This is a genomic window from Streptomyces sp. ICBB 8177 (assembly GCF_003144095.1).
Classification (GTDB): Bacteria; Actinomycetota; Actinomycetes; order Streptomycetales; family Streptomycetaceae; genus Streptantibioticus_D.
In genome coordinates, this window is sequence record NZ_NSKH01000002.1 from 6,977 (window position 1) to 119,594 (window position 112,618).

Annotated in this window: 105 protein-coding genes, 1 rRNA gene, 5 pseudogenes and 1 riboswitch; of the genes and pseudogenes, 71 read left to right on the forward strand and 40 right to left on the reverse strand. The window is 73.0% G+C overall.

The annotated features are described in order from the left end of the window. The first annotated feature begins 31 nt into the window (after window positions 1–31). From rrf to CK485_RS00330, 11 genes are all read left to right on the forward strand, one after another. Window positions 32–148: ribosomal RNA gene (rrf, locus tag CK485_RS00280) — 5S ribosomal RNA — on the forward strand. Window positions 149–302: 154 nt separating this feature from the next. After that, on the forward strand, window positions 303–911 hold the full coding sequence (locus tag CK485_RS00285; protein ID WP_109445592.1) for a CDP-alcohol phosphatidyltransferase family protein: 609 nt from the start codon (window positions 303–305) through the stop codon (window positions 909–911). A gap of 148 nt (window positions 912–1,059) precedes the next feature. After that, window positions 1,060–3,555, forward strand: a complete 2,496-nt coding sequence (locus tag CK485_RS00290) for a mannose-1-phosphate guanyltransferase (RefSeq protein WP_109445594.1) — start codon at window positions 1,060–1,062, stop codon at window positions 3,553–3,555. Between the two features lie 147 nt (window positions 3,556–3,702). Continuing rightward, the gene (locus tag CK485_RS00295; RefSeq protein ID WP_241968037.1) at window positions 3,703–4,623 is read left to right on the forward strand and encodes a DUF881 domain-containing protein; all 921 of its coding nucleotides are present in this window, start codon (window positions 3,703–3,705) and stop codon (window positions 4,621–4,623) included. After that, window positions 4,620–4,952, forward strand: a complete 333-nt coding sequence (locus CK485_RS00300) for a small basic family protein (RefSeq protein ID WP_109445596.1) — start codon at window positions 4,620–4,622, stop codon at window positions 4,950–4,952. The genes CK485_RS00295 and CK485_RS00300 overlap by 4 nt, the downstream gene beginning before the upstream one ends. 7 nt (window positions 4,953–4,959) lie before the next feature. Then, window positions 4,960–5,847, forward strand: coding sequence for a DUF881 domain-containing protein (locus CK485_RS00305; RefSeq protein ID WP_109445598.1), 888 nt, complete (start codon window positions 4,960–4,962; stop codon window positions 5,845–5,847). A gap of 448 nt (window positions 5,848–6,295) precedes the next feature. Continuing rightward, the gene (locus CK485_RS30125; protein ID WP_199239183.1) at window positions 6,296–6,835 is read left to right on the forward strand and encodes an FHA domain-containing protein; all 540 of its coding nucleotides are present in this window, start codon (window positions 6,296–6,298) and stop codon (window positions 6,833–6,835) included. A 30-nt stretch (window positions 6,836–6,865) separates the two neighbouring features. Further along, entirely contained in the window at window positions 6,866–7,600 is a 735-nt protein-coding gene (locus tag CK485_RS00315) for a MerR family transcriptional regulator (RefSeq protein ID WP_109445600.1), read from the forward strand. A gap of 114 nt (window positions 7,601–7,714) precedes the next feature. Next, a complete protein-coding gene (locus CK485_RS00320) occupies window positions 7,715–8,188 on the forward strand; it encodes a bifunctional nuclease family protein (protein WP_109445602.1) in 474 nt (157 codons plus the stop codon). 309 nt (window positions 8,189–8,497) lie between these two features. Then, complete coding sequence (locus tag CK485_RS00325) at window positions 8,498–9,046, forward strand: MerR family transcriptional regulator (protein WP_241968082.1); 549 nt, start codon at window positions 8,498–8,500, stop codon at window positions 9,044–9,046. A 93-nt stretch (window positions 9,047–9,139) separates the two neighbouring features. Next, window positions 9,140–10,537: a DNA polymerase IV gene (locus CK485_RS00330; protein WP_109445606.1), complete on the forward strand. Its 1,398-nt coding sequence runs from the start codon at window positions 9,140–9,142 to the stop codon at window positions 10,535–10,537. A gap of 27 nt (window positions 10,538–10,564) precedes the next feature. Here CK485_RS00330 and CK485_RS00335 read toward each other — a convergent pair whose 3' ends face one another. Next, complete coding sequence (locus tag CK485_RS00335; protein WP_109445608.1) at window positions 10,565–10,960, reverse strand: PRC-barrel domain-containing protein; 396 nt, start codon at window positions 10,958–10,960, stop codon at window positions 10,565–10,567. Between the two features lie 159 nt (window positions 10,961–11,119). Continuing rightward, window positions 11,120–11,254: riboswitch (glycine riboswitch) on the forward strand. 189 nt (window positions 11,255–11,443) lie between these two features. Here CK485_RS00335 and gcvP point away from each other — a divergent pair. Further along, the gene (gcvP, locus tag CK485_RS00340; protein WP_109445610.1) at window positions 11,444–14,329 is read left to right on the forward strand and encodes an aminomethyl-transferring glycine dehydrogenase; all 2,886 of its coding nucleotides are present in this window, start codon (window positions 11,444–11,446) and stop codon (window positions 14,327–14,329) included. Window positions 14,330–14,407: 78 nt separating this feature from the next. On the opposite strand, the gene CK485_RS00345 is transcribed toward gcvP, so the two are convergent. Both CK485_RS00345 and CK485_RS00350 read right to left on the reverse strand, forming a co-directional pair. After that, window positions 14,408–14,599, reverse strand: coding sequence for a DUF5999 family protein (locus CK485_RS00345; protein WP_109445612.1), 192 nt, complete (start codon window positions 14,597–14,599; stop codon window positions 14,408–14,410). Between the two features lie 297 nt (window positions 14,600–14,896). Continuing rightward, complete coding sequence (locus CK485_RS00350) at window positions 14,897–15,475, reverse strand: hypothetical protein (RefSeq protein ID WP_109445614.1); 579 nt, start codon at window positions 15,473–15,475, stop codon at window positions 14,897–14,899. A 581-nt stretch (window positions 15,476–16,056) separates the two neighbouring features. Between CK485_RS00350 and CK485_RS00355 the strand changes: the two genes are divergently transcribed. Together CK485_RS00355 and CK485_RS00360 are read left to right on the forward strand one after the other, a co-directional pair. Next, window positions 16,057–17,553, forward strand: a complete 1,497-nt coding sequence (locus tag CK485_RS00355) for a glutamate--cysteine ligase (RefSeq protein ID WP_109445616.1) — start codon at window positions 16,057–16,059, stop codon at window positions 17,551–17,553. Between the two features lie 257 nt (window positions 17,554–17,810). Then, complete coding sequence (locus CK485_RS00360; RefSeq protein ID WP_109446487.1) at window positions 17,811–18,578, forward strand: CPBP family intramembrane glutamic endopeptidase; 768 nt, start codon at window positions 17,811–17,813, stop codon at window positions 18,576–18,578. Window positions 18,579–18,612: 34 nt separating this feature from the next. Here CK485_RS00360 and CK485_RS00365 read toward each other — a convergent pair whose 3' ends face one another. Beyond that, window positions 18,613–19,461, reverse strand: coding sequence for a PhzF family phenazine biosynthesis protein (locus tag CK485_RS00365; protein WP_109445618.1), 849 nt, complete (start codon window positions 19,459–19,461; stop codon window positions 18,613–18,615). A gap of 290 nt (window positions 19,462–19,751) precedes the next feature. Here CK485_RS00365 and CK485_RS00370 point away from each other — a divergent pair, with 290 nt between their 5' ends. The 5 genes from CK485_RS00370 to CK485_RS00390 all read left to right on the forward strand — a co-directional run bounded on the left by CK485_RS00370 (window position 19,752) and on the right by CK485_RS00390 (window position 24,144). Next, window positions 19,752–20,408 carry a PadR family transcriptional regulator gene (locus tag CK485_RS00370; protein ID WP_109445620.1) on the forward strand — a complete coding sequence of 219 codons (657 nt, stop codon included), beginning with the start codon at window positions 19,752–19,754 and terminating at the stop codon, window positions 20,406–20,408. Between the two features lie 210 nt (window positions 20,409–20,618). Further along, window positions 20,619–21,281 (forward strand): pyridoxamine 5'-phosphate oxidase family protein, encoded by a 663-nt coding sequence (locus CK485_RS00375; RefSeq protein ID WP_109446489.1) that lies wholly within the window; start codon window positions 20,619–20,621, stop codon window positions 21,279–21,281. 152 nt (window positions 21,282–21,433) lie between these two features. Continuing rightward, window positions 21,434–21,970, forward strand: a complete 537-nt coding sequence (locus CK485_RS00380) for a Clp protease N-terminal domain-containing protein (protein ID WP_342673449.1) — start codon at window positions 21,434–21,436, stop codon at window positions 21,968–21,970. Window positions 21,971–21,982: 12 nt separating this feature from the next. Then, entirely contained in the window at window positions 21,983–23,017 is a 1,035-nt protein-coding gene (locus CK485_RS00385; protein WP_109445624.1) for an EamA family transporter, read from the forward strand. 167 nt (window positions 23,018–23,184) lie between these two features. After that, window positions 23,185–24,144 carry an EamA family transporter gene (locus tag CK485_RS00390; protein WP_241968038.1) on the forward strand — a complete coding sequence of 320 codons (960 nt, stop codon included), beginning with the start codon at window positions 23,185–23,187 and terminating at the stop codon, window positions 24,142–24,144. 58 nt (window positions 24,145–24,202) lie between these two features. Here CK485_RS00390 and CK485_RS00395 read toward each other — a convergent pair whose 3' ends face one another. Beyond that, window positions 24,203–24,850: an FMN-binding negative transcriptional regulator gene (locus tag CK485_RS00395; RefSeq protein ID WP_109445626.1), complete on the reverse strand. Its 648-nt coding sequence runs from the start codon at window positions 24,848–24,850 to the stop codon at window positions 24,203–24,205. 25 nt (window positions 24,851–24,875) lie between these two features. Continuing rightward, on the reverse strand, window positions 24,876–25,565 hold the full coding sequence (locus CK485_RS00400; protein ID WP_109445628.1) for a pyridoxamine 5'-phosphate oxidase family protein: 690 nt from the start codon (window positions 25,563–25,565) through the stop codon (window positions 24,876–24,878). 49 nt (window positions 25,566–25,614) lie between these two features. Here CK485_RS00400 and CK485_RS00405 point away from each other — a divergent pair, with 49 nt between their 5' ends. Next, entirely contained in the window at window positions 25,615–26,946 is a 1,332-nt protein-coding gene (locus CK485_RS00405) for an aminotransferase class I/II-fold pyridoxal phosphate-dependent enzyme (protein ID WP_109445630.1), read from the forward strand. A 27-nt stretch (window positions 26,947–26,973) separates the two neighbouring features. On the opposite strand, the gene CK485_RS00410 is transcribed toward CK485_RS00405, so the two are convergent. After that, window positions 26,974–27,981, reverse strand: coding sequence for a DMT family transporter (locus CK485_RS00410; RefSeq protein ID WP_109445632.1), 1,008 nt, complete (start codon window positions 27,979–27,981; stop codon window positions 26,974–26,976). Between the two features lie 73 nt (window positions 27,982–28,054). On the opposite strand from CK485_RS00410, the gene CK485_RS00415 reads away from it, so the two are divergent. Further along, window positions 28,055–28,969, forward strand: coding sequence for a LysR family transcriptional regulator (locus CK485_RS00415; RefSeq protein ID WP_109445633.1), 915 nt, complete (start codon window positions 28,055–28,057; stop codon window positions 28,967–28,969). A gap of 67 nt (window positions 28,970–29,036) precedes the next feature. Here CK485_RS00415 and CK485_RS00420 read toward each other — a convergent pair whose 3' ends face one another. After that, entirely contained in the window at window positions 29,037–29,534 is a 498-nt protein-coding gene (locus tag CK485_RS00420) for a Rieske (2Fe-2S) protein (protein WP_109445635.1), read from the reverse strand. A gap of 188 nt (window positions 29,535–29,722) precedes the next feature. On the opposite strand from CK485_RS00420, the gene CK485_RS00425 reads away from it, so the two are divergent. The 6 genes from CK485_RS00425 to CK485_RS00450 all read left to right on the forward strand — a co-directional run bounded on the left by CK485_RS00425 (window position 29,723) and on the right by CK485_RS00450 (window position 34,205). Next, entirely contained in the window at window positions 29,723–30,589 is an 867-nt protein-coding gene (locus CK485_RS00425; protein ID WP_199239184.1) for a HipA family kinase, read from the forward strand. After that, the gene (locus CK485_RS00430) at window positions 30,586–30,969 is read left to right on the forward strand and encodes a DUF3037 domain-containing protein (RefSeq protein ID WP_109445639.1); all 384 of its coding nucleotides are present in this window, start codon (window positions 30,586–30,588) and stop codon (window positions 30,967–30,969) included. Before CK485_RS00425 ends, CK485_RS00430 begins: the two co-directional genes overlap by 4 nt. A gap of 115 nt (window positions 30,970–31,084) precedes the next feature. Next, a complete protein-coding gene (gene fabG, locus CK485_RS00435) occupies window positions 31,085–31,861 on the forward strand; it encodes a 3-oxoacyl-ACP reductase FabG (RefSeq protein ID WP_109445641.1) in 777 nt (258 codons plus the stop codon). 27 nt (window positions 31,862–31,888) lie between these two features. Then, window positions 31,889–32,644: an SDR family oxidoreductase gene (locus CK485_RS00440; protein WP_109445643.1), complete on the forward strand. Its 756-nt coding sequence runs from the start codon at window positions 31,889–31,891 to the stop codon at window positions 32,642–32,644. Window positions 32,645–32,796: 152 nt separating this feature from the next. Continuing rightward, window positions 32,797–33,477, forward strand: coding sequence for a uracil-DNA glycosylase (locus CK485_RS00445; RefSeq protein WP_241968039.1), 681 nt, complete (start codon window positions 32,797–32,799; stop codon window positions 33,475–33,477). Between the two features lie 251 nt (window positions 33,478–33,728). Then, window positions 33,729–34,205, forward strand: a complete 477-nt coding sequence (locus CK485_RS00450; protein WP_109445645.1) for a hypothetical protein — start codon at window positions 33,729–33,731, stop codon at window positions 34,203–34,205. Window positions 34,206–34,209: 4 nt separating this feature from the next. Here CK485_RS00450 and CK485_RS00455 read toward each other — a convergent pair whose 3' ends face one another. Both CK485_RS00455 and CK485_RS00460 read right to left on the reverse strand, forming a co-directional pair. Continuing rightward, entirely contained in the window at window positions 34,210–34,746 is a 537-nt protein-coding gene (locus tag CK485_RS00455) for a hypothetical protein (protein ID WP_158288139.1), read from the reverse strand. Window positions 34,747–34,853: 107 nt separating this feature from the next. Next, the gene (locus tag CK485_RS00460; RefSeq protein ID WP_109446495.1) at window positions 34,854–35,366 is read right to left on the reverse strand and encodes a DinB family protein; all 513 of its coding nucleotides are present in this window, start codon (window positions 35,364–35,366) and stop codon (window positions 34,854–34,856) included. A gap of 176 nt (window positions 35,367–35,542) precedes the next feature. On the opposite strand from CK485_RS00460, the gene CK485_RS00465 reads away from it, so the two are divergent. Next, on the forward strand, window positions 35,543–36,442 hold the full coding sequence (locus tag CK485_RS00465; protein ID WP_109445649.1) for a Gfo/Idh/MocA family oxidoreductase: 900 nt from the start codon (window positions 35,543–35,545) through the stop codon (window positions 36,440–36,442). Between the two features lie 37 nt (window positions 36,443–36,479). Here CK485_RS00465 and lnt read toward each other — a convergent pair whose 3' ends face one another. The 6 genes from lnt to CK485_RS00495 form a co-directional block, all read right to left on the reverse strand. Next, on the reverse strand, window positions 36,480–37,988 hold the full coding sequence (lnt, locus tag CK485_RS00470) for an apolipoprotein N-acyltransferase (RefSeq protein ID WP_241968084.1): 1,509 nt from the start codon (window positions 37,986–37,988) through the stop codon (window positions 36,480–36,482). A gap of 284 nt (window positions 37,989–38,272) precedes the next feature. Beyond that, a complete protein-coding gene (locus tag CK485_RS00475) occupies window positions 38,273–38,962 on the reverse strand; it encodes an HAD family phosphatase (protein ID WP_109445651.1) in 690 nt (229 codons plus the stop codon). After that, entirely contained in the window at window positions 38,959–40,065 is a 1,107-nt protein-coding gene (locus tag CK485_RS00480; RefSeq protein ID WP_109445653.1) for an ABC transporter ATP-binding protein, read from the reverse strand. The genes CK485_RS00475 and CK485_RS00480 overlap by 4 nt, the downstream gene beginning before the upstream one ends. Continuing rightward, window positions 40,062–40,934, reverse strand: coding sequence for an ABC transporter permease subunit (locus CK485_RS00485; protein ID WP_109445655.1), 873 nt, complete (start codon window positions 40,932–40,934; stop codon window positions 40,062–40,064). Before CK485_RS00485 ends, CK485_RS00480 begins: the two co-directional genes overlap by 4 nt. After that, window positions 40,922–41,782, reverse strand: a complete 861-nt coding sequence (locus tag CK485_RS00490; protein ID WP_109446499.1) for an ABC transporter permease subunit — start codon at window positions 41,780–41,782, stop codon at window positions 40,922–40,924. The genes CK485_RS00485 and CK485_RS00490 overlap by 13 nt, the downstream gene beginning before the upstream one ends. Beyond that, window positions 41,782–42,930, reverse strand: coding sequence for an ABC transporter substrate-binding protein (locus CK485_RS00495; RefSeq protein ID WP_109445657.1), 1,149 nt, complete (start codon window positions 42,928–42,930; stop codon window positions 41,782–41,784). Before CK485_RS00495 ends, CK485_RS00490 begins: the two co-directional genes overlap by 1 nt. Before the next feature lie 282 nt (window positions 42,931–43,212). Here CK485_RS00495 and CK485_RS00500 point away from each other — a divergent pair, with 282 nt between their 5' ends. Continuing rightward, entirely contained in the window at window positions 43,213–43,929 is a 717-nt protein-coding gene (locus CK485_RS00500; RefSeq protein WP_241968040.1) for a GntR family transcriptional regulator, read from the forward strand. A 299-nt stretch (window positions 43,930–44,228) separates the two neighbouring features. On the opposite strand, the gene CK485_RS00505 is transcribed toward CK485_RS00500, so the two are convergent. Beyond that, window positions 44,229–45,014, reverse strand: coding sequence for a VOC family protein (locus CK485_RS00505; protein WP_109445661.1), 786 nt, complete (start codon window positions 45,012–45,014; stop codon window positions 44,229–44,231). A gap of 185 nt (window positions 45,015–45,199) precedes the next feature. Between CK485_RS00505 and CK485_RS00510 the strand changes: the two genes are divergently transcribed. Together CK485_RS00510 and CK485_RS00515 are read left to right on the forward strand one after the other, a co-directional pair. Further along, complete coding sequence (locus CK485_RS00510; protein ID WP_109445663.1) at window positions 45,200–46,066, forward strand: DNA-formamidopyrimidine glycosylase family protein; 867 nt, start codon at window positions 45,200–45,202, stop codon at window positions 46,064–46,066. A gap of 339 nt (window positions 46,067–46,405) precedes the next feature. Further along, on the forward strand, window positions 46,406–48,463 hold the full coding sequence (locus tag CK485_RS00515) for a phospholipase C, phosphocholine-specific (RefSeq protein ID WP_109445665.1): 2,058 nt from the start codon (window positions 46,406–46,408) through the stop codon (window positions 48,461–48,463). A gap of 28 nt (window positions 48,464–48,491) precedes the next feature. Here CK485_RS00515 and CK485_RS00520 read toward each other — a convergent pair whose 3' ends face one another. Beyond that, window positions 48,492–49,073, reverse strand: coding sequence for a hypothetical protein (locus CK485_RS00520; RefSeq protein WP_241968041.1), 582 nt, complete (start codon window positions 49,071–49,073; stop codon window positions 48,492–48,494). Between the two features lie 689 nt (window positions 49,074–49,762). Here CK485_RS00520 and CK485_RS00530 point away from each other — a divergent pair. The 3 genes and pseudogenes from CK485_RS00530 to CK485_RS29270 all read left to right on the forward strand — a co-directional run bounded on the left by CK485_RS00530 (window position 49,763) and on the right by CK485_RS29270 (window position 55,610). Next, a complete protein-coding gene (locus CK485_RS00530; RefSeq protein WP_109445667.1) occupies window positions 49,763–52,849 on the forward strand; it encodes a SpoIIE family protein phosphatase in 3,087 nt (1,028 codons plus the stop codon). A 232-nt stretch (window positions 52,850–53,081) separates the two neighbouring features. Next, window positions 53,082–54,500, forward strand: a pseudogene (locus CK485_RS29265) (alkaline phosphatase family protein); the annotation flags it as partial. A gap of 75 nt (window positions 54,501–54,575) precedes the next feature. Further along, on the forward strand, window positions 54,576–55,610 hold the full coding sequence (locus tag CK485_RS29270; protein WP_241968085.1) for a YncE family protein: 1,035 nt from the start codon (window positions 54,576–54,578) through the stop codon (window positions 55,608–55,610). Window positions 55,611–55,714: 104 nt separating this feature from the next. Here CK485_RS29270 and CK485_RS00540 read toward each other — a convergent pair whose 3' ends face one another. From CK485_RS00540 to CK485_RS00550, 3 genes are all read right to left on the reverse strand, one after another. Then, window positions 55,715–56,707: a C1 family peptidase gene (locus tag CK485_RS00540; RefSeq protein ID WP_241968042.1), complete on the reverse strand. Its 993-nt coding sequence runs from the start codon at window positions 56,705–56,707 to the stop codon at window positions 55,715–55,717. 437 nt (window positions 56,708–57,144) lie between these two features. Continuing rightward, window positions 57,145–57,648, reverse strand: coding sequence for a DinB family protein (locus tag CK485_RS00545; protein ID WP_109445673.1), 504 nt, complete (start codon window positions 57,646–57,648; stop codon window positions 57,145–57,147). A gap of 38 nt (window positions 57,649–57,686) precedes the next feature. Then, complete coding sequence (locus CK485_RS00550) at window positions 57,687–58,559, reverse strand: GH25 family lysozyme (RefSeq protein ID WP_109445675.1); 873 nt, start codon at window positions 58,557–58,559, stop codon at window positions 57,687–57,689. Between the two features lie 520 nt (window positions 58,560–59,079). Here CK485_RS00550 and CK485_RS00555 point away from each other — a divergent pair. The 5 genes and pseudogenes from CK485_RS00555 to CK485_RS00575 all read left to right on the forward strand — a co-directional run. Next, window positions 59,080–59,378: pseudogene (locus CK485_RS00555) on the forward strand (LLM class flavin-dependent oxidoreductase); the annotation flags it as partial. An 81-nt stretch (window positions 59,379–59,459) separates the two neighbouring features. Continuing rightward, the gene (locus tag CK485_RS00560; RefSeq protein WP_109445677.1) at window positions 59,460–60,095 is read left to right on the forward strand and encodes an NAD(P)-binding oxidoreductase; all 636 of its coding nucleotides are present in this window, start codon (window positions 59,460–59,462) and stop codon (window positions 60,093–60,095) included. A 220-nt stretch (window positions 60,096–60,315) separates the two neighbouring features. Continuing rightward, window positions 60,316–61,578, forward strand: coding sequence for an FAD-dependent oxidoreductase (locus CK485_RS00565; RefSeq protein WP_109445679.1), 1,263 nt, complete (start codon window positions 60,316–60,318; stop codon window positions 61,576–61,578). A 190-nt stretch (window positions 61,579–61,768) separates the two neighbouring features. Continuing rightward, a complete protein-coding gene (locus CK485_RS00570; RefSeq protein WP_109446503.1) occupies window positions 61,769–62,950 on the forward strand; it encodes a cytochrome P450 in 1,182 nt (393 codons plus the stop codon). Window positions 62,951–63,018: 68 nt separating this feature from the next. Further along, a complete protein-coding gene (locus CK485_RS00575; protein ID WP_109445681.1) occupies window positions 63,019–63,213 on the forward strand; it encodes a ferredoxin in 195 nt (64 codons plus the stop codon). A gap of 73 nt (window positions 63,214–63,286) precedes the next feature. Here CK485_RS00575 and CK485_RS00580 read toward each other — a convergent pair whose 3' ends face one another. Beyond that, complete coding sequence (locus CK485_RS00580; RefSeq protein WP_109445683.1) at window positions 63,287–63,940, reverse strand: DedA family protein; 654 nt, start codon at window positions 63,938–63,940, stop codon at window positions 63,287–63,289. 104 nt (window positions 63,941–64,044) lie between these two features. Between CK485_RS00580 and CK485_RS00585 the strand changes: the two genes are divergently transcribed. After that, window positions 64,045–64,236, forward strand: coding sequence for a DUF2795 domain-containing protein (locus CK485_RS00585; RefSeq protein ID WP_109445685.1), 192 nt, complete (start codon window positions 64,045–64,047; stop codon window positions 64,234–64,236). A gap of 39 nt (window positions 64,237–64,275) precedes the next feature. Here the strand turns inward: CK485_RS00585 and CK485_RS00590 are convergent, their stop codons facing one another. Continuing rightward, entirely contained in the window at window positions 64,276–64,695 is a 420-nt protein-coding gene (locus CK485_RS00590; RefSeq protein WP_109445687.1) for a TOBE domain-containing protein, read from the reverse strand. A gap of 123 nt (window positions 64,696–64,818) precedes the next feature. Beyond that, window positions 64,819–65,184: a hypothetical protein gene (locus CK485_RS00595; protein ID WP_109445689.1), complete on the reverse strand. Its 366-nt coding sequence runs from the start codon at window positions 65,182–65,184 to the stop codon at window positions 64,819–64,821. 271 nt (window positions 65,185–65,455) lie between these two features. On the opposite strand from CK485_RS00595, the gene CK485_RS00600 reads away from it, so the two are divergent. Further along, window positions 65,456–66,034 (forward strand): hypothetical protein, encoded by a 579-nt coding sequence (locus CK485_RS00600; RefSeq protein ID WP_109445691.1) that lies wholly within the window; start codon window positions 65,456–65,458, stop codon window positions 66,032–66,034. A gap of 19 nt (window positions 66,035–66,053) precedes the next feature. Here the strand turns inward: CK485_RS00600 and CK485_RS00605 are convergent, their stop codons facing one another. Together CK485_RS00605 and CK485_RS00610 are read right to left on the reverse strand one after the other, a co-directional pair. Beyond that, complete coding sequence (locus tag CK485_RS00605; RefSeq protein ID WP_109445693.1) at window positions 66,054–66,932, reverse strand: universal stress protein; 879 nt, start codon at window positions 66,930–66,932, stop codon at window positions 66,054–66,056. A 72-nt stretch (window positions 66,933–67,004) separates the two neighbouring features. Beyond that, window positions 67,005–67,883: a universal stress protein gene (locus tag CK485_RS00610; RefSeq protein ID WP_109445695.1), complete on the reverse strand. Its 879-nt coding sequence runs from the start codon at window positions 67,881–67,883 to the stop codon at window positions 67,005–67,007. Window positions 67,884–68,146: 263 nt separating this feature from the next. Between CK485_RS00610 and CK485_RS00615 the strand changes: the two genes are divergently transcribed. The 3 genes from CK485_RS00615 to CK485_RS00625 all read left to right on the forward strand — a co-directional run bounded on the left by CK485_RS00615 (window position 68,147) and on the right by CK485_RS00625 (window position 70,981). Beyond that, window positions 68,147–68,992, forward strand: a complete 846-nt coding sequence (locus CK485_RS00615) for a universal stress protein (RefSeq protein WP_109445697.1) — start codon at window positions 68,147–68,149, stop codon at window positions 68,990–68,992. A 120-nt stretch (window positions 68,993–69,112) separates the two neighbouring features. Next, the gene (locus CK485_RS00620; RefSeq protein WP_241968043.1) at window positions 69,113–69,847 is read left to right on the forward strand and encodes a response regulator transcription factor; all 735 of its coding nucleotides are present in this window, start codon (window positions 69,113–69,115) and stop codon (window positions 69,845–69,847) included. Window positions 69,848–69,994: 147 nt separating this feature from the next. After that, window positions 69,995–70,981, forward strand: coding sequence for a hypothetical protein (locus CK485_RS00625; RefSeq protein ID WP_109445699.1), 987 nt, complete (start codon window positions 69,995–69,997; stop codon window positions 70,979–70,981). Between the two features lie 54 nt (window positions 70,982–71,035). On the opposite strand, the gene CK485_RS00630 is transcribed toward CK485_RS00625, so the two are convergent. Continuing rightward, window positions 71,036–73,435, reverse strand: coding sequence for a phosphoketolase family protein (locus CK485_RS00630; RefSeq protein ID WP_109445701.1), 2,400 nt, complete (start codon window positions 73,433–73,435; stop codon window positions 71,036–71,038). A gap of 243 nt (window positions 73,436–73,678) precedes the next feature. On the opposite strand from CK485_RS00630, the gene ppk2 reads away from it, so the two are divergent. After that, window positions 73,679–74,578 carry a polyphosphate kinase 2 gene (ppk2, locus tag CK485_RS00635; RefSeq protein ID WP_109445703.1) on the forward strand — a complete coding sequence of 300 codons (900 nt, stop codon included), beginning with the start codon at window positions 73,679–73,681 and terminating at the stop codon, window positions 74,576–74,578. A 35-nt stretch (window positions 74,579–74,613) separates the two neighbouring features. Here ppk2 and CK485_RS00640 read toward each other — a convergent pair whose 3' ends face one another. Beyond that, on the reverse strand, window positions 74,614–76,293 hold the full coding sequence (locus tag CK485_RS00640) for a GAF domain-containing protein (protein ID WP_275124457.1): 1,680 nt from the start codon (window positions 76,291–76,293) through the stop codon (window positions 74,614–74,616). Between the two features lie 222 nt (window positions 76,294–76,515). Between CK485_RS00640 and CK485_RS00645 the strand changes: the two genes are divergently transcribed. The 7 genes from CK485_RS00645 to CK485_RS00675 all read left to right on the forward strand — a co-directional run bounded on the left by CK485_RS00645 (window position 76,516) and on the right by CK485_RS00675 (window position 85,307). Next, entirely contained in the window at window positions 76,516–76,806 is a 291-nt protein-coding gene (locus tag CK485_RS00645) for a dsRBD fold-containing protein (RefSeq protein WP_109445707.1), read from the forward strand. 300 nt (window positions 76,807–77,106) lie between these two features. Further along, entirely contained in the window at window positions 77,107–78,303 is a 1,197-nt protein-coding gene (locus CK485_RS00650) for an ROK family transcriptional regulator (RefSeq protein ID WP_109445709.1), read from the forward strand. Window positions 78,304–78,368: 65 nt separating this feature from the next. Beyond that, complete coding sequence (locus CK485_RS00655) at window positions 78,369–79,688, forward strand: ABC transporter substrate-binding protein (protein ID WP_109445711.1); 1,320 nt, start codon at window positions 78,369–78,371, stop codon at window positions 79,686–79,688. A 103-nt stretch (window positions 79,689–79,791) separates the two neighbouring features. Further along, window positions 79,792–80,769, forward strand: coding sequence for a sugar ABC transporter permease (locus tag CK485_RS00660; RefSeq protein ID WP_109445713.1), 978 nt, complete (start codon window positions 79,792–79,794; stop codon window positions 80,767–80,769). 1 nt (window position 80,770) lies between these two features. Then, on the forward strand, window positions 80,771–81,640 hold the full coding sequence (locus CK485_RS00665; RefSeq protein WP_109445715.1) for a carbohydrate ABC transporter permease: 870 nt from the start codon (window positions 80,771–80,773) through the stop codon (window positions 81,638–81,640). 117 nt (window positions 81,641–81,757) lie between these two features. After that, window positions 81,758–83,350, forward strand: a complete 1,593-nt coding sequence (locus CK485_RS00670; RefSeq protein WP_109445717.1) for an alpha-amylase family glycosyl hydrolase — start codon at window positions 81,758–81,760, stop codon at window positions 83,348–83,350. A 106-nt stretch (window positions 83,351–83,456) separates the two neighbouring features. Continuing rightward, a complete protein-coding gene (locus tag CK485_RS00675; protein ID WP_275124462.1) occupies window positions 83,457–85,307 on the forward strand; it encodes a serine/threonine protein kinase in 1,851 nt (616 codons plus the stop codon). Between the two features lie 70 nt (window positions 85,308–85,377). On the opposite strand, the gene CK485_RS00680 is transcribed toward CK485_RS00675, so the two are convergent. Together CK485_RS00680 and CK485_RS00685 are read right to left on the reverse strand one after the other, a co-directional pair. Further along, window positions 85,378–86,541 carry a DUF1152 domain-containing protein gene (locus CK485_RS00680; RefSeq protein WP_109445721.1) on the reverse strand — a complete coding sequence of 388 codons (1,164 nt, stop codon included), beginning with the start codon at window positions 86,539–86,541 and terminating at the stop codon, window positions 85,378–85,380. A gap of 29 nt (window positions 86,542–86,570) precedes the next feature. Beyond that, window positions 86,571–88,004 carry a radical SAM protein gene (locus CK485_RS00685; RefSeq protein ID WP_109445723.1) on the reverse strand — a complete coding sequence of 478 codons (1,434 nt, stop codon included), beginning with the start codon at window positions 88,002–88,004 and terminating at the stop codon, window positions 86,571–86,573. 677 nt (window positions 88,005–88,681) lie between these two features. Here CK485_RS00685 and CK485_RS00690 point away from each other — a divergent pair. The 7 genes from CK485_RS00690 to CK485_RS00720 all read left to right on the forward strand — a co-directional run bounded on the left by CK485_RS00690 (window position 88,682) and on the right by CK485_RS00720 (window position 96,632). Further along, entirely contained in the window at window positions 88,682–89,947 is a 1,266-nt protein-coding gene (locus CK485_RS00690; protein WP_109445725.1) for an MFS transporter, read from the forward strand. Further along, window positions 89,944–91,278, forward strand: a complete 1,335-nt coding sequence (locus tag CK485_RS00695; RefSeq protein ID WP_109445726.1) for an ATP-grasp domain-containing protein — start codon at window positions 89,944–89,946, stop codon at window positions 91,276–91,278. Before CK485_RS00690 ends, CK485_RS00695 begins: the two co-directional genes overlap by 4 nt. A 4-nt stretch (window positions 91,279–91,282) precedes the next feature. Then, window positions 91,283–92,578, forward strand: coding sequence for an ATP-grasp domain-containing protein (locus CK485_RS00700; protein WP_109445728.1), 1,296 nt, complete (start codon window positions 91,283–91,285; stop codon window positions 92,576–92,578). Continuing rightward, entirely contained in the window at window positions 92,575–93,846 is a 1,272-nt protein-coding gene (locus CK485_RS00705; RefSeq protein WP_146214471.1) for an MFS transporter, read from the forward strand. The genes CK485_RS00700 and CK485_RS00705 overlap by 4 nt, the downstream gene beginning before the upstream one ends. 113 nt (window positions 93,847–93,959) lie before the next feature. Next, window positions 93,960–95,123 carry a GNAT family N-acetyltransferase gene (locus tag CK485_RS00710; protein ID WP_109445732.1) on the forward strand — a complete coding sequence of 388 codons (1,164 nt, stop codon included), beginning with the start codon at window positions 93,960–93,962 and terminating at the stop codon, window positions 95,121–95,123. A 173-nt stretch (window positions 95,124–95,296) separates the two neighbouring features. After that, entirely contained in the window at window positions 95,297–95,686 is a 390-nt protein-coding gene (locus tag CK485_RS00715) for a BlaI/MecI/CopY family transcriptional regulator (protein WP_109445734.1), read from the forward strand. A 4-nt stretch (window positions 95,687–95,690) separates the two neighbouring features. Then, on the forward strand, window positions 95,691–96,632 hold the full coding sequence (locus CK485_RS00720) for a M56 family metallopeptidase (RefSeq protein ID WP_109445736.1): 942 nt from the start codon (window positions 95,691–95,693) through the stop codon (window positions 96,630–96,632). A 70-nt stretch (window positions 96,633–96,702) separates the two neighbouring features. Here CK485_RS00720 and CK485_RS00725 read toward each other — a convergent pair whose 3' ends face one another. Continuing rightward, entirely contained in the window at window positions 96,703–96,933 is a 231-nt protein-coding gene (locus CK485_RS00725; RefSeq protein WP_109445738.1) for a hypothetical protein, read from the reverse strand. 182 nt (window positions 96,934–97,115) lie between these two features. Continuing rightward, window positions 97,116–97,718: a hypothetical protein gene (locus CK485_RS00730; RefSeq protein WP_109445740.1), complete on the reverse strand. Its 603-nt coding sequence runs from the start codon at window positions 97,716–97,718 to the stop codon at window positions 97,116–97,118. Window positions 97,719–98,068: 350 nt separating this feature from the next. Here CK485_RS00730 and CK485_RS00735 point away from each other — a divergent pair, with 350 nt between their 5' ends. The 3 genes from CK485_RS00735 (at window position 98,069) to CK485_RS00745 (ending at window position 100,848) form a co-directional block, all read left to right on the forward strand. Next, entirely contained in the window at window positions 98,069–99,421 is a 1,353-nt protein-coding gene (locus CK485_RS00735) for a glycosyltransferase (protein WP_109445742.1), read from the forward strand. Continuing rightward, window positions 99,418–100,191, forward strand: a complete 774-nt coding sequence (locus CK485_RS00740) for a polysaccharide deacetylase family protein (RefSeq protein ID WP_109445744.1) — start codon at window positions 99,418–99,420, stop codon at window positions 100,189–100,191. The genes CK485_RS00735 and CK485_RS00740 overlap by 4 nt, the downstream gene beginning before the upstream one ends. A gap of 384 nt (window positions 100,192–100,575) precedes the next feature. Continuing rightward, window positions 100,576–100,848, forward strand: coding sequence for a hypothetical protein (locus tag CK485_RS00745; RefSeq protein WP_146214472.1), 273 nt, complete (start codon window positions 100,576–100,578; stop codon window positions 100,846–100,848). A gap of 92 nt (window positions 100,849–100,940) precedes the next feature. Here the strand turns inward: CK485_RS00745 and CK485_RS00750 are convergent, their stop codons facing one another. Further along, a complete protein-coding gene (locus tag CK485_RS00750; RefSeq protein ID WP_109445748.1) occupies window positions 100,941–101,507 on the reverse strand; it encodes a cysteine hydrolase family protein in 567 nt (188 codons plus the stop codon). Window positions 101,508–101,796: 289 nt separating this feature from the next. Here CK485_RS00750 and CK485_RS00755 point away from each other — a divergent pair, with 289 nt between their 5' ends. Both CK485_RS00755 and CK485_RS00760 read left to right on the forward strand, forming a co-directional pair. Beyond that, entirely contained in the window at window positions 101,797–102,222 is a 426-nt protein-coding gene (locus tag CK485_RS00755; protein WP_109445750.1) for a GntR family transcriptional regulator, read from the forward strand. A 38-nt stretch (window positions 102,223–102,260) separates the two neighbouring features. Continuing rightward, a pseudogene (locus CK485_RS00760) lies at window positions 102,261–102,431 on the forward strand (ABC transporter ATP-binding protein); the annotation flags it as partial. Here CK485_RS00760 and CK485_RS29965 read toward each other — a convergent pair. Both CK485_RS29965 and CK485_RS00770 read right to left on the reverse strand, forming a co-directional pair. Beyond that, a pseudogene (locus tag CK485_RS29965) lies at window positions 102,430–102,637 on the reverse strand (ATP-binding cassette domain-containing protein); the annotation flags it as partial. The pseudogenes CK485_RS00760 and CK485_RS29965 overlap by 2 nt on opposite strands. Window positions 102,638–102,769: 132 nt before the next feature. Then, window positions 102,770–103,858 (reverse strand): glutamate--cysteine ligase, encoded by a 1,089-nt coding sequence (locus CK485_RS00770; RefSeq protein WP_109445752.1) that lies wholly within the window; start codon window positions 103,856–103,858, stop codon window positions 102,770–102,772. A 131-nt stretch (window positions 103,859–103,989) separates the two neighbouring features. Between CK485_RS00770 and CK485_RS00775 the strand changes: the two genes are divergently transcribed. The 3 genes from CK485_RS00775 to CK485_RS00785 all read left to right on the forward strand — a co-directional run bounded on the left by CK485_RS00775 (window position 103,990) and on the right by CK485_RS00785 (window position 105,309). Continuing rightward, on the forward strand, window positions 103,990–104,532 hold the full coding sequence (locus tag CK485_RS00775) for a DUF6328 family protein (RefSeq protein ID WP_199239188.1): 543 nt from the start codon (window positions 103,990–103,992) through the stop codon (window positions 104,530–104,532). A gap of 38 nt (window positions 104,533–104,570) precedes the next feature. Continuing rightward, a complete protein-coding gene (locus tag CK485_RS00780; RefSeq protein ID WP_109445754.1) occupies window positions 104,571–104,921 on the forward strand; it encodes a hypothetical protein in 351 nt (116 codons plus the stop codon). Between the two features lie 142 nt (window positions 104,922–105,063). Beyond that, entirely contained in the window at window positions 105,064–105,309 is a 246-nt protein-coding gene (locus CK485_RS00785; RefSeq protein ID WP_109445756.1) for a DUF5133 domain-containing protein, read from the forward strand. Window positions 105,310–105,395: 86 nt separating this feature from the next. Here the strand turns inward: CK485_RS00785 and CK485_RS28915 are convergent, their stop codons facing one another. The 4 genes and pseudogenes from CK485_RS28915 to rph all read right to left on the reverse strand — a co-directional run bounded on the left by CK485_RS28915 (window position 105,396) and on the right by rph (window position 108,729). Next, a complete protein-coding gene (locus CK485_RS28915) occupies window positions 105,396–105,701 on the reverse strand; it encodes a phospholipase domain-containing protein (RefSeq protein WP_199239215.1) in 306 nt (101 codons plus the stop codon). Beyond that, window positions 105,671–105,781, reverse strand: a pseudogene (locus tag CK485_RS29970) (alkaline phosphatase family protein); the annotation flags it as partial. The pseudogene CK485_RS29970 and the gene CK485_RS28915, both read right to left, overlap by 31 nt. Before the next feature lie 25 nt (window positions 105,782–105,806). Next, entirely contained in the window at window positions 105,807–106,004 is a 198-nt protein-coding gene (locus CK485_RS29275) for a hypothetical protein (protein ID WP_158288141.1), read from the reverse strand. Between the two features lie 97 nt (window positions 106,005–106,101). Further along, window positions 106,102–108,729 carry a rifamycin-inactivating phosphotransferase gene (rph, locus tag CK485_RS00795; protein ID WP_109445760.1) on the reverse strand — a complete coding sequence of 876 codons (2,628 nt, stop codon included), beginning with the start codon at window positions 108,727–108,729 and terminating at the stop codon, window positions 106,102–106,104. A 561-nt stretch (window positions 108,730–109,290) separates the two neighbouring features. On the opposite strand from rph, the gene CK485_RS00800 reads away from it, so the two are divergent. The 4 genes from CK485_RS00800 to CK485_RS00815 all read left to right on the forward strand — a co-directional run bounded on the left by CK485_RS00800 (window position 109,291) and on the right by CK485_RS00815 (window position 111,787). Beyond that, window positions 109,291–109,854 (forward strand): dihydrofolate reductase family protein, encoded by a 564-nt coding sequence (locus CK485_RS00800; protein ID WP_109445762.1) that lies wholly within the window; start codon window positions 109,291–109,293, stop codon window positions 109,852–109,854. Between the two features lie 112 nt (window positions 109,855–109,966). After that, entirely contained in the window at window positions 109,967–110,407 is a 441-nt protein-coding gene (locus CK485_RS00805) for a MarR family transcriptional regulator (RefSeq protein WP_109445764.1), read from the forward strand. A 160-nt stretch (window positions 110,408–110,567) separates the two neighbouring features. Then, window positions 110,568–111,134: an isochorismatase family cysteine hydrolase gene (locus tag CK485_RS00810; RefSeq protein ID WP_109445766.1), complete on the forward strand. Its 567-nt coding sequence runs from the start codon at window positions 110,568–110,570 to the stop codon at window positions 111,132–111,134. Next, complete coding sequence (locus CK485_RS00815; RefSeq protein ID WP_109445768.1) at window positions 111,131–111,787, forward strand: YbhB/YbcL family Raf kinase inhibitor-like protein; 657 nt, start codon at window positions 111,131–111,133, stop codon at window positions 111,785–111,787. Before CK485_RS00810 ends, CK485_RS00815 begins: the two co-directional genes overlap by 4 nt. A gap of 284 nt (window positions 111,788–112,071) precedes the next feature. Here the strand turns inward: CK485_RS00815 and CK485_RS00820 are convergent, their stop codons facing one another. Further along, the gene (locus CK485_RS00820) at window positions 112,072–112,533 is read right to left on the reverse strand and encodes an SRPBCC family protein (protein WP_109445770.1); all 462 of its coding nucleotides are present in this window, start codon (window positions 112,531–112,533) and stop codon (window positions 112,072–112,074) included. Window positions 112,534–112,618: the final 85 nt, after the last annotated feature.

Sequence of the window (112,618 nt, forward strand, 5' to 3'; positions counted from 1 at the left end):
GTTTTGGTCATGGTTCATGGTTTCATAGTGTTTCGGTGGTTATAGCGTTAGGGAAACGCCCGGTTACATTCCGAACCCGGAAGCTAAGCCTTTCAGCGCCGATGGTACTGCAGGGGGGACCCTGTGGGAGAGTAGGACGCCGCCGAACAATTCTTCAGCCGCTGGCCTGTGATGGTGTTCCGTCACAGGCCAGCGGCTTTTTCGCGTTGCACGCGGGCCCCTGCGCACAGAGGCCCGGTGGGCCCCGGTAGGGTCGTGGAGCATCGTTCGGCAGGGACTGAGGGCTACAGGAGGCACCGCGGGTGGAGGTCCAGGAAACACGGGTGCAGACGGACCGGGTCCTCACCATCCCCAACATCCTGAGCATGGCGCGGCTCGTCGGCGTGCCGGTGTTCCTGTGGCTGATCCTGCGTCCCGAGTTCGGCGGTCCGCGGAGCGATGGATGGGCGTTGCTGGTGCTGGCGTTCAGCGGTGTCAGTGATTACCTGGACGGCAAGCTCGCCCGCCGCTGGAACCAGATCAGCCGTCTCGGCCGGGTGCTCGACCCGGCCGCCGACCGGCTGTACATCATCTCGACGCTGGTGGGTCTGACCTGGCGGGAGATCCTGCCGTGGTGGCTGACCGGTGCCCTGGTGGCGCGGGAGCTGATGCTCGGCGTGATGGTGCTCGTGCTGCGCAGGCACGGGTACGGGCCGCCGCAGGTGAACTTCCTGGGCAAGGCGGCGACCTTCAATCTCATGTACGCGTTCCCGTTGTTCCTTCTGAGCGTGGGCAGCGGGTGGCTGCACACCACCGCTGCTATTTTCGGATGGGCGTTCGCCGGATGGGGTACGACGCTCTATTGGTGGGCAGGGATCCTTTACGTGGTCCAGGTCCGCCGACTCGTCAGGGCGGACGCCACGGTCGACTGAGCCCGAGGCTTCGGCGTACTCCCGAGGCACCGGTGCCCGCGGCGCCCCAAGGCGAGATCGTTGCGCGAGACAGGCGCGAGGTCAGTGGGTCATCCTGGTGGGGTGAGGTCGGCAAGAACGCCGTCTCTTCGAGGAGGACGCTTCCGACATGAAGGCCGTCGTGATGGCCGGCGGCGAGGGCACGCGCCTTCGCCCTATGACCTCGAGCATGCCCAAGCCGCTCCTGCCGGTGGCCAACCGGCCGATCATGGAGCACGTGCTGCGGCTGCTCAAGCGGCACGGTCTCACCGAGACCGTGGTGACCGTTCAGTTTCTCGCTTCGCTGGTGAAAAACTACTTCGGCGACGGCGAGGAACTGGGGATGGACCTCACCTACGCCCACGAGGAGAAGCCACTCGGCACCGCGGGGAGTGTCAAGAACGCGGAGGAAGCGCTCAAGGACGACTCGTTCCTGGTCATTTCCGGTGACGCGCTGACCGACTTCGACCTCACCGATCTCATTCGCTTCCACCGGGAAAAGGGCGCGCTGGTCACCGTCTGCCTGACCCGGGTGCCGAACCCCCTGGAATTCGGCATCACGATCGTGGACGAAGAGGGCAAGGTCGAGCGCTTCCTGGAGAAGCCGACCTGGGGCCAGGTCTTCTCGGACACCGTGAACACCGGCATCTACGTGATGGAGCCCGAGGTCTTCGACTACGTCGAGGCCGACACCTCCGTCGACTGGTCCGGTGACGTCTTCCCGCAGCTGATGAAGGAGGGCAAGCCCGTCTACGGCTACATCGCCGAGGGCTACTGGGAGGACGTGGGCACGCACGAGAGCTACGTGAAGGCCCAGGCCGACGTGCTCGAAGGCCATGTCGACGTCGACATCGACGGCTTCGAGATCTCGCCGGGCGTCTGGGTCGCCGAGGGCGCCGAGGTCCACCCCGACTCCGTGCTGCGCGGTCCGCTCTACATCGGTGACTACGCCAAGGTCGAGGCGGGCGCGGAGGTGCGCGAGCACTCCGTCATCGGTTCCAACGTCGTCGTGAAGTCCGGCGCGTTCCTCCACAAGGCGGTCGTGCACGACAACGTCTACATCGGCCCGCAGACCAACCTGCGCGGCTGCGTCATCGGCCGCAACACCGACGTCATGCGCGCCGCCCGCGTGGACGACGGCGCGGTCATCGGTGACGAGTGCCTGATCGGCGAGGAGTCGATCATCGCCGGCAACGTGCGGGTCTACCCCTTCAAGACCATCGAGGCCGGCGCCTTCGTCAACACCTCGGTCATCTGGGAGTCGCGCGGCCAGGCACAGCTGTTCGGCGCCCGTGGCGTCTCCGGCATCCTGAACGTGGAGATCACTCCGGAGCTGGCCGTCCGCCTGGCCGGCGCGTATGCGACGACCTTGAAGAAGGGCGCCACGGTCACCACCGCGCGCGACCACTCCCGTGGCGCGCGGGCGCTGAAACGTGCCGTCATCTCCGCGTTGCAGGCCAGCGCCATCGACGTGCGCGACCTGGAGAACGTGCCGATGCCGGTGGCCCGCCAGATGACCGCGCGCGGCAGCGCGGGCGGTGTGATGATCAGAACCACGCCGGGTGTCCCGGATTCCGTGGACATCATGTTCTTCGACGAGCGCGGTGCCGACCTCTCGCAAGCGGGGCAGCGCAAGCTGGACCGGGTCTTCGCCCGCCAGGAGTACCGCAGGGCGTTCCCCGGTGAGATCGGCGACCTGACCTTCCCCTCCAGCGTCTTCGACTCCTACGCGGGCGCCCTGCTGCGCACCGTCGACACCACCGGGGTCCGCGAGTCGGAGCTGAAGGTCGTGGTGGACGCGGCCAACGGCAGCGCCGGCATCGTGCTGCCGACGCTGCTCGGCCGGCTCGGGGTGGAGGCGCTGACGATCAACCCCGGCCTGGACGAGGCACGCCCGACCGAGACCGCGGACGAACGGCGCTCCGGTCTGGTGCGGCTCGGGGAGATCGTGGCATCGGCCCGCGCCGCGTTCGGCGTGCGCTTCGACCCGGTCGGCGAACGCATCTCGCTGGTCGACGAGCGCGGCCGGATCGTGGAGGACGACCGCGCGCTGCTGGTCATGCTGGACCTGGTCGCCGCCGAGCGGCGCAGCGGCCGGGTGGCGCTGCCGGTGACCACGACGCGTATCGCCGAGCAGGTGGCCGCGTACCACGGCACGCAGGTGGAGTGGACGACGACCTCGCCGGACGACCTGACCCGGGTCTGCCGCGCGGAGTCGACCATCTTCGGCGGCGACGGCCGGGGCGGCCTGATCGTGCCGGAGTTCAGCAGCGTCTTCGACGGCGCGGCGGCCTTCGTGCGGCTGGTCGGCCTGGTGGCCCGTACCCAGCTCACCCTGAGCCAGATCGATGCCCGCATTCCGCGCGCCCACGTCCTCAAGCGGGACCTGGCGACGCCGTGGGCGGTCAAGGGCATGGTCATGCGGCGGGTGGTCGAGGCGGCGGGCGACCGGTCGGTCGACACCACCGACGGCGTCCGCGTGGTGGAGGCGGACGGCCGTTGGGTGATGGTGCTGCCCGACCCGGCCGAGGCGGTCACCCGGCTGTGGGCGGAGGGACCGGACGACGCCTCCGCGCAGGCCCTGCTGGACGAGTGGTCGCAGGTGGTGGACAGCGCGGGCCGCTGACCCGGGAGCCAGACCGGCCGGTACGGAACGCGCCCGCGCGACGCGGCGCGGCACCGTGCCGGCCGGTGCGCGACCGGGCCCGCGTGAACGGCGCGTCACGCGGGGCCCGTTCGAGATGTGGCCGCTCCACGTGCGACGATGTGCGGCATGCCGCAGCAGCCCCGGGACCGTTCCGTCGCGACGCCACCGCGCCGTGACGCCTCGATGTCGCTGCTGACCAACATCATGGAGCACAGCCTCGACGACGGGTACGCCGAGGCGACCGCCCGCCGGGGCGAGACCGGGCGCTCGCGTCTGCCGCGTACGGCGAAGGCCAGGGCGGGGTTCGCGCTCGGCCTGGTCCTCGTCGCCCTCGTCGTGACCCTGGGCGCGGCGCAGGCGCAGTTCTCCGCGCCGACGCTGGCCAAGGAACGCCAGGAGCTGATCGACCGCATCAACGCGGAGACCAAGGGCGCCGACCAGACGCAGCACGACGTCAACACGCTGCGCCGGCAGGTCGAGGCGCAGCAGCGGAAGGCGTTGCCGAAGGGCGACGTGGCGCAGGCGGACCTCGTGGCGCTGCTCGCCGGGGCGACTGCGGTCACCGGGCCGGGGGTGGAACTCGTCGTCGACGACGCCCCGCAGGCGACCGCGGGCACCGGCGCCAACCCCCGGCAGAACGATGACTTCTCCGACACCGGCCGGGTGCGGGACCGGGACATGCAGCGCATCGTCAACGGGTTGTGGTCGGCCGGCGCGGAGGCGATCTCGGTCAACGGGCAGCGCCTGACCCAACTGTCGGCGATCCGGGACGCCGGCCAGGCGATACTGGTCAACGACCGGCCGCTGGTTCCTCCGTACACCGTGCTGGCGATCGGCGACGGCAAGCAGTTGCAGTCGTCGTTCGAGAACAGCGCGGGTGGGGTGTACCTCCAAGTGCTCAAGGACAACTACGGGGTCCGCGCGACCATTTCGGCGCGAAGCGGACTGCGGCTGCCCGCGGCGGCGAGTCTCGCGCTGCGGGAGGCTGTGCCGGCCCCCAGTGGTTCCGCGCCGGACGCGGCACAGACAAGGAAGGGCAACAAGTGATCGCCGTACTGGGCCTCGTCGTCGGGGTGGTGGCCGGGCTCGTGCTCCGGCCGGTCGTGCCGTCGGCGGTCGAGCCCTATCTGCCGATCGCCGTGGTCGCGGCGCTGGACGCCGTGTTCGGCGGCATCCGCGCCATGCTCGACGGCATCTTCGACGACAAGGTCTTCGTCGTCTCCTTCCTGTCGAACGTGGTCGTCGCCGCGCTGATCGTCTTCCTCGGTGACAAGCTCGGCGTCGGCGCCCAGTTGTCCACCGGCGTCGTGGTGGTGCTCGGCATCCGCATCTTCTCCAACGCGGCCGCCATCCGGCGCCACGTGTTCCGGGCGTGAGGACGGCATGAGCGACGAGGAGACCCCGCGCGAGGGCGAGGACCTGCCGCCCCGCCGGCCGCTGCCCCCGGAAGAGCGCGGAGCGGCCGGGAGCGACGGCAACGCGACCGGGCGGAACCCGGACGCCGGGCGGACCGACGAGGCGCCGGCGGACGCCCGAGGTGACGACGCGGACCACGCGACCGGGCGTCAGCGGCTCGCCCGCAGCTTGTGGCCGCCGCGCCTGACCCGCGCCCAACTCATCGTCGCGCTACTGCTGTTCGCGCTCGGTCTCGGCCTGGCCATCCAGGTGCGCACCACGAGTGACAACGGAGTACTGCGCGGCGCCCGACAGGAGGACCTCGTCCGCATCCTGTCGGAACTGGACGCCAGGACTCAGCGTCTCCAGGACGAGAAGCGCGATCTGGACAACCAGCGCACCGAACTGCGGACCAGCTCCGACCAGGCCGCGGAGGCACGCCAACAGACCGAGCGGAAGTCCCAGGAACTGGGCGTGCTGGCCGGTACGGTGGCGGCGCGGGGCCCCGGGATCACGCTCACGATCCGCGGCGGCACCGTCGCCTCGGACGACCTCCTCGACACGCTGGAGGAGCTGCGGGCCGCCGGTGCCGAGGCGATCCAGATCAACGACGTGCGGGCGGTGGCCTCCACGTACTTCACCGACGCGAGCGGCGGTGGGGTGCAGGTCGACGGGCACAAGGTCTCGCAACCGTACGTCTTCAAGGTCATCGGCAACCCGCCGGACCTGGAACCGGCGTTGAACATCCCCGGGGGTGTGGTGCAGACCATGCAGAAGGAGCAGGCCACGGTATCCGTCGTAGCGTCGCAGAAGATCGTCGTGGACGCCTTGCGATCCGCGAAACAGCCTGACTACGCTCGGTCGTCGGGCCAGTGAGGCGGGAGAGCATGGAGTGGACCGGGAACGGGGATGACCGTGCGGGGGGTCGGCGCACCGAAGGGGCGGTGCGTGGTGGAAACTCTGTAGTGACCTGGTTCGTTGTCCGTATGACCGGCGCGGCCGGTCTGTGTTGCGAGGGTTCGTCCTGCCCCACGGGCGGGTCTGTTTCTTTCAAGGGGAATCGCCCGTGAAGTTGTTTGGAAGGTTGTTCGGCAAGAGCGCGCGGCAGCAGGCGGGGGAGCCGGCTACGGCGCGTCACCGGTTGCCGCGTGAGGGAGAGGGGACGGACGAGGGGCGTCCGCTCTTCCGGGACGAGGCCGTTGCTCCGGGCGGTGACTTTCACGGCGGTCCCGGCGTGGCGCCCGTTGACCCCGCCTCGGCGGGCCGCATAGGTTTCCAGGACCCGTCGACGGCGGCGGGCGGGCCCGGGCGGGAGGCGCAGTCCATGGCGGACTTGCCGGTGTGCAGCAGGTGTGGCCACCAGAACGCGCAGGCCAGCCGTTTCTGCTCGCACTGCGGCGCGCCGCTGCGAGGTGGCGTGCAGCCCGAGCGGGCCTCGGAGACCACCTCCACGATCTCCATCTCGGGCCTCGAGGCGTACGACTCGGAGGCCACCGGGCAGACGGCGATGCCCTCGCTGTCCCCGGAGGCGCAGGCCGCGGTGGACGCGCTGCCGTTCGGCTCGGCCCTGCTGGTCGTCCGCCGCGGTCCCAACTCCGGAAGCCGCTTCCTGCTCGACTCCGAGCTGACCACCGCCGGCCGTCACCCGCAGAGCGACATCTTCCTCGATGACGTGACGGTCTCCCGGCGGCACGTGGAATTCCGGCGCACCCCCGAGGGAGGCTTCTCCGTCGCCGACGTCGGCAGCCTCAACGGCACGTACGTCAACCGTGAGCGCATCGACTCGGTGGCCCTGGCCAGCGGCGACGAGGTGCAGATCGGCAAGTACCGGCTGGTCTTCTACACCAACCAGCGGGGCCTCTGACCGCGTCGGGGCCCCCGCGAGGGAAGGTTCATGCTTCGCACACCGTCTGGCGGCGCCGCTCCCGGCGCCGCCGCCGCGGAGGGGCGGCTGATGAGCATCGGGGCGGTGCTCGGCCTGTTGCGTGACGAGTTCCCCGAGGTCACGATCTCCAAGATCCGCTTCCTCGAGGCCGAGGGCCTGGTGGAGCCGCAGCGCACTCCTTCCGGATACCGGAAGTTCACCCTGCGGGACGTGGAACGGCTCGCCCAGGTGCTGCGGATGCAGCGGGACCACTATCTGCCGCTGAAGGTCATCCGCGAGCACCTGGACGCCCTCGACGCGGGTGAACAGGTCGCACTGCCCGCCCAGGCCGCGCCCGCCGAGCCGAGGGACGCCGCGGCGCCCCAGCCCGGCCCGCCGGTGCGCGTGGACCGCGCGGAACTGCTGGCCCGCACCGGGGCCGACGAGCGCGAGCTGGCCCAGTGGGAGTCGTACGGCCTGATCGAGGCGGACCCCGAGGGCGGTTATGACGCCGAGACGGTGAACATCGCCAAGCTCGTCCGCGACCTCGGCGCGTTCGGTCTCGAGGCGCGGCACCTGCGGGCCGTGAAGGCCGCCGCCGACCGGGACGCGGGGCTGGTCGAACAGGTCGTGGCCCCGCTGCGGCGCCACCGCAACCCGCAGACCAGGGCACATGCCGAGGCGACCGCCCGGGAGCTGGCCGCGCTGACGGTGCGGTTGCACGCCGCCCTGGTGCACTCGGCGCTCGGCCTGAGGCAGGCCTGAGCGCCCGCACGGGACCCACAGGGGGCTGTCCGGGGCCGGCGGAGGGGTCGTGGTGTCCGGTGGACGGAATGCCCGACTACCCAAAGTCTCCGGTAACGGCCTAGGGTTGCTGGTGTGAATGAGCTCGACGTCGTGGGTGTCCGGGTGGAAATGCCCTCCAACCAGCCGATCGTGCTTCTGCGTGAAGTGGGAGGCGACCGGTACCTCCCGATCTGGATCGGGCCGGGGGAGGCGACCGCGATCGCCTTCGCCCAGCAGGGCATGACTCCCGCGCGCCCGCTGACCCATGACCTCTTCAAGGACGTCCTGGAGGCGGTCGGCCAGCAGCTGACCGAGGTGCGCATCACCGACCTGCGCGAGGGCGTCTTCTACGCGGAGCTGGTCTTCGCCAGCGGCGTCGAGGTCAGCGCCCGTCCCTCGGACGCCATAGCGCTGGCGTTGCGCACCGGGACGCCCATCTTCGGCAGCGAGGGCGTGCTCGACGACGCGGGGATCGCCATCCCCGACGAGCAGGAGGACGAGGTGGAGAAGTTCCGCGAGTTCCTCGACCAGATCTCGCCCGAGGACTTCGGCACCAGCAACCAGTAGGCACCCCTGCGGGGTGGCCCGCGGCGGCAGGTGACGCGAAAGGCCAGCTATTCCCTCTGTCGGGTCACGGGAAACCACCCTGCGGGTGGAAATCACCCGGCGTGCCGAGTGTGGCGATCGTTGACGCACTCCGAGTGACTGCCTACCGTCGAGTGGGAGAGTCCTGAACGGGTCACGCTCTGTCGCACCGGACACCGGTGGCGGACGGGGCGGCACGCGTGTGTTCCAGGACGCGAAGGGACGGAGGTCGGCGTGAGAAGCACCGGCGACGGTACGGCCGTGGGCGAGGGGTTCCCGGCCCGCGGGGCGCTGGCCCGCACTTCTCACCAGGTCGCGGACGACGGCGCCGACGCGCCGGCTCCCGACCTCGTCGGCTATCGCGGCCCCACGGCCTGCGCCGCGGCCGGCATCACCTACCGCCAGCTGGACTACTGGGCCCGCACCGGCCTGGTCGAGCCCAGCGTCCGCCCGGCCTACGGATCGGGCACCCAGCGGCTCTACAGTTTCCGCGACGTCGTCGTCCTCAAGATCGTCAAGCGGCTCCTGGACACCGGGGTCGCCTTGCAGAACATTCGCACGGCCGTACGCCACCTGAGCACCTCGGAGGCGGAGGACGTGGCGCGCATGACGCTGATGTGCGACGGGGCGACGGTGTACGAGTGCACCTCGCCGGACGAGGTCGTGCGGCTCCTCCAGGGCGGTCAGGGTGTGTTCGGCATCGCGGTCGGTGTGGTCTGGCGCGACGTCGAGGCGGACCTGGCGCAACTGCACGGCGAGCGGGTCGACACCGGCGAGACCCTGATCGGCCACAACCCGGCCGACGAACTGGCGAGGCGCCGGGGCAACCGCGCGGTCTGACCCCGCCAACCCGACCTGACCCGCACCCGCTGCCCCGACTCGGCCGCCCCGCCGGGGCGGCCGTTGTCAGACCCATGGGGCAGCATCGGTGCCGTGAGGAGTGCGCCGACCGTCCTGCATCTCGACATGGACGCCTTCTACGCCTCGGTGGAGCAGGCGTCGAAGCCGAGCCTGCGCGGCAAGGCCGTGATCGTCGGCGGACTGGGCCCGCGCGGTGTGGTCGCCACGGCGTCGTACGAGGCCCGGGTGCACGGGGTGCACTCGGCGATGGCGATGGCGCACGCCCGCAGGCTCTGCCCCCACGCGGCCTACCTCATCCCCCGGTTCGCCCTGTACCGCCGGGTGAGCGACACCGTCATGGGACTGCTGCACGAGCTGTCGCCGCTGGTCGAGCCGCTCAGCCTGGACGAGGCGTTCGTGGACCTGGAGGCGGGGGAGCGCGGCGAGCGGCTGCGGGCCACCGCGCCGGAGGCGATGACGGCCGCCGTGCGCGAGAGAGGCGAGCGGCTGCGCGCCGACATCGCCGCGACGACCGGCCTGACCGCGTCGGTGGGCATCGCGGGCTCCAAGCTGCTGGCCAAGATCGGCTCCGAGGCCGCCAAACCCGACGGCCTGGTCGTCATCGAGCCCGGCACCGAGCGCGCCTTCCTGGGGCCCAAGCCGGTCCGCACGTTGTGGGGGGTGGGCCCGGCGACCGCCGACCACCTGCGGCGGGCCGGGATCACCACGGTCGCGGACGTGGCGGAGGCGGGCGAGGCGGAGTTGGTGCGGCTGCTGGGCCGGGCGCACGGCGCGTCGCTGTACGCGATGGCGATCGGCCACGACGACCGGCCGGTGGTGGCCGAGCGGGACGTGAAGTCGATCTCCGTGGAGGACACCTTCGACGTGGACCTGACCGACCGCGCCCGGGTCCGCGCCGAGGTCGCCCGGCTCGCCGACCGCTGCGTGAGGCGGCTGCGCGAGGCGGGCCGGTCGGGGCGCACGGTGGTCCTCAAGGTCAGGCACTACGACTTCACCACGCTCACCCGCTCCGAGACCCTGCGGGCGCCGACCGACGACCCCGTGGTGGTCAAGGAGACCGCCGACCGCCTGATCGAGGCCATCGACACCACCGGTGGCGTGCGGCTGCTGGGGGTCGGCGTGGCGGGGCTGGCGGACTTCACCCAGGAGGACCTGTTCGCGCAGGCGGGCCAGGCCGCGGCCGAGGCCGGCGGGGAGACAGGGCCGGAGGGGGCGGACGCCGCCCCCGAGGAGGCCCGGGCCGACCCGGCGGTCACGTCCGCCGTGGTCCCGGAGGCCGCGGCGCGCCTCTGGCGGCCCGGCCAGGACGTCACCCATGAGGAGTACGGGCCCGGGTGGGTGCAGGGGAGCGGGGTGGGCCGGGTGACGGTGCGGTTCGAGGTCCCGGGCGGGGTGCCGGGCCGGGTGCGCACCTTCCCGGTGGACGACCCGCGGCTGAGCCCCTCGGAGCCGCTGCCACTGGTGCCCTGAGCCAGGCGCCGGGGCTCGCCGCCCCCGCTACTCCTCGCGGCCGTTGTCGCCCGCGAGGTGGCCGAAGTCCTTCGGCTCGGGGCGTGCGGGGTCCTCCTCCGCCTCGGGGGGCGGCACCTGGAGCCCGTAGTGGTGGTAGAGCTGGAGTTCCTGCTCGGGGGAGAGGTGGCGGCCGACGCCGAAGTCGGGGGCGTCCTTGACCAGGGCCTTGTCGAACGGGACCCGCAGGGCGTCGTCGCGCAGCTCGCTGGGCTCCAGCGGCACGAAGGCGTCGCGTCCGAAGAATCCGGTGCGCACTGCCGCCCATTCGGGTGCACCGGTGGCGTCGTCCAGGTAGACCTCGTCCACGGTGCCGATCTTCACACCGTTGCGGTCGAAGGCCTTGCGGCCTATCAGGCTCCGCGGATCCACATCGGTCTGCACGGTCCCTCCACGTGGTCGCCGGCGGGGCTAACGTATTCACCAAAAGCCACATTCCGGGGTGTGTCGAATCGGAGCGCCGACGGCGAAGGTGACGCCGCTCTCTGTCCTCCTCGGGCCCTCGGTCGCGGACACCCGCGCTGGTAGGCTGGGAGCGGCTGCTGACCCCATGCGGGAGAGTCCTGGCGGCGTCGCCCCCGCCCCGCCGTTCCACCGCGGGAGGGGAACGGCATCGTCGGGCGCCGAAGGAGCAAACCCTCCCCGGAATCTCTCAGGCATCCGTACCGCATGGACGAGGTCACTCTGAAAAGCAGGGTGGGCTCCGACCGGTGCGTGACTCGGCCGGGACCCCTCCTCACCGACGGTGAAAGCCGCACCGCCCCGGCGGGACGGCGAAGCTCTCAGGTTGATGACAGAGGGGGAGGCCGATCGGGCACCCGAGCCGAGGTGCCCCTCGTAGGTCGTACGACCAGGAGGCCTCCGCAGATGACCGCCAACCGCATTCCCCTCGCCGAGCTGGAGCGCGGCACGCCCTTCGAGCAGCGTCACATCGGCCCGGACGCCGGGGCGCAGGCCAAGATGCTCGCGCACGTCGGCTACGGCTCGCTGGACGAGCTGACCGCCGCCGCCGTGCCCGAGGCGATCAAGTCGGCCGCCGCGCTGGGCCTGCCCGAGGCCCGCACCGAGGCCGAGGTGCTCGCCGAGCTGCGCTCCCTGGCCGACCGCAACCAGGTGCTGCACCCCATGATCGGCCTGGGCTACTACGGCACCTTCACCCCGCCGGTCATCCTGCGCAACGTCATGGAGAACCCGGCCTGGTACACCGCGTACACGCCCTACCAGCCGGAGATCTCGCAGGGCCGCCTGGAGGCGCTGCTCAACTTCCAGACCGTCGTCGCCGATCTCACCGGGCTGCCCACCTCCGGCGCCTCGCTGCTGGACGAGGGCACCGCGGCCGCCGAGGCGATGGCGCTGTCCCGCCGGGTCGGCAAGGTCAAGCAGGGCGTCTTCCTGGTCGACGCCGAAACGTTCCCCCAGACGGTGGCCGTGCTCCAGACCCGCGCCGAGCCCACCGGTGTCGAGGTCGTCGTCGCCGACCTGTCCGACGGCATCCCCGCCGAGATCGCCGAGCGCGGCGTCTTCGGCGTGCTGCTCCAGTACCCGGGTGCCTCCGGCGTCGTACGCGACCCGCGCCCGGTCATCGAGCGCGCCCACGAACTCGGCGCGATCGTCACCGTCGCCGCCGACCTGCTGGCGCTGACCGTGCTCACCTCCCCCGGCGAGCTGGGCGCCGACATCGCGGTCGGCACCACCCAGCGCTTCGGCGTTCCCATGGGCTTCGGCGGTCCGCACGCGGGCTTCATGGCGGTGCGCGAGGCGTACGCCCGCAGCCTGCCCGGCCGGCTGGTCGGCGTCTCCGTCGACGCGGACGGCGACAAGGCCTACCGCCTGGCCCTCCAGACCCGCGAGCAGCACATCCGCCGCGAGAAGGCCACCAGCAACATCTGCACAGCGCAGGTCCTGCTCGCGGTGATGGCCGGCATGTACGCGGTCTACCACGGCCCCGACGGGCTGGCCGCCATCGCCCGCCGCACCCACCGCTACGCCGCCGTTCTCGCCGAGGGCCTGCGCGCTTGCGGCGTCGAGGTCGCGCACGATGCGTTCTTCGACACCGTCACCGCCCGCGTGCCGGGCCGTGCCGCCGACGTGGTCGCCGCCGCCCGCGCCGCCGGCGTGAACCTGCGGCTGACCGACGCCGACACCGTCGGCATCGCCTGCGACGAGACCACCGGCCGGGCCCAACTGGCCGCCGTCTGGGACGCGTTCGGGGTCAGCGCCGACATCGAGGCGCTGGACGCGAGGACCGCCGACGCGCTTCCCGCCTCCCTCGCCCGCCGGGTGGACTACCTGACCCACCCGGTCTTCCACCAGCACCGCTCCGAGACCGCGATGCTGCGCTACCTGCGCCGCCTCGCCGACCGGGACTACGCGCTCGACCGCGGCATGATCCCGCTGGGCTCCTGCACGATGAAGCTGAACGCGACCACCGAGATGGAGCCGGTCACCTGGCCGGAGTTCGGCGCGCTGCACCCGTTCGCGCCCGTCGAGCAGGCCGAGGGCTACCTGACGCTCATCCGGGAACTGGAGGAGCGGCTGGCCGAGATCACCGGCTACGCCAAGGTGAGCATCCAGCCGAACGCCGGATCCCAGGGCGAGCTTGCCGGGCTGCTCGCGGTGCGCGCCTACCACCGCGCCAACGGTGACACCCAGCGCACCATCTGCCTCATCCCGTCCTCCGCGCACGGCACCAACGCCGCCAGCGCCGTGATGGCCGGCATGAAGGTCGTCGTCGTCAAGACCGGCGACGACGGCGAGGTCGACGCCGACGACCTGCGCGCCAAGATCGAGCAGTACCGCGACGAGCTGGCCGTGCTGATGGTCACCTACCCCTCGACGCACGGCGTCTTCGAGGAGCACATCGCCGACATCTGCGCCCAGGTGCACGAGGCCGGCGGCCAGGTCTACGTGGACGGCGCCAACCTCAACGCGTTGGTGGGCGTGGCCCGTCCGGGCGAGTTCGGCGGCGACGTCTCCCACCTGAACCTGCACAAGACCTTCTGCATCCCGCACGGCGGCGGCGGCCCCGGCGTCGGCCCGGTCGCGGTGCGCGCGCACCTCGCCCCGTACCTGCCCAACCACCCGCTCCAGCCGGCGGCGGGCCCGGCCACCGGTGTCGGCCCGATCTCGGCGGCCCCGTGGGGTTCCGCCGGCATCCTGCCGATCTCCTGGGCGTACACCCGGCTGATGGGCGCCGACGGCCTCAAGCGCGCCACGCAGGTCGCGGTGCTCGGCGCCAACTACGTCGCCAAGCGCCTCGCGCCGTACTTCCCGGTGCTCTACACCGGCCCCGGCGGTCTCGTCGCGCACGAGTGCATCATCGACCTGCGCCCGCTCACCAAGTCGACCGGCGTGACGGTGGACGACGTGGCCAAGCGGCTCATCGACTACGGCTTCCACGCGCCGACGATGTCGTTCCCGGTGGCCGGCACGCTGATGATCGAGCCGACCGAGAGCGAGGACCTGGCCGAACTCGACCGGTTCTGCGAGACGATGATCGCGATTCGTGCCGAGATCGACCGCGTCGGTTCCGGCGAGTGGCCGCAGGACGACAACCCGCTGCGCAACGCCCCGCACACGGCGGCGACCGTGACGGGCGAGTGGGACCACCCGTACACCCGTGACGAGGCGGTCTTCCCCGCCGGGGTGTCGAAGGCCGACAAGTACTGGCCGCCGGTGCGCCGCATCGACGGTGCCTTCGGCGACCGCAACCTGGTCTGCTCCTGCCCGCCGCTGGACGAGTACGAGGGCTGAGAGCGGTAGGAGCCCGCAACGGGAAGGGGCCGGTGCGACGATCACCTCGTCGCACCGGCCCCGCGGTGTGTCCGTCCGCTACGCCGCCGTCACCAGCGCCCGGTGCGGCGCGATGACCCGGCCGTCCGGCAGCAGTTCGCCGGTGTCCTCGAAGAGCAGGACGCCGTTGCACAGCAGGCTCCAGCCCTGCTCGGGATGGTGCGCCGCGATGTGGGCGGCCTCCCGGTCGGCGGAGTCTGCGGACGGGCACTGCGGCTGGTGCTGGCACATGGACGTTGTCTTTCGCTGCGGTTGTGGTGTGCTGCGGCTGGACCGGTCGGATTCCGGATGCATGCCGTCCCCCGTTTCAGTCGGTCGGCTCCCAGTGTTGCCCCACGAGCGCCCGGCCCGCAGGGATTTCGGGCCGGCCGTCCTCATTCGTTGATGACGCGTCACCCGCCCGGCCGGTTGCCGCCGCCGGGGGCGCACGGGCGGGGCCCTCGAAGCACGCCGCACGACGCGGAGCGCCTCCCCGCGCCGGGCGGCACGAGGAGGCGCTCCGCGGTGCGGGACGGCTCCCGCCGGACGCTAGACGGCCGTCTCCAGGGCCGGGGTGAGCCGGTGGGTCAGCAGCGGCACCAGGTCGGCCATCCGGTGCGGCCGGTGCGGCGCGATCCCGGGCGGCGCGGGGGCCAGCGGGATCAGCACGTCCGCGGCGGACGGCTGGGCCTGCTCGCCGTCGTCGAGGTCGCCGTGCAGCCACAGGCAGAGCATGTAGAGCCCGGGCACCGACAGCAGCCTGGGCTGGTACGGCGCGGGCAGCGCGTCCGCCTGGCGCAGCGCGTGCACCGTGGAGGCGAGGAACGGGCCCTCGCAGAAGTGCGAGAACGCCCAGCCGTCCGGGGTGATCGTGGTCTCGGCGGCGGCCACCACGACGTCACCGCACCGGATCAGGAAGCGCCACCCGGCCAGCCTGGCCGTCGGCAGCCCGGCACCGGTCGCCACCGGATCCAACACATGCAGCGCCAGCGGCTGTTCCGGGACCAACGGGCCCGCTGCGGCGCTCAGCGAGGGGAAGCGGGCGGCGTGGACGGCCGTCGGGGAACCGAGCGCCGCCGCGACGCTGCGAACAGCGGGCGCGGGGGCCGAAGGAAGATGCAGCGGCATGGTGTGGTCGCCTCTCGTGGAGACAGGGGTGGTGACTGGCGGAGTGCGGACGGCGCTGTCAGCGGTGGAGCCGGAGGTGCTGGAGGTCGGGGCGGCGACCCGGCGCGCGGGGGGCGTCCCCTGAGGCAGAAGTGACCGGATTCAGCGGTGGCATGCGGATCCCTTCCCGTTCCTGGGGGTGCGCGGGGGCGCAGCCGGCGGGTCGCGAACTCTCTGCCTGTGCGCGAAGTTTATACGAACCGTGAACACTCGTTGATTCGCCTACCGGCCCGCGACGATGCGGGCAAGCGGGTAATGAGTCTACTTCGAAGGGTTATTCGTCCGCATTCCGAAGCGTCTTCACCGCCCTGGCCTGGGGGAACGGCACCGCGGTGGATGGCGCGTTCCCGCCGGTGCATTCCCTTGGCCCACGCATCCGGCGGTACTCAGCGTTCCGTATGCCCACGGAATGTGCCAGGCGTGCCACCTCTTCGAGCCTATCGCCGACCGGGGTGGTCCGGGGGAGTTATGGATCGTTTGGGCTGGGCATCATCGGTGCACGGCCCAACCGGCGCACGGCCCCGTACGAGGAGGACGCTTCGATGGGAGAAAAGGTCGTGGCCAGCGGGTTCGACCTGTCCGATCGGCGCCGCTACCGCAGAAAGCTGCAACAGTGCCTGGCCGCGCTGGAGAGGCTGCTGGCCGAGAAACGGTTCGACCGGCCACGCAACCTGATGGGCCTGGAGATCGAATTGAATCTCGCGGATTCCGACGGCCTGCCCCGCATGATGAACGAAGAGGTGCTGGAGCGCATCGCGAGCCGCGATTTCCAAACCGAACTCGCCCAGTTCAACATCGAGGTCAACATCGCTCCGCACCGCCTGTCCGGCCGGGTGCTCGACCAGCTGGCCGAGGAGTTGCGCATCGGGCTCGCATATGCCGATCGCAAAGCCGCGGAAGTCGGCGCGTGCATTGTCATGATCGGAATTCTGCCCACGCTGGGCGCCCAGGACCTGGTGCAGGCGAACCTCTCCCGCGCCGACCGCTACACCCTCCTCAACGACCGCATCCTCGCGGCCCGCGGGGAGGACCTCACCCTGGACATCGACGGCGTGGAGCGGCTCACCTCCACCTCCGCCTCCATCGCGCCGGAGGCCGCGGCCACCTCGATGCAGATGCACCTGCAGGTGACCCCGGCGCGTTTCGCCGCGGTGTGGAACGCCGCCCAGGCGGCGGTCGGCCCGCAGATCGCGCTGGGCGCCAACTCCCCCTTCCTGTTCGGCCTCGAACTGTGGCGTGAGACGCGGCCGGTGCTCTTCCAGCAGGCCACCGACACCCGCCCGCAGGAACTCAAGGCGCAAGGGGTGCGTCCGCTGACCTGGTTCGGCGAGCGGTGGATCTCCGGGGCGTACGACCTGTTCGAGGAGAACGTGCGGTACTTCCCGTCGCTGCTGCCGATCTGCGACGACGAGGACCCGTTGCGGGTGCTGGACGAGGGCGGCGTGCCGGCGTTGAAGGAACTGCAGCTGCACAACGGCACCATCTACCGCTGGAACCGCCCGGTCTACGCGGTCGTGGACGGCGTGCCGCACCTTCGGGTGGAGAACCGCGTGATGCCCGCCGGGCCCACCGTCACCGACGTCGTCGCCAACGCCGCCTTCTACTACGGGCTGATCCGCGCGCTGGCCGAGGCGCCGCGGCCGGTGTGGACCAGGCTGCCGTTCTCCGCCGCCGCGGCCAACTTCGAGGCCGCCTGCCGCCACGGCATCGAGGCCGAACTGCGCTGGCCGGGACCGGGCCGCGGCGGGCCGGTGACCGTGCCCGCGGTGCGGCTGGTCCGCGACGAGCTGCTGCCGCTGGCCGCGAGCGGACTGGACGCCTGGGGCGTCGCGCCCTCCGACCGGGACCGCTACCTCGGCGTCATCGAGGAGCGCTGCCGCCGCCGGGTCAACGGCGCCTCCTGGCAGGTCGACGCCTACCACCGCGGCCTGGACCGCGGCCTGGACCGGGGCAAGGCGCTGGCGGCGATGACGAAGCGCTACTGCGAGCTGATGCGCTCGGGCGAACCGGTGCACAGCTGGCCCGAGGGTCTTCCGTAGCCGATCCTGCGCGAGCGGTCTTCCGCGACCGCGCCTCCGCGCCGGCCCTCCGCAGCCGGTACGCGTCGCGTCACGGTGCACAGCGGCGCGCCCGCGCGGCGGGCACCGTGCGTCGGCGTCGCGGCGCACAGCGGCGCGGTCTACGGTGTGCGGTCTACGGGATCACACCGGGAGGCGGCGTGCGCGGACGAGACGGCGGGGCGGTGGACGGCACCCGGGAGGGGGCCGCGGGCGTTGGAGGTGCTGTGAACTCCTCCATGCCCGGGACATCCCTGCTCGACCGGCGCACGCTGCGCGCCGAGACCCTGATCGTCCTCGCCCTCTCGCTCGGCGCCAACGCGGTCAGCGCGCTGATCAGCTTCATCGGCTCGGTGACCAAGCCCGGTGCGCTGAAGAACCAGGCGGCGACCCTCGTCGGGTCCCAGGCGCCGGGGCGGCACTGGCTGGATCTGGCCTGGCAGCTGTTCGACGTGGCCGTCGCGCTGGTCCCGGTGGCGCTGGTGGCCCACCTGCTGGCCCGCGAGGGCGTCGGGTTGCGCGCGATCGGCTTCGACCTGCGGCGGCCCCGCTTCGACCTCAGCCGGGGCGCCGTGATCGCCGCGGGCATCGGGGGCACCGGCCTGGCCCTGTACCTGGGCGCCCGCGCCGCCGGGTTCAACCTCACCGTGGTGCCCGAGTCGCTGCCCGCCGTGTGGTGGCGCATCCCGGTCCTGGTGCTGGCGGCGGTGCAGAACGCGGTCCTGGAAGAGGTGATCGTCCTCGGCTATCTGCTGCGCAGGCTCGACCAGTTGGGGTGGGGCGCGGGCGCGGCGTTGGCGGCGAGCGCGGTGCTGCGCGGCTCCTACCACCTCTACCAGGGCCTCGGCGGCTTCGTCGGGAACATGGCGATGGGCGTGATCTTCGTGCTGCTCTACCGCCGCTGGGGCCGGGTCGGGCCGATGGCCGCCGCGCACGCCCTCATCGACACCGTGGCCTTCGTCGGCTACGCGCTGCTGGCCGGAAAGGTCGGCTGGCTGCCCACCTGAGTCCGGCCGGGCCTTTCGCCCCAGCGCTACGAGATCACTCCAGCGGCGCGACCAGCTCCGCCTCGATGACGGTGACGGCGTGCCCGGTGAGCAGCACGCGGTCGCCCCGCAGGGCGGTGCGCACCCGGCCGGTGCGCGCGGAGACCTGGAGGCCGGTCAGGTCGGTGCCGCCGAGCCGTTCGGACCAGAAGGGGCTGAGCGCGGTGTGGGCGCTGCCGGTCACCGGGTCCTCGGGGACGCCGACGGCTGGGCCGAAGAACCGGGAGACGAAGGCGTGATCGCCTGAGGGCTCCTCGGCCGCCGCCGTCACGATGACGCCCCGGTGGTCGAGCCGGGCCAGCGCCGTCAGGTCGGGCGTAAGGGCGCGGACCGTGCGTTCGTCGGCCACCTCGGCCAGCAGGTCGCCGACGTGCGGCCCGGTGTCGTGCGCGGACAGCACGGGCGTGCCGAGCGCCTCCGCCAGACCCTCGGGGACCTCGACCCGGGTCAGCGGCGCGGTGGGGAAGTCCAGCGTGATCGCGTCGCCGTCGGCCCGCGCGGTGAGTACGCCACTGCGGGTGGCGAACGAGATCGTCCCCCGGGCCGCGCCGGTCGTCAGCAGGACGTGCGCGGTCGCGAGCGTGGCGTGGCCGCACATGTCGACCTCGGTCGCCGGGGTGAACCAGCGCAGTGCCCAGTCGGCCCCCGCCTGCTGTCGCGCGTCGCCGTGCAGGCGGTGGACGAAGGCGGTCTCCGACAGGTTCAGCTCGGCGGCGACGCGCAGCATGTGCTGCTCGGCGGGGAACCCGGCGCCGCCCTCCGTGTCGCCGTCCAGGATGACGACGGCGGCCGGGTTGCCGGCGAACGGGCGCTCGGTGAAGGCGTCGACGATGCGGATCCTCATGCGCGTGACGGTAGCGGGTGGCGGCGCCGGGCGACTGACGGGGATGACCCGCGGAGCCCGCAGGACGGTCGCACCCGCCCCCAGGACGGTCGCACCCGCCCCCGGGGCGGCGTCCGCGCTGGTCGGGGCGAAGTCCGGGAGGGGCTTGCCAGACGACTGTTAGCGATATATCGTTGAGGCATCGCGATCGGTCAGAGATCGGTCCGGTACCGCTCGGCGGAACATGCCGTGGAGCGGTGGACCACTGAGAAACGACGGCACCCGGCGCAGCCGGGAGGAAGGAGCGCGTCATGCGTTCCCATGGATTCGAAGAGGGCTTCGGCGCACGAGAGCGGCGCGGTGGGCATCACGGCCACGGCGGCGGCCGCCGTGGCGGTTTCGAGCGAGGCGACTACGAACAGCGGCGGGCGGCCTTCGGTCCGTTCGGCCCGCCCTTCGGCGGGCCCTGGGGCGGCGGCGGTCCGTTCGGCCCCGGACGGGGGCGGGGCGGCCCGCGTGGACGTGCGCGGCGCGGTGACGTGCGCGCGTCGATCCTGGCGCTGCTCAAGGACCGGCCGATGCACGGTTACGAGATGATCCAGGAGATCGCCGAGCGCAGCGGTGGCGCGTGGAAGCCGAGCCCGGGCTCGGTCTACCCGACGCTGCAACTGCTGGAGGACGAGGGCCTGATCGCCAGCGCCAGCGAGGGCGGCAAGAAGTTGTTCACGCTGACCGAGGCGGGCCGCACCGAGGCCGAGGCGGGCTCGGACGCCCCCTGGGAGGAGGCCGGCCGCGGCGTCGACTGGGAGGCGATGCAGGAGATCAAGCAGGCGGGCTTCGGTCTGGTGGAGGCCTTCCGCCAGGTCTGGGCCACCGGCAGCCCGGCGCAGCGCGAGAAGGCGATGGCCGTGGTCAACGAGGCCCGCAAGAAGCTCTACCTGATCCTCGCGGACGAGGACGAGAGCTGATCCCACGACGACGGGGGCGGCGGCCGCCGTCCGGCAGTGACCGGGCGGCGGTCGCCGTGTCCTGAAGACGACCGGCGGCGCCCCCGGATCCGGCCCTCAGGGGGCGCCGCCGGTCCTGCGCTCGTCGTGTCACGCCGCCCGCCGGGCCCATGCGACGCTCGGCGTGCCAGGATCACGGCGTACGTGACGCCGAACGCGAGGGGCCGCACCATGGTGGACGACCTCATGACCAGGCTGCGCCGCGCGCCCGCGCTCGCCGGACCCCTGCCGCGGTTCGATCCCGCGGCGGCGGGAAACCGGCCGGGGCCGGTGTTCGCCGACTGGCTCGGCCGCGCGCTGGACGACGAAGTGCCCGAGCCGCAGGTGGTGACGCTCAGCACGGCCGACGCCGCGGGCCGGCCCTCGGCGCGGGTGCTGGTGCTGCGCGGGTTCGATCCGGCCGAGTGCTCCTTCGACTTCGCCACGGACGCCGCCAGCCGCAAGGGCGGCGAGCTGGTCGCCAACCCGTACGCGGCGCTGACCTGGTACTGGCCCCGGCACGGCCGTCAGATCCGCGCCGCGGGCCCGGTGGCCGTCCTGGACCGGCGTCGCGCGCGGGACGACTTCCTCGGCCGCAGCGAGGCCTCACGCGTCGCGGGCTTCACCGGGACCATGAGCGCGCCCCTGGCCGGGGCCGCGGCCTACGACGAGGGGCGGGCCCGGGCGCGCGAGGTGGTGGCCGCCGCGCCGGACGCGGTCCCGGACGGCCACACCGTCCACCGGCTGCGGCCGGTGGAGGTGGAGTTCTTCCAGGGCAGCGCCGACGGCTTCCACCGCAGACTGCGCTACGTACGCGACGGCGGCGCGTGGCGGCGCGGGGAGTTGTGGCCCTGAGCCACCCGCACCCGGCCGCGTCAGGGGCGCGGTCCTCCCTGAGGAGGAGGAACCGCCGCGTCGCGCCCATCCGGCGCGGTAGGGGTGAATCGGCCCTCGCGGGGATGCTCGGGGCGAGCCGCACTGATGGGGTGGGAAGCGTGCGAAGCGACATCCGGCCGGGACAGGCGGCGAGAGGCGGTACGGGGCGTCATCCGGACGGTGATCCGCTGAGCGGCGTGCTGGCCTCCGCCCGGCGCCGGGCGACCCGGGACGGCGACCGCCAGGTCGACACCGCGCACCTGCTGCACTCACTGCTGGAGGCCGACCCGTGTTCGCGCGAGGCGCTGGACGCCGGCGGCCCGGGCCGGGTGGCGCGGGTCCTGGCCTACCTGGCGCAGCGCAGCATCGGCTACGGACTGCGCTGGAGCGGCATGGTGGAGGACTCCGGCGCGGTGCCCGTGGTGCGCGCGGACGCCGGCCCCGGATGGAGCCCGGCGGCCGGGGCGGCGCTGCGCCTGGCGCGGGAGCGGGCGGCGGCACGTGGTGCGGACGCGGCGGAGGGGGCCGATCTGCTGGCGGCGTTCGCGGCCGACCCCGGCTGCCGGGCCGTGCAGGTGCTGCGGGCCGCCGGGGTCGACCCGGTGCCGGTGGCGGCCGAGGCGGCCTGCGACAGGGGCTACTGGGGTGACGGTCCTGTCGTCGGCTGACATGATGACCCGATGGACAGCACTTCGGGGATCTCGGGCATACCCGGGAGGAGAGCCGCACTCGTACCCGCGCTGATATCGGCGCTCGCCTTCGGCGGGTCCGGCGTCGCCGCCAAGCCGCTGATCCAGGCGGGCATGGACCCCCTGCACGTGGTGTGGCTGCGGGTGGCCGGGGCCGCGCTGGTGATGCTGCCGGTCGCGGTGCGCCACCGCGCCGCGCTGCGCCGCCGCCCCGGACTGCTCGTCGGATTCGGCCTGTTGGCGGTGGCGGGTGTGCAGGCCTGCTACTTCGCGGCGATCTCGCGCATCCCGGTGGGCGTGGCCCTGCTGGTGGAGTACCTGGCGCCCGCGCTCGTGCTCGGCTGGGTGCGGTTCGTGCAGCGCAAGGCGGTCAGCAGGTCGGCGGCGATCGGCGTGGTGCTGGCCGTGATCGGGCTGGCAGGGGTCGTCGAGGTGTGGGACGGCCTGAGCTTCGACCCCGTCGGGCTGCTGCTCGCGGTGGGCGCCGCCTGCTGCCAGGTCGGGTACTTCGTGCTGTCCGCGCACGGCAGCGAGGGCGAGGACGCCGCCGATCCGCTCGCCGTGATCGCCTACGGGCTGCTGATCGGTGCGGTCGTGCTGACCGCCGTGGCCCGCCCCTGGGGAATGCGTTGGCACGTGCTGACGCGGCACGTGGCGATGGGCGGCGACTTCGTGCCCGCCTGGCTGCTGCTGGCGTGGATCGTGCTCATCGCCACGGTGCTGGCCTACCTGACCGGTGTGGTCTCGGTGCGGCGGCTCTCCCCGCAGGTCGCGGGCGTCGTCGCGTGCCTGGAGGCGGTCGTGGCGACCGTGCTGGCCTGGGTGCTGCTCGGCGAGCGCTTCTCCGGACCGCAGATGGCGGGCGGCGCGCTCGTCCTGATCGGCGCGTTCATCGCGCAGACGGCGACCCCGGGGCCCGCCGCCGACCCGGTGGTCGAGCCCCTTCCGCACGGGAGTGCCGACGAAGCCGCCGGGGAGGGCGCGACCGGCGAAAGCCGGTTGCCCGACCGTGCCCCCACCTCCTAGGCTCGCCGACATGCACCGAAGCGTTCTCCAGGCCGTTCTGCCGCCTCCCGCCGCCTGACGCGGCGGCGAGGCCCACGGAAGATCACGCCCGGCCGGTGGCCGGGCGGGTCGTCGCTGTCCGCACACGGATCACGCGACCACCCGAGACCTTCCGTTGGAGAACATCCGTGTCCACGCACTCCACCCTGCCCGTCGGGCGGGGACTGCTGTACGTCGCGTTCGCCGCGACCGCCTGGGGGACCGCCGGTGCGGCGGCGTCCCTGCTCTACCGCGACAGCGGCATCGGCCCGATCACTCTGTCCTTCTGGCGCTACGTCGGCGGGCTCGCGCTGCTGCTGCCGGTCCAGGCGCACCGGCGCCGCACCAGGCCGGCCGCACCGAGGCGCCGTCGCCCGGCCCGGGACATCCTGGTCACCGGCGTCGGTCTGACGGTCTTCCAGAGCGCCTACTTCGCCGGCGTGCAGGCCACCGGCCTGGCCGTCGGCACCGTCGTCACCATGGGCGCGAGCCCCGTCCTGGTCGCCCTCGGCGGGCGGCTGCTGATGGGGGAGCGGCTCGGCCGCGCCGGAACGGTGTGCGTGCTCGGCGCGCTCACCGGGCTGGTGGTGCTGGTCCTCGGAGGCGCGGGCGGGGGCGGCCACGGCGCCGTGCGGCCCGCAGGCGTCGCGCTGGCGCTGCTGTCGGCCGCCGCGTACGCCTGCATCACGCTGTACTCGCGCCGCCGGGGGCAGGACGCTGCGGGCGGCGACCCGCTGGAGACGACGCTGTGGTCGTTCGGCGTCGGCGCGGTCTGCCTGCTGCCGATCGCGCTGTGGCAGGGCCTGTGGCGCGGCGTCCACGACACGGGCCGGACGCTGGAGTTGCTGGGCTACCTGACGACGGTGCCCACCGCGCTCGCCTACGCGCTGTTCTTCGCCGGGCTGACGGTCGTGCGGGCCTCGACCGTGTCGGTGGTGTCGCTGATAGAGCCGGTCGCCGCCGCCGCGATCGCGGTCGCGCTGCTCGGTGAGCGGCTGACCGTCTCGATGGGCTTGGGGATGGCGGTCCTGGTCGGCGCGGTCACCACGCTCGCGGTCGCGGAGACCCGGATCGCGATGGGGGCGCGCCGGGCGGAGGCGTCCGCGTAAGGCCTGAGCCGGACTGTGCGTGCTGCGAGGCACGCACAGCCCGGCTGTCCGGCGTGCGTCAGTCGTTCGCGTCCCGGGCGGCGAGCCTGCGCAGTTGGTGGGCGCGGGCCTCGGCGTCGCGCGGTCCGCCGCGTTCGGCCAGCCGCTCGGCGTCGGACAACTGCATGGAACGCGGCTTGTTGCCGCCGTACTTGAACTTGGCCCGCACTTCCACGACGTCGAGCAGCACGCCCCGGATGCCCGGCAGCATGCGGCCGAACGGCTCCTGGCCGGGCGCCACCGGCGCGTAGTCGCCCTCGGGCTGGAAGTGCGCCAACTGGCGGTGCAGCAGCTCCGCCTTGGCCTGCGGATCGTCCACCACATGCGCCACGCACCGGAGTTGGACCGCGGCGTAGAAGCTGGTGGGCGTGCCGTGCTCGGGCGGGACGCCGTCCGGCGCGTGCCAGGGGCCGGGGACGAAGACGTAGTCGTCCACGACGCTCAACGTGACGTGCGGGTCCGCCTTCAGCGCCGCCCAGACCGGGTTGGGGCGGGCGAGGTGGGTGACCACCTCGCGGCGCTCGTGGTCGTAGGCGAAGTGCAGCGGCAGGACGTGCGGCGGTTCACCCGGCAGCCCGTTGACGGCGAGCTGCCCGAAGTCGTGGGCGGCGAGCCAGTCCTGCCACTCGCCCTCCTCGGTCGCGGCGTCCCAGGGGTGGATCAGCATGGTGCGTTCCGTTCGGGTCGGGCTGTCAGCGCTCGCCGAGGTAGCCGGGCACGGCGATCGCGGGGTCGAGGTCGTCGGCGGGCACCGGAGTGCCGTAGGAGTGCCGCACGGGCAGCACACCGCTCCAGTGCGGCAGCGCGACGTCCTCGGGCTCGTCACTGGGGCCGCCGGTGCGGACCTTCGCCGAGACCTCCTCCAGGTCGAGGCGGATCACCGCGGTCGCGGCCAGCTCCCTGGCGTCGGCGCGCCGCGAGTCGTCGGCCCGGCCGGGGACGACGTGCTCGACGATGGCGTCCAGCGCTAGAGCACGCTCGTCGGGGTCGGTGACCTGATGGGCCGTGCCGTGCACCACCACCGAGCGGTAGTTGACCGAGTGGTGGAACGCGGACCTGGCCAGCACCAGCCCGTCGACCAGCGTCACCGTCAGGCACACCGGCAGCCCCTCGTCCGCCCCGGCGCCGCGCAGCGGACGGGAGCCGGTCGAGCCGTGCACGTAGAGCCGCTCACCCACCCGGCCGTACAGCGTGGGGAGCACGACGGGCGCGCCGTCGCGGACGAAGCCCAGGTGGCACAGGTAGCCCTCGTCGAGGACGGAGTGCACCAACTCCCGGTCCCACGAGGCTCGTTCCCGCGAACGGGTCGGGACCGTGCGGTCGGTCGCCGGGTAGGCGCCGGTCGAGCCGGAGGCGGCCGGATCCTGGGTGGCCTGGGACATGCGTCTTCTCCTCAACTTCGCCACTTTGAACTAGTGCATAATGTCTTTTGTGCTAGGAGAGTATCGGATCACTGGTCGGCGCGCTACGGAGATCGCGGCCGACGTCGAACGGGCGGTCGGCGCGGGCGCGCTGCGCCCCGGCGACGCGCTGCCGCCGCTGCGGGAACTCGCCGCGCGACTCGCCGTCAACCCCAACACCGTGGCCGCCGCCTACCGCCTGCTGCGCGACCGGGGCGTCATCGAGACCGCGGGCCGGCGCGGCAGCCGGGTGCGGGCCAGGCCCGCCACGACCGCGCGCGACGAGCCGCGCGTCCCGGTGCCGCCCGGCGCGCGCGACCTGACCACCGGCAACCCCGACGCCGCGCTGCTCCCCCCGCTCGGCGACGCGCTCGCCTCCGCCGCGCGACGGCACGCCGCCGACCCCGCGCTCTACGGCGCTTCGGCGGAACTGCCCGAGCTGCGCGAACTGGCCCGTGCCGCCTTCGACGCGGACGGCGTGCCCGACGGGCCGATCGCGGTCACCTCGGGATCGCTGGACGCCATCGAGCGCGCGCTCGTCGCGCACCTGCGCCCCGGCGACGCGGTGGCCGTCGAGGACCCGGGCTGGGGCAGCGTCTTCGACATCGTGCCCGCGCTCGGCATGCGCGCCGTGCCGGTCCGGGTGGACGACGACGGGCCGCTGCCACAGGACGTGCGCCGGGCGCTCGGGCAGGGCGCGCGGGCACTGGTCGTCACCGACCGCGGACAGAACCCGACCGGCGCGCTGATCGGCCCGGAGCGTGCCCGCGAGCTGCGGGAGGTGCTGGCGGTCCACCCCGAGGTGCTGGTCATCGACGACGACCACGTGCACGGACTGGTCGACGAGCCGTTGCACCCGCTGGCGGGCAGCACGCCGCACTGGATGCTGGTCCGCTCCACCGCCAAGGCCTACGGCCCCGACCTGCGGCTCGCGGTGCTCACCGGCGACCCGCTCACCGTCGACCGCATCCGCGGGCGGCACCGCCTCGGGCCCGGCTGGGTCAGCCACCTCCTCCAGCACGCCGTGGTCCACCTGTGGCGCACCGGCGCGGTCGACCCGAAGGCGGTGGCGGCCGCCTACGCCGAGCGGCGTGACGCGCTGGTGGCGGCGTTGCGGGAGCGCGGGGTGGACGCCTTCGGGCGCAGCGGGATGAACGTGTGGGTCCCGGTGCCGGACGAGACGGCGGCGGTCACCGGGCTGCTGCACGGCGGCTGGGCGGTCGCGCCCGGCGCCCGGTTCCGGCTGGCGTCCGCCCCCGGCATCAGGATCACCGTCTCACCCCTGACCCCCGCCGACATCGACCCGCTCGCGGACGCCGTCGCGAGGGCGACGCGACCGGTGGCGGCAGGGCGCTACGGGTGACGGCCGAGCGCTGGTGGCGCCGGTGCGCTACGGCTGACGGGGCCGGGCGCGGGTCTGGGTGAGCGCCGCGCCGACCAGGATCACCACGGCGCCGACCGGCTCGTTCCAGGTCAGCCGCTCGTGCAGCAGCAGGGCGCCGGCCGCGGTCGCGATGACCGGGATCAGATACGTGACCATCGTGGCGATCGTCGGACCGGCCTCCTGGACCAGGCCGTACTGGGTGAGGAAGGCGAAGCCGGTGCCCAGCGCGCCCAGGGCCACCACCGACAGCACCGAGGGGAGCGGGAACGAGTGCGGCAGGGAGGTGAACAACGGCGTGACGACGGCGAGTTGAACGGTGCCGGCGAGCAGCTGCCCGGTGGACAACGACAGGCTGGAGCCGCCCGTGCCGGCGAGGGTGCGGCGTACGTAGATCCAGCCGACCGCGTAGCTGAGCCCGGCGGTCAGGGCCAGGCCGGTGCCGACCGGGTCCTGGCCGGAGAACCCCTGCCAGACGCCCAGCACGGTCAGCACTCCGGCGAAGCCGATCGCCACCCCGGCGAACCGCCGCCGTGTCGGCCGGTCCTCGGAGAGCGCCACCAGCGACAGCGCCATGCTGAACAGCGGGGTCGTCGCGTTGCAGATCCCGGCCACGGTGGAGGGGATGGTCAGCTCGGAGTACGCGAACAGCGAGAACGGCAGCGCGTTCAGCAGGAACGCGGCGACCGTCAGCCGCCCCCACACCCTCCCGCCGCGCGGCAGCCGCTCGCGCCGGGCGACCAGCACCGCGCCGAGCACCGCCGTGCCGAACACCATCCGGCCCAGGGTGACCTGGAGCGGGGCGAACGCCTCGGTACCGACCTTGATGAACAGGAAACTGAAGCCCCAGATGAGCGAGAGTGCGGCGAAGCGGATCCGCCAGTCGATCATCCGGCGGCGCCGGGGAGCGGGCCCGGGTCCGGGTGCGGACGAGGACACGGAGGCGGGCGCGGTCGCCGGGGAGGGGACGGCGGAGCGGGCTGGGCCAGAGGCAGCAGGGCGGGCTGGGGCGGTCATGGCCTCAGCCTGACGCCCTGGACATCTTAGAACAAGCGAGTTTTCGTTGCGGTATCAGCGTAGTATCGCTTACATGTTGAACCTCGACCGCCTGCGCATCCTGCATGCCATCGACGCCCACGGCTCGGTCAGCGCCGCGGCGGACATCCTCCACGTCACCACGTCCGCGATCTCGCAGCAGATGGGAAAGCTGGAGCGGGAGACCGGTCAGCAGCTGCTGGTGAAGAACGGGCGCGGGGTGCGGCTGACCGACGCCGGGCGCCTGCTGTCGGGGCACGCCGAACGCATCCTGTCGATGGTCGAGTTGGCCCACGCCGACCTGGAGGCGCATCGCGGCGCCGCGGTCGGCACGCTGACCATCGGCGCCTTCCCGACCGCGGCGCGCGGACTGCTGCCCCGCGCGCTCGCCACCTTGCGCGGCGACCACCCCCAACTGCGCCCGTACCTCCAGGAGATGGAGCCGGGCGAGGCGATTCCCCGGGTGATGCGAGGGGACGTCGACCTGGCCGTCGTCCTCGACTGGTACAACAAACCGCTCCCGCTGCCGGACGGCCTCGCCAAGGCCCCGCTGCTGGACGACCGGGTGGACGTGGTGGTGCCGGTGGACCACCCGGTGGCCGGGCGCGCGTGGGTGGACCTGGAGGAGCTGGCGGACGACGACTGGATCGCCTGGCCGCAGGGGCAGTTCTGCTGCGAATGGCTGCTGTTCACCCTCCGTGGGAAGGGCGTCGAGCCCCGGGTGTCCCACGCGGCGGACGAACATCCCACGCAGATGGCACTCGTCGAGGCGGGGCTCGGGGTGGCGGTCAGCCCCCGGCTGGGGCGCGGCCCCGTGCCCGACGGGGTGCGCGTCGTGCCGGTGCGCGACACCATGCACCGGCACGTGTACGCGGCCTGGCGCACCGACGCCGACCGCAGACCCTCCATCCGCGCAGCGGTACGGGCGCTGGGACGCGCAGGGCAGGAGCTGGTGGCTGCGGGGACGTGACGCCTCGTCAATTCAGCGTGTGTCGGCGGGAGTTGTTTTTTCTCCTTCAGTCTCAGCTGAGGAGTCGTCAGCCGAGCTTCACCGCGCCGTTCGTCACGGTGATGTTCGCGGCGGGCAGTGGCTGGGTGGCGGGGCCGTTGGCCACACTGCCGTCGGCGATGTGGAACTTGCTGCCGTGGCAGGGGCAGTTGATCGTGCCGTCCTTGACCTCCGAGACGGTGCACTGCTGATGGGTGCAGACGGCGGAGAAGCCCTTGAACTGCCCGGCCGTGGGCTGGGTCACCACGACCCGCTGGTCCGCGAAGATCCTGCCGCCGCCCTCCGGGATGTCGGAGGTCTTCGCCAGGGTGGCGCCGGAGGCACCACCGCTCGTCCCGGACGATCCGCCGGACATGCCGCCCGAGGCACCACCGGAGGTGTCACCGGACGTGGACGGGGAGCTGTCGGCGCCGTTGCCCTTCGAACCGCCGCAGGCGGCCAGCACGGCGGCGAGGCCGGTCGCTCCCGCCGCCGCGACCAGGGTGCGGCGGCTCGTGGTGACCGGTGTGCCCGGGATGTGCTCCATGTGTGAGTCCTTCCGCGAGAGGGGCCGGGCGGCGTGGGGGGTTCGCCGCCCGGCAGCGTGGTGGGTGACACGCCGCCCCCTGATACGCGGCCGGCCCCCGGTGTGTTCAACGCCGTGTGGGATCCGCCGCGCCGCACCCGGCGGAAACGCGGTGCGCGCCCCGGCCGCACCCCAAGTAGCCTGGGCGGATGCTCCCTGAAGTGATCGCGATCCGCTACGTGACGCCGTTGCGCGAGGGCGGATCGGTTCCCGGGCTCGTCGAGGCCGACGACCTGGGCACGTACGTCGCGAAGTTCACCGGTGCCGCGCAGGGCCGCAAGGCGCTGATCGCCGAGATCGTCTGCGGTGAACTCGCCCGCCGGCTGGACCTTCGGGTGCCCGACCTCGTGCGCCTGCAGTTCGATCCGGTGATCGCCCTCGGCGAGCCGGACGCCGAGGTGCAGGACCTCCTCAAGGCCAGTGGCGGCCTCAACCTCGGCATGGACTTCCTGCCCGGTTCGGTCGGCTTCGACCCGCTGGCGTTCGGCGTCGAGGCGGCCGAGGCGGGCCGGATCATCTGGTTCGACGCGCTGACCAACAACGTGGACCGGTCGTGGCGCAATCCCAACATGCTGGTCTGGCACCGCGAGTTGTGGCTGATCGACCACGGCGCCGCGCTGATCTGGCACCACAACTGGCCCGGCGCGCGCGGTTCGGCCCCGAGGCCCTACGACGCCACCGACCACGCGCTGGCCCGCTTCGTCACGCCCGCCGCGGTGGCCGACGCCGCCGCCGAGCTGGCGCCGCGCGTCACCCGGGAACTGCTGGCGGAGGCCGTCGCGCTGGTCCCCGACGAGTGGCTGCTGGACGAGCCCGGCTTCGACGGCCCCGACGACGTGCGCCGCGCCTATGTGGACGTGCTCGCCGACCGCGCCGTCACCGTCCACGAACGCGTCACGCTGACCGCCCCGCCCCGCAGGGCCGACGCGCCTCCGGAGTGGCTGAAGGTCTGGGTGACGGGCAAGTCGGCGCAGGCGAAGGGTGCCGAGGGCGCCGGAGACGGGGGTGCGCGATGAGCCGCGGTGACGTCTTCGAGTACGCGGTGGTGCGCGTCGTGCCCCGGGTGGAGCGCGGCGAGATGATCAACGCGGGCGTGCTGGTCTACTGCCGCGCCCGGTCCTACGTCGCCGCCCGCATCCACCTCGACGAGGCGCGGCTGCGCTGCCTGGATCCGGCCGCCGACGTCGAGGCGGTGCGGGCCGCGCTGCGTGCCGTGGAGTGCGTCTGCGCAGGCGGGGAGACGGCGGGGCAGGCGGCGGGGGACGACCCGGGGCGGCGCTTCCGGTGGCTGACCGCGCCGCGCAGTACGGTCGTCCAGCCGGGCCCGATCCACACCGGCCTGACCGCGGACCCGGCCGCCGAGGCCGAAAGACTGCTGGACCTGCTCGTGCGGTGAGCCACATCGGGCGCGGGGACGTTGACACTGGGTCACTACGCTCCTACGGTTTCGCATGCTGGACGTACTAAGCGGTCGCTCATACGGTGACCGCATCCGAGGGCGAGGAGAGCAGATGTCCACCACCGAGCAGCCCACCGCCGAGCAGCGGGTCGCCATCGTCACCGGCGCCGCGCGCGGCATCGGCGCCGCCACCGCGATCCGGCTCGCCGCCGAGGGCCGCGCGGTCGCCGTGCTCGACCTCGACGAGGCGGCCTGCAAGGACACCGTCGAGAAGATCACCGCGGCCGGGGGCCGGGCGCTCGCGGTCGGCGCGGACGTCTCGGACGAGGAACAGGTGGGCGCCGCCGTCGAGCGGGTCGCAGCCGAACTCGGCGCACCGACCATCCTGGTCAACAACGCGGGCGTGCTCCGCGACAACCTGCTGTTCAAGATGTCCGCCTCGGACTGGGACACCGTGATGAACGTGCACCTGCGCGGTGCGTTCCTGATGGCGCGGGCGGTCCAGAAGCACATGGTCGAGGCGAAGTTCGGCCGCATCGTCAACCTCTCGTCCAGCTCCGCGCTCGGCAACCGCGGCCAGGCCAACTACTCCACCGCCAAGGCGGGCCTGCAGGGCCTGACCAAGACGCTCGCCATCGAGCTGGGCAAGTTCGGCGTCACCGCCAACGCGGTCGCCCCCGGCTTCATCGTCACCGACATGACGGCCGCCACCGCCGCCCGCGTCAAGATGGACTTCGAGGAGTTCCAGGCCGCCGCCGCCACCCAGATCCCGGTCCAGCGGGTCGGGCAGCCCGAGGACATCGCCAACGCCATCGCCTTCTTCACCGGCGACCAGGCCGGGTTCGTCTCCGGCCAGGTGCTGTACGTGGCCGGTGGCCCGCTCAACTGACGCCGACGCGACCGAAAGGCCCCACTCATGACCACCCCCGACAGCGGTCGCGTCGCGATCGTCACCGGCGCCAGCCGCGGCATCGGCTTCGGCATAGCGCAGGCACTCGTCGCCCGCGGCGACCGGGTCTGCATCACCGGCCGCAACGAGGACGCGCTCAAGGAGGCCGTCGAACGCCTCGGCGCCGACCGGGCCATCGGCGTTGCAGGCAAGGCCCATCACGAGCCCCACCAGGCCGAGGCCGTCGAGCGCACCATGGAGGCGTTCGGCCGGGTCGACTTCCTCGCCAACAACGCGGGCACCAACCCGGTCTTCGGCCCGATCGCCGAACTCGACCTGAACGTGGCCCGCAAGGTCTTCGAGACCAACGTCATCTCCGCGCTCGGCTTCGCCCAGCAGACCTACCGGGCCTGGCAGAAGGAGAACGGCGGCGCCATCGTCAACATCGCGTCCATCGCCGGACTCGCGCCCTCGCCCTTCATCGGCGCCTACGGCATCAGCAAGGCCGCGATGGTCAACCTCACGCTCCAGCTCGCCTCCGAGTTCGCGCCCGGCGTACGCGTCAACGCCATCGCCCCGGCGGTGGTGAAGACCAGGTTCGCCGCCGCGCTCTACGAAGGGCGTGAGGAGGAGGCGGCGGCCGGTTATCCGCTGAAGCGGCTCGGCGTGCCGGAGGACATCGGCGGCGCCGCCGCGTTCCTGCTCTCCGACCAGGCGGGCTGGATCACCGGGCAGACGCTGGTGGTCGACGGCGGGCTGTTCCTGCACGCCGGGGTCGCCTGACCCGGGCCCCGGACCAGGTGCGTACGCGCGCGATGGGGCGCGGTGCCCGCCGGCACCGCGCCCCATCGCGCGCGCCGGGTCGGGGCAGGAGTGTCAGTGGGTGCCGGTACGTTCTGGGGTGAACGACGGATCACGTACCGGAGGTTGTCGACGTGCCCAACATGCTGCCCGCGTCCTGGCAGGCCGTGCTCGGCGAGGAACTGGAGAAGCCCTATTTCCAGGAACTGACCGAGTTCGTGGAGAAGGAGCGCGTCGAGCACAAGGTCTTTCCACCGCGCGAGGAGGTCTTCGCCGCGCTGGAGGCCACGCCGTACGACCGGGTGAAGGTGCTCGTCCTCGGCCAGGATCCGTACCACGGCGAGGGCCAGGCGCACGGCATGTGCTTCTCGGTGCGGCCCGGGGTGCGCACGCCGCCCTCGCTGCGCAACGTCTTCAAGGAGATGAACGCCGAGTTCGGCTACCCCGTGCCGGACAACGGCTACCTGATGCCGTGGGCCCGGCAGGGTGTGCTGCTGCTCAACGCGGTACTGACGGTGCGTGAGGGCGAGGCCAACTCCCACAAGGGCAAGGGCTGGGAGAAGTTCACCGACGCGGTGATCAGGGCGGTCGCCGACCGGCCCGACCCGGCGGTGTTCGTGCTGTGGGGCAACTACGCCAAGAAGAAGCTGCCGCTGATCGACACCGAACGGCACGCCGTCATCCAGGGCGCCCACCCCTCGCCGCTGTCCGCCAAGCTCTTCCTCGGCAGCCGTCCGTTCACCCAGATCAACGAGGCGATCGCCGCGCAGGGCCACGAGCCGGTCGACTGGCGCATCCCGAACCTGAACGCGTGACGCGGGGCGGGTGCCGCCCGCGCGGGCACCCGGACCGGACCGCCACCAGGCCGCCACCCGGTCACCGCCCGGTCGGCGATCCGGCGTACATCGCGGGATCGCCGACCGGGGATTGCCGGACCTGGCGGTTACTGTCGGAAGCGGACATCGGGTCAGGGGCCGCCGGGCCACCGCGCGATCAGGGAGGCGCTGCCATGACGGGGACGGGAGAGCCGGGCGGGCCGGCCCGCGCGGGGCATGGCGAGGATCCGATGACCACCCGCATCGGCCAGGTGATCATGCTGGCGCACGCGGGCGACCGGGAGGAGGCCAGAGACCGCTTCGCCGCGCTGTGGCAGGAGCTGGGCGAGCACGGCTCCCCGCTGCACCGCTGCACGCTCGCGCACTACATGGCGGACACCCAGGACGACCCGGAGGACGAGCTCGACTGGGACCTGCGGGCCCTGCGCGCCGCCGAGGCCGTCGAACAGGACCGGGTGACCTGGGGTGAGGAGGAGCTGTCGATACGCGGTTTCTACCCGTCGCTGCACCTGAACCTGGCCGCCGACTACCACCGGCTCGACGAGCCGGCGCTGGCCCGCGCCCACCTCGACCGGGCGCTGGCCTGCGCGGACGCGCTGGGGGATGACGCCTACGGTGACGGAATCCGAGCGGCCATCTCCCGGCTCGACCTGCGTCTCGCGGTGACCGGCGGCGGCCCCGGCGCGGAGCCCGGTCACCTCCCGTAGGGCCTCACCTGCCGTAGGCCTGGTGGCAGATGCGGGCCGCGGGGCTGTCCGGCGCCCAGTGCCCGTACGCCTCGCCCAGCGCGCAGACGTCGGCGCCGCCCGCGGGAGCTCGTGGTGCTACGCGCTCGCCGCCGCCTTCACCACCGCTGCGATGACGCCTGCCGTGCGACTGCGGGCGGCGGGCGTCACCGGGGGAGCGGTGCCACTCCTCGCGGGCGGGCGCTCCGGCGACCGGCTGTGCCGCCGGAGCGCGTGGCGCCGCGACGCCCCCGGGCCGGTCCGCCGCCTCCGGTGACCCGCCGGAGCGCGACCGGTCGGCGGCGGCGGGCGCGGTCGGCGCGGGGCCGCCGGGGCGGGTCGTGGTCACCGTCTCGCGGGCCGGTTGCTGCTCCAGCATGGGCATGGACGACGGCAGGGGCGGCGTCGCGGGTGGACGGGAACGGGAGGAGGACGAAGCCGGCGCGTGGGAGACACTCACACACCCGGTCAGAACCGAGGCGGAGGCCGCCGCCAGCACCACCATCGCGGGGAGTCGGCGCACCTCATCAACTCTGCCGCATAAAGCGCTTGTTGGACATTCCCCGCAAGGGTGATCTTTGGTGTGATGAGGTGTTCGGGCGCGCGCCGCCCCCATTCGTGCCCCCGCGCTCATTCCCCCGTCGCGCCGTCGATGCGCTCCCGGATCAGGTCGGCGTGGCCGTTGTGCCGGGCGTACTCCTCGATCATGTGAAGGTAGACCCAGCGCAGCGACACCGGGACGCCATTGCGGCTCAGGCCCGTGTCGTCCAGCGAGCGGGTCGCGGCCACCTCGCGGGCTCGGTCGATCTCCGCGCGCCAGACGGCGAACGTCTCCTCGGGGTGGGTGTCCCCGCCGACGCGCAGGTCCGCGTCGGGGTCGGCGTCGGTGTAGTACAGCGGCGGGATGTCCTGGGCGCCCAGCCTGCGCCGGAACCAGGCCCGCTCCACGTCCGTCAGGTGCCGCACCAGCCCCAGCAGCGTCAGCCCGGACGGCGGGGTGGAGGCGGTGCGCAGCTGGTCCGCCGACAGGCCCTCGCACTTGAGGGCCAGGGTGTCCCGGTGGAAGTCCAGCCAGGACTCCAGCGTGGTGCGTTCGTCGGCGGTGGTCGGCGGGTCCGTGCGGTGGAGGTGCGGGGTCGTCATGGCGGCCATCATCGGGGGCCCGGACCGCCGCCCGCCAGGGGATTTCCCCCGGAGCCCTCCGAGCCGCCGCCCCGCCCGGCGCACGCCGCGCCGCACCGCCCGCCGTATGCTGACCTGGGCATACGAGCACACCGGCACGCAGGGGAGAGCGTTCAGTGGCATCCGGGAACGGCACGTTGAGGGTCGGGGTCATCGGGCTCGGGGACATCGCGCGGAAGGCGTACCTGCCCGTCCTCACCGCGCAGCCCGGGATCGAGCTGCACCTGCACACCCGCACCCGCAGCACGCTCGACGCCGTCGGCGACGCCCACCGCATCACGCACCGGCACGCCGGCCTCGACGAACTGCTCGCCCAGGACCTCGACGCCGCCTTCGTGCACGCGCCCACCGAGACGCATCCCGAGATCGCCGAACGGCTGATCGAGGCGGGGGTCGCCGCGTACGTCGACAAACCGCTCGCGTACCACGTCGAGGAGGCGGAGCGGATCGCCGGCCTCGCGCGGCGGCGCGGGGTCAGCCTGATGACCGGCTTCAACCGCCGCCACGCGCCCGGGTACGCGCAGTGCCTGGACCACCCGCGCGACCTGATCGTGCTGCAGAAGAACCGCGTCGGGCAGGCCGAGCGGGCCCGCACCTTCGTCTACGACGACTTCATCCACGTCGTCGACACGCTGCGCTTCCTCGCGCCGGGGACCGTCGACCGCGTGGAGGTGACCGGCAGGTCGCGCGACGGGCTGCTCCAGCACGTCGTGCTCCAGCTGTCCGGCGAGGGCTTCACCGCCATCGGCATCATGAACCGCGTGAGCGGTTCCACCGAGGAGGTCCTTGAGGTGATGGGCGCCGACACCAAGCGGCAGGTCCTCAACCTCGCCGACGTCGTCGACCACAAGGGGCAGCCGACGCTGCGCAGGCGCGGCGACTGGGTACCGGTCGCCCGGCAGCGCGGCATCGAGCAGATCACCCTCGCCTTCCTCGACGCCGTGCGCTCAGGCGAGGTCGTCGACGCCGAGGACGCCGTGGCCACCCACGCGTTGTGCGAGCGGATCGTCAACGAGGTGGAGCGGCAGGCGGGTTGAGGGACGGCGACCGCCCCGGCGTGGTGCCGGTGCGGCCTCAACCCGCCCTGCGCGCCGTCCCGTTGCCGCGGCGTGCGCGCGTCCGCAGGGTGCCCTCGTAGACCGCGGCCACCGCCAGCGATCCCACCGCCAGCTGCGGCACCCAGGCGCCGAGGCGGTCGTAGGGACTGCGGCCGCCGGAGAGCGGGACGGTGTACAGGTGCTCGCCGCTGGTGTTCGTGCCCATGCGGGGGCCGACCTGCCGGCCGCTCGCGTCGAACACCGCGCTCTCACCGGTGAGGGTGGCGTGCACCATCGGCCGCCAGGTCTCCGCCGCACGCAGCGCCGCGAGTGAGGCGTGCTGCGCCGGGGCCCAGGTGTCCTGGAACGTCGAGGTCGAGGACTGTGCCACCAGGACCTGCGCGCCCATGTCCGCCAGGTGGCGGGTCATGTCGGGGAAGGCGGTCTCGAAGCAGATCAGCGGGCCGATCCGCACCTTGCCGACGTTCATCAGCACCTGACGGGTGCCGCGGTGCCGGTTGACGGCGGCGGCCTTGCCCACCTTCGTGGCCCAGCCCAGTACCGAGCGGAACGGGATGTACTCGCCGAACGGCACCAGCCGCATCTTGTCGTACGTCGGCCCCGTCGGGCCGTTCGGACCGATGAGCACCGACGTCTTGTAGATGCCCTTGCCGTCGGCCCGCTGGGCGTCCACGTTGACCAGCACGTCCGCTCCGACCTGCCGGGACAGCGCGGCCAGTCGCGCCGTGAGGTCCGGCCGGGCGGACAGGTCGAAGCCGACGCTGCTCTCGCCCCACACCACCAGGTCGGGACGGCTCCCGGCGAGCCGCGCGGTCAGTTGCGCGCTGCGGTCGAAGCGGTCCATCGGGCCGTTGATGACGCCGGGCTGCACCACCGCGACCCGCACGCTCCCGGTGCGCGGCGGCGCAGGCACCCAGAACCACGCCGCCGTCACACCGGCCGCGACCAGCGCCAGCGCCCCGGCCGCCAGCAGCCGGGCGGCGCGGGAGAAGACCAGCTCGGCGACCGCGGTGTTGACCGCCACCACCAGGAAGCTCAGCAGCCAGACCCCGCCCACCGAGGCCAGCCGCAGCGCGGGCGGCACCTCCCACTGGCTGGCCCCGAGCAGTCCCCAGGGGCCGCCGAGGTACTGCCAGGAGCGCACCAGCTCAGCCATCAGCCACCCGGACGGCACCAGCACCAGCGCGGCGAGCAGCGCGCCGCGTCCGGGGGCGCCGCCCAGCACCCGCCACACCAGCCAGCCCCAGGGCGCCCACAGCAGGCCCAGCAGCGCGGCCAGCACCACGATGAACACGTTCAGGCTCGGCAGCAGCCAGTGGTGCACGGCGAACAGGAAGCCGAAGCCGCCCAGCCAGCCGTCCAGCACCGCGCGCCGCGCGGTCGGCGCCGACCGGATCAGCAGCAGCAGCGGCACCAGCGCTACGTAGGCGAACCACCACAGGTCGGGCGTGGGAAAGGTCAGGAAGGGCAGCGCGCCGCTGACGGCGGCGACCAGCCCGCGCCACCACGGCGAGGCCAGGGACATCCGTCGGTGACCGGAAGACCGGACCGGCGGCCGCATGCCCTGCCTGCGCCGCGCCGACGGCGACCAGGTCCGGGGACGGGTCAGCTTCACAAGAGTGGACACGTCAGCAGCCTCCCCGGGTCACAGGGGTGGCAACCAGATCCGCCGGCCGGACCGCCCCAACGCCGGACCTCCTCAGTCTTCGCCTCCGGGGGCGCGTACGGAAGGGCCGTGGGGCCCCGGCGACCAGTTCGCCGGGGCCCCACGGCACCGTGGATCCAGGCGGTCCGGGCCGCCGCGGCGGCTCAGACCGCCGGTGCCCCCACCAGGGAACGCAGCAGCCGCGGACCGGCGTGCTCCAGGCTGGTCAGCACGGTACGGCCCGGCGCCTGATCGATCGGCACCAGCGAGGGCACCACCAGCACCGGGCACCCGGCCGCCTGCGCGGAGGCGACCCCGGTCGGGGTGTCCTCCACCGCGACGCAGCGACGCGGGTCGGCGCCGAGCAGCCGTGCCGCCGCCAGGTAGGGATCCGGCGCCGGCTTGCTGCGCGGCGTGTCGTCCGCGGACACCGACAGCGCGAACCGCCCGGGCCCGAGGACGTCCAGCACCAGGTCCACCACGCGCCGCGGCGAGGCGGAGACCAGCGCGGTGGTGACCCCCTCGGCGCCCAGCGCGTCCAGCAGCCGGACCGCGCCGGGTCGGGGGCGCACGTCGCGGGCCACCAGCTCGGCGAAGCGCTCGTCCAACGCCCGCTCCAGCTCGGACAGCCCGGCGTCCGTGCCGGTCACCGCGGCCAGATGCCGGGCGCTGTGCGCCACCGGCCGGCCGAGCACCTCGGGCACGTCCGCCTCGCCGAGTTCGTGGCCGAGGCGCGCGGCGGTCTCCGCGACCGCCTGCCACCACACGCCCTCGGTGTCCACCAAGGTGCCGTCCATGTCGAACAGCACCGCCTGCAGGTCCCCCGCCCCCGGGCCGACCGCGTCCCGCGTCATCCGGCCAGTCCGCCTTCCGCGCCCTGACCGCAGACGCTCCCGGCGAACGCCGCCGAGGCGGAACCGGCGCCGCCCACGACCGGGTCCACCAGGACCGGGCGCTCCGGCAGCCGCACCGTGGCCGCGGCGCCGGCGGCCAGGCCGCCCGCCCGGTGGCTGGAGACGTCGACCTTGACGGACGTGCCGTCCGGCAGCGCGACCGTCACCCGCGTCACGGCGCCGTGGAACGCGGTGGCCATGATCCGTGCCGCGCCGTGCTCGTCGGCCACGACCTCGATGGCCTCCGGCCGCACCAGCACGTCCACCGTCCCGGCCACCGGCGCGCCGCGCACCGGCAGACGCTGCCCCAGCACCTCCACCGTGCCGTCGCCCGCCGCGCGGCCCGGCAGCCGGTTCATCGTGCCGACGAACTCGGCGACGAACGCGGTCGCCGGGTTGTCGTACAGCTCGGCGGGGGAGGCGCACTGCTCCAGCCGCCCGTCGCGCATCACGGCGACCCGGTCGGCGGTGGACAGCGCCTCCTCCTGGTCGTGGGTGACGAACACCGTGGTGATCCGCAACTCCTGCTGGAGCCTGCGGATCTCCTCGCGCAGTGTCACCCGCACCTTGGCGTCCAGCGCGGACAGCGGCTCGTCCAGCAGCAGGACCTTCGGCCGCATCGCCAGCGCGCGGGCGAGCGCCACCCGCTGCTGCTGGCCGCCGGACATCTGGTGCGGGTAGCGGTCCGCGTGCTGCGGCAGACCGACCAGCGACAGCAACTCCGCGGCCCGCTTGCGGCGTTCGGCGGTGCCCACCTTGCGCATGCGCAAGCCGAACGCCACGTTCTCCGCGGCCGACAGGTGCGGGAAGAGGCTGTAGGACTGGAAGACCATTCCCGCGTCCCGGCGGTGCGCCGGGACGCCGCTGATGTCCTCGCCGTCCACCAGGATCTGGCCGGAGTCCGGGTGCTCGAACCCCGCGAGCATCCGCAGGGCGGTTGTCTTGCCGCAGCCGGACGGCCCCAGCAGGGCCAGCAACTCGCCCTGGTGAGCGGTCAGGTCCAGACCGTCCAGCGCCTTGGTGGCGCCGAACGCCTTGTGCAGCGAACGGAACTCGACGGTCATGCCGACTCCTGCGGAATGAGCGCCGGGGCGGCCGACGCGGCGCTCCGGCGGGGGGTACGGGAACGGGCGCGGCCCGCGAAGGCGAGCACCAGCAGCAGCGCCCAGGTGATCAGCAGGCTCAGCACCGAGACGGCGACCGACAGCTGGGCCTGCTCGCCGCCGACGGCGACGATCCACACCGCGAAGGTGCGAAATCCCAGCAGGTTGCCCATGGTGTACTCGCCGAGCACCAGCGCGAGGGTGAGGAACGCCGCGTTCAGCAGCGCGCCACGCAGGTTGGGCAGCACCGCCTGGAACACCGCGCGCCAACGGCTCGCGCCGCAGCTGCGCGCCGCCTCCATCAGGGTGCGCACGTTCACCGCCCGCATGCCCGCGTCCAGCGCGCGGTACGCCAGCGGCAGCGCCATCACCGAGTAGCCGAGCACCAGCACCACCGGGAAGCCCGGGTCCTGCGCCGCCACGAACGTCTCGAACAGCGGGGTGCGCGACAGGTACTGCGGGCCCCACTGCAGGACGTTGCTGTACCCGGCGACCAGCGCCACCGAGGGGATGACCAGCGGTAGCGAGCACACGATCTCCAGCACCGGCCGAAGCCTCGGCGCCGACAGCCGCACCGCGAGAACGGCGGGCACCAGCAGCCCGAGCACCACCACGATGGTGGCCGCCGCCAGCTCCAGGCTGAGCAGCAGGCTCTGACCGAACCCGGAGGCGCTCAGGATCCCGGTGTACGCGGACAGCGAGAACCCCTGCCCCGGCACGTTGACGGTGAACAGGATCGAGGCGGCCATCGGCACCACGAAGTACAGACCGGCCAGCACGCCCACCACCCCCCGCCACCAGCGGGGGGAGCGGGAGGTCAGTCGAGCCATCGGGCGCTCCTTCGCTGCAACGGGATGTAGACGGCCATCACCAGTCCGGCGACCACCACCATGTCCAGGCTCAGGGCGAGCGCCACGTTGCCCTGCCCCACCAGCACGTTGCCCGACAGCGCGTTGGCGATCTGCAACGTGACCAGCGGGACGGAGGCGCCGACCATCGCGGCGGCGGTCGCGTAGGCGGCGAAGGCGCTGCCGAACAGCAGCACGTAGCCGCCGAGCAGCGACGGCGCGAGCACCGGCAGCGCCACGTGCAGCCAGTACCTCAGCGTGGTCGCGCCGTTGTTCTGCGCGGCTTCCCGCCAGCCGGCCCGCAGCCCTTCCAGCGCCGGCGCGATGGTCAGCACCATCAGCGGCAGCAGGAAGTACAGGTAGACCAGTACCAGGCCCCAGAAGCTGTACAGGCTCCAGCCGTGGTCGGCGAGGCCCAGATGGGTGGTGAGCACACCGGCGTTGCCGAGGGTGGCGACGAAGGCGAACGCCAGCGGGACGCCACCGAAGTTGGCCAGCACGCCCGAGGCGGACATCACCGCGTCGCGCAGGCCCTGCCGCCGCGAGGTCACCACGGCCTGCGCCAGCGGCACGCCGAGGACGGTGGCGATCAGGGCGGACAGGGCCGACAGCTTCACGCTGCCGAGCAGCGCCGTCAGGTAGGCGCCGTGCACCGAGTCGGTGAGGTTGGCGAGCGTCGCGTGGACGCCGCCCGGCGCGTTGGCACTCGTGGTAAACGCGCCGGTCAGGATGGCCACGGCGGGCAGCCCGAAGGCCACCGCCATGAACAGCAGCAGCGGGACGGCGGCCAGGAAGCCGCCGCCCGACCGCGTGGTGAGCTTGGGAGTCATCACGAAACGGCCTGCGCCCACTTCTCGGTGACGACCTGCTTGGCCTTGTTCTGCTGGTCCGTGCTCGGGAACGCCGGGGTGCCGCTGACCGGCGGGAGCTTGCCTGCGGCCTGGACGTTGAGGGAGCCGTTCTCCTGCATGGCGTCCATCAGCGCCGGGCGGGCGTAGCCGGCGAGGAAGAGGTTCTGGCCCTCGGCGCTGTAGAGGTACTCCTCCCACAGCCGCGCGGCGGCCGGGTGCGGGGCGTCCGCGTTGATGGCCTGCGAGTAGTACTGCGCGTAGGTGCCGTCGGTCGGGATGTTGACCTGCCAGTCGACGCCCTTGCCCTTGAACTGGTCGGCGTAACCGGCGTTGAGGTAGTCCCAGTCGACCGTGATCGGGGTCTCGCCCTTCTGGATGGTCGCCGGGGTCGCCTGCACCGGGTTGAAGTTGCCCGCCTTCTTCAGCTTCGCGAAGAAGTCGATGCCGGGCTGGATGTTGTCGAACGAGCCGCCGTTGGCCAGTGCCGCGGCGTACACCGCGCCGAAGGCCGCACCCGCCTTGGTCGGGTCGCCGTTGAGCGCCACGTCGTTCTTGTACTCGGGCTTGAGCAGATCGGAGAAGTTCTTCGGGCAGACCTTGATGCGCTTGGCGTCGCAGCCGATGGAGATGTAGCCGCCGTAGTCGTTGTACCAGTCGCCGTTCGCGTCCTTCTGCACCGTCGGGATCGAGCCGAACTCCGCGACCTTGTACGGCGCGAACAGACCCTGCTGGGCCCCGCTGATCGCGAAGGAACTGCCCAGGTCCACCACGTCCGGGGCTCTGTTCTGGCCCTTTCTGCTGGTGATCGCGTTGATCTCGTCCTGGCTCGATCCCTCGGGGTTCTCGTCCTGGACCTTGATGCCGTACTTCTTGGTGAACCCGTCGATGACCGCACCGTAGTTGGCCCAGTCGCGGGGCAGCGCGATGGCGTTGAGCGTGCCCTCCTTCCTGGCCGCGGCGATCAGAGCGTTCATGCCGCCGAACTGGGCGGCGGAGGTGGCGTTCGCGGCGCTCTTGCCGTTCGCCGACGTGCTCGTGGTGGGCGCGGCGCCGCAGGCGCTGAGCGTGAGCGCCGAGACGGCGAGGATGCCGGCGACGCCTATGACCCGGGGACGGGACACGATCACGGGGGATCTCCTGGGGGTGGTGAGGAGCTGAGGGTTTTCCCAAGGTTGGCTGTACAACTCCAACTTCGGCTGGTGACAAGTACGGACGACGCGGGTGACGAATAGGTGAACGATGGGGCGAGAAACGACAACGGAGGCGGGAACAAGGCCGATCGCCCGGATTTCGTCCGCCGCCGGATGCCCTACGCTCGCGATCGCGCTGATAGGAGTACGCATTACGGACACCGCAGACGGCTGACGGGAGCGAACGTGGCGGACGCACGGCAGGCTATGTACCGGCAGGTGGCTGCCGACCTCAGGCACGCCATCACGGACGGTGCCTACGGGTCGGGCGGCAGACTGCCGGCCGAGAGCGCGCTCGCCGAGGCGTACGGGGTCTCCCGCGGCACCATCCGCCAGGCGCTGTCGGTCCTGCGCGCGGACGGCCTGGTCACCTCCCGGCGCGGCACCCGCCGCGTGGTCCTGGGCACCGCCCGGGTGCCCACCTTCCGCGAGTCGCTGAGCTTCACCCGCTGGGCGCGCTCGATAGGCGAGGAGCCCGGGGCCCGGGTGGTCGGCCTCGTGCGCGTCCCGGCCGACGAGGCCGAACGCGAGCAACTGCGCCTGGAGGTGGGCGACCATGTCTACCGCGTCCTGCGGGTGCGCACCCTGTCGGCGGTCCCGGTGATGGTCGAACGGACCGTCTACCCCGAGCGGGTCGGCGAGATCGTGGCGGCCTGCGATCCGGCGACCGTCTCGCACACGGTGCCGATGGAGGAGCGCGGGGTGGTGATCACCGACGCCCACCACACCATCGACGTGACCGGCGCCGACGAGGACGACTCCCGGCTGCTCGGCTGCCGGGTCGGCGACGCGCTGCTACGGGAGCGCAGGCGCAGCACGGACCCGGCCGGGTCCCCGGTCGAGTGGGCCGAGGACCGCTACCTGCCGGGCACCATAGCCTTCGCCGTGCACAACTCCGCGGCGGCCAGCTCCCTTTCGCGGCGGCCCGCTCTCTGACCTGTGGTGGTCGCGCCCGGGAACCAGTCACGGAGCGTCACGGTAAGTTGTCTGGCCAACTGTGGTGCCGTCGAGCGTGGCCGAAACGCCCGCCGGTCCGGCGTCGGGGCCTGCCCATTCGTCGCAGCGGCGCCGTCTGCGCGTCAATCTGCCGCGTATGACGGTGAGTTGACCGAACCTCGGCGCCGTGCCTCCTTGACGCCCGCCATTGGTCCAGCCCAACTCAGGGGTGTTGCCTGTGCCGGGGCGGTGTGCGTCGCCACCCGCCCCGGCACGGGTCGGCTTCAGGGCCGCGCCCGTCAGGAGGACGGCGGCGTGGCGATGACCGCGAAGACGGCGCCCTGCGGGTCGGTCACCACGGCCATCCGGCCGGCCATCATGTCGAACGCCGGTTGCAGCACCGAACCGCCCGCGCGCACCAGCGCGTCCACCGTGGAGTCGGTGTCGTCCACCGAGAAGTAGGTCAGCCAGTGCGGCGGCGTGCCCTCGGGCAGCGCGTCGCCCAGTGCCTGCATGCCGCCGACCGAGCGCCCGCCCACGTTGAGCGCGAAGTACCCCGGTGCGTCCTTGAACGGGGCGGCCGTGATGCCGAACGCCTTGGGCAGGAACTCGGCGACCGCGGCGGTGTCGGTGGTGTTCAGCTCGTTCCACACCAGCGCGCCCGGCTCGTTGACGACTCCGGCGCCGATGAAACCCAGCTGCTGCCAGATGCCGACGACGGCGCCGGTCGGGTCGCTGACCACGGCCATCTTGCCGATACCGGTCATCTCGTGCGGCCCGGTCAGCGCCGTGCCGCCGTTGTCGGTGACGGCCCGCACCGTCGCGTCGGCGTCCTCGGTGGCCAGGTAGGTGGTCCAGACGGTGGGCGGCGCGGGCATGTCGTCCATGGGCTGCGCCTTGCCGATACCGGCCACCGGCTTGCCGTGCAGGGTGCACACCGAATACCCACCCATCTCCGGCGATCCCACCTCCCCCGCCCAGCCGAACAGGTCCCGGTAGAAGTCCAGCGCGGCCTGCTGATCGGGCGCCATCAGGTCGACCCAGCAGGGCGTCCCGGGAGCGTAAGGGGCTGTGACCTCGGGCATGACTCGCCTCCGTGGCGAAGGTCCGCCGCGCATCCGCGGGCGGACGGGCGTGGTCGGCTACCGCCTCCCACCCTCCCGGACCCGGCCGGTCCCCGCCACTCGGCGGGGCCGACGGCGGCGCCCCGGCGGCCGAAGGGCGGACCGGGGCGCGGGCGGTCGCCGGGAGGCTGCGGCACACTGGTCGCATGCCGGAACTCCCGGAGGTCGAGACCCTGAGCGCGTTCCTCGCGGAACGGCTGACCGGGCGCGCCGTGGCGAAGGTGATGCCGATCGCCTTCCACGTGCTCAAGACCTACGACCCGCCGCCGACCGCGCTCGAAGGCCTGACCGTCACCGGTGTGACCCGGCACGGCAAGTTCGTCGACATCGACGTGGACGGCATCCATCTGGTCTTCCACCTCGCCCGGGCGGGCTGGCTGCGCTGGCACGACACCGTTCCCGAGGCGCCGCCGCGCCCGGGCAAGGGCCCGCTGGCGCTGCGGGTGCGGCTCGCCGACCCGCCGGGAGGCGGCTTCGACCTGACCGAGGCCGGGACCCAGAAGCGGCTGGCCGTCTACTGCGTGACCGACCCCGAGCAGGTGCCCGGCATCGCCAGGCTCGGGCCCGACCCGCTCGACCCCGGCTTCACCCGGGACGCCTTCGCGGCCCTGCTGTCCGGAGAACGCCGCCAGATCAAGGGTGTGCTACGCGACCAGAGTGTGATCGCGGGGGTCGGCAACGCCTACTCCGACGAGGTGCTGCACGTCGCGCGGATGTCACCGTTCAAACTCGCCGCCACCTTGAGCGACGCCGAGGTGACCGAGCTGTACGAGGCGCTGGGCACCACCCTGCGGGACGCCGTCGAGCGTTCCCGCGGGGTCGCCGCGGCGGGGCTGAAGGCGGAGAAGCGCACCGGGATGCGGGTGCACGGCCGCACCGGCCTGCCGTGCCCGGTCTGCGGTGACACCGTGCGCGAGGTGTCGTACCGCGACTCGTCGTTGCAGTACTGCCCGACCTGCCAGACCGGTGGCAAGCCGCTGGCCGACCGCCGCATGTCGCGCCTGCTGAAGTAACCGCACGCCACACCAACTCCCGGCGCCGGTAAGGACGTCGGGGCTTCTGCCTGCCCGGGAGCCGCGGCTGCGCCCATGTCCGGAAGCCGTGGCTCCGCCCTGCCCGGAAGCCGGCGCTCCGTGGGCGTCACGCGCGTTGCGCACCGAATCTTCACGACGGTCGCACATCGTCCGGTTCACCACATGGGTAAGGGTCGTTCGGTTCCCGGTCGTCCGTTGTTCGCCGCCCGCAGGCGTGGAGTTGGCCTGCGGGCGAAACCCTGCCCTCGTTTGCCGCGCCGACCGGGCGCCACCCCCACTCACCTGGGCATTCCGCCCGAAGCATAAGGAACTGATCGCATGTCAGGTATAAGCCGGAGAGGTTTCGTGGCGCTGTCCGCCGGCGCCGCCGCCGGAACCGTCATGGCCTCCGCTGGCCGGGCCGCCGCAGCGCAGCCCGCGGCGGCGGCCACCGCGAACACCACGGGCACGATCAAGGACGTCCGGCACGTCGTGGTCCTCATGCAGGAGAACCGCAGCTTCGACCACTACTTCGGGTCGCTGAAGGGAGTGCGCGGGTTCGGCGACCGGGCCACCATCACGCTCTCCGGCGGCGCCTCGGTCTTCAACCAGCCCAACGGCTCGGGACGGCAGTACCCCTGGCAACTCAGCGCCAACAACTCGGTCGTCGTCTCGCCCGAGACCCTGGCCCAGTGCGACGGCTCGCTCGACCACGGCTGGGCCACCCAGCACTCGGCGTGGAACGGCGGCAAGATGGACAACTGGATCTCCGCCAAGGGGTCCAACCGCACGATGGGATTCCTCAACCGCGACGACATCCCGTTCCACTACGCGCTCGCCGACGCCTACACCGTCTGCGACGCGTACCACTGCTCGATCATCAGCGCCACCGGCCCCAACCGCACCTACCTGTGGGGCGGCATGATCGACCCGGCCGGCACCGCGGGCGGCCCGGCCTACGACGGCGGCGACGAATCCGGGCTGACCTGGCAGACCTATGCCGAGGCGCTGCAGAACGCCGGGGTGAGCTGGAAGGTCTACCAGAACGCCTCGGACAACTTCGGCGACAACGGACTGGCGTACTTCACCCGGTTCGCCGACGCCAAGGCCGGCGACCCCCTGCACGACCGTGGCATGGCATCGGTGCCCGCCACCACCGGCTCGACACCGGACGACATCGCCGCCGCCATCAAGGCCGACGCGCTCGCCGGAACCCTGCCGCAGGTCTCGTGGGTCGTCGCCAACCAGGCGTTCTCCGAGCACCCCGACGCGCCTCCCGGTGACGGCGCGCACTTCGTCAACCTGGTGCTCCAGGCACTCGCGGCCGACGAGGACACCTTCAACTCCACCGTCGTCTTCCTCAACTACGACGAGAACGACGGCTTCTTCGACCACGTCCCGCCACCCGTCCCGCCGTCCGGCACCGCCGACGAGTCCTACGACGGCCAGCCGATCGGCCTGGGCTTCCGGGTGCCGATGGTGGTCATCTCTCCGTGGAGCCGCGGCGGCTGGGTCGACTCCCAGGTCGCCGACCACACCTCGGTCATCCAGTTCATCGAGAAGTGGACCGCCGCCCTCGGCACTCCCGCGGTGTGCAACAGCATCAGCGCGTGGCGCCGCAAGGTGTGCTCCGACCTGACCGGTGCCTTCGACTTCACCTCTCCCGTCAACGGCCTGCCCTCGCTGCCCTCCACCAGCAAGGTGATCGGCCAGTCGCTGTGCAACGTCATGGTGAACCCGTCACCCACCACCAACGCGCTGCCCGCCCAGGAGCCCGGCACCAAGCCCGCCCGCGCCCTGCCCTACCAGCCGAACGGCCACGTGGACCGGCTGGAGTTCGACAGCGGTGGCAAGACGCTGATCTGGATCGACATGGCCAACCAGGGCGCCCAGGCGACCAAGGCGGCCCACTTCGCGATCTACGCCAACGCCTACCGCGGCGGCGGCCCCTGGCAGTACACGGTGGACGCGGGCGGCACCGCGAGCGACTTCTTCAACATCGGCACGGGCTACGGCAACGGCGCCTACGACCTCACTCTCGTCGGGCCCAACCGCTTCCTGCGGCGCTTCGCCGGCAACTCCACCACACCCGGCGGCAACGTCGAGGTCACCCCGACCTACGCCACCGCCTCCGACACCGGCAAGCAGGCGCTGTGGCTGGCGATGGCGAACACCGGCTCCACCACGGCCACGTTCACCGTCACCTCGACCAACTACCGCTCCGACGGCCCCTGGACGTACAAGGTGCCGGCGGGCGAGACGGTGTCCGACTACTTCAACGCGGTCGCCTACACAGGCGGCTGGTACGACTTCACCGTGACCGTCGACATCGACCCGGCCTGGTCGCGGCGGCTCACCGGCCACATCGAGACCGGCGCGCCCAGCGTCACCGGCTGACGGGTGAGGGGCCGGGAGCGCGAGCCGGTCAGGCGTGGTGGCCGCTGCTCCACTGCGGACCGACCTTGGCCCACTCGCGCTCCCACTGCAACGCCCTGCGCCGGTCCAGCTGGGCCCGTACCGAGCGCTGGCCGGCCAGCGTCAGCAGGCAGAACCCACCCGCCGCGCCCGCGCCGATCAGGTCGGCCTGCACGGCCGTCTGCGAGGGGCTCAGCGGGGCGTCGGTGAGGCGGCCGTGCGCGTCGAGCCAGACCGGGGTGGTGGCCCCGGTCCTGGTGCCGGGCGCTACCGGCACGCTTCCGGTGTGCCTGGCCCCGTCCGGACCGGTCCACCGGGCGGGGGCCTGCACCACGGCCGAGTCGGCGCCGCTGTCGCTGCCGGCCGACGCCGAGGAAGGCGCGTCCGCGATCAGTACGGCGGAGGCGGCGTGACGGCCCGCGTTCTGCGCGTCGAGGGACGCCCGCATGCTGTCGGAAGCCGCCCATCCGGCCATGGGCGCACCGGCTACCATCACGACGCCCACCGCCAGGCCGACCCAGGCTTCCATCACGTCGGAGCGGCGCCTGAGCGGGTTGCGTCGCCACCGCCACATCCTCACGGTCGCGCACATCGCCACGTCTCCGCTTTCATTATGGCCCCGTTGGGCGAAACGGCCCACAGGAAGGCATGAGGTCCCACAGGCGGGCCTGGCGGCCCCCGGGAAGAACGGGACACCCGCCGCGAGAACGCCTGAAGGCGGCCCGGGAGCACGCCCGCGGTCAGGCCGTCGCGTCACCGAGCGCGTCCGCGCGACTCCGGTGCGGGGGCGGGGGAAGACGAGGCGAGCGCTCATGACGCAGGCCGCGTGGGGGGACGGCCGGCTCCCCGGCACGCTGCGCGGCCGGGCGGTGGACCGCCCTGGTCCGGTCGCGGGAGCCGCGCCGGGCGCGGGGCCGCTGGTCGGGGTGGAGCGGCAGATGCCGGTGCCGGGTCCGTCGGAGGCGCTGGTGGAGACGGAGGTGTGCGGTGTCTGCCGGACGGACCTGCATCGGCGGAGGGCCATCCGCACCCCTCCCGGACGTCACTTTGTCACAGCTTCTACGGAACGGGCCGCACCCGGATGCCGGAGGGCGCGAGGCAACCGTGTGATCACGGCTGCCTCTTGCGCCGTTCCGGTCGACGCAGGACCGGATAGGCAGCATGCTGACTTCGTCCATCTGCGCTCGCCGTACGCCAGGTGTCGTTGCACCCTGGAGATGCGAGCGGTGGGCGTGGTGACGGGTTGGAGCGGGACGACGACGTCTGGGTGGTTTCCTGGTCATGCACCAATACGAGTCGGGCTCGGCCGAGGAGCCTCGGCCGGGCCGGGGGGCGGCGGGGCCCGGGGCCGTGAGCCCCGAGGGGCATCGCCTGGTGCCGCTGGCCACCGTCCTGCTGGACGGTGAGGGACGCATCCTGCACTGGAGCGACGACGCAGGCGCCCTGCTCGGCTACTCACCCGAGGAGGCGCTCGGCAACTTCGTCGGCGGGCTGCTGCTCGGCGACGACCGGCGCCCCGAGGCGCTGGAACTGCTCGACCAGGTAATCGCCGGCACCCCCTGGAGCGGCACCTTCCCCATCAGGCACCGCGACGGCCACCTCGTCGACCTGGAGTTCCGCACCTACCCCATCGCCGCGCCGGGGAACCTGCGCTTCGTGCTGGTCACCTCCTCCGAGGTGCGCGCCCTGCGCCAGGTGGAGGAAGACCTCGCCGTCCTCAACGGCTTCTTCGACCAGTCACCCATCGGCCTCGCGGTCTACGACGAGGAACTGCGCTTCGTCCGCGTCAACCCGGCCCTCGCCAAGATCAACGGCATCGACGAGAACCAGCACGTCGGCCGGCGGCTCACCTCCGTGCTGCCCGGCATCAACGCCGAGGAGATCGAGGCCGTCATGCGCCAGGTGCTGGCCACCGGCGATCCGGTGGTGGACGCCCGCTCGCACGGCCGCACCCCCGGCGCCCCGGAGGAGGACCGCGCCTGGTCGGCGTCGTACTTCCGGCTGGAGGCACCGTCGGGGAAGGTACTGGGCGTCAGCTCCTCGGTCATCGACGTCACCCAGCGCTTCCGCGCCGAGGAGCGGGCCGCCCGGGCCCAGGAACGGCTGTCGCTGCTGGCGGAGGCGGGCGCCCGGATCGGCACCACCTTGGACCTGCGCACCACCGTGCGCGAACTGGCCGACGCGATGGTGCCGAGGCTCGCCGACGTGTGCGGCGTACACGTGCTGGAGCGCCTGGTCAGCGGCCAGGAGCCGGAGCCGGCCGACCCCGGGAACCTGCTGGTGCGCCGGCTCGCGCTGAGGTCCGCGCACCCCGACTTCCCCGCCGACGACCTGCCGATCGAGGCGGTCTACCGCATCCCGCCCGACTCCCCGTACGCGCGGGCCATGGCCACCCGCCGCACCGTGACCGTCCCCGGGCCGGAGCTGCCGCTGCTGACGCACACCGGGGGAGCGCGGGTGCGCGCCTACATGAACGGCAGTTCGCAGCCGCTGCGGGTCACCCCCATCGTGGCGCGCTCCACCGTGCTGGGCGTCGTCGTCTACTCCCGCTACATGGACCGCAACCCGTTCGACGACCAGGACAGCACGTTCGGCGAGGAGTTGGTGGCCCGGGCCGCGGTCTCCATCGACAACGCTCGGCTCTACCTGCGCGAGCACGCCAACCTGATGGAGCGTCAGGCGGCACTCCGTGAGGCCAACGCGGCACGTGAGCAGCTCGCGTTGATCAACGAGGCCACCAGCCGCATCGGCAGCACCCTCGACGTGCAGCGCACCGCGGAGGAACTCATCGAGGTCGTGGTGCCGAGGTTCGCCGACTTCGCCACCGTCGACCTGCTGGAGTCGGTGCTGCGCGGCGACGAGCCGTACGCGCTCAGCTCCGACGAGCCGGTGACCCTGCGCGCGGTGGCGATAGGCGGGGACGTGCCGGAGCTGGCGGGTGCCGTGGACTCGGTGGGGGAGGCCTCCCGCTACGACGGGGCGCGCATCTACGCCAAGAGCCTGCGCAGCGGCGAGCCGATCCTGGTGCCCGAGGTGGACGAGGAAGCCCTCGCCATGATCGTCAGCTCGCCGGAACGGGTACAGCCCGGGCTGACCGCGGGCATCCACTCCTACCTCATGGTGCCGGTGCTGGCCCGCGGCGCGGTGCTGGGCGGCGCGGAGTTCGTCCGCATCGGCGACTCCGAGCCCTACACCACCGCGGACGTGGCGATCGCGGAGGAACTGGTCGCCCGGGCGGCGGTGTGCATCGACAACGCCCGGCTCTACGGCCGCGAGCGCGGCACCGCCCTGACCCTGCAACGCAGCCTGCTGCCGCAGGAGATCCACCACACCCTGGGCATGGAGATCGCCTACCGCTATCTGCCCAGCAGCGTGGTCAGCGAGGTCGGCGGCGACTGGTTCGACGTGGTGCCGCTGTCCTGCGGCCGGGTCGCCCTGGTGGTCGGCGACGTCATGGGGCACGGCGTTCAGGCCGCCGCCACCATGGGGCAACTGCGCACCGTGGCACGGACGCTGGCCACCCTGGAGATGCTGCCCGACCAGGTCCTCAGCAGGCTGGACGAGACCGCCTCGGGCCTGGGCGAGGGGCAGTTCGCCACGTGTGTCTGCGCGGTGTACGACCCCGTCGACCGCAGTTGCACCATCGCCTGCGCGGGCCACCTGCCGCCGGTGGTGGTGGGCGCGGACGGCAGCACCCGACCGGTCGACCTGCCGCCCGGGGTGCCGCTGGGGGTCGGGGGGGTGCCGTTCGAGAGCGTGGAGATCACCGTGCCGGAGGGCGGCATGCTGGCGCTCTACACCGACGGCCTGATCGAGCGGCGCGGACAGGACATCGACGAGGGCCTGGAACTGCTGTGCCGGACCCTGTCGGACCGCGGGCGCGGCCTGGAGGAGACGTGCGACGCGGTGCTGGACGCGCTGGTCACCGACGGCGCCGAGGACGACATCGCCGTGATCATGGCGCAGGTCCTGCCGGTCCCGGAGGACAAGATCGCCACGCTGCCGCTCACCGGTGACGTCACCCTGGCCGGGCAGGCCCGGCACTTCACCCGCGGAACGCTGGAGGGCTGGGGCCTGCTGCCACTCGCCGACATCGCGGAGCTGCTGGTGAGCGAACTGGTCACCAACGCGCTGCGGCACGCGGGCCCCCCTCGCCAGTTGCGGCTGTTCCGGGACCGCACGCTCACCGTCGAGGTGGCGGATGCCGGACGCCAGATCCCCACGCTGCGGCCGATCGACGAGGACCTGGAGAGCGGGCGTGGGATGTACCTGGTGAACGAACTGGCGCACCGCTGGGGGAGCCGGACGACCCGGCACGGCAAGGTCGTCTGGTTCGAGCTGGAACTGCCCCTCGGCATCGCACCGTGAGCCGCGTCCCGGGCCGCATCGCACCGTGACCGGCCGGGGGCACATCGCACCGTGAGCCGCGGCTGAGGCCGCGCGGAACGCCCCACACGGGCCCATTTCGGCCCCCGTTCCGTACGAGTCACTCCGGCCTGTCCCCGAAACACCGTCATGCCACGTCATGCCCCCTTGTGCGGACGGGGTCATGTGGTGTGTGCTGGCCCGCGTTCGGCGATCTTCGGCGCAGGGGTGATGAATGGCAGGGATGTCCCGTCGACGGCTGCTCGGTTCGGCACTGGGGATCGGCGGGGCCACCGCCGCCGCCTCCCTCCTGCCGCCCAACCTCCGACAGGCGATGGCCGAATCGGCACGCCACCCGGGCGGCTCGCTCGACGAGATCGAGCACGTGGTGATCCTCATGCAGGAAAACCGTTCCTTCGACCACTACTTCGGCACGATGCCCGGAGTGCGGGGCTTCGACGACCCGAACGCCGCCGTCCTGTCCACCGGCCGCTCGGTCTTCTACCAGCCGGACCCGGCCAACCCCGACGGCTACCTGCTCCCGTTCCACCTGGACACCAAGTCCTCCAGCGCGCAGGCCATCCCGTCCACCAGCCACGCCTGGTCCGTGCAGCACTCGGCGTGGAACAACGGCAGGATGGACAACTGGGTGCCCGCGCACCGCCAGGCGGACGGCGACGCCCACGGCCCGTACACGATGGGCTACTACAAGCGGGACGACATCCCGTTCCACTTCGCGCTCGCCGAGTCCTTCACCCTCTGCGACGCCTACCACTGCTCGATGCTCGGCCCGACCTGGCCCAACCGGCTCTTCCACTGGACCGGCACCGTCGACCCGAACGGAGTCGCGGGCGGCCCGGTCATCTCCAACGTCATCCCGAAGCCGTTCCGCTGGACCACCTACCCGGAGCGGCTCACCAAGGCGGGCGTGTCCTGGCACGTCTACCAGGAGGAGGACGACTACGGGTGCAACCCGCTGGAGTTCTTCCAGTCCTACCAGGACGCCAAGCCGGGCGATCCGCTCTACGAGCACGGCCTGACCATCGGACCCGCCGACCAGTTCGCCCGTGACGCGCTCGCCGGGCGGCTCCCCACGGTCTCGTGGATCATCCCGACCGCAGCGCAGTGCGAGCACCCCGACTACCTGCCCGCCTCCGGCGCCGACTTCGTGGCCCGGCAGCTGGACGCGGTGGCGGCCAACCGCGACCTGTGGCGCAAGACCGTCTTCATCCTCAACTACGACGAGAACGACGGCCTGTTCGACCACGTCGCCCCGCCGACGCCACCGGCCGGGACCGCCGACGAGTTCATCGACGGCGTGCCGATCGGCGCCGGGATCCGGGTGCCGTGCGTGATCGTCTCGCCCTGGACGCTGGGCGGCTACGTGTGCAGCGAGCCGTTCGACCACACCTCCGTACTGCGCTTCCTCGAACGGATCACCGGGGTGCGCGAGACCAACATCAGCGAGTGGCGGCGGCGTACCTTCGGCGACCTCACCTCCGCCCTCGGCCTGCCCAGCAGCCGGGCCTTCCCCCAACTGCCGCCCACCAAGGACGGGTTGTGGCAGGCGGAGAAGGAGATCGCGACGCTGCCCGCGGCCCCGATCCCCGGCGCCGACCAGACGCCGCCGCACCAGGAGGCGGGCCGCAAGCCCCCGCACGTCCCCGCCGTCACGGCGTCGGCAGCCGGCGCGGCGACCATCGGCGCGCGCCCGTACTCCCTGAGCCGCATGCTGGAGAACGCCACCACGCACAGCGCGGACTTCACCACGGACGGCCCCGGCGGCACCAGCCCGGGCCCGGCAGGAAGCACCAAGGGCACCGACTTCCCCGGCATCCAGGAGTCCGTGCCGCAGACCGGCCCCACCAGCGGCACCCACGCCTACGCCACCGGCCTGGTCAGCTACAGCATCGCGGTCATCGACACCGCCACCCACACGCTGACCGCCAGCATCCCGGCCGGGACCAACCCCTCCGGCATCGCGGCGGCAGGCGGCACCGGCAAGATCTACGTGGCCAACTCCGGCGCGGGCGACGTCTCCGTCCTCGACACCACCAAGGGCAAGATCGTCTCCAGCGTCGCCGTGGGCCTCTACCCGCACGGTGTGGCCTCCTCGCCGGACGGCGGCCGTGTCTACGTGGCCAACACCGGCCCCGACACCGGCGCGGGCGGCTCCACCACCCTGTCGGTCATCGACACCGGGACCGACAAGGTCTCGGCGACCTGGCAGACAGGCCTCGCGCCGCGCTCCGTCGCGCCCAGCCCGGACGGCCGCACCCTCTACGTCACGTGCTACGACGGACTGAGCGTGCTCGACGCAGAGTCCGGGAAGACCAGGGCGCGGCTCACCGACCAGGCCGAGGCGGGCGGCGTCGCCGTCCACCCGGACGGCAAGCGGGTGTTCGTGGTCAACACCTGGCAGAACGCCCTGTCGGTGATCGACACCAGCACGCTGCGGGTGACCGCGCGAGTCCGCGTCGGTCACACGCCCTGGCAGGTGGCGATCGGCCCGGACGGCTCGCGGGCGTACGTGAGCGGGGCGAACGACGACACCGTGACCGTGCTCGACACCGCGTCGCTCAAGGTCGTCGCGACCGTGCGGGTCAACCACGTACCGACCGGCATCACCGCGACCGCGGACACCGTGTGGGTGTGCACCAACGCGGGCAGCACCGTGGACGCCATCGACACCGCCACCCTCACGGTGGCCGGCAGCGTCCCGCTCGGCCTGTCCACCGCCCCGAGCGGGGTGGTCGTCGCCTGACCCAGCGTCAACTCGCTTGGCACGCAAGGGCCGACGCGGCAGCGCCTCGCCGCGTCGGCCCTTGCCCTCGGCGCCGCCGGTCACCTCACCGGCCGGCGCGGTCCTCAGCCCTGGACCAGCTTTCCGACGGCATTGGCCTCGTCGACCTGGTCGGCCAGGTAGCTCCACGACAGGTTGACGTAACCGTGGTCGCCCCAGCCGGTGCCCCAGGAGTTCTCCACCCGGACGCCCTTGCCGGTGTAACCGACGACGGTGATCTCGTGGCCGCCCGCGTAACCGGATCCGGTGTTCGGGTGGTACGTGTACGACGCGGCCTGCTGCGGGGTGAGCGAGAAGAAGTCGTTGTAGACCGGGATGGATATGACCACCGGCTCACCGGCCGCCACCGCCCCCTCGACGTCGGCCTTGATACGGCTGCCGGTGTGCAGCGGGGTGTAGCCCGACAGCTTCCAGTTGGCCGCGTCGGCCCGCTCGGCGGAGGTCGGCAGGTCGGTGTAGTCGTAGTTGCCCTGCCGGTAGTCCGACTGCGTGTCGACGCCCTGCGACATGGCGATCCGCAGGTTGTCCTCGGGGGTGGTGCCGACGTTGCGGCCCTGGACTATCTGCGAGTAGGTGTACATCGGGGCCTGCGGGCCACCGGTGATGCCCTGCTCGTGCTCCAGCACGCTGTAGGCCGAGTAGTCCACGGCCCACGCCACACAGGAGCCGACCTGGCCCTGGTTGCCGGGCGCCGCCGCGTACTTGGCGAGGCTGAAGGCGGCCGGGACCGCGTGGCTCTTCTTCTTGGCCTTCCCCGTCCGGGAGCCGACCGCCTGCGGGGCGAGGCTCTCCACTCTGGGCTCGGCGGCCGCACGCAGCGCCGAGGCGCGTGCGGTGTCCTGGTCGGGGAGAGCGCCGAGCCCGAACGGGTGGTGGGCGGCGGTGCCCGTGCCCGAGGCGGGGGTGCCCGCCGGAGCCGGGGCCTGCCCGGGCCGGACGGTGCTCGCCGACGACACGCCCACGGCCGCCACCGCGATGGCGCCGGCCGTGGCGAGACCGATGGCCATCCGCGTGCGGCCGCTTACGGTCTTCCACTTGTGCGCGGGACGACGGCTCACTGGAGATCTCCTTGTGCGTGGGGAGCCGCCGTCCGTCACCGCGCGACGGGTGCGCACGGGAAGGGGCGGCGGCAGTGGGGGGATTTTCCGCGGCCCGAACCGCTGTGGAAATTCAGGCGGTTCCGGCTCGCCGGTGAACCGGGCTCGTGGGGAAAGCCCGATTCGGTGCGAGGAAGCTAGCCGGTGATTCCGCGAAAGATCAACCCGGAAAGGTCGTCAAGTGACCGTCATCACAAGGAGATTGGGGAACGGTAAGACGGGAAAGCCCTTTCCTGGCGCCATTTCGTGCCGGAATCTGGAAAGGGAGCCTGATATTCCTGTGCAGGATATCAGGGCGGCATTAGGGGAACCTCAAGACAGGCTGCGCTGAACATGAAGAACGGCGGGTGCCCGGGCCGATTGCCCGGGCACCCGCCGAGTCGTGCGGCGCGCAGCGGCTACGCCTCCCGCCGGTGGTCGCCCGTCGCCCCGTCGATCAGCTCGCGCACGATGTCCATGTGCCCGGCGTGCCGCGCGGTCTCCTCGATCATGTGGACCAGGACCCATCGCAGCGACACCGTCTCTCCGCTCCACGAGGTGCCCGTGGCGTCCAGGTCAAGACCCGCGATCACCTCGTCGGCCGCCGCGCGGGCGCGACCGTAGAACGCGAGGACGTCCTCGGGTGTCTCGCCGGGGGGCACCCGCAGGTCCGCTTCGGGGTCGTCGTCATCGAACGGCAGCGGCTCGGTCTCCCGGCCGAACGCCACGCAGAACCAGTCGTACTCGACCGCGGCCAGGTGCTTGACCAGGCCCAGGAGGCTGGTGCCCGAGCCGGTTGCGGGCTTGCGCAGCCCTACGGCGTCCAGTCCCTCGGTCTTCCACACCACCGCCTCGCGGTGCCGTTCGAGGCTCGCCCGCAGGACGTCCTTCTCGCCGCCGGTCTTCGTCGTCTCCCGTGTCATGCGCGGAACGTACCAACGACCACGGGACGGCGAGCGGGTCACCAGATCTCGATCGCGTAGGACACGCCCGTGCCGGAGGTCTGGAGGCTGACCTTCTCGTCCTCGTTGGTCAGGTCCACGTCCACAGTCCCGGACGCCGCGGTGACGGTGTGGTCGGACACCCGCCAGCCGGAGCCGTTGTGGGCCGCCACGCGGACACTGGCGCTCGCCGAGCGGTCGCCGACCACGTCGAGGCCGAGGTGCAGCCGCCGGTTCGGCAGCGACGACCACGCGGTCCCGTGCGGTACCAGGACCACCGTCGGCTGGTCGCCGGAGGCGACCGTTCCCGTGATCCACCGTGCCATGTCGTCCTCCGGTGCTGGTCCCGATCCGGCGGCCCACGCGCGCAGGGCCGCCGTGCTGGCGAAGTCGGCGACGTCGCGGTCGACGCCGCCGCTGCTGGAGTACTGGTGGAAGACCCAGGGGTGCCGGACACGGGGGGAGCCCGCCGTGGTGATGTCGGCGATCCACAGGCCGTCGCAGACGTACGAGGTGGTGTCCCGGTCCAGCCAGAAGTCGCGGTTGCAGTACAGCACCACGCGGTGCTGCGGCCGCAACCGCTTCACCTCGCGCAGGAACGCGTCCTTGTCGGCGCAACTGACCCCGGTGTCCTCCCAGTCGGCGGCCAGCACGTCGCCCTGCGCGCTCACGCACCGCTCGACGAAGTAGGACGCCTGGGCCGTCATGCTCCCCGGGCGCAGGAAGTGGTAGAAGCCGACCACCAGCCCGGCGGCCCGGCCGTGCGAGGCCTGGGCGGACTGCTCGGGGTTGACGTAGTCCGTGCTCTCGGTCGCCTTGACGAAGACGAACCCGAGCCCGGAGGTGGAGTAGTCGGACGACTGGTAGGAGCTGACGTCTATACCGTGCAGCACGGGACGCCTCCGATCGTTGTGCCTCGCGGTCAGTCTTCCCGCAAAACCAAGGGAGTTAACGGTTAGTCGCGCACCGTGACACTCCGCGCCCGGGGGCGGCGTCGCCGCCGTTCCGCAACCAGGAGCCGTCACAGGCGCTGCCTCGCGATCCGCTCTCCCAGGCGGCGGCGCCGAGTTGATTCAGTGAGTCGCATTGTTGACGGGGTCGCCGCGCCTGGCGAGGATGGCGTCACGACCGGGCCACGGAACGGAATCGAGCGCACGCCTGGCAAGGCGTGTCGCTGTCCGGGCTTCTGAGTCGTCCCGCCCGCCCGTGAGCCGCTTCGTACCGGAAGCCCGTGCGAGCAGGGTGCGTTGAAAGCGCGGGCCGTACGAGCCGTTAGGCGTCGCCGCCTTCGCCGCGCCCGCCGCCCGCGATGTCTATTCGGTGTGCACGCGCTCTTTCCGCGCCACCATGCCGTTTCCCTTTCACCACTCTTTCGCCGGCATCTCCTCTCACCGCGTTCTCACCGCCGCGCTCCGGCTCGGCGGCGGGCGCGGTCACGGTACCTTCGCCGGGACCGCGATCCAGGTGGCGGACACCCGCCGGCAGTGGTTCACCGGCGGCGCGGCGGAGGGGTTCAACATGGTGCCGCCGTGCTGCCCTCCAGCCTGGAGGCGTTCGTGGACAAGGTGGTGCCGGTCCTCCAGGAGCGCGGGCCGTTCCGCACCGAGTGCACCGGCCGCGCCCTGCGCGAGCGCTACGGCCTGCCCCGCCCGGCCGACCGGCTCGCCGAACGCGCGCATGAGTCGGGCGAGTTGGTGTCGGCCCACCTGTGACGGCCCGCAGCCGGGGGCGCCGGGCGGCGGGGCGGCGTATCGTCGGGAAGGAGGGGGCCGCCGCCTGCCAGGGGAGACGTCATGCGCCTGCTCGTCCTCGGCGCCACCGGCCCTACCGGCCGCCGCATCGTCGAACAGGCGCTGGCGGCCGGCGACCGGGTCACGGCGTTCGTCCGCGACCCGGCCCGGCTGCCCGTGACGGGCCGTGCCCGGGCCCTGACCGTCTTTCGCGGCGACGCCACCCGCCGGGCCGACGTCGCCGCGGCGGCCGAGGGGGTCGACGCGGTGCTCGTGGCACTCGGTTCCGGAAACGTCATCCGCTCCGACATCGCCTCCCGCTCGACGGCCGCGCTGGTCCCGGCGCTGGCCGACGCCGGGGTCGACCGGGTCGTGATGCTGTCGGCGTACGGGGTGGGGGAGACGGCGAAGGACGCGGGGCTGTTGATGCGCGCCGCGTACCGGATCGCGATGCGCCCGCTCTTCGACGACAAGGCGAAGGCGGACGCCGCGCTGCGGACGAGCCCGCTGGCCTGGACCCTGGTCTACCCGGTGACGCTCACCAACGGGCCGCTGACCGGCCGCTACCGGGTCGCCCCGAGGCTGCGCGGCGGGGGAGTGCCCAGGATCAGCCGCGCGGACGTGGCCGATTTCATGCTGACCGAGGCGCGCCATCCGGCCTGGGTGGGCCGGACCGCGGTGCTGGGCGGCCGGGGCTAGAAGCCTTGCGCCGTCCGCGAACGGTCGCGCACGGCGGGCCGCTGCCGATGGTAGGTGGCATAGCCAACGATTTTCGGCCGAGTTGAGCCGGGACCTGGGGTGCGCCCGGTGCTGACGGGTAGAGTCCACTCGGGAATTAGGTGCCTGAGGAAACTAATTCTCGGCGGATGACGCGTCCACGACGGAGTGCGCCGCCGCCCGAGCGGACGGGAGTCCTGCCATGGCCGCAGCGCCGGAGCGCGCCCCCTCCCGGATCGTCGTGGTCGGAGCCTCGGCGGCCGGACTCACCACCGTCGAGGCACTGCGCCGCTTCGGTCACGACGGCGCCCTCACCCTCATCGGCGACGAGCCCCATCTCCCGTACGACCGGCCGCCGTTGTCCAAGCAGCTGCTCGGCGGCGCGTGGGAACCCGAGCGCCTTCGGCTGCGCGGCCCCGAGGCGCTCGACGCGCTCGGGCTCGACCTGCGCCTGGGGACCCGGGCCGCCGCGCTGGACACCGACCGCCGTGAGGTGCGGCTCGCGGACGGCGAACGCGTCGGCTACGACGCCCTGGTGATCGCCACCGGCCTGTCCGCCCGCCGGCTGCCCGGCACGCGCGGACTCGCCGGAGCGCACGTACTGCGCACGCTGGACGACGCGTTGGCCCTGCGTGAGTCGCTGCGCGGCGGGGCGCGGCTGGTGGTGGTCGGCGGCGGGTTCGTAGGCGCGGAGGCAGCGGCGGTCGCCCGCACGGCGGGTGTTGACGTCACCCTGGTCACCGGCGAACCGGCGCCGCTCGCCGACGCGCTGGGCGCCGAGGTCGCGGGCATGCTGGCCGACGCCCACCGGGCAAACGGCGTACGGCTGTTGACCGGCGTCCCGGTCCGCGAGGTGACCGCCGACGCGGGATCGGTCACCGGCGTCCGGCTCGCCGACGGCCGCGTGATCGAGGCCGACGCCGTCCTTATGGGCATCGGCGCCGAGCCCGGCACCGGCTGGCTGCGCGGCAGTGGCCTGCGCCTCGACAACGGTGTCGCCTGCGACGCGACGCTGCGCGCGGGCGACGCCGAGTGGGCCGCCGGGGACATCGCCAACTGGCCTTCTGCGGACGGCGGTTCGCGCCGTGTCGAGCATCGCACCAACGCCGCGGAGCAGGGCATCGCCGTCGCCCGCGCCGTCCTCGCCGGGCCGGGGGCCGCGGCGCCCTTCGAGACCGTCCCCTACGTCTGGTCCGACCAGTACGACCTGCGCCTGCAAGCCTACGGCCGCACCCGCGGCGCGGACCGGGTGCGCGTCGTCGAGGGCGGCACGGAACGGCTCCAACTGGTCGCCGCGTACGGCACGGCCGACCGCGTCACCGGAGTCGTCGGCGTCAACCTCCCACGCCGCACCCGCGCCTACCGGCGGCTGCTCACCGAGGACACCCGGGGCGCCGGATGGGACGCCGTGGACGCCGTCGCCCGCGAGGACGCCACCCCCGTCCCGCAACGGACCGCGGGATGAGCGGCACCCGCCCCGGTCGCGCCCCGCCGCGCGGACCGGACCGCCGACGGCACTCCCGCCCCGAACGCCGGCGCTCACCGCACACCTCCATCCCCCGCAACGGACCCTACGGACCCAACGGAGTCGCACCGTGGCGCATCCCCTGCCCGACATCGAGGACGAACCCCAGACCGGCCTGCCGTCCTACCCCATGCCCCGCGCCGACCGCTGTCCCTTCGACCCGCCGCCCACCCTGCGGCAGTTGCAGGCCGAGGCGCCGGTCAGCCGGGTGCGGTTGTGGGACGGCGGCACCCCGTGGCTGGTCACCCGTTACCACGACCAGCGCGCGCTGCTGGCCGACCCCCGGGTCAGCGCCGACACCATGCGCGACAACTACCCGCACGTGACGGCCAGTTCGCTGGCCCGCAGGACCGACTCCAGGACGTTCATCTCGATGGACGACCCCGAGCACGCCAGGCTGCGCCGGATGGTGACCGGGCCGTTCGCCATCAAGCGCGTCGAGGCGATGCGTCCGGCCGTCCAGCGTGTCGTGGACGATCTGCTGGACGAGATGACCGCCGGGCCCCGGCCGGTCGACCTGGTCCAGGCGTTCGCGCTGCCGGTGCCGTCCATGGTCATCTGCGACCTGCTCGGCGTGCCCTACGCCGACCACGAGTTCTTCCAGCGCAACAGCCGGGTGCTGATCAACCGCGACATGCCCGCCGAGGCCGTGCTGGACGCTCAGCGCGCGTTGATCGACTACCTCGACGACCTGGTCGGCGCCAAGCTCGCCGAGCCCGGCGACGACCTGCTGTCCCGGCTCGCCGCGGAACAGGTCACCCCCGGCGCCCTCACCCGGCGCGAGCTGGCCGTGATGGGATTCCTACTGCTGGTCGCGGGCCACGAGACCACCGCCAACATGATCGCCCTGGGCACCCTGGCGCTGCTCCAGCACCCCGACCAGCTCGCCGTGCTGCGCGACACCGACGACCCGAAGGTGGTGGCGGGGGCGGTCGAGGAACTGCTGCGCTACCTGCACATCACGCACTCCGGCCGCCGCCGTGTCGCGCTGGAGGACATCGAGATCGCCGGACACACCATCCGCGCCGGCGAGGGCATCATCCTCGCCAACGACATCGGCAACCGCGACGAGGACGTCTTCCCCGACCCCGACCGCCTCGACGTCCGGCGCGACGCACGCCGTCACGTCGCGTTCGGCTTCGGCCCGCACCAGTGCCTCGGCCAGCCGCTCGCCCGTGTCGAGCTCCAGGTGGCCTACGGCACGCTCTACCGCCGCCTGCCCGGGCTGCGCCTGGCGACCGACGTCGAGCGCATCCCGTTCAAGCACGACGGGCTCGTCTACGGGGTGTACGAGCTGCCGGTCACCTGGTGACGCTCCGCCGCCGCGCCCCCCTCGCACCCACCGAACGACTCGAGACCACCGAACGAGGAGAACGACCCATGCGTGTGACCGTCGACCAGGACAAGTGCGTCGGCTCGGGGCAGTGTGTGCTCGCCGCCGAGCGGGTCTTCGACCAGCGCGACGAGGACGGCGTGGTGATCCTGCTGGACGCGCAGCCGCCCGCCGAACTCCACGAGGACGTGCGGCAGGCCGCGGTGGTCTGCCCGGCGCTCGCCATCGAACTCAGCGAGTGACCGCTTCCGTCGGATGAGGCTCCCGGCCCGGCGCACCCCCATGCCGCCGGGTCGGGGCGCACTCGCACGCCGGTCAGTCCTCCTGCCGCCCCGGCGCGCCCGACGGCGCCCGACGCCGGTTGCGCACGTGCCGGAGCACCAGGGCCACGACCAGCACGGCGACGGCGACCAGCACGTAGACCTCGTAGCGCTGGATCGTCCGGTACACGGTGCCGATGTGCCGCCCGGTCAGGTCGCCGACCGCCACCCAGGCGCCCACCCACAGCACCGCGCCCAGCGCGTTGTAGACCAGGAAGCGCGGCCAGGGCATCCGGGCCAGCCCGGCGATGATCCCGTTGGCCTGCCGCAGTCCCTCGACGAACCGCGCCACCACCACGATCCCGCCGCCGTACCGGCCGAAGAACGACTCCACCCGGGAGATCCGCTCCGGGGTCAGGAAGACGTACCGCCCGTACCGCTCCACCAGCCGGTGCCCGCCGAAGCGGCCGATCGCGTAGCCGACGTTGTCGCCGAGCACCGCCGCGCACAGGGCGATCATCGCCACCCCGAGGACGTCCAGCCGTCCGGCGCCCGCGTAGACGGAGGCGGCGATCAGCACGGTCTCCCCCGGGACCGGCACCCCGAAGTCCTCCACGAAGACCACCCCGCCGACCGCCAGGTAGCCCCAGTGGTTCAGCAGTGGCGCCAGCGCGGACAGCGCACCGGGCAGGGGCGGTGGGGCGGCCATGCGCGAACCTCCTCGGCCGTGACCGTGCGCCCCGGGCGCCGGTGCGCGATATTTGAGACAGCCAGATGTGACACCACGGGGGACCGATCCGTACGGAGGCTGCCATGGCCAGCGATCCCGCCGAACTCCTCCAGGCGCTCGCCGGCGCGCACTACCCGGCCAGCAAGGACGACCTGGCGTCCCGCGCCCGTGACCACGGGGCCAGCGACGACCTCGTGCGGCGGCTGGAGCAACTGCCGGACAAGGAGATCAACGGACCCGACGAGGTCGACCGCGCGGTCTTCGGCGACCGCTGAGCGACCCGTCCGGTCGGGCGGGTCCCGTCCGCGACGCCCTCAGACGGAGGCCAGCGCGACCTCGGTGGACTTGATCAGCGCCACCACCGGGGAGCCGGCCTCCAGCTTCAGCGCGTCCACGGCGTCCCGGGTGATCGCCGCGGTCAGCTCGGCGCCCTCGATCGACACCTTCACGCTCGCCATGGCGTTCCCCGACGCGACCGACGTGACCGTGCCCGGCAGCCGGTTGCGGATGCTGAGGCCGTCCACCGCGCCGGTGGCGAGCGAGACCTCGGTGGACTTGGCGAGCACCCGCACCGCCGAGCCCTCGGCCAGCTCCAGGCCCTCCACCGCCTCCCGGGTCACCGCCGCCGTGATCTCCTGACCGCCCGTCACGCGGACCTTCACCGTCGCCATGACCTCCCCGGAGGCGATCGCGGTGACCGTGCCGGGGATCTGGTTGCGCAAGCTCAGGCTCATGAGAACGCCTCACTGGATCGGGGAGATTCAGGGTGTTTCGCACCTTACGCATACCATGTCCGCGCGGCCCGGCGGGTGTCCTCGTCGCGGTGTCCGCCCCTGTCCACGCCGCGCCCGCCGTGCCTACGTGTCGTGCGAGCGCGGCACGCTCAGCGGGCGGCGCACGTCCTCCTCCCGGGCCAGCCGCTCCATCCGCGCCCGGTACTCGTGGCGTCCCAGCTCCCCGGCCAGGCGGGCCGCGCACAGCGACCGCTCCAGCGCGTCGGCCGGGGACAGCGGCTCGGCGGGGGCGCGGGCGTCGAGTGACGGCCGCGAGCCGCAGGCCGGACGCGCGGACGCGCCCGGCTCGCCGTCCGGGGGCTGGGCGGGCCGCACCCGCGCCGCGCGGCGTTCGCCGTCGCGGCGCTCCGCGCGGCGGGCGAAGAGCATGGTGGAGAGACCGGGCGCGCACATCAGCAGCAGGGTGAGGAGGACGACTGTGCCGGTCATGACGGACCACCTCGCACCGGAAAGCGGCTACACCTCCAGCCTCGCACGCCCGGACGGCCCCCGCCCACGGTCCCCGCGCCGCCCGTGGCCCGGGCCGGCGGGTCCGCGAGGACGAGCCGGACCACGGTTCGGCGGCCCATGTCCGCCTCCGTCCGCCGCGAAACAGGTCCGGACGGCCCAACGCCCGGCCCCCTCCGGCATCTCACCGAAGCGGGCGGCCCGTGCCAGCGTGGCACCCGTCGAGCCGCTCCCCGCGCGGAGGTGAAACGCGATGCGCAGCACGACACGGCTGTGGCGCTGGCGGCGCAGCCCGCTGCGGCGCGCCTCGGACGTCGTGGAGGCCTGGACGTTGCTGCTCGCCCTCGCCCTCGCCGCCGTGCTCGCGCCGCTGACCGGTGTCGTGGTCACCCACGCGGACTACGCCTCCGAAGCGCGGCAGGGCCGCGAGTACCACCGCACGACGGCCGTGCTCGCCGCGACCGCGCCCCGGCAGGTGGTCGACGCCACCACCGGGCAGCGGCTCGGCCAGGTGCCCGCCCCGGCCAGGTGGCAGGGCCCCGGCGGCGTCACGCACGTCGCGTACGCCGAGGTGCAGCCGGGCACGAAGGCGGGCACCCGCACCACGTTGTGGACGGACGCGCACGGGCGCGTCGGCTCCGCCCCGCTGAGCGGCGGCGCGTCCCAGGCCCAGGCCGACCTGATCGGCGGCTCGCTCGGCTGCGTGGTCGTCGCGGGGCTGCTCGGCGGGCACCGGATCGCCGTCCGGGTGACGCTGGACCGGCGCAGGGCGCGGCAGTGGGAGGCCGCGTGGGCCGAGGTCGAACCGCGCTGGACGCACGGCCGGGCCTGAGACCCCGCGGCCTGCGCCCTCAGTCCGTTCCCGGCTCCGCGCCCTCGGCGTACGGGACGACCGCGACCGGGCAGGGAGCGTGGTGCAGCAACGCGTGGCTGGTGGCGCCCAGTTGGAGGCCCAGGGCGTGCCTGCGGTGCCGGCGGGCGCCGACGACCAGCAGGTCCGCGTCGGCCGCCGCCGCCAGCAGCGCCCTGCGCGGCGGCCCCTCGACCGCCTCGCGCCGCACCACGACACCGGCCCGCCCCCGCCCCAGCACGGCGTCCGTCAGCCGGGCCGCGGCCTCGGCGTCGCCGGACGGCGAGACGTCCGGGGCGTTGCGGCGCCAGGCGCGCACCGCCACCAGTTCCCCACCCCGCGCGGCCGCCTCGTCCAGCGCGAACGCGGCGGGCGCTGGCACCCTCGCCGTGCTGCCGCCCTCCTGGTCGCCGACCGCCAGCAGGACGCGGCGGAAGGCACCGCCGACGTTGTCCGGCGCGCCGCGCACCACGACCACCGGGCAGGACGCGCGGGCCGCCACCGTGAGGCTGGTCGACCCCAGCAGCATGTCGGTCAGCTCACCGCGCCCGCGGTGGCCGACGACGACCGCGCGGGCGCTCTCGGCCTCCTTCAGCAGCGCCGCCACCGCGTCGTCCGGCAGCACTTCGCGCATGACGTCGATCCCGGGCTGCCGTAGCCCGGCGCGTTCGGCGGCGGAGGCGACGAGGTGGGCGGCGACCAGCGGCTCCTCGTCGCGCTCGACGGAGAACGACGGCTTGATGCGGTCGTAGTGCTCCCACAGCGACCCGTAGACGACGCGCAGCGGCGCACGGTGGCGGGCCGCCGCGTCGGCCGCCCAGTCCACTGCGGCCAGGCTGGAGTCGGAACCATCGGCACCGACCACGACGGGAGCGGGCACGGTACTCACGACCTTTCGGCGTCCGGGACTCTCGGAATGCGGCGAGAAGAAGGCAGGCCGGGCATGGCGCCGTCACACCGGGACGACGGCCACCGGGGACAGCGCGTGCTCTAGCACGCGGTGCGTCACCGGGCCCAGCGGCATCGAGAACCGGCGCCGGTCGCGACGCGCGCCGACGACGACCACGCTCGCGTCACGGGACGCCTCGACCAGGGCGGGCGCCGGTTCCGCAAGCCCCACCTCGACCGTGACCGCCACCTGCGGGTACGCCGCGCGCGCACCGGCGAGCGCCACCTCGGTTTGCTCGGTCTCCTCCCGGTCGCGGTCGGCCGCCTCCTCGGTGGGCACGGCGACCAGACCGGGATAGCTCTGCGGATACAGCCACGAGCGCACCGCGCGCAGCGGCACGCCACGCCGCCGCGCCTGCGCGAACGCGAACTCCACCGGGCCCGGCGCCTCGTCGGGCGCGACGCCCAGCACGACCGGCCGCGAACCCGGCGCGGTCGTGCCGTCCTCACCGGGACGCACGACGGCCACCGGGACGCGCGCGTGGCCGGCCAGCGACTGGCTCACGGAACCCAGCATCAGCGCGGCGAACCGGCTCGTGCCCTTGGACCCGACGACCAGCAGGTCCGCGTCGCGGGCCAGCTCCAGCAGCCCGGCGGCCGGCTCGTCGGCGAGCGGCTCGGCCATGACCGCGAGCCCGGGCCTTCGGGCCAGCGCCCGTCGTTCGGCGGCGGCCAGCAGGTCGGCCGCGGCCTTCTCCGCCTGCTCCGCGAGGTCCCGGCGGTCGGCCTCCGGCAGCCGGTAGGGCGCCGGGCTCCAGGAGTGCCCGATCCGCAGCACGGCTCCGCGTAGGGCGGCTTCGTCGGCCGCCCAGTCGACGGCCTGGTCGGCGAGGGGTGACCCGTCGACGCCCACGACGACGTACGGACCGGCTGGGCTGTTCATGGCTGCCTCCTGCTCCTGCCCGGTGCGGCCGCGACCGCACCGCGGCGGATCGGGTCGGGTCCACGTAACCCCACCTTCGGCCGCGCGCGACGGCTGCTGCTTGGGCCGGTGGGCCCCGCCGCCCGGCCGACGGTCCCCTCCTCGCCCACGGCGGCGGCGTGGTGGTGGCGCGACGGCGACGGGGGCTGCATGGCCCAAGCGCGACCGCGCGCACCGGCCGCAGGGTGGAGGGGACAGGTGCCACGACAACGGGAGGCCGGTCCATGCCACGACCCGTCACGGCCGGACTCGACGGATTCCCCGAAAGCCGGACCGCCGCGCACTGGGCGGCGCACGAGGCCGTGCTGCGCGACGCGCCGCTGCGCCTCGTGCACGCCTGGCTGCTCGGCTCGGTCACCGCGCGCCAGATCCCCCGGGAGGACGAACAGAACCTCTGGGCCATGCGCCTGCTCGCCGACACCGAGGCCGAACTGCGCGGACGCCACCCCGGCCTGGAGATCACCACGGAACTCGTGCCCTACGAGCCCGAGGGCGCGCTGCTGGCCGAATCGGAGAAGGCCCTGCTGCTGGTACTGGGATCGCGCGGGCTTGGCAGCGTCGGCGGCTTCCTGCTGGGCTCCACCGGACTGCGGCTCGCGGCGCACGCGGACTGCCCGGTGGCCCTGGTACGCGGCGCGCCCGGCGCGACGCCGGGCGCGGCGGGGGACGTGGTGGTCGGCGTCGGGACCCGGCACCCGGTGGACAGCGTGCCGGCCTTCGCGTTCGACGAGGCGGCCCGGCGCGGCGCGAACCTGCGGGTGGTACGGGCCGTCCGCAGGCTGCCGCACCGGCACCACTCCGCGTCCGGGGGCGATCAGGACGCGGCGGCCCATAAGGAACTCGACGCCGTGCTGCGGCCCTGGCGGGAGAGGTACCCCGGTGTCGCGGTGGACGCCCGCCTCGTCGCGGATAGCCCCGGACGCGCCGTGGTGGACGCCGCCCGCGGCGCCTCGCTGCTCGTGGTCGGCCGCCACGCCACCGGCGCGGCCCGCCCGCACGGCATCGGCCCGGTCGCGCACGCCGCCGTCCACCACGCGCCCTGCCCGGTGGCGGTCGTGCCGTACGAGTGAGCCCCGCGCGGCCCGGCGGCGCATGGGCGTCGCGCCGGGAGCCGTTCGGCCCTATCCGGGCGCCCATACGGTGCGCGATGATCGGCGGGGCGGGGTCCGACCACAGGTGAAGGGATCGGCATGGACGACGCGATTGGCTTCTCCGAGCAGCGGCCGATCAGGGTCTTCCTGCTGGACGACCACGAGGTCGTCCGGCGCGGGGTGCACGACCTGCTGGACGCGGAACCCGACATCGAGGTGGTCGGCGAGGCAGGTTCCACCGACCACGCGCTGGCCCGCGGCCCCGCGCTGCGCCCCGACGTCGCCGTGCTCGACGTACGGCTGCCGGACGGCGACGGCATCACCGTCTGCCGTGAACTGCGCAGCAGAATGCCGGAGTTGGCGTGTCTGATGCTCACCTCGTTCGACGACGACGACGCCCTGCTGGACGCGATCATGGCGGGCGCGGCCGGATACGTGCTGAAGCAGATCAAGGGATCGGACCTGGTCTCGGCGGTGCGCACGGTGGCCTCGGGGCAGTCCATGCTGGACCCGGCGACCACCGCCCGGCTGATGACGAGCCTGCGCGGCGAGGACGAGCCGGAGCCGCGGGACGAACGGCTCTCGGGCCTGTCGCCCCGGGAACGCGAGATCCTCGCCCTGATCGGCGAAGGGCTGACGAATCGTCAGATCGGGGGGCGTCTCTTCCTCTCCGAGAAGACGGTGAAGAACCACATCTCCCGGCTGCTGGCCAAGCTCGGCGTCGAGCGCCGGGTGCAGGCGGCCGTGCTCGCCACCCAGTCCACCTCCGCGCACGCGGCCCCCGACCGTGACCGCGACCGCACGGGCCGCCCGCGTGGCGCCCGGGGCCGCTGACCCGGCGACCTCCCCGCCGGCCGCCCGGCACCTCGCACGATCGCGGCTGGTGAGGACTTTCGGCCCACGCGCGACGCGCCCCGCTCGCCGCATCCTGGAACCCCGCGGGGCACGGGTACCCGTGGGCGCGCCGGGAGGAGAAGCCCGATGAACCCCACCACGCCGGCCACACTGGACGCGGCGACCCTGGAGAAGCTGATCGCCGCCGCCTCCGCGGCGCCCTCGATCCACAACACCCAGCCGTGGCGCTACCGGCTGGACCCCGAGACGGTGACCCTGGAGGTGCGCGCGGCGCTCGACCGCGAGCTGCGCCAGGCCGACCCGCACGGCAGGGCGCTGCACCTGTCGGTCGGCGCGGCACTGTTCAACATCCGTGTCGCCACGGCCCACTTCGGCTGGGAACCGGTGGTGCGACTGCTGCCGGACGACGCCCGTCCCGACGTGCTCGCCGCCGTCCGGCTCGCGGGCTCCGCGCCCCGGCCGGAGGCGCACCCGGCCGACCTGTACGACGCGGTGTGGCGCAGGCACTCAAGCCGCTTCCCGTTCAACGGCGGCCTCCTGCCGGACGCGCTGTGCGCCGAGCTGGTGGCGGCCGCCGCCGCGGAGGGGACCCGGCTGCGCTTCCCCGAGCCGGAGGAGAACGCCAGACTGCTGGGGCTGACCGCGGAGGCCGAGCAGCGCAACCACACCGACCCCGAGCGCCGCACCGAGAGCCGGGCGTGGATCCGACCCGGCGGCGTGGACGGCGTGCCGCCCTCGGCACTCGGGCCGCGCGACGCGGACGCACGGATGCCGGTGCGCGACTTCACCGGGCCGCTGTACGGGACGGGCCCCGATCCCGAGGCGTTCGAGGCGGAACCGTGCCTCGCGGTGCTGAGCACCTCGGGCGACGGGGCCGCCGACTGGCTGCGCGCAGGCCAGGCGCTGGAGCGCGTCCTGCTGGTCGCCACCGCCGAGCGCGCTGTCGCCTCGCTGCTGCACCAGGCGCTCGAATGGCACGACCTGCGCTGGGCGCTGCGCGACGCCCACAGCGGCCCCGGCCACGTCCAGATGCTCATCCGCCTCGGCTACGGCCCGCAGGGCCCCGCCACCCCGCGCCGCGCCGTACGCGACGTGCTCGACGGCGGCGCCTGAGGCGACCGCCCACGGCGGCAGGGTGGCCGGGCGTGCGCCGGCGGGCGGCGCGGGTCAGCCGTTCCACCGCCACCGCGCGACCTCCGGCAGGTCGGCGCCGTGCTCGCGGATCCAGGCGTGGTGCCGCAACCGCTCGTCCTCCATGTGCTGCCGCACCGGTGCCGCGCGCACCGCGAGGCCCGGCACACGGTCGATGACGTCCATCACCAGCCGGTAGCGGTCCAGGTCGTTGCGCACCACCATGTCGAACGGCGTCGTGGTGGTCCCGATCTCCTTGTAGCCGCGCACGTGCAGGTCGCGGTGGTTGGCGCGGCGGTAGGTCAGCCGGTGGATCAGCCACGGATAGCCGTGGTACGCGAAGACCACCGGGCGGTCCGGGGTGAACAGCGCGTCGAACTCCGCGTCCGTCATCCCGTGCGGGTGTTCCTCCTCGGGCAGCAGCCGGGCCAGGTCCACCACGTTGACGACGCGCACCGAAAGCTCCGGCAGGTGCTCGCGCAGCAGGCTCGCGGCGGCCAGCACCTCCTGCGTCGGCACGTCGCCCGCGCAGGCCAGCACGACGTGCGGCTCGCGCACCCCGTCCTCGGTCCCGGCCCACTCCCACACGCCCGCGCCGCGTGCGCAGTGGGCACGGGCCTGGTCCAGGGTGAGCCAGTCGAAACACGGCTGCTTGCCCGCGACGACCACGTTGACGTAGTCACGGCTGCGCAGCACGTGGTCGGCGACCGACAGCAGGGTGTTGGCGTCCGGCGGCAGGTAGACGCGGACCACCTCGGGCGCCTTGTTGAGCACGTGGTCGATGAAACCGGGGTCCTGGTGGGAGAACCCGTTGTGGTCCTGGCGCCACACGTGCGAGGTGAGCAGGTAGTTGAGCGAGGCGATGGGCCGGCGCCACGGCAGGGCGCGGGTCACCCGCAGCCACTTGATGTGCTGGTTGACCATCGAGTCCACGATGTGCACGAACGCTTCGTAGCACGAGAACAGTCCGTGACGGCCCGTCAGGAGGTAGCCCTCGAGCCAGCCTTGGCAGGTGTGCTCGGACAGGATCTCCATCACCCGCCCGCCGCGCGCCAGATGCTCGTCGGTCGGCAGGGTCTCGGCCTCCCAGGCCTTGCCGGTGGCCCGGTACAGCGCCTCCAGCCGGTTGGACGCGGTCTCGTCCGGGCCGACCACCCGGAAGTCGCGGCTGTCGGTGGTCGCCTCCATGACGTCCTCCAGCAGACCGCCCAGTACCCGGGTCGGCTCGTGCTGGGTGGCGCCCGGCTTGCCGGGGTCGACCTCGACCGCGTACCGCTCCAGCGGCGGCACCGGCAGGTCGCGCAGCAGCAGCCCGCCGTTGGCGTGCGGGTTGGCGCCGAGGCGGCGCGAGCCCTCGGGCAGCGTCGCCAGCACGTCGGGCAGCGGACGGCCGTCGCCGCCGAACAGCTCCCGGGGCCGGTAGGACGTCATCCACGCTTCCAACTGCCGCAGGTGGTCCGGGTTCTCGCGCACCGACGCGAGCGGGACCTGATGGGCACGCCAGGTGTTCTCCACCGGCACGCCGTCCACCTCGACCGGGCCGGTCCAGCCCTTCGGGGTGCGCAGCACGATCACCGGCCAGCGCGGCCGCTCCGTCACCCCCTCCTCCCGTGCCGAGCGCTGGATCGCCGCGATGCGGTCGAGCGCGGTGTCCATCGCGACGGCCATCGCGCGGTGCACGTCGACCGGGTCGTCCTCCGGTGTGCCGGTGACGTGGATCGGCTCGTGCCCCAACCCCCGCATCAGTTCGTCGAGTTCGGGCTCGGGCAGGCGGGCCAGCACGGCCGGGTTGGCGATCTTGTAGCCGTTCAGGTGGAGGATGGGCAGCACCGCCCCGTCGTGCACCGGGTCGAGGAACTTGTTGGAATGCCATGAGGTGGCCAGCGGCCCGGTCTCCGCCTCCCCGTCGCCGATCACACACGCGACCAGCAGTCCCGGGTTGTCCAGCGCCGCACCGTACGCGTGGGAGAGGGCGTAGCCCAGCTCACCGCCTTCGTGGACGGAACCGGGGGTCTCCGGCGCCACGTGGCTGGGCACGCCGCCCGGGAAGGAGAACTGCCGGAACAACCGCGCCATCCCCGGCGCGTCGCGGCTGACGTCCGGATAGGTCTCGCTGTAGCTGCCGTCCAGCCAGGAGTTGGCCAGCACGGCCGGACCGCCGTGCCCGGGGCCCCACACGCACATGGCGTCCAGGTCGCGGGCCCTGATGACCCGGTTGAGGTGGGTGTGCACCAGGTTCAGGCCCGGTGAGGTGCCCCAGTGGCCCAGCAGGCGTGGCTTGATGTGCTCGGCGCGCAGCGGCTCGGTCAGCAGCGGGTTGTCCATCAGGTAGATCTGGCCCACCGCCAGGTAGTTGGCGGCGCGCCAGTGCGCGTCCAGCAGGCGCAGATCCTCGTCGGTGGGTCCCTCGGCTTCACGCGCCGGGATGTCGCGCATGACTTCCTCCGAAACGTCGTCGGGCATGCCGTCCCAGCGCGCCCCGTCCCGCGGCGCGCTGGCTGCCGTGCCAGCCTGCCCGGGCGTGCGGCGGCCCCGCTAGGGCCGGACGGGTCACCCCGGCCCCGCCGCCGCACCGGCCCCCGAACCCGCCTCCGGCCGCGACCTCGGCCCGCCGCCGGGGTGCGCGCCCCGCCCCGCCCCGTAGCGTGGAGGGGACGGCGGTACGGCGAGGAGGCGCACATGACCAGCGGCGGGAAGCGGCACGGGCGGCCGGGCGAGCGGGACGGCGCGCGCCGCGGGGGAGGGGCACCCGAGGACGTCCCGGCGCGGCCGGTGCGGCTGCCGAGGAAGCTGTACGAGCGTGAGCTGACCCGTCTGCAGGCGGAACTGGTCGCCCTCCAGGAGTGGGTGCGGGCCGAGGGCGTCCGGTTGGTCGTCGTCTTCGAGGGCCGTGACGCGGCGGGCAAGGGCGGCACCATCAAGCGCGTCGCCGAACGCCTCAACCCCCGCGTCGCCCGCATCGTCGCGCTGCCCGCCCCCACCGAACGGCAGCGCACCCAGTGGTACTTCCAGCGCTACGTCGCACATCTGCCCGCCGCCGGGGAGATCGTGCTGTTCGACCGCAGCTGGTACAACCGCGCGGGCGTCGAGCGGGTCATGGGATTCTGCACCCAGGAGGAGTACACCCGCTTCCTGCACCAGTGCCCGATCTTCGAGCGGCTGCTGATCGAGGACGGCGTCCTGCTGCGCAAGTACTGGTTCTCGGTGAGCGACGCGGTGCAGGAGGAACGCTTCCGCAGTCGGCTGGAGGACCCCACCCGGCGCTGGAAGCTGTCCGCGATGGACCTGGAGTCGGTCACCCGCTGGGAGGCGTACTCCCGGGCCAAGGACGAGATGCTGGTGCACACCGACATCCCCGAGTCGCCCTGGCACGTCGTGGAGAGCGACGACAAGCGCGCCGCGCGGGTGAACATGATCGCCCACCTGCTGTCCACCGTGCCGTACCACGAGGTCCGTCCGCCGCGGCTGTCGCTGCCGCCCCGCCCGCCGTCCACCGGCTACCAGCGGCCGCCGAAGGACGCGCGGTCCTACGTGCCCGACCACGCGGCGTCCCTGCTGGAGGCCGCCTCGCGCGGCTGAGCCGGGCGCGGTGACCCGCCCGGGCCGGCCACGGCCTACTCCAGCGGAACCGACCAGGTCAGTCGCGTCCCGCCGTCCTGCCCCGGGCCGACGTTCAGCGTGCCGCCCAGGCGCTGGGCCCGCTCGGCGAGGTTGCGCAGGCCGCTGCGGTGGACATCGCGGGGGATGCCGCGGCCGTTGTCCGCCACGGTCACCGTCAACGTGCCGTCTCGGGCCGCGAGCGTCACCGAGGCCGAGGTGGCCGCCGCGTGCCGCGCCACGTTGGACAGCGCCTCGCCGAGCACGGCCACCGCCTCGTCACCGGGCTGCCGGGGCACGTCCGTGTCGAGCAGGCCTTCCAGCCGCAGCGCCGGGCTGAACCCGAGCGCGGGCACCTGCTGGTCGACCGCGGCGGCCGCCCGGGCCCGCAGTCCGGAGGCCGCGGGGCCGGTGTCGCGGCTGCGCAGGCCGAAGATGGTCGACCGGATGATCTTGATGGTCTCGTCCAGGTCGTCCACGGCGCGCAGCAGCCGCTCGGTCGCCTTCGGGTGTTCGACGTAGCGCACGGCGCTCTGCAACGTCATCCCGGTGGCGAACAGCCGCTGGATCGCCAGATCGTGCAGGTCGCGGGCGATGCGGTCGTGGTCCTCGACCAGCGCGCTGCGCTCGGCGTCCCGGCGGCGCTCGTCCAGCTCCATGGCGATCGCCGCCTGCCCGGCGAACCCCGCCAGCGGTGCCACGTCCTCCTGGTAGAAGGCCGGCTTGCCCGGGGCCCGGGCAAGCAGCAGCACTCCGCGCACCCGCTCCCCGTCGCCCATCCGCACCGCGACCGCGGGGCCGAGCCCCGCGCCGCGCAGCGGCCCGGTCGTCACGGCGGGGTCGTGCGCCACGTCGGTGCTGGTGACCGCGTCGGCCGAGGAGAAGGCGGCACCCATGAACGTGCCCTCCACCGGCAGCAGCCGGTCCTGGTGGACCTCCGCCTCCAGGCCGGAGGCGAAGACGACCCGCAGCGCGGTGTGCCCGTCCTGCGGCAGCGCGATCGCGCCGAGGTCGGCGTCGAGGATCGCGCGGGCCCGCTCGACCGCGACCTGGAGCACCGGGATGTCGTCCACCCCGGACAGCAGACGGCGGGTGACCTCGGCACTCGCCTCCATCCACCGCTGCCGTTGCCGTGCCTCCTCGTACAGCCGGGCGTTCTCGATCGCCACGCCCGCGGCGACCGCCAGCGTGGACAGCACGGTCTCGTCCTCGCCGTCGAACTCCTTGCCGCCGTGCTTCTCGGTCAGGTAGAGGTTGCCGAAGACCTCGTCGCGCACCCGGACGGGCACCCCGAGGAAGGAGTGCATCGGCGGATGGTGGGCCGGGAAGCCGTAGGACGCCGGGTGCTCGGACAACTCCGCGAGCCGCAGCGGTTCGGGGTGGCGGATCAACTCGCCGAGGATGCCGTGGCCCGACGGGAGCGGGCCGATCGCGCGGGCCTGCTCCTCGCAGACGCCGACGTGCAGGAACTGCACCAGCGTCTCGTCGTCGCCGATCACCCCGAGCGCTCCGTACTCGGCGTCCACCAGGACCACCGCTGCCTCGACGATGCGCCGCAGCACGTGCGGCAGGTCCAGCCCGCGGCCCACCGACAGGACCGCCTCAAGCAGCGAGTGGATGCGGTCCCGGGTGCCGCGCACCGCGTCGATGCGGACCTGGAGCTCCTCCAGCAACTGGTCCAGGCTCAGCCCTGGCATCCGTTCCGCATCGAACGCGCGTTCCATTGCTGCCGGCCCTCCGCTCGGACCACCGGGAGTCGTCCACGTCCACGGTAAGTCCGCGCGACCAGGGCTGTCCTTCGGCCGGGCCGGATCACGGCCGGTCGGCGGGCGGTCGATGGGGGTCCGGTGGGTGGTCCGGGCGCGGGTCGGGCCGGGCGGGCGGAGACTGGGACCGGGACGACCAAGGAGTGACCAGCGATGACCTCACCGGTCGGCGCGTCCGGGCCTGTCCGGACCAAGGAGTGGAAGCTGTCGATCCGGCTCTTCGAGGAGCCGGGCCTGACGAAGGCGTACGTGGTACTCGACACCGGCGGCACGGTGCTGGAGAGCGTCGCCGAGGCGCACCGCAGCCCGCACGCGCCAACGGTGGCCGAGATCAGCGACGAGATCGCCGCCGGGCGCGCCCTGATGGACCTCGGCGAACAACTCGTCGGCGCCGGGGCCGCGGACGCGCAGGCGGTGGCGGCCGACGCGCGACGCAACGGGTGACCCGCCGATCCGGTACGTCCCGGATTGTCTTCAGGAGATGAACACGGCGGCGGAGACCACCCTGTGTCATCGGTCGCATCGCCAACGTCCGGCGCTACAGGCCCACTTGCCCATGACCCTCCACAAGTGCTCGAGTCCGACCGGACGTCGGGCTTGAGCGCGCCCGGAACGCGGCTCGGCGCGAGGACTCTCTTTGATAACGGTGAGTTTTTTTCTTGACACACGAAACCCGCCTGAACAGACTCCCTTCACCTGCCACACCGGCCCGCAACCTTCCCGTGCCGAGGAGTAGCGACGCCCATGGCCACCGCCCGCGCCACCGGAACCCGGCAGTCCGCGACCGGACTCGCCGGTGAGGCCGCGAGAGCCGAGTTGTTCGGCCTCGTGCTCACCGCGGGTCCCATCTCCCGCACCCGGCTGGCGAAGCGGCTCGGCCTGTCGCCCTCCACGGTGACCCGCATGCTGCCGCCTCTGCTCGACGCGGGCTATCTGCGCGAGGAAGGGGCCCGTGCCACCGGCCCCGGCCGTCCCCAGCGCCTGCTGAGCGTCAACCCCGAACGCCATCTGGTGGCCGGGGTGAAACTGACGCCCACTCATGTCGCCGCCGTCGTCACGGACATGGGCGCGCAGGTGCTGGCCAGGGCGGCGTGCCCGGTCGCCGACCACACCGGGCCGACCGTGCTGTCCACCGCCGCTCGGGTCGTGCGTGATCTCCTCGCCGACGTGCCGGACGCGGCCGGGCGCACTCTCGGCGTCGGCGTCGGCATGTCCGGCCACGTCGACACCGCCCAGGGGGTGTGCCGTTACTCGGGACTGCTCGGCTGGTACGAGGTGCCGGTGGCCGCGCCGCTGGCGGAGGCCACCGGATTACCCACCACCGTCGCCAACGACGCCAACGCCCTCGCGGTGGCCGAACGCTGGTTCGGCGGTGGCCGCGACGTGGACACCTTCGCGGTGGTCACCGTCGGGCCCGGTATCGGATGCGGACTGCTGCTGGACGGCGCCCTGTTCACCGGTGCCACCGGGATCGCCGCGGAGTTCGGCCACATCCCCGTCGATCCCGCGGGCCCGGTGTGCGGGTGCGGACGGCGCGGCTGCCTGGAGTCGCTGGCGTCCACCTGCGCCGTCCTGGCCCGGCTGCGGCAGGCGGGCGTGGACTGCCAGGACCTGGCGCAGGCCGTCCGCCTCGCCCGTGACGGGCGCGGTCCCGACGCCAGGGCCGCCCGCGCCGCCTTCGCCGCCGCGGGCGACGCGCTCGGCCGGGGACTCGCCACCCTGTGCAACCTGCTCAACCCGGCCAGGATCATCCTCGCCGGGGAGGGGGTCGCCGCGTACGACCTGCTGCGGCCCGCGATGGACGACGCCCTCGCATACCACGCCTTCTCCACGGCCGCGCACGACTGCGAGGTGTCGTGCGACCCGGTCACCGACGACCTGTGGGCCCGCGGCGCGGCCTGCCTGGTCATCAGGGACACCGTCCGCGCCCCCTTCTCCTGAACCTGCCGCCGATCCCCCCGCACCCTGTCCGCACCCGCCAACCCTCACCCCTTCCGGGAGATCCCATGTCCTCCTCCACCCGCCGCACCGTGCTCGCCGCGATAGGAACCGTCACCGTGCTGACCGCCGCCACCGCCTGTTCCTCCGGCGGCTCCGGCAGTTCCGCGCCCAGCGCGGGCCCGGCGAAGGGCACCATCACCTGGTACGCCAACCAGTTCGGCCCGACCGGCACCGACGTGCGCAAGACGCTGATCGCCGCGTTCGAGAAGGCCAACCCGGGGATCACCGTCAAGCTGGAGCAGGCCCCCAGCGACTCCGACGCGTTCCGCTCGGCGCTCACCACGCAGATATCCGGCGGCAGTTCGGGCTTCGACGTCTACAACGGCGACGTCGTGTGGCCGGCGCAGTTCGGCAAGGCGGGGCTCGCGCTGCCGCTCGACAAGTACCTGCCCGCCAGCTACTGGAAGGGCTTCTCCTCCGGCCTGGTCGACAGCGTCACGTACAACGGGCAGAAGATGGCGGCGCCGCTGTTCACCGACAACGCGTTCCTCTTCTACCGCAAGGACCTGCTCGCCAAGGCCCACCTGCCGGTGCCCACCACGTGGGAACAGTTGCGCAGCGAGGCGCAGACGCTCCAGAAGGACGGCCTGGTCAAGTACGGCTTCGCCGGGCAGTTCGACTCCTACGAGGGACTGACCTGCGACTTCACCGAGTTCGAGGCGGACGCGGGCGGATCGAGCGTGAACGCGGCGGGCACCAAGTCGACCATCGACTCACCGGCCGCGACCAAGGCCCTCACCTACATGCGCGGCCTGATCACCAGCAAGGTCGCGCCGAACGCGGTCACCAGCTTCCAGGAACAGCAGTCGGAGTCCCTGTTCACCTCCGGCCAGGTGGCGTTCCTGCGCAACTGGACGTACGCGTACGCCGATTCCAACAGCGCCTCCAGTTCCAAGGTCGCAGGCAAGGTCGGCATCGCCACCCTGCCCACCTTCGCCGGACAGCAGGGCCCGGGCTACTCGGCCACCGGCGGCTGGAACCTCTACGTCAACCCGCACACCAAGAACCTGGGCGCCAGCGTCGCCTTCGTGAAGTGGATGACCTCCACCGCCGCCCAGAAGATCATCGCCACCCAGGGCGGCGAGATCCCGTCCAACGCGGCGGCCCTGGCCGACCCGAGCGTGCAGGCCGCCAACCCCGCGTATCCCATCGCCGCCAAGAACAAGCTGCGCGCCCGGCCGTCCAACGTCGCCGCCTACTCCCAGGTCAGCCAGGCCATCTACAGCAACGTCAACGCCGCGCTGACCGGATCCGCCGGCCCGCAGTCGGCCCTGAGTGCCGCGAACAAGGCCATCGACCAGGCCCTGGGCCAGGGCGGCCTGTAGCCGAGCCGGGCGCCGGGCACATCGCCCGGCGCCCCCCTCCGGCCTCGCCCCGCGCGACGGGGCCGCCCGAGACCGTCCGCCCTCGCAGCCACCAGGAACCCGTATGCCGAACACCGCCACGCGCAGCGGCCCCGACGCCCCGACGCCCGCGCCCCCACCGGCCAAGGTCGCGTCCCGCCGACCCGCCGCCTCCCAACTCCAGCGCCGCTCAGCCCGGTTGGGGTGGCTCTTCGCCTCGCCCGCCCTGCTGGTCATCGCCGCCGTGCTGCTGTTCCCCATCGTCTTCTCCGTGGTGATGTCGTTCAGCAACGTCGACGTGACCGGCAGCGGCATCCACCTGTCCGGCACCACCACCGGCAACTACGGCATCCTGTTCGACTCCGCGCGCTGGCGCCACGCGCTGTACTTCACGGTGCTCTACACCATCGGCACGGTCGTCGTGGAGATCGTGCTCGGCACCGCCATCGCCCTGGTCCTGGAACGGCTCAGGACCGGGCGCGGCTGGATGATGGCACTGCTGCTCATGCCCTGGGCGATGATCACGGTCATCTCCGCCCAGCTGTGGGCGTACATCTACAACGGTGTCTACGGCGTGCTCAACTCCGCGCTGCACCCGCTGATCGGCCACGACGTCAACGTGCTGGGCACCCCCGTGGAGGCCGCCGTGGCGATGGCCGCCGCCGACATCTGGAAGACCACCCCGTTCGTCGCCATCATCGTGCTCGCCGGACTCGTCATGCTGCCCGGTGACATCGTCGAGGCCGCCCGCATCGACGGGGCGAGCGCCTGGACCACCTTCTGGCAGGTACGGCTGCCACTGCTGCGGCCCACCCTGGCGATCGCCGTGATGTTCCGCATCCTCCAGGCGTTCGGGCTGTTCGACCTGCCGTTCGTGCTGACCAACGGCGGACCCGGCACCAGCACCGAGTCGCTCGCGGTGCTCGGCTACCGCGTGCTGTTCACCGACCTGAAGTTCGGCCCCGGCGCGGCGGTGGCCACCAGCACCGCCGTCCTGGTGCTCATCGGCTGCCTGCTGTTCCTCAAGGTCTTCCGCGCCCAGGTCGGAAGCGAGGAGAACTGACATGACGACGACGCCCGATCCCCGCACGCCGTCCATCCCTTGGCGCAAGCGCCCGGTGGCCCGCTGGCTCAACGGCACCAACCTGGCCGCGCTGCTCGTCGCGCTCTTCGTGGCACTGCCGCTGTACTGGCTGGTCAGCAGCTCCTTCAAGAGCACGACGGAGGTCGCCACCTCCGACCTGTTCCCGCACCGGCCGACCGGCGCCAACTACTCGTCCGCGTTCTCCACGTACCACTTCGCCACCTACATCGAGAACTCCGTCATCGTCGCCGTCGTCACCACCGTGCTGGTGCTCGCGCTCGGCACGTTCGCCGGGTACGCGATGGGCCGGCTGCCGGTGCGCGGTCGCGGCGGCATCATGGTGGCGCTGCTGATGATCTCGCTCTTCCCGACCGTCGCGCTGGTCGCGCCGCTGTACCTGCTGATGCGCGACGTCGGCTGGCTCAACAGCTACCAGGGCCTGATCATCGCGTACACCGCGCTGGACCTGCCGTTCGCCGTCTGGATCCTGCGCAACTACTTCCTCGCCATCCCCAAGGAGATGGAGGAGGTGGCATGGATGGACGGCGCCTCACCGGTGCGCACGGTGGTGTCGATCATCCTGCCGCAGGCGCTGCCCGGGCTGTTCACCGCCGGCGTGTTCACCTTCGTCGCCGCGTGGACGGAGTTCCTCGTCGCGCTGTCGCTGGACAGCGAGGACCGCTACCGCACCATCCCGGTGGGCATCGCGCTGTTCGGCGGGCAGTACACGACGCCCTACGGCACCATCTTCGCCGCCTCCGCCGTGGCGATGTTCCCGATCGCGCTGCTCGTGCTGATCTTCCGCAAGGCCGTCGTCTCCGGACTGACGTCCGGCGCGGTCAAGGGGTAGGCGCCCAAGGCCCTGCCGACCCTGGCGGGCCCGCCACCGCGGCGGGCCCGCCACGAAACCACCCCCACCCGTGCCGCCCGGAAAACCCCACCGCCGACGGAAAGGCACCACCGCTCCATGCTCCCGTTCCGCCCCGCGCCCTCCTGGCTCGCCGACGCCGTGCTCTACCAGATCTACCCGCAGAGCTTCGCCGACGCGAACGGCGACGGCATCGGCGACTTCGCCGGCATCGCCGCCCATCTCGACCACCTCGCCTGGCTCGGCGTCGACACCGTCTGGATCAACCCCTGCTTCGCCTCGCCGATGCGCGACGCCGGATACGACGTGTCCGACTACTTCACCGTCGCGCCGCGCTACGGAACCGATGACGACCTCGCGGACCTGGTGGAACGCGCCCGGCAACGCGGAATCCGCGTGCTGCTCGACCTGGTCGCCGGACACACCGCGGTCGAGCACCCGTGGTTCCGCGCCGCCGCGGACGACCCGGCCGACCACCGCTACGTGTGGTCCGACGCCGACCCGCTCCCACCCGGCTTCGTGCCCTCGCCCGGCACCCGCCCCGGCGGCTACCTGCCCAACTTCTTCGACTTCCAGCCGGCGCTCAACTTCGGCTACGCGCGCCCCGATCCGGCCGAACCCTGGCGGCAGCCGGTGGACGCCGAGGGCCCGAAGGCCAACCGGCGGGCGCTGCGCGAGATCATGGACCACTGGCTGACCCGGGGCGTCAGCGGCTTCCGGGTCGACATGGCCTCCTCCCTCGTCAAGGACGACCCCGGGAGGAAGGAGACCGCGCGGCTGTGGACCGAACTGCGCGGCTGGCTCGACGAGACCCACCCGGACGCCGTGCTGCTGTCCGAATGGGGCGACCCCGCGGTCTCGGTGCCGGCCGGGTTCCACGGCGACTTCTTCCTCCAGTTCGGCGGCGAGACCGACGGGCTGCCGCTGCGGTCGCTGTGGAACACCCGCACCGGCACCGACCGCGACGAGTGGGGCCCGGACCCGTGCTACTTCGACGCCGCGGGCACCGGCTCGTTCGCCGGCTTCGCCGCCGCGTACGCCGCCGCCACCGATGCCATCGGCGAGCCCGGGCACATCGTGCTGCCCACCTCCAACCACGACTTCGCCCGCCTCGCCTGCGCCCCGCGCGACGCGGCCCAACTCCCCGCCGCCTACGCCTTCCAGCTCACCTGGCCGACGCTCCCCGCCATCCACTACGGCGACGAGATCGGCATGCGGTACGTGCCGGGCCTGCCGGACGTCGAGGGGAGCGTGCTGGGACCGCGCTACAACCGTGCCGGAAGCCGCACGCCCATGCAGTGGGACGACGGCCCCGGCGCCGGCTTCTCGACCGCGCCGCCCGAGCGCTTCTACCTGCCGCTCGACCCCGACCCGGCCCGCCCCAGCGTCGCCGCCCAGCGGCGCGACCCCGGATCGCTGCTGCACACCGTCCGCGAACTGATCCGGCTGCGCCGCGCCACGCCGGATCTCGGCTCCAGGAGTCCGGTGCGAGTGCACAACGACGGCTATCCGCTGGTGTACTCACGCGGCGAACACCACCTCGTCGTGGTCAACCCCAGCGACCGCACCGCCACCGCCCCGTTGCCCGACCCGGCCCACGCCCGCGCCACCCGGCTGATCGGCGAAGGCGTCCGCGTCGGCCCGGACGGCATCAGCGCGGACCCGTTCGGCTACGCGGTGCTGCGCCACTGACCGCCCGCCGCACCCCGCCGCCGACCGAGGCCGTAGGCTGTCCCGCGTTCCACGGCGGGGTACCGCGATCTTCGGTCGGCGGGCGGACATGGAGGACGGAGCAGCGGTGGCAGGCGCAGGAGCTGAGGCCGACGGCGGGCCCGAGGACAGGCTGCTCGCGGGACGGTACCGGGTGCGCGGCGTGCTCGGCCGCGGCGGCATGGGCACGGTGTGGCTGGCGGTCGACGAGGTACTCGGCCGCGAGGTCGCCGTGAAGGAACTGCGCACCTACTCCGACGCCTCCGGCGCGGAACTGGCCGAACTGCGGGTGCGCATGCGGCGCGAGGCCCGGGCGGCGGCCCGCGTCCGCAGCGGCGGCGTGATCGCCGTGCACGACGTGGCGGAGGAGGACGGGCGTCCGCTCATCGTGATGGAGCTGGTCGACGGCCCGTCGCTGGACGACGTGCTGCACGAACGCGGCACCCTCGATCCCCGTACCGCCGCGGGCATCGGCGCCCGGGTCGCCGAAGCCCTGGCGGCCGCCCACGCGGCGGGCGTGCTGCACCGTGACGTCAAGCCGGGCAACGTCCTGCTGGAGCGCGGCGGACGGGTGGTGCTGACCGACTTCGGCATCGCCACCATGGACGAGCCCGGCGACGGCACGCCGTCCAACCTCACCAAAGCCGGCCATCTGGTGGGCTCCCTCGACTTCATCGCGCCGGAACGCGCCCAGGGCATGAACCCCGGCCCGGCGTCCGACGTGTGGTCGCTGGGCGCGATGCTCTACGCGGCGGTCGAGGGCGGATCGCCCTTCCGGCGCAGCGCCGAGTGGTCGACCCTCGCCGCCATCGTCACCGACGAGCTGCCGGAGCCGGTGCGTGCGGGCGCGGAACTGGGCGCCGTGCTGCGGGAGTTGATGCGCAAGGACCCGGCGGCCAGGCCCGACGCGACACGCGCGCGTGTGCTGCTCGACGCGGTGGCGGCGGGAACGCCCGTTCCGTCGGCCTCCGGCGGCCCCGTCGACCCCCGGGTCGCGAGCCCGGCCCCGGCCGGATTCGGGCCGGCGCCCGCCCCGTACGCGGACCCGGTGACCGCGGACCCCGAACCTGCGGCGTCCGCCGTACCGCCCATGCCGGGCGGGCCCGAGTCCGCGCAGACCGCCCCCGATGCCGAGACGCGTCCGGGGCCCGGCTGGCGGCCGCCGCGTATCGCGGGCGGTGACGGGCAGGGGCGCCCGCCGCGCGAGAGCCGCAACCGGGGCAGGACGGCCGTCATCGCCGCGGCGGCGGCCGTCGTCCTGGCGGGCGGCGGCGTGGCCTGGTCGCTGGTCGGCGGGCCGGGCGGATCCCGCTCCGGCACCTCACCGCAGGCCATGCCGTCCATCCCGGGCAGCCTGCCGTCCGGATCGGCCGGCACCGGCTCGCCGTCCCACAAGGCGGGTTCGCCGTCCGCGTCGGCGTCCCGCTCGGGCGCCGCCGCCCCCTCGGCAAGCGGTACGACATCGTCCGCGCCGGGATCGGGCAGCCCCGCGAAACCCCGCTCCGACGGCAAGCCCGGTACGGGCAAGGGCGGGTCCTCGCAGGGTGGCGCGGGCGCCCCCAGCGCCAGTGCGCCCGACCTGCCGCCGCCCTCCTCCGACGCCGGCTACATCCCCGGCTCGGTGGCGTCGGCGGACGGCTGCGTGGCGTGGCTGGACTACAAGGTCTCCGGCTCCGGCGGTTTCGCCATGGGAAGTGTGGAATCCAGCGGCAACGACTGCGAGATGCACTTCTTCCGCGCTTACCCGTCCAACACCCAGTCCAGCCAGAACCTCAACAGCTTCCACACCACCAACGGCGCCCAGAAGCTGTCCACCGACTGGTACTGGGACGGCGGGGGTTACTACGCCGGCGTGTGCGTGTGGGAGGCCGGACACGACAACGAGTCCAACTGCGGTGCCCGCTACTACGTGGCGAACGGTCACCTCTCGTCCGAGTGACCCCGCTCGGCGTGCGCCCCGAGACCGCCGGCGGCCCGACGGGCCCTACTCACGGGCCAGGGCACCGCGTTCACGAGGGCACGGCGCCTCGCGTCCGGGGCCGGCTCGCGGGAAGCCGCAGCAGCGGCGCGGCGTGCAGGCCGGGGCGGGCGCGGGTCAACCCGGTCCGGAAGTCGACCGTGTCCCGCCCGCGCAGGCCCAGGCCCTCGGCGGCGCAGCGGAACGTGGCATAGCGGGCGGTCGGGTGCCTCGCGACGGCGTCAGCCGCCCACGTGTCCAGGGCCGACAGCGCGGCGCGCACGCCACCGCCGGGCATGCCGTCGCGGCCGGCGCCGGCCAGGGCCGCCGCCCGGTCCCTTTCGCGTTGCACCTCGTTGAACCCGCACACCCGCCAGGCGACATCCTCGGCGTCGCGCAGCGTCGGGCACTGCCGCGCGTACAGGGCGTGCGCGAGGCGGTTGCGGCTCAGCACGGTGCCCAGCGGAAGGCTGAAGACCGAGGCGCTCGTCGGGGTCAACGGCACCGGGCGGCCGGTGTCGCGGACCAGGCAGCCCCCGCGCAGGCCACGGGCGGCCGCCGCCAGCAGCGCGCTGGCCTCCGAGGGATGCCATTCGAAGACCCCGGACACCGCACGGCAGTGCTCCGCGGTGAGCGTGGACCGGTCGTCCCCCAACCGCGGTGACAGATCCTCCTCGGGGATCTCGCAGTCCAGTCCCGGGCCGGCCACGTGGACCCGCGTGGTGACCCCCGCGGTGGCGCAGGCGGCGACGACCAGCGCGTCCGGCAGCGGACTGAGCAGTGTCGGCTCGTCCCCCCGGGCGAGGACGTCACCGCCCACGTCCACGACGTCCACCTCCCCGTCGCCGTAGCGCTCCACCACCTCCCGTATCTGCCGCGCCAGCCCGGGCACACCGCCGTACGGGTCCAGCAGCCCGATGTCCGGGGCCAGTTCGGCGGACAGCCGCGGCAGCGTCGACCCGGCGGGCGCGACGGGCCGGGTGCCCGGGGTGAACAGCGGTACGCGCGGCGTCAGTTGACGCAACCCCGTGAAGTCACCGGGCCCGCGGGGGCCCGGCACGGGGTCCACCACCAGGCGTTCCCACGCGTAGCTCAGCATCACGGCGGGGCGGCCCGGGTACAGGGCGTTCGCCACGACAGTGGTGCCGATGGGATCGCCACCGCCACCGGCCGCGATCAGGACGCGCCTGCCGCCGCGCTCCGCGGACCCGGTCACGAGGCGTCCCCCTTCCCCCGCGGGGCGCCTCAGTGCTCGGCCGTCGCGGTCAGGCCGGAGATGCGCACCGGCTCGCCGATCGCCTTGCGGGCCCGGGCGTTGCCCCGGTGCAGGCCTTCGTAGTACGCGCGGTCCCGCTCGATCACCTCCCGGGAGAACAGCATCCAGGACAGGATGTCGCGGTACTTGAAGCCGTCCGCGGTCAGCTGGACGCGGTCGGTGGGGAGCCTGCGCAGCAGCCCCAGTTCCTCGGCGGCGCCGAGCACGGGCTCGAAGAGGTGGGCCGACTCCCGGTACCCGAACCGGTCCAGCTCGCGCAGGTCCAGGTCGAACAGGTCGAGCACCAGCCGCTTGCGGATGAGTTCCTCGTCGGTGAGCACGAAACCGGTGCGTGGGGTCAGCGTGTGGTCGCGGGCCGACCTGATGTAGTCGCCCACCTCGGCCATGCTCGGTTTGACCGCACCGACCATGTAGTCGACGGTGCTGGTGTAGCTGCGTGCCCCCGCGCCGAGGCCGAGCAGCGGGACGCCGTGGAACGTCAGCACCTTCTGCTGGTAGCCGCCGCGTCCCAGCCGCTTGTAGCGAACGTTCGACTCCTGGACGTAACCCGCCTGCTTGAAGCGCTCGTTGGCGTAGTCATAGCGCTCGTAGAGGCCGGGATTCCACATGTACTGGTACTTGCCGGTCCGGGAGAACCAGGCGTCGGGGCGGACCGTCAGGAAGTAGGTGCTGATGGTCTCCGGCGCCAGCAGGGCGAGTTCGTCCACCGAATGCCGCCAGCTCTCGTCGGTCTGACCGGCGAATCCCATGATGAGGTCGGTGGACAGGTTCGCCAGTTCGAGGTCGCGGACGATGGCGACGGCCTCACGGATCACCCGCTCGTTGGCCTGACCCCGTCCGGCGGCGCGGATCTCCTCCGGCACGAGCGACTGGATGCCGATGTTCGCCCGGGTCAGCCCCATCGCGATGAGCCCGCGCAGGGTGGCCGGCTCGTTGACGATGGAGTCCGGGGTCGCCTCGATGGCGACTTCCTCCACCGTGCTGCGCCAGTTGGGGTAGACCTCGTCGAGAGTGGCGAAGAGCTGCTCGAAGTGGCGCGGGGACAGCAGGCTCGGCGTGCCGCCACCGATGTAGACGGTCCGCAGCCGCCGGCTCTGGATGACCTCGGTGTGATCGCGGATCTGCGTGCACAGCGCGTCCATGTACGCGTCGTACACGTCGGCGTCCTCGGAGATGACGGTGTAGAGGTTGCAGAACCCGCATTTGTAGCGACAGAAGGGCACGTGCAGATAGAGGTTGAGCTCCGGGACCGTGTGGTTCGTTAAGTCGCGGGCCCAGATGTCGTCGATGCGCAGCGAATCGGGCAACGGCCGGTAGGCGGAGCGGGAGGGATAGGCGTAGTTGAACGGTGGAATGACTCCCTCCGCCAGGTAACCGGCGAGTTCGTCCCTGACACTGTTCACGGGTGTTCTCCTCCTTGTATTGCCCTTGTGCTGCCCTGGCGTTCACCGCGCTCTTCGTGAAGCCGCGGAATTCTGCGGAATTCCGTCAGAACGCGATACGGGAACCGCTCAGCGTTGCCGCGGTCTCTTCAGCCGTTGCGGATCGTGCCGGGCGATGGACGGAAAGACGGGCCCCATGGGGCGGAACACGCGCTGTCGCCGCGCTCTGTCGCACGCAAGCCGGGCGAGGCGGACGCGTGGGTGGGCGTCGCCCTGGGGCTGAGGACGTCGGCCGGCGCAAGAGCCCGAAACCCCCCCGGCGACTGCCTCGACAAGTAAATACACGTCAGGTCACAGGCCGACAGGCCCGGATGCTACGACTCGTCACATTGTCGCGCACCCCCTGCTCGTGTCTTCCTACGAACCTCGTCGCCGACGCCGGTTCGGGGGATGAGCCGTGCAACACTGCGAAAACCGGCGCTGAGGGCGGACGGTTTCCGCCGCGCCGATCCATGAAGTCTCCACATCCCGGAAAACCCGAGGTCTGACCGGGTGTGCGGATCGCCGGAGACCGAGTTCGCCGGAATTTCAGGTCAGTTGGAATCGGTGGCCGAGCAGCACGCCGCCATGGACACGGGGGCGGTGAGAACGCTGTGACCGAACGAGCCGGTGCGCGGGCGCCTGTGGGATTACGGGCCGTGCTGAACGTGACCGGGCCCTGGCTGCCGCTGATCTCGTTCCTGGCCCGACTGCCGGCCGGGCTGTGCCCCACCGGAACGCTGGTGATGGTGACCTCACTGGGCGGCATCCGCCGTGCGGGCCTGGTGGCCGGGTGTCTGTGGGCCGGGCAGGCGGTCGGTGGGCCGTTCATCGGCCGCCTCGCGGACCGCCGGGGGCAGCGCCCCGTCCTCCTCGTCGCTTCCGTGCTCAACGCGACCGCCACCGCGGCGCTGGTCGCCGCCGCGCTCCGCTCCCGGCCCGCGGCGCTCCAGGCCGCGTGCGCCATAGCGGCGGGGCTGACCGTGCCGCAGGTCGGTCCGCTCTCACGCAGCCGCTGGGTGGGGCTGGTGCGGGAACACCGCGACGCGCCGGGGCTCGCAGCCCGGGCGGTGTCGCTCGACACCACGCTCGACGAGATCGGATTCATGGTCGGCCCGGCCCTGGTGGGCGTGCTGGCGCTGGCCGTCGGCCCGGCGGCGGGCGTGGGCTGCGCCGCAGTGCTCATGCTGGTCTTCGGCACCGCCTTCGCGCTGCACCCCACCGCTCCGCCCGGCGCGGCGGCCGCCCGTGACCGCGCCGAGCCGCTGCTGTCCCCGTCGCTGACCGCGCTGTGCGGAATCGCCGTGTTGCAGGGCTGCTTGTGGGGCGCCACCAACGCCGGGATCAACGCGCTGGTCCACGGCCCGGGTGAGCAGGGGGTCGCGGGGCTGGTGTGGAGCGCCATGGCGGTCACCAGCACCCTGGCCGGCCTGGCGGTGACGGTACGGTCCCGTGGCCCGGTGACGCCACGGCAGTTGAAGGCCGCGGTGGCCTGCGAAGCGGCGCTGGCCTGCTCGCTGCCGTGGGTACGCGGATTCGCCGGGGCCACCGCCGCCGTGGCGGCGATCGGGTGCGCCGTGGCCCCGCTGCTCATCGCCGTCTTCGGGCTCGCCGCGCGGACCGCCCCGGCCGCGCGCATGGGCGAGGCGATGTCCCTGCTGGGCAGCGGCCTGATCGCGGGACAGGGGATGGCCGCGATGGCGGCGGGCCAGCTGGCGTCGCTCCACGGGCCGGGCTGGGCCTTCGGCCTGGCCTGCGCGGCGGGGATCTGCGCGTCCGGCGTGGCCTTCGCGTTCCCGCGCTCCGGCGCGCGTGCCGCCGTCGACCTCGTGAGCGCCGAGCGGCGTGCGGCCGCCGTCGACCCCGTGGCCGCCGAGCTGGTGATCCCGCCGCAACGGCCCGCCCGCACCGAGGGAGGAACATGACACCACATCACAAACCGGCACTCCTGGTGATCGAGGCGCTGGCGACGGCCGGTGAGTACCTGCTCGACTCCGCGCGGCGGCTCGGCGTCCGCGTCTTCGTGGCCACCCACGCGGACGTCTTCGCGGCCTACCCGCCCGCCCTGCGCGACCGGATCGACGGTGTCGTGTTCACCGACTTCGCCGACCAGGAGGCCGCGGTGAAGGAACTGGCCGACTTCTGCCGGGCCGCCGGCGTGGGCGCCGTGGTGGCCTGCTGGGAGTTCACCTCGCCCCTGGCCGCCGCACTCGCCGCGGAACTGGGGCTGCCCGGGAACGACCCGGCGCGTGCCGACGGCTGCCGCAACAAGCTGAGGATGGCCGAGTTGTTCCGCCGCCAGGCTGTGCCCGCCCCGAAGACCGTTCCCACGGAGCGGGACGGCGATCCGGTCCACGACGCCCGGGCGGCGGGGATCGGCTACCCGCTCGTGGTGAAACCGGCGGAGGAGGCCGGGTCCATGGGGGTGTCCGTGGTCACGGGGCCGCAGCAGCTGCCCGAGGCGGTCCGGCTGGCGCGCTCCTGGCCCGTGGAGTTCTCCCACGGATTCCCCCTCGACGACACCGCGCTCCTCCAGGAGTACGCGGACGGCGCGGAGTTCAGCGTGGAGACGATTCTGTGGTCGGGACGCGCCACGCATGTCGCGATCACCGAGAAGTTCACCACCGGCGACGGCAGCCGCGCCGAACTCGGCCACACCGTCCCCGCCGCCCTGGAACCGGAGGACGAGCGGCTGCTGTGCTCGGCGGTGGACGCGGCGCTGGAGGCGCTCGGTGTGACCGACGGCCCGGCGCACACGGAGGTGAAGCTCACCGGCGCGGGCGAGGCCCGTGTCATCGAGGTGGCGGCCAGGCCGCCCGGCGGTCACATCGTCCGGCTGGTGCGACTGGCCACCGGAGTCGACCTGACGGCGGCACAGATCCAGGTGGCGTTCGGCTCGGAGCCCGACGTGGCGCCCCGGGCGCACGGTGCCGCGGCGATCCGCTTCGTCACCTCACCGCAGCCCGGCGTCCTCACGGCCGTGCACGGGCTGCCCCGCCCGGGGGACTCGCCGGGTGCCGCGCGGGTGACCGACGTGGCGATGTACGCCGAGCCCGGCGCGGCGGTGAACGGCCCGCGGGACAACCTCGGCCGACTCGGACACGTGATCCTTCAGGCGGCCACCGCGCGGGAGGCCAACGCGGCGGCGGCCCTCGCCATGGCGGGAGTGGTCGTGGACGTGGCCCCCGTCGCCGACGAGGGCGCCACGGAAGGCGGCTGTCAGGCCACGACCACGACCACGACGGATACGGAGTGAAGCGGTGCGACGGATAGCCTTTCTGCGGTCGGTCGAGGTCGAACGGGCCGTCCCGTATCTCGGCCTGATCGCCCCCGACCTGGAGGCGGCCGGTGCGGTGGCGGGACTGTTCCACACCGACGGGGAGTGCGCCCCGGGGGAGTTCCCCGGCGAGGCGCGGAAGATCCCCGCGGACGCGCCGCCCGGGTGGATCGCCGACACCATCGAGGCCTGGGGCGCGGACGGTTGCGTCTCGCTCTCCCTCCCCGACGAGAACGCGCTGCGCGACGCGGTCGTCGGCGAGCTCCTCACCGACCGTGGCATCCCCGCGGTGACGCACTCGGTACGCGCCACGGCTCTGCTGGCCAACAAGCACGAGACCAGGACCGCGGTGTCGGCCGCGGGCCTGGCCGTCCCGCCGGGCCTGCTGATGGACGGCGATCTGCTGGCGGGCCGCAACCTGCCCGTCCCGGCCTACCGCGACGTCCTGCGGCGCCGGGCCACCGGGCTCGGATTCCCGCTGCTGACCAAGCCGTTGTGGGACAACCTCAGCAGCGGCATCCGCTTCCTTCCCGACGCCACCGCGCTCGACGCCTACCTCCAGGACCCCTACGACGGCAACGCGGTCCTGGAGGCCTGCCTGACGGGAGAACTGTGCTCGGTGGAGATCGTCGGCCGGGACGGGGAGTACCTCGTCCAGCCGCTGGTGTGGAAGGGCCGCACCGGCGGCGAACCGTCCTTCCTCTTCGGCCAGTTGAGGCACTGCGCGCCACGGCCGGAGCGGGAAGCCCTGTTCGGGCCGGTGGGGGAGCGGCTGGTGGCCCTGTGCCGGGAACTGGACCTGAACGGTGCCGTCGAGGTGGAGATGATCCACGCCGACGACGCGTTTCACGTCATCGAGATCAACCCCCGGGTCTCCGGTTCCACCGCCATGTCGATCGCGGCCTCGGAGTGCAACACCTACGCGTGCCTGCTGCACATGCTGCTCGGCGACTGGACCGCGTACCGCACCGGTCTGCGCACGCGGCGGCGCAGGTGGTCGCTGGAGTTCCCGGTGGGCCACGTCACGCCCGAGTTCGAGCGGGCGGCGCGGGCCGAGCTGGACGTGGTGAGGGTGAGCAACCTCGTCATCGACGGCCGGGACCACGGCGGCAACCTCGTGCTGGCCTGCGCCTACGGTGAGGAGGGGCGGCTGCTGCGCGGGCTGGAGCGGCTGGAGTCGCGGTTCGGCACCCTGGGCCGAGCCGTCGTCGGACAGGTGGCGGACGTGGTGTCCCGCCATTGCCGCACACCGGCCGAGACCGCGCCGGCCACGCCATGACGACCCGTACGGACCGCCCGGCCGGCGTCCGGCGGCGCACCGGGTCACGACTGGGCCTGCCCGAACTGACCGGCCACGGCCGCCTGGTGGGCGCCAACCTGATCGACAGCCTGGGCACCGGACTGGTGCTGGCCTTCACCGTGGTCTACTTCGCCAGGACCACGTCGGTCCCGCTGGCGCGGATCGGCACCGCGCTGAGCCTCGGACGGCTACTGGCGCTGCCAGTACCGGCGCTGGTCGGCCCCTTGCTGGACCGCTACGGTCCGCGTCGCGTCGCGGTGGCGGCCAACCTGGTCTGCGCGGCCGGATTCCTCGGCTTCCCGGCCGCGCGGTCGCTGTGGTCGATCGTGCTGACCCAACTGGTCGTCCAAGGCGGGACCACGGCGTACTGGACGGCGAGCCGTTCCCTGGTGTCGCTGGCCGCGTCGTCCCCGCTGGAGCGTCCCCGGTGGTTCGGGCTGGTGTCCGCGCTGCGCAACACCGGCATGGGACTCGGCGCCGTGGTGTCGTCCGCCACCGTGGACGTCGCGGGCGTGGCCGGGCTGCGCGCGGTGGTCGTGGCCAACGCTGCCACCTTCGTGGTCGCGGCGTGGCTGATCGCCACCTGGTCTCCCACGCGTTCGCCAACGGGTCCGGTGAGCAGTAAAGTTGACGGCCCATCATGCCAATCGGGTTACAGGACGGTTCTGCGAGACAGCGCCTACCTGCGGCTGGTGGCCGCCAACCTCGCCTACGTGCTCGGTGCGATGACGCCGTCGGTCCTGCTCGCGGTGTACGTCACCGGCAGCGTCCGCGCGCCCGCGTGGCTGGTCGGCGTGCTCCTGGCCCTCAACACCGCGGTCGTGGCGACGTCGCAGACCGCCGTGTACCGGTTGCTGGAACGCCACCGGCTGTCCCGGATCGCCGCGGCGGGTCTGGTCGTCGACGCGGCCGCGTTCCTGATGTTCGCACTCGTTCCCACGGGTGGCGGGGCCGTCGCCTGCGCGGTCCTCGTCACCGCCATGCTGGTGTTCACCGCCGCGGAGGTCGTGGGATCGCCGTCGCTGAACGAATTGAGCGTGCGTCTGTCCGCGCGGCACCTGCAAGGGCGTTACCAGGCGGTCTACCAGATGTCCTGGGCCGTCGGCGGCGCTCTCGCGCCCGCGGCGCTGACCGGGCTGCTAACCCTCGGGCCGCTGTGGCCCTGGATCGCCCTGGCGCTCGGCGGCGCGGCGGCGGCGGCCCTCGCGCTCACCCTGGACGGCCGTCGGGCCGAGGGCGCCGTGTAGTGGCGCGACCGCGTGTGGCGCAGGGAGCCGCACCGGCGGTGCGGTCGGGCCGCACGGCCAGGCCATCAGGTCCGCGAGGACGAAGACGACGAACGCGAGTCGGGAGCAACACCATGCGGGTCCACAGTGTCGACGGCACGAGCGGCGTCGATCCCGCGGCCTGGGACAGCCTCGCCGGGCCTGCGGGCTTCTACGCCACGCACGGCTGGCTCGCCTCCCAGGAATCCGCCGACGCCACGGCACGCCACTTCGTGGTGGAGGCGGACACCGGCCGACCTCTCGGCGCCGTCGCCACCTACCTGTGCCACCGCGTGGCCAACCCCAACTACCGCGTACGCGAGCTGTTCCCCGACCTGCCGTGGCATCAGGACCGGCCGGTGCTCCTGGCCGGGGGGACGCAGGGCTACCAGCATCCGCTCCTCGTCGCCCGCGACCTCACCACGTCGGACCGGCGGCGGGTGCTCGACCTGCTGGTCTCGGCCGTACGCGAGTACGCGCGCGGTGCGGCCGACGGCGTCACGTGGTGGCTCTACCTGCCGGACGCCGACGCCAGGGAACTGGCCAGGTGTCTCGGCGCGGCGCCGCGCCTGGTGCGTGGTGACTGCGCGATCGAGCTGCCGGGCGGCTCCTTCACCGACTTCCTCGCCGGCTTCCCCTCCCGGCGCCGCCGGATCCTGCGTCGCGAGGACGAGGCGTTCGAGGCGGCAGGACATGAACTGCGACACCTGCCGCTGTCCGCCTGCTGGCGCGAGGCCGGTGCGTTGCTGGCGCTCACCCAGCGCCGCTACGGCCACCGCGTGGACGACGAGGAGATGGCCACTCTGCTGCGGCGGCAGTGCGAGGCCACCGGCGACTCCGGCACGGTGCACGCATGCATCAGCGGCGGCCGCATGGCGGGCTTCTGCCTCACCTACGGATGCGGCGACACCCTGTACGCACGGGCCTCCGGCTTCGACTACGGCCAACTCGGCGGAGCCAAGGAGCACTTCAGGATCTGCTACTACGATCCCATCCGTCTCGCCTACGCCACCGGACGGCGCAGCTACCACCTGGGCGTCGGCTCCTACCGGACGAAGACGCTGCGGGGCGCGGCCGTCACCGCGCTGTGGGCGCTGTGTGACGGCGACCCCCGTTGGACCCGCGAGGGCGCCGCCGAGCACAACGCCGTGACCGCCCGCACGCTCCTCGCCGACATCCCCTCGCACGCTCTGCGGGACCCGTCGTCGTGGCCGTCCGTCCCCGAGCGGGACGTGGGCGACCCGGTGCGGACGGTGTAATCGGGGGAAGGCTGCCGCCTGCGGGCGCCGTCGGCCTCCGCGCCCACGGCCCTCCGCCGCCTTCTACGTCTCGTAGTACCTTTTGTTCGGTATGGCGGCCCCCGAGGACACACCGGGGCGACGCGGAGGCCGGGCGTGCGCGGAGGGCCGGCGAGGCAGGAGGGCGGTGGCGGATGGCAGGCGACGGGCACGGGGACGGCAGGCGGCGTGCGCGGGGCGAGCTGGAGAGCGAGGTGCTGGCCGCGCTGTGGGCGGCGGGCGAGCCCGTGACGGCCGCGGCCGTCCACGAGCGGGTCGGCGGCGGCACCGCGTACACCACGGTCCTGACCATCCTGACGCGGCTGTGCGGCAAGGGTCTGGTGACCCGGCGGCGGGAGGGGCGCAGCCATCGCTACGTCCCGGTCGACGACCAGCCGGGGCTGGCCGCGGCGGGCATGCACTCGCTGCTCGACGAGGGCGGCGACCGGGCGCAGGTGCTGGCGCGTTTCGTGTCGGAGCTGTCCGTGGAGGACGAACGGCTGCTGGAGCGGCTGTTGCACGGCGACGCGCGCGGGCAGGGGTGACGTCGTGTTCTGGCCGTTGCCGATGTATCTGCCGCTGCTGGTGAGCGTGGTGCTGGCGCTGGTCGCGCCGTGGGCGGGCCGCAGGATGCCGCCGCGCACGGCGGCGTGGGCCATGGCCGGCTCGGCGGTGGTGGCCGCCGGGACGTGGGTGACGCAGCTGGCGATCCTGGCGTTCACCGCCGTGAGCCAGGTGCCGCTGGTGGCCGCGCGCGGACGCTGGTCGGTGGGCGTGCTGGCCGCCGAGGACCCGGTCAGCCGTGAGGTCGCCGCGGTCTGCGCCGCGGTGGTGCTGACCGTGGCGGTCAGTGTCGCGGTGGCGTCATGGCGGCGGGGCCGGGCGATGGTCGGCGCGTGGCGGGAGTGCCGACGGCTCGCGGCCGGTGGGGACCTCGCCGTGCTCGACGACCCGGTGCCGACCGCGTTCGCCGTGCCGGGCCGCCCCGGGCGGGTCGTGGTCTCGTCGGGAATGCTGCGGTTGCTGGACGCGCCGGAGCGCCGGGCCCTGCTGGCCCACGAGCGGGCGCACCTGCGCCACCGGCACCACCTGTTCCTGCTGGTCCTGCATCTGGCCTCCGCGGTCACCCCGTTGCTGCGGCCGGTCGAGCGGGCCGGGGCGTTCGCCGTCGAGCGGTGGGCGGACGAGGAGGCCGGTGCGGCGGTGTCGGACCGGCCGCTGGTCGCCAGGGCCCTGGCTCGGGCCGCCCTGGCCGCGGGCCGGGCCCGTCCGGGGACGCTGTCCGCGACCGGGGGCCCGGTGCCGCAACGCGTGCGGGCCCTGCTGGCACCGCCGGTACCGCGCCGCAGGGTGGAGGTGGCGGCGTTCGCCGTGCTGGTGGTGGTGTGCTGCGCGAGTCTCGCCATCGCGGCCCGCGACACCGACCGGCTCTTCGACGCCGCGGGTGTGCAGGTCCGGGCGGCCGGAGTGCATCTGCGCGCGCTGCGTTGACCGGGCGTCGGCCCGGGTGCCGGTCCCGCCGAGGGCGCCGCCCGGACGCCGCGGACAGTGTCGTCGTGCGCTACTTGGCCGCCGTGTAGATCAGCAGCGCCGCCCCGGCGAGCACCGATATGCCGACGATGACGAGCAGTGTGCTGACGATCACGAAGACGATCAACTGCCCCGCCCGCACCAGCGCGGTGGGCTCCTCGTCCCGTTCCGCCCGGGAGGCGGCCCGGGACCCCGTGCGGGCTCCTGGCCGGGCGTCACGGCGCGAGCGGTTCCTGTGGCCCGGGGTGCTGGTGTCGGTCATGGGGTTCCTCCGTTGACGGTGCTCGGGCGGACGGCTTCCGGGGTGGACGGGTTCGTGGCGTGCGCGGGATGTGCGCCATGTGTGAGACGCATGAAGGGCTCGCGGAGTTCACGGGTGCGCGCGGGGGGTGTTGTCGCGGCCCCCGTCTCGCGTGCCCACGCGAGGCGCTGCCACGCCGCCCGTCACCGGATCGGGCCGGTGGGCCCGACGGGGGCGAACAGTCCGTGATGCGGGAAGCGGATCGTGGCGACGACGAACACGACGGGGTTTCGCGGGTCGTCCAGGTTCACCGTGATCTCGTGCGCGGGGTGCGAGTCGGGCGCGGTCAGTGTCGTCCCGGCCCACCGGTGACCTGACGGGAAGCGCCAGCCGACTCGCCCTTCGAGGCCGGCCGGGACCCGCACCGCGGTCGTGCCCTGGTGCAGCCGCGCCGTGCCGCTGCCCAGCCCGGCCAGGAACGCGGCCAATCCGGCCCGGCCGGTGGTGAACCGTACGTAGAGGGAGTCCGTCTGCCATGAGTTCGCCTCGTAGAACTCGACGTCGCGGGCGTCCCGCGGGATCGGCACCTCGTAGACGCCGCACTGTACGGCGGACGGGGTGGCGTGCACCACCCCCGCCATCTGGGCCCTCAGCTCCTTGTCCGTCGCCGCGCTGTGGCTCTGAAGCCCGGAGATCACCAGATAGACGGCCGGGATCACGATCAGCAACGCGGCGACGCCCCGCCGGACGCGGGCGCTGCCGGGCGCACCGGTCATCGCGGGCTCGCCCGGCCGTGACACGGCCATGGTCCCACCGCCACGCCCGCCGCATCGGGTGTCATCCGTCATCCCTCCCGGGTTCATCCTGGGGACCACCATACTTCTACATCATGTAGTAATTTCGGCACCGGCCCGCGGTCGGCGCTCGTGGTATCGCCGTCCGGCGAGCACCCCTCGCGGCCTGCGCCTGTGCGGCGCGGCCGACCCCCCATACAGGCAAGTTCTACATCATGTAGTAGTTTCCCCGGCGAGCGCCCGACGCGTCCGGTGCGGGCCTGCCCGCGCGGTCGCGCGCGGGCGTGCCCCCGGCCCGCGCGGCCCACCGGGGGCCGAGCGCCCGGGGCCGTGCGCGTTTCCCCTCAGGAGGCTGAACGCCTGTGTCCACCTGCGACGAACCGGCCGAGGAGCCGGCGTTCCCGCGACCCGTCGTCACGCGGCCACCGGCCCCTGGCCCCGGGCGCGTCGTCATCGTCTCCGCGAGCGTCGGCGCGGGCCACGACGGCGCGGCGGCGGGACTCGCCCGCCACCTCACCGCCCACGGCCACCCGGTGGACCGGCACGACTTCCTCGACCTGCTGCCCGCGGGAACCGGACGACTGCTCTCCCGCGTCTACCACCGCCTGCTGCTGTGGGCGCCGGCCTGCTACCAGCGCCTGTACGCCGCGACCGAACACACGCGGCGGCCCGGTGTGGTGTGGTGGGCGTTGTTCCGCAGCGCCGAGCGCCGGACCCTCCGGGCGATACCACCGGACACGTGCGCGGTCGTGTCGACCTACCCCGGCGCCAGCCAGGTCTTCGGCGCGCTGCGGCGCCGCGGCCTGCTGGGCGTACCGGCACTCACCTACCTGACCGACTTCTCCGTCCACGCCATGTGGGTCGCCCCCGGCGTCGACGCCCACCTGGCCGTGCACGCGATACCGGCGGCCCAGGCCCACGCGCGGGACGCCGCGAACGTCACCGTGGCGGGACCCGTGACCGACCCCCGTTTCACCCCCGCCACCGCAAGTCAACGCCGCGCGGCGCGCGCCCGTTTCGGTCTGCCCGACGACGTGCCGTTGGCCCTCCTGGTCGCGGGCTCGTGGGGCGTCGGGCCGGTGCGGAGGGCGGCGACCGAGATCCGCGACAGCGGCGTCGCCGTGCCGGTGGTCGTGTGCGGGCGCAACCAGGCCCTCGCCGAGCAGTTGCGCAGGGACGGCGTCGGGCACGCCTACGGCTGGACGGACGACATGCCCGGCCTGATGAGGGCGTGCGACGTGCTGGTGCAGAACGCGGGCGGACTCACCTCGCTGGAGGCGTTCGCCGCCGGGCTGCCGGTGGCCAGTTACCGCTGCATCCCCGGCCACGGCCATACCAACGCCGCCGCCCTGGACGAGGCCGGCCTCGCCGCCTGGATAACCGGACCCGGCGATCTCGCCCGCGTCCTGACCGAACTGCTCCACGGTCCCCGCGGCCTGGCCCAGCGCGCCGCCGGGCTGGCCCTGCACCGATCGGCCACCGGCCCGCTGCCCGCGATCGCCGTCATGCTCACCGCCGCGACCGGCGGCCGCCCGGCGCCGCACCCGCGTCCGGCCGTCCACCGCCGTCCGGTGCGGCGCCGCATCGGGGTGATGGCCGCCGTCGCGGCGGTCACCGTCTCGCTCGGCATCGCCGCCCCGCTCGCGTACGCCTACGCCGAAGCCCCCGCCCACCTCCCCACCGTCGCGCGCCACCAGCACGGAGCCGCCCGATGACCGCCGTACGCCTCGCCCGTGCCGCCGCGCTCGCGTCCGCCGCGGCCCTGCCCGCGCTCGCCGCCCTCCACGCCGCGCCGTCGGTCTCCACTTTCGGCCCGTTGCGCAACCGCACGATGCCACGACTGGCCGGGCGGGGCCGCCGCGACCACATCGCCCTCACCTTCGACGACGGCCCCGACCACCTGGCCACCCCGCACTTCCTCCGCCTTCTGGAAGCCCGCGGTGTGCGTGCAACGTTCTTCCTGCTCGGCTCGATGCTGGTCCGTTCGCCCGGCCTGGCACGCGAGATGGCCGCCGCCGGACACCAGATCGGCATCCACGGCTGGCACCACCGCCCGCTCGCGCTGCGCGGACCGCGCGCCACCTACGACGACCTCGCCCGCGCCCGGGACGCCGTGACCGACGTGACCGGCCGGCCACCGGCGCTCTTCCGGCCGCCGTACGGGGTGATGTCCACCGCGGCCCACCTCGCCTGCCACGGCCTGGGTCTGACCCCCGTGCTGTGGACCGCCTGGGGCGAGGACTGGCGCCGTCGCGCCACGCCGCGTTCGGTTCACGACACCGTCGTACGGGACCTGCGCGGCGGCGGCACGATCCTGCTCCACGACAGCGACTGCACCTCCGCCACCGGTTCGTGGCGCATCACGCTCGAAGCGCTGCCCGAAATCCTCGACACGTGCGACGCCCGCGGCTGGGCGGTGGGCCCGCTGGCCGACCACGGCGACCGGTGGACGACCGGGGGAGGCGGCGCGGGGGCCGACGGGTAGGGCGCGGTGCGCGAGGGGGTGGCCGGACGGGAACGCCGCCGAGGAGGCGTTCCGGGCCCGAGGAGCGGGTTTTCAGATCGCCAGGGCCGGTCGTGAACAGGGCCGGCCGTCCAACTGGCCTGGCCACCCGGCGCAGTTGCTGACCGGATCACGCGTAGGCCATGGGTCCATGGCCCGTGGGTCGCCCCCTGCGGGCTCAACACCCGCCCGTGCGTTCACCCGACGGTCCCGCCGATCCGGGAAGATCGCGAGAAGAATATTCCCATTGTCCGTATTTGAGGTCTATGCCGTTTTAATTCCCATGGTGAGTTGGGCTCGTGTGGTTTCAGCCGGGTCGGCTCGGGGAGGTGGGGTGTGTCACATGCGTAGTCGTTGGGAGTGACCATGAAGAAGAAGACCCTGGCCATGGCGTTCGCCGCCGCCCTGCTCACCGCCGGCGGCGCCGGCGCGGCCTCGGCGGCAGCGGCTCCGCAGCAGCAGCCCGCGCATCCCACGAGTTCCACGGGCGCGACCGCGGGCACGACCAAGGGCGCGACCACGACCACGACGTTCCACTGCTCCCAGCCCGATCGCACGTTCACCATCTCCGCGGACCCGTGGGTCATGGGCCAGTACGACGCGTACTACGGCCAGCAGGGCTGCACGCACACGCAGTAGGACGGAGCCGGTGGACCGGTTCCGAACGGCGGCCCCGGCCGGGCGATCCGGCCGGGGCCGAGGCGCGCCGGCCGGATCGCCCGTCCGGCGGGTCAGCCCGCGGCGCCCGGCGCGAACGTCACGTCCGTGGTGTCGACCGTGCCTCCGCGGCGCCCGGGGGCCTTCTGGAACCGCCAGTAGAGGTTGGTGTGGGCGATCACCTTGTCGGGAGTCGGCGCGCCGTACCTGCTGAGGTCCTTCGTGCTGTGCGCGTCGGCGACCAGCGTCACGTCGTATCCGCGCACCAGCGCGCCGTGCAGCGTCGAGCGGACGCAGAAGTCGGTCTGCGCGCCGGTGACGACGAGCCGGCCGACCCCGCGCTCGGCGAGGACCGCCTCCAGATCGGTCTCCTCGAACGAGTCGCCGTACTCCTTGTGCACGAGTGCCTCGCCCGCCTCGCGGACCAGCTCCGGCACGTACTGCCAGCCCTCGCTGCCCCGCTTCAGTTCGTCGTCGGAGTGCTGCACCCACACCACGGGCACGCCCTGCGCGCGGGCCTTGCCGACGACCGAGCGGATGTTGGCGATCACGCCGTCGCGGTCGTGCGCGCCGTCCATCACCTCGTTCTGCACGTCGATGACCAGCACGGCGGTGTGCGGTCTGCCGTCCAGGGTCGTCATGTGACCTCCAGTTCCTCGCCGGTCCCTCGGAGTTGATCCTTCGCTCACGATAGGCCGTGGCACCGACAACGCCGACCGTGTTGTGGCGGCAGGATCGTGAACCGCCCTGAAGGGCCCGCGCCGCGCGGTGAGCCTCCCGCGTCCCGCGCGCCACGTCGTCCGGCACCCACGGCTCGCGTCGCCCGCAGATCCGTCCACGCGCCTCCGCGGGCTCGCTGGCCGGCGGGAAAGGTAGAGTTCCCTAGATAACTAGGAAAACCATGGTGTCGAAGACTGTGGGAGGGTCGCGATGGAGTACCTCATCGACCGGCGCAGCGGGGTGGCCACCTACGTGCAGATCGTCGAGCAGACGAAGCGCGCGCTCCGCCTCGGCTTCCTGCAGCCCGGCGAGCAACTTCCCACCGCGCGCGAGGTCGTCGAGGCGACGGCCATCAACCCCAACACCGTGCTGAAGGCCTACCGGGAGCTGGAGCGCGAAGGCCTGGTCGAGAGCCGTCGCGGTGTGGGCACCTTCGTACGGCACTCGCTCGGCAAGCCGCAGGCGTCCGCGGACTCCGCGCTGCACGCGGAACTGACCGAGTGGATGCGGCGGGCACACGCCGCCGGTCTCGACCGGGAGGACGCGGCAGCGCTCGTCGCCTCCGTACTCGACGCCTGGTTCCCGGTGACCCAGTCCGCGTCGGCGGCACACCACCGCGCCGGGGACGCGGTATGAGCAGGGTGTTCCGTTCTGCCGGCGGGCGGTCCGGCGAACTGGCCCGTGCGGCGGCGGGCCGGCACCCGTCCGGCGAGGTGGCCGTCGTGGAGGCCCGCGGCCTGGGCAAGCGGTACCGCCGCCGCCACGCCCTGAGCGACTGCTCCTTCCGCATACCCGCGGGCCGCGTCCGCGGCCTCGTCGGGCCCAACGGCGGTGGCAAGAGCACCCCGTCGTCGGCTCCAGCAGGTTGGCCGTGATGCCGAGCAACGTGCTCTTGCCCGCCCCGTTGGGGCCGACCAGGCCGCAGATCCGGCCGGCCGACAGCCGGAACGAGCAGTCGCAACGCCCATCCGCGCTGGTACTTCTTCCCCAGGCCGCGCGCCTCCAGCGCGGGCCCGTCGCCCGGGCCCGAACGGCTCGTGCTGTCGTCCACCCGTACTCCTCACTCCCCGAGTCACTCCCCCGAGGACTCCCCGAAGCCGGACGCGACGGATCGGCACGCCGATCCCACACCGGGGCATTTCACTAGAACATTAGTGGAATGAGGGTGAGGAGTGGGAGAAGGTCAGCGGTCGCCCGTGCTCAGGAGCGTCAGCAGGCCCTCCATGCCGTCGGTCTCCACGGCTCGCCGCTGCCGCTGTTCCCCGGTGCCGTGCTCCAGCAGCCGTTCCACGCCTGCCGACACCCGTCCCAGGTCGCCGGTGTCGTCGAGCGCCTTGCGCAGGTGATCCATGAGCGAGACGACGACCTCGGCGGCGGGGCGCGGTTCGCACGAGAGCGGGTCGACCAGGTCGCCGTTGAGCCCGTGCCGTGCCGCCTGCCAGTTCGCCGCCGCCAGCAGCTCGTCCGGTACGAGGGGGCCCACCGCCGCCCCGGACTCGGCCTCGTCCAGCCCGGTCGCCACCAGCGCGCGCACCACACCGGCCAGGGTCACCGCGTCCTCGACTGCCAACTGCACGTCCATCGCCCGCACTTCGACCGTCGGATAACGCTCGGACGGCCGCGCCTGCCAGTACACCTGGCCGCGGTCGCGGATCACCCCGACGCGCTTGAGCCGCTCGGTACGGCGTTCGTAGTCCCGCGGGCCGTCGAACACCGGCGGCGGACCGCTGACCGGCCACCGCCCGAAGACCACCGTGCGCCAGCTGGCGAATCCGGTCTCCGCCCCGTCCCAGTAAGGGGAGTTGCCCGACAGGGCCACCAGGACCGGCAGCCACCGCCGGATCCGGTTGAGCACCGCGATCGCCCGCGCGCGGTCCGGCACGCCGACGTGCACGTGCATGCCGTTGATCATCTGCTCGTCCACCAGCAACGCGGCGTCCGCCAGCATCCTGCGGTACCGCGGCTTGTCCGTCACGGGCGCGGGCCCCAGCAACGGCGCCGCGCCACTGGCGGCCACCCGGCACCCCGTCTCCGCCGCGGCCGCGTGCAGGGCGCCCCGCAGGCGGCGCAGATGCCGCTCGACCTCGTCGAGGGTCTCGCAGACCGGGGTGGCGACCTCCACCTGTGCCTGCAACAGCTCCCGTTCGACCTCACCGCGGTCGATGCCGGGCTGCCGCGCCGCCGCGGCCCGCACCTCCTCCCACCGCGAGACGGGATGGCCGCTGTCCGCGTCCAGCAGCAGGTACTCCTCTTCCACACCGACGCTCACCATGCTGCGCGCGTACCCGCCACCCCGGTCCGCCAAGCCGGAGCGGGGTGGCGGGTACGCGCGTCGTGACAGGACGCGCGCGCCGGGCAGGAGCCATCATGACGGTTCGCGGCACTCTGGGTGCAGGAGGAGACATGCCCGCTGACGCTGACGACGGAGCCGCCGAAGACGGCGGGACGGCTCGCCCGACGGACCGGGAGCACGGCTTCGGACGGCACGAGACCCCCGAGGCGCGCGCCGACCGGCGGTGGGCGGAGATGCTCCAGGAGGTGCGCGTCACCCAGACCGGCGCGCAGATCCTCTTCGGGTTCCTGCTCAGTGTGGCCTTCACCCCGCGCTTCACCCAACTGGGTGGATTCGACAAGGCGTTGTACGCGACGACGGTCCTGCTCGGCGCCCTGGCGACCGGCGCGCTCGTCGCCCCCGTCTCCCTGCACCGGATGCTCGCCGGCCACCGGCGCAAGCCCGAACTGGTGACGATGACGGGCCGCCTGGTGGTCGTCGGCATGGCACTGCTGGCCGCCGCCGTGGTGTGCGCGGTCCTCCTCCTGCTGCGCGTGGCACTGGGCGGCGGCTGGGCCTGGGGCCTCGCGGCGGCGGTCCTGGCCTGGTTCGCCGTCTGCTGGCTGCTGCTGCCGGCCGTCCTGCGGCACTACCTCGACCGCCGGGGGAGCTAGGTCTGGTTTCCCGGCGTGCCAGGGGGCACCCGGACCGCATGTGGACCGGAAACCCGCTGATCGGTGCCGCGGCCGGAGCGGCCGGCACGACCACGCTCAACGCGGTCACGTACCTGGACATGGCCCTGCGGGGCCGCCCCTCCAGCGACACACCGCAACTGGCGGTGGAACGGCTGACCGACGCCGCGCACACCTCGGTACCGGGCGGGGCGAGCGGCACGACAACCGCGTCTGCGGTCCCGGGCCGCTGCTGGGCATCGACACCGGTGTCGCCGTGGGCGCCCTCTACGGGCCGGCGCACGGATCCGGCCGACCGGGTCCCCGACCTGGTCCCGCACCTGGCCTACGGTCTCGTCACCACCGGCGCCGCGCGGGCCGCCACCCGTTGAACGCCACATGTGAGGGAGTTGTGGCATACACCGGGCGGTCACGGGCACAAGGACGACGAAGTCACTGCCGCGCCCAGCCCGTGCTCCCACCGGGCTCGCCGTCACGGACTTCGCGACCACGTCCATGACGGAAGGACCTGTTGTGCTGCTGCCGGCGGAGAAGGAACTGCGCACCGTACTGGCCCGCTTCGCCGAGGCCCGTTTCCGGCACGAGCTGGATCCCACCGACGACTCGGCCCGGACCCTCGCGGACGTCTCGTACACCCTGTGCGTCATGACGGGGGTCCGCGAGGTGGACCAGGCGCTCGCCACGGCCGACACCCTGCTGGAACGGTTGCGCGCGGACCGCCGCCACGGCACGCGGGCGGGCGAGACCCTGGCCGCCTGAAGTACGGCGGCCGCGGCGGACGCCGCACGGGTCGTCATCGGCCCGCGGTAGCCCCCGTGAGCCGGGAGCCGCGGCAAGCACGTCGCTCAGTACCGACGTCCCGCGAAGCGCCGGGCGAAGCCGTCGCCCACGTCGGCGGTCACTGTGTAGTCGTAGCGACCGGCGCTGCTGTTGAGGGTGAGCGTCGTGGCCCCGCCCGCGGCGACCGTCACGGTGCGGACGGTGCCGCCGCTCGCGCCCTGCGCCGCGTTGACGCCCACGGTGAACACGCAGGCCGCCGACCCCGCGTTGGTCAGATGCAGGGTCTGGGTCGCGCCGTCGGCGTTGTCGACCGCGTAGGCCTCGGGGTGCGCCTTGGCGCCGTGCCGATGGGATCGATCCAGCCCGACCACTGGTAGAGGCGGTTGGGGTTGGTGGGCCCCTGCACCGAGCAGAAGTAGGAGTCGCAGACGGTGAAGACGTCGGCCAGCGCGCGGACCGGTTGGGACGGTGCGGTCTCACTGGTGACGGCTGTGCACCAGGAGGGGGAACGCCAGTTCGGCGACCAGCCAGGCACACAGCAGCGCGGCGACGGCAAGCAGGACCGCTGTCGTGCCCCTGACGCGGCGTCGGGCGAGCTTCCCCATGTTCTTCTCCGTCCCTCGAACCGGCCGGGCCGCGAAGCCACGTTCGGCGCGCCCCGGGAAGTCGATCACCACTCGCCTCCCCAGGAGCACCCCGACCATGCCTCGCCCGCCGGTCCCTCGGTCGCGTTCACCCAGAAGCCGGAAGCGCGGCCCCCGGACGCGTCGCTCAGGGCAGGATCTCGACGTACCCGTCGGTCCCGTGCACACGGATCCGCTGGCCGTCGCGGATCAGCCGGGTGGCCCGCTCCACGCCCACGACGGCCGGCAAGCCGTACTCCCGGGCGATCACCGCGCCATGGGTCATCAGGCCGCCCACCTCCGTCACCAGCCCCGTGATCCCGACGAACAACGGCGACCAACTGGGGTCCGTGAAGGCCGTCACCAGGATGTCGCCCGCTTCCAGGTCGGCCTCGGCCATGTCGAGGACGACGCGCGCCCTCCCCTCGACGGTCCCGGCGGAGACCGGTACGCCGACCAGTGCGCCGGCCGGCACGTCCTCGCGCCGGTACGCCCCCGTGAGGGCCTCCCCGTCCGAGGTGATCACCCGGGGCGGAGTGAGCGCGTGGTACGAGCGGAACGCGTCCTTGCGCCGCCGAACGAGCCCGTCGTCCACCCGGTGCGAACGCACGACGTCGCGGAGTTCCTCGAACGTGAGGTAGAACGCGTCCTCCTTCTCGGACAGCACGCCGGCCCGCACGAGGCGCTCGGCCTCCGCCAACAGGGCCTGCTTGTAGACGAAGTAGCGGCTGACGATGCCGTACTTCGGGTACTCCCGGTACCCGATGAAGGTGCGGACCCGGTCGATCATCCGCCGGGTCTCCTCGGCCTTGCGGTCCCCCTCGGGCAGGGCCCGCAAGCGGGACAGCACCTCCCGCTCCTTCTCCCGTGCCTTCCGCAGCCCCTGCTCGAACCGCCGCGCGGCGGCGCCCGGTGCGAAGTTCCTGACGTGGTCGAGGATCACCGGGACGAGCGCGGCGGGCCGCTCGCGCCAACGCGGCCTCGTGATGTCGATCTCGCCGACGCAGCGCATGCCGTACCGGTCGAGGTAGTCCTCGATGGCCGCGCGCGCCTCGGCACCGCCCGGGAGCTTCGGCAACTCGTCCAGGAAGCCGTCACCCAGGAGGCCCTCGGCGCCCTCCAGGAACGCCACCACCTGCGGCCACGGGCGGATCACGTCCGCGACGTCGAGCAGCGCCAGCCCCATCTCCGACGTGACGTTGCCGGGGGCGGACAGCGTGAGGGTGTCAGCCGCGTTCTTCTCGCCGAGCCACTCCAGCAGTTTGTCGTTGAGCCACCACGTGGCCTGAATCCCCGCCATGATCGCCTGGATGTTCAACGGGTCGCCCAGGACCCGCTTGTGCTCCTCGAAGGCCTCCAGCAGGAAGTCGAACAGCGCCGGTCCGCTCTTCGTGCGGATGTCGCGCTCCAGGGCGGCGACGGACGTACGGCTCCGTTCGACCAGCTCGGTGACGATGGCCGGGTCGGTCTCGATCGGCGCGGGCGCACCACCGGGGGGCGGTCCGCCGGCGGTCCGTGCGGCGGGTGCCATCTCCGGGAGCGCGGGGACGAAGCCGTCGTGGCTCAGGACGGTCTCCAGGGCGTCCCTGACCAGCGGGTCGCCCCTGCCCATGACGTCCAGGAGGGCCGCGCGGCTCGCGGGTGAGGCCAGGCGCTGGGTGACGTCGACGAACAGCCTCCCGCCCGCCTCGTGCATCGGCGCCATGGCTGTCAGCTGCCACACGGAAAGACCCAGGGGCCTCATGGGATCGGTCATCATCTGCTGATGGCCGACGGAGACGTAGACGCGGTTCTCCTGGTCGCCGGAGCCGGAGCCGGGGATGGGGAAGAGCGTCGTGATCGGGCGGCTCTGGACGATCTGGAAGCCGTCGTCGTCCAGGCACCACTCGACGTCCTGCGGGCCGCCGAAGTGCGCTTCGATCCGCCGCCCGAGCCGTACGAGCCGCACGGCCTGCGCGTCCGTCAGCGCGGGTTCCGTCCGGCGCCCCGGGTCGAGCGCCACCTCGCGCGTGCCGCCGGTCGGCACCGCGTGAACGGCACGCCGCTTGGTGGCGATCGACCTGGTGACGACCTCGCCGTCCCGCACCGTGAAGACGTCCGGGTTCACCAGACCGGAGACCAGGGCCTCGCCGAGGCCGAAGCCGGCGTCCACGGTCGCGACCTTCCGGTTGCCCGTGACGGGATCCGCCGTGAACAGGACGCCCGCCGCACGCGGCAGCACCATCCGCTGCACGACGACGGCCATGTGGACCGTACGGTGGTCGATGCCGTTGCGCAGGCGGTAGGTCACGGCGCGCTCGGTGAACAGCGAGGCCCAGCACCGGCTGACGTGCTCCAGGACCGCCCTCGGCCCCACGACGTTCATGTACGTGTCCTGCTGGCCCGCGAAGGAGGCCGTCGGCAGGTCCTCGGCCGTCGCGCTGGAGCGGACGGCGCACGCGGCTCGCTCGCCGAGCCGGGCGTGCGCGCCGGTGATGGCCGCCGCGAGATCGCCCGGGACGGCCGTCTCCTCGATGGTCCGGCGGACGCGTGCGCTGAGGGTGCGGATCCCCTCGCGGTCGTCCGGCGCCACGCACGCCAGCCGGTCCAACTGGTCGTCGATCGACGGCGCTTCGGCCATGATCCGCCGAAACGCGTCCGTCGTCACGCAGAAGCCGTCCGGCACGCGGACGCCCTCGATCCGCGACAGCCCGCCCAGGTGCGCGCCCTTGCCGCCGACGACCGCGACCTGCGTCTCGTCAACCTGCCGAAGATCCAGCACGTACTGGTCGGTCATCGCGTCGCCTCCGGGGCAGCCGTGCCGCGTCGCGCCGCGGTGTCCGGTCGCGTCACCGGCGCCTCCTGCGCTGTCGAGTCTTCCGTGGTGCTCATCCCTGGTCGCCTTCCCTCCGACACGTGTCGGCCTTCCGCCCCGCCCGGTCGGGCGGCGGGCGCTTCCGCGCTTTCGCTAACGCCGGTCGTGCCCCCGTTTCCGCTGATCGCGGCATGAGCCGACGATTCTGCGCCGTGACCAGGGCCTTGTGGCAAGCCCCCCAGTGCGCTATAGGTTGAGAGTGGCAGGGAGAGAGCGTCTTCCCTGCCTTTGCTCTTGCCTGATCCGGTCGCGTCTCCGTGTCTTTGCGAGTCTTTGCGTGTCTTCGCCCGACCAGGCCCGCGTCTCCGTCGACCCGCACGGATCCGCCGCGCCGGCCGTTCCGCGGTGGGCCCGCCCGTGACCTGTGCCGTACGTTCCCGGACCAGGCGGGTGATCCGGCCCGGGAGGTTCCGCGCGTCGCGTCGGGTCCTGTGGCGCCCGGCGGTCGTACGGTCGAGTCCTTGCCGAAGACGAGGATTTCCGATGCGCAGTGTGACCTTTTCGATGGGCGTCTCGCTCGACGGCTACATCGTCGGGCCGGACGGTGGTTTCGACTGGGCGGAGCCCGACGAGGAGGTCTTCCGCTTCGTCACCGACCAGATCCGGGGAGTCGGCGTCCACCTGATGGGGCGGCGCCTGTACGAGACGATGCTGTACTGGGAGAGCGCCGACGAGGATCCCTCGCTCGACGCGTCCATGCGCGAATGGGCGGCGCTGTGGAATCCCCTCCCGAAGGTCGTGTTCTCGACCACGCTGCCGGCGGTGCGGGGGCACGCGCGGCTGGCCTCCGGTGGAGTGGCCGAGGAGATCGAGCGGTTGCGCGCCGAGCCGGGGGAGGGGGAGATCGCGATCGGCGGTGCGACCCTGGCCGCCGAGGCGGCCGCGTCGGGGCTGATCGACGAGTACCGTCCCAGGGTCCACCCGGTGCTGGTCGGCGGCGGCATCCCGTTCTTCCCCCAGGGCGAGCGCAGGGTGGGTCTCGACCTCGTCGAGACCCGCACCTTCCCTTCGGGCGTCGTCCACCTCCGCTACCGCGTGCCGCGTTGAGCCGGTCCGACCGCCGGGAGGCGTGCCGTCCGCGTTCGTCTCCGCTGAGGCGCGCCGGCACCGAGCGGACCGCGAGAGGTGCTAAGGCAGGTTGATAAAGTAGCCTTAGCATATGAGTGATGATCTGAACGCTGACGGCGTGGCCTCGGCCTTGCTGGCGAGCATCGGCGTGCTCGTGCGCCGGGTGCGCCAAGTGCCGGTCGACGGCGGGCTGACGATGCCCGAGCGGTCCGCGCTGTCGCTCCTGGAGCGCTCAGGTCCCACCACGTCCTCGGCGCTGGCCAAGGAGGCGCAGATCACCGCACAGGCCATGGGAGCGACGCTCGGCGCGCTGCGGGACCGCGGCCTGGTCGAGCGGCGCCCCGACCCGGACGACGGCAGGCGCGTGGTGCTCACGGTGACCCCCTCCGGTCACCAAGCGCTGAAGGACAAACGCAACGCGCGGGCCGAACTCGTCGCCCGGGCCCTGACCGACGGCACGTTCACGCAGGCCGAACTGGACCAGCTGGCAGGGGCAGCGGCCTTGCTCGACCGGCTGGCACGCACCATCTGATGCGGCCTGGTCCACGAGAACGCGGGCCTGTGACGGGTCCTTCCACGCCGCGCACGCCGCGCCGCCCGACCGGCGGCCTGGTCCATGCGCGCAGCGTGGCCTGGTGTCACCGAGGCCGTCCCGCCTCCCATCCCCGCCGTGAACTGGAGCAGCTCCCGGAATGCCACTGACAACGATCGACCCCAACCCCGCACTCGTCGTGATCGACCTCCAGAAGGGCTTCGTCCCGGCGCTCACCGACGGCCCGGCCACCGCCGCCATGGAGCGGGCGACCCACCTGGCCTCGGAGTTCCGACGGCACGGCCTGCCGGTCGTGCTGGTCAACGTCGCCGGCCGTCCGCCGGGCCGCACCGAGGTCAGGCGAACCGCACGCGCCGACGCCTTCCCGGACGGCTGGACCGACCTCATCGACGAACTCGACGTCCGGCCGACCGACCACCTGATCACCAAGCGGCGGCGCAGCGCGTTCCACGACACCGGACTCGACACCCTCCTGCGGGACCTGGGTGTCACGCAGGTCGTGCTCGCCGGCATCTCGACCAGTTCGGGCGTCGAGTCCACCGCGCGCTCGGCCTGCGACCACGGCTACCACGTCGTCGCGGTCACCGACGCCATGAGCGATCCCGACGCCGAATCCCACCGCCACAGCGTCGAACGCGTCCTGCCCAAGCTCGGCGAGACCGCCACCGCCGCCGAGGTCGTCGACATGGTGGAGGCGACACGATGACGCTGTTGGGCCGGCTCCTGAGGAACCGCAGGGCAGGGGACACCCACATGGCGTGGAACCTGCCCAACTTGCGGGTTCAGCCGCCGAGTTCACCCGGTGATCCGTCCGACGTAGAGGACAGCCCGCCCACCTCGCGGGAGGGCCTGCCCGACTCGCCGAGCCGGGAGCAGCTGATCCTGTCCAGCCGCCACTTCGGCGACGGCGACGCCATAGCGCTGGAGCACTGCGCGAAGAACATCGGCGGCGACGACACGTCTCCCCACCTGGCGTGGACGCCGCCGCCACCCGGTACGGCCCAACTCCTGCTGGTCATGGAGGACATCGACGTCCCCCTGCCCAAACCCGCCGTGCACTGCGTCGCGTTGCTCGACCCGGCGTCCGGGCAGCTCGCCCCCGGCGCCCTCGACGCGAGGCGGGCGACCGCCGGAGTCCACCTGCTGCGGTCCACCATCGGACGCGGGTACCACGGGCCCGCCCCCATCAAGGGCCATGGGCCGCACCGTTACGTCTTCCAGCTGTTCGCCCTCGCGGCACCCGTAGCCGATCCCCTCGGCACGACGCCGCTGGACCGGGCGCGGCCCCGCGCCCTCCTGCCCGCCATCAGCGCACCCGTCCTCGCCCGTGCGCGCTTGACCGGGGTCCACGAACGCTGAGGCCGAGGGCGGGGCCCGGGTTCCGGGTACCGCCCTCGGCGCGGGCACGGTCATGCGGCGAACGGCTGCTACGGACCGGCCTCAGTGCGCCACCGGCCTGGCGAGAGAACTCGCCCGTGTTCCGGGCGCAGCCCACCACCTGGCCACGGTGCGGCCTGCCCCCTACTGAAGGATCCCGGCGGCGCCGGGACCGCGGTGTCGGTACGGGACAGACACCGCGGTCGCTTCGGCGCTCGCCGGGATCCGGGTCGGCGCTCGCTGGGCAGGACGCCCTGCGTGGGGGCTCAGTCGCCCGGCCTGATGCGGCCCCGCCATGCTCCGGTCTCGCTGCCCCGGTGCTCGATGTAGTCCTTGAAGCGTCGCATGTCGCCCTTGACGCGCCGGTCTATGGCGCCGGTCAGGTCGGCGGCCTTCTCCGCGACCCCGCTCGGCTCGACGGCCATCACCAGTTCCACACGCGTGTGTTCGTCATCGAGGCGCTGGAAGCTGACCAGGCCCCGCTGCTGGGTGTCGCCGTCCACCGTCCGCCAGCCGATCCGTTCGTCGGGATGCTGGTCCACGATCTCCGTGTCGAACTCCCGTCGCACGCCACCGATCTTGGTGACCCAGTGGTTGTGGCGGTCGTCGATCTGCCGGACCTCCTCGACCCCTTCCATGAAGTGCGGGAACTGCTCGAACTGCGTCCACTGGTTGTAGGCGGTGTGCACAGGCACGTCGACCTCTACCGATTCCTTCACCGTGGTCATCAAAAGCTCCTCTCACTCGTCAGGGCAACTCCGGCGGAAAGCCGCCACACTCATGCGGGTACCCACCACATCCCGCTTATGCGAT

Coding starts and splice junctions, on each gene's coding strand:
- CK485_RS00290 (WP_109445594.1), top strand. CDS start 1,060: ATGAAGGCCGTCGTGATGGCCGGCGGCGAGGGCACGCGCCTTCGCCCT.
- CK485_RS00295 (WP_241968037.1), top strand. CDS start 3,703: ATGCCGCAGCAGCCCCGGGACCGTTCCGTCGCGACGCCACCGCGCCGT.
- CK485_RS00305 (WP_109445598.1), top strand. CDS start 4,960: ATGAGCGACGAGGAGACCCCGCGCGAGGGCGAGGACCTGCCGCCCCGC.
- CK485_RS30125 (WP_199239183.1), top strand. CDS start 6,296: ATGGCGGACTTGCCGGTGTGCAGCAGGTGTGGCCACCAGAACGCGCAG.
- CK485_RS00315 (WP_109445600.1), top strand. CDS start 6,866: ATGCTTCGCACACCGTCTGGCGGCGCCGCTCCCGGCGCCGCCGCCGCG.
- gcvP (WP_109445610.1), top strand. CDS start 11,444: ATGACCGCCAACCGCATTCCCCTCGCCGAGCTGGAGCGCGGCACGCCC.
- CK485_RS00345 (WP_109445612.1), bottom strand. CDS start 14,599: ATGTGCCAGCACCAGCCGCAGTGCCCGTCCGCAGACTCCGCCGACCGG.
- CK485_RS00350 (WP_109445614.1), bottom strand. CDS start 15,475: ATGCCGCTGCATCTTCCTTCGGCCCCCGCGCCCGCTGTTCGCAGCGTC.
- CK485_RS00355 (WP_109445616.1), top strand. CDS start 16,057: ATGGGAGAAAAGGTCGTGGCCAGCGGGTTCGACCTGTCCGATCGGCGC.
- CK485_RS00360 (WP_109446487.1), top strand. CDS start 17,811: ATGCCCGGGACATCCCTGCTCGACCGGCGCACGCTGCGCGCCGAGACC.
- CK485_RS00365 (WP_109445618.1), bottom strand. CDS start 19,461: ATGAGGATCCGCATCGTCGACGCCTTCACCGAGCGCCCGTTCGCCGGC.
- CK485_RS00370 (WP_109445620.1), top strand. CDS start 19,752: ATGCGTTCCCATGGATTCGAAGAGGGCTTCGGCGCACGAGAGCGGCGC.
- CK485_RS00375 (WP_109446489.1), top strand. CDS start 20,619: ATGGTGGACGACCTCATGACCAGGCTGCGCCGCGCGCCCGCGCTCGCC.
- CK485_RS00385 (WP_109445624.1), top strand. CDS start 21,983: ATGGACAGCACTTCGGGGATCTCGGGCATACCCGGGAGGAGAGCCGCA.
- CK485_RS00395 (WP_109445626.1), bottom strand. CDS start 24,850: ATGCTGATCCACCCCTGGGACGCCGCGACCGAGGAGGGCGAGTGGCAG.
- CK485_RS00400 (WP_109445628.1), bottom strand. CDS start 25,565: ATGTCCCAGGCCACCCAGGATCCGGCCGCCTCCGGCTCGACCGGCGCC.
- CK485_RS00410 (WP_109445632.1), bottom strand. CDS start 27,981: ATGACCGCCCCAGCCCGCCCTGCTGCCTCTGGCCCAGCCCGCTCCGCC.
- CK485_RS00415 (WP_109445633.1), top strand. CDS start 28,055: ATGTTGAACCTCGACCGCCTGCGCATCCTGCATGCCATCGACGCCCAC.
- CK485_RS00420 (WP_109445635.1), bottom strand. CDS start 29,534: ATGGAGCACATCCCGGGCACACCGGTCACCACGAGCCGCCGCACCCTG.
- CK485_RS00425 (WP_199239184.1), top strand. CDS start 29,723: ATGCTCCCTGAAGTGATCGCGATCCGCTACGTGACGCCGTTGCGCGAG.
- CK485_RS00430 (WP_109445639.1), top strand. CDS start 30,586: ATGAGCCGCGGTGACGTCTTCGAGTACGCGGTGGTGCGCGTCGTGCCC.
- fabG (WP_109445641.1), top strand. CDS start 31,085: ATGTCCACCACCGAGCAGCCCACCGCCGAGCAGCGGGTCGCCATCGTC.
- CK485_RS00440 (WP_109445643.1), top strand. CDS start 31,889: ATGACCACCCCCGACAGCGGTCGCGTCGCGATCGTCACCGGCGCCAGC.
- CK485_RS00450 (WP_109445645.1), top strand. CDS start 33,729: ATGACCACCCGCATCGGCCAGGTGATCATGCTGGCGCACGCGGGCGAC.
- CK485_RS00460 (WP_109446495.1), bottom strand. CDS start 35,366: ATGACGACCCCGCACCTCCACCGCACGGACCCGCCGACCACCGCCGAC.
- lnt (WP_241968084.1), bottom strand. CDS start 37,988: ATGTCCCTGGCCTCGCCGTGGTGGCGCGGGCTGGTCGCCGCCGTCAGC.
- CK485_RS00475 (WP_109445651.1), bottom strand. CDS start 38,962: ATGACGCGGGACGCGGTCGGCCCGGGGGCGGGGGACCTGCAGGCGGTG.
- CK485_RS00480 (WP_109445653.1), bottom strand. CDS start 40,065: ATGACCGTCGAGTTCCGTTCGCTGCACAAGGCGTTCGGCGCCACCAAG.
- CK485_RS00485 (WP_109445655.1), bottom strand. CDS start 40,934: ATGGCTCGACTGACCTCCCGCTCCCCCCGCTGGTGGCGGGGGGTGGTG.
- CK485_RS00490 (WP_109446499.1), bottom strand. CDS start 41,782: ATGACTCCCAAGCTCACCACGCGGTCGGGCGGCGGCTTCCTGGCCGCC.
- CK485_RS00505 (WP_109445661.1), bottom strand. CDS start 45,014: ATGCCCGAGGTCACAGCCCCTTACGCTCCCGGGACGCCCTGCTGGGTC.
- CK485_RS00510 (WP_109445663.1), top strand. CDS start 45,200: ATGCCGGAACTCCCGGAGGTCGAGACCCTGAGCGCGTTCCTCGCGGAA.
- CK485_RS00515 (WP_109445665.1), top strand. CDS start 46,406: ATGTCAGGTATAAGCCGGAGAGGTTTCGTGGCGCTGTCCGCCGGCGCC.
- CK485_RS00520 (WP_241968041.1), bottom strand. CDS start 49,073: ATGTGCGCGACCGTGAGGATGTGGCGGTGGCGACGCAACCCGCTCAGG.
- CK485_RS00530 (WP_109445667.1), top strand. CDS start 49,763: ATGCACCAATACGAGTCGGGCTCGGCCGAGGAGCCTCGGCCGGGCCGG.
- CK485_RS29270 (WP_241968085.1), top strand. CDS start 54,576: ATGCTGGAGAACGCCACCACGCACAGCGCGGACTTCACCACGGACGGC.
- CK485_RS00545 (WP_109445673.1), bottom strand. CDS start 57,648: ATGACACGGGAGACGACGAAGACCGGCGGCGAGAAGGACGTCCTGCGG.
- CK485_RS00560 (WP_109445677.1), top strand. CDS start 59,460: ATGCGCCTGCTCGTCCTCGGCGCCACCGGCCCTACCGGCCGCCGCATC.
- CK485_RS00565 (WP_109445679.1), top strand. CDS start 60,316: ATGGCCGCAGCGCCGGAGCGCGCCCCCTCCCGGATCGTCGTGGTCGGA.
- CK485_RS00570 (WP_109446503.1), top strand. CDS start 61,769: ATGCCCCGCGCCGACCGCTGTCCCTTCGACCCGCCGCCCACCCTGCGG.
- CK485_RS00575 (WP_109445681.1), top strand. CDS start 63,019: ATGCGTGTGACCGTCGACCAGGACAAGTGCGTCGGCTCGGGGCAGTGT.
- CK485_RS00580 (WP_109445683.1), bottom strand. CDS start 63,940: ATGGCCGCCCCACCGCCCCTGCCCGGTGCGCTGTCCGCGCTGGCGCCA.
- CK485_RS00585 (WP_109445685.1), top strand. CDS start 64,045: ATGGCCAGCGATCCCGCCGAACTCCTCCAGGCGCTCGCCGGCGCGCAC.
- CK485_RS00590 (WP_109445687.1), bottom strand. CDS start 64,695: ATGAGCCTGAGCTTGCGCAACCAGATCCCCGGCACGGTCACCGCGATC.
- CK485_RS00595 (WP_109445689.1), bottom strand. CDS start 65,184: ATGACCGGCACAGTCGTCCTCCTCACCCTGCTGCTGATGTGCGCGCCC.
- CK485_RS00600 (WP_109445691.1), top strand. CDS start 65,456: ATGCGCAGCACGACACGGCTGTGGCGCTGGCGGCGCAGCCCGCTGCGG.
- CK485_RS00610 (WP_109445695.1), bottom strand. CDS start 67,883: ATGAACAGCCCAGCCGGTCCGTACGTCGTCGTGGGCGTCGACGGGTCA.
- CK485_RS00615 (WP_109445697.1), top strand. CDS start 68,147: ATGCCACGACCCGTCACGGCCGGACTCGACGGATTCCCCGAAAGCCGG.
- CK485_RS00620 (WP_241968043.1), top strand. CDS start 69,113: ATGGACGACGCGATTGGCTTCTCCGAGCAGCGGCCGATCAGGGTCTTC.
- CK485_RS00625 (WP_109445699.1), top strand. CDS start 69,995: ATGAACCCCACCACGCCGGCCACACTGGACGCGGCGACCCTGGAGAAG.
- CK485_RS00630 (WP_109445701.1), bottom strand. CDS start 73,435: ATGCGCGACATCCCGGCGCGTGAAGCCGAGGGACCCACCGACGAGGAT.
- ppk2 (WP_109445703.1), top strand. CDS start 73,679: ATGACCAGCGGCGGGAAGCGGCACGGGCGGCCGGGCGAGCGGGACGGC.
- CK485_RS00640 (WP_275124457.1), bottom strand. CDS start 76,293: ATGCCAGGGCTGAGCCTGGACCAGTTGCTGGAGGAGCTCCAGGTCCGC.
- CK485_RS00645 (WP_109445707.1), top strand. CDS start 76,516: ATGACCTCACCGGTCGGCGCGTCCGGGCCTGTCCGGACCAAGGAGTGG.
- CK485_RS00650 (WP_109445709.1), top strand. CDS start 77,107: ATGGCCACCGCCCGCGCCACCGGAACCCGGCAGTCCGCGACCGGACTC.
- CK485_RS00655 (WP_109445711.1), top strand. CDS start 78,369: ATGTCCTCCTCCACCCGCCGCACCGTGCTCGCCGCGATAGGAACCGTC.
- CK485_RS00660 (WP_109445713.1), top strand. CDS start 79,792: ATGCCGAACACCGCCACGCGCAGCGGCCCCGACGCCCCGACGCCCGCG.
- CK485_RS00665 (WP_109445715.1), top strand. CDS start 80,771: ATGACGACGACGCCCGATCCCCGCACGCCGTCCATCCCTTGGCGCAAG.
- CK485_RS00670 (WP_109445717.1), top strand. CDS start 81,758: ATGCTCCCGTTCCGCCCCGCGCCCTCCTGGCTCGCCGACGCCGTGCTC.
- CK485_RS00695 (WP_109445726.1), top strand. CDS start 89,944: ATGACACCACATCACAAACCGGCACTCCTGGTGATCGAGGCGCTGGCG.
- CK485_RS00705 (WP_146214471.1), top strand. CDS start 92,575: ATGACGACCCGTACGGACCGCCCGGCCGGCGTCCGGCGGCGCACCGGG.
- CK485_RS00710 (WP_109445732.1), top strand. CDS start 93,960: ATGCGGGTCCACAGTGTCGACGGCACGAGCGGCGTCGATCCCGCGGCC.
- CK485_RS00715 (WP_109445734.1), top strand. CDS start 95,297: ATGGCAGGCGACGGGCACGGGGACGGCAGGCGGCGTGCGCGGGGCGAG.
- CK485_RS00725 (WP_109445738.1), bottom strand. CDS start 96,933: ATGACCGACACCAGCACCCCGGGCCACAGGAACCGCTCGCGCCGTGAC.
- CK485_RS00730 (WP_109445740.1), bottom strand. CDS start 97,718: ATGGCCGTGTCACGGCCGGGCGAGCCCGCGATGACCGGTGCGCCCGGC.
- CK485_RS00740 (WP_109445744.1), top strand. CDS start 99,418: ATGACCGCCGTACGCCTCGCCCGTGCCGCCGCGCTCGCGTCCGCCGCG.
- CK485_RS00745 (WP_146214472.1), top strand. CDS start 100,576: ATGAAGAAGAAGACCCTGGCCATGGCGTTCGCCGCCGCCCTGCTCACC.
- CK485_RS00750 (WP_109445748.1), bottom strand. CDS start 101,507: ATGACGACCCTGGACGGCAGACCGCACACCGCCGTGCTGGTCATCGAC.
- CK485_RS00755 (WP_109445750.1), top strand. CDS start 101,797: ATGGAGTACCTCATCGACCGGCGCAGCGGGGTGGCCACCTACGTGCAG.
- CK485_RS00770 (WP_109445752.1), bottom strand. CDS start 103,858: ATGGTGAGCGTCGGTGTGGAAGAGGAGTACCTGCTGCTGGACGCGGAC.
- CK485_RS00775 (WP_199239188.1), top strand. CDS start 103,990: ATGCCCGCTGACGCTGACGACGGAGCCGCCGAAGACGGCGGGACGGCT.
- CK485_RS00780 (WP_109445754.1), top strand. CDS start 104,571: ATGTGGACCGGAAACCCGCTGATCGGTGCCGCGGCCGGAGCGGCCGGC.
- rph (WP_109445760.1), bottom strand. CDS start 108,729: ATGACCGACCAGTACGTGCTGGATCTTCGGCAGGTTGACGAGACGCAG.
- CK485_RS00800 (WP_109445762.1), top strand. CDS start 109,291: ATGCGCAGTGTGACCTTTTCGATGGGCGTCTCGCTCGACGGCTACATC.
- CK485_RS00805 (WP_109445764.1), top strand. CDS start 109,967: ATGAGTGATGATCTGAACGCTGACGGCGTGGCCTCGGCCTTGCTGGCG.
- CK485_RS00810 (WP_109445766.1), top strand. CDS start 110,568: ATGCCACTGACAACGATCGACCCCAACCCCGCACTCGTCGTGATCGAC.
- CK485_RS00815 (WP_109445768.1), top strand. CDS start 111,131: ATGACGCTGTTGGGCCGGCTCCTGAGGAACCGCAGGGCAGGGGACACC.
- CK485_RS00820 (WP_109445770.1), bottom strand. CDS start 112,533: ATGACCACGGTGAAGGAATCGGTAGAGGTCGACGTGCCTGTGCACACC.